Source organism: Dyella humi, from assembly GCF_044904605.1.
Classification (GTDB): domain Bacteria; phylum Pseudomonadota; class Gammaproteobacteria; order Xanthomonadales; family Rhodanobacteraceae; genus Dyella_B; species Dyella_B humi.
Genome location: NZ_JADIKI010000023.1, coordinates 2289038 through 2383561, shown reverse-complemented (window position 1 = coordinate 2383561; position 94524 = coordinate 2289038). Strand labels below are relative to the sequence as shown.

At 60.8% G+C, this 94524-nt stretch carries 69 protein-coding genes and 1 riboswitch (1 of these 70 running past the window's edge); of the genes, 43 read left to right on the top strand and 26 right to left on the bottom strand.

The genetic code is table 11. The features are described 5' to 3' along the window. Positions 1-204: 204 nt before the first annotated feature. On the bottom strand, positions 205-1497 hold the full coding sequence (locus ISP18_RS21550; protein ID WP_380007356.1) for a cobyrinate a,c-diamide synthase: 1293 nt from the start codon (positions 1495-1497) through the stop codon (positions 205-207). Then, the gene (gene cobO, locus ISP18_RS21545) at positions 1494-2096 is read right to left on the bottom strand and encodes a cob(I)yrinic acid a,c-diamide adenosyltransferase (protein WP_380010895.1); all 603 of its coding nucleotides are present in this window, start codon (positions 2094-2096) and stop codon (positions 1494-1496) included. The genes ISP18_RS21550 and cobO overlap by 4 nt, the downstream gene beginning before the upstream one ends. A gap of 130 nt (positions 2097-2226) precedes the next feature. Beyond that, positions 2227-2445: riboswitch (cobalamin riboswitch) on the bottom strand. A gap of 556 nt (positions 2446-3001) precedes the next feature. On the opposite strand from cobO, the gene ISP18_RS21540 reads away from it, so the two are divergent. Both ISP18_RS21540 and ISP18_RS21535 read left to right on the top strand, forming a co-directional pair. Beyond that, the gene (locus ISP18_RS21540; RefSeq protein ID WP_380007353.1) at positions 3002-5494 is read left to right on the top strand and encodes a TonB-dependent receptor plug domain-containing protein; all 2493 of its coding nucleotides are present in this window, start codon (positions 3002-3004) and stop codon (positions 5492-5494) included. A 380-nt stretch (positions 5495-5874) separates the two neighbouring features. Continuing rightward, positions 5875-7167: a DUF5690 family protein gene (locus ISP18_RS21535; protein ID WP_380007350.1), complete on the top strand. Its 1293-nt coding sequence runs from the start codon at positions 5875-5877 to the stop codon at positions 7165-7167. 2 nt (positions 7168-7169) lie between these two features. On the opposite strand, the gene phnN is transcribed toward ISP18_RS21535, so the two are convergent. Genes phnN through phnF form a run of 3 tightly spaced genes read right to left on the bottom strand, consistent with a single transcriptional unit; the run spans position 7170 to position 9174 of the window. Next, positions 7170-7796 (bottom strand): phosphonate metabolism protein/1,5-bisphosphokinase (PRPP-forming) PhnN, encoded by a 627-nt coding sequence (gene phnN, locus ISP18_RS21530; protein WP_380007347.1) that lies wholly within the window; start codon positions 7794-7796, stop codon positions 7170-7172. Then, a complete protein-coding gene (locus tag ISP18_RS21525; protein WP_380007344.1) occupies positions 7793-8443 on the bottom strand; it encodes a DUF1045 domain-containing protein in 651 nt (216 codons plus the stop codon). Before ISP18_RS21525 ends, phnN begins: the two co-directional genes overlap by 4 nt. Next, complete coding sequence (phnF, locus tag ISP18_RS21520; protein WP_380007341.1) at positions 8443-9174, bottom strand: phosphonate metabolism transcriptional regulator PhnF; 732 nt, start codon at positions 9172-9174, stop codon at positions 8443-8445. Before phnF ends, ISP18_RS21525 begins: the two co-directional genes overlap by 1 nt. 132 nt (positions 9175-9306) lie before the next feature. On the opposite strand from phnF, the gene phnG reads away from it, so the two are divergent. The 9 genes from phnG (at position 9307) to ISP18_RS21475 (ending at position 20137) form a co-directional block, all read left to right on the top strand. Then, entirely contained in the window at positions 9307-9753 is a 447-nt protein-coding gene (phnG, locus tag ISP18_RS21515) for a phosphonate C-P lyase system protein PhnG (RefSeq protein ID WP_380007338.1), read from the top strand. Beyond that, a complete protein-coding gene (gene phnH / locus ISP18_RS21510; RefSeq protein ID WP_380007335.1) occupies positions 9750-10328 on the top strand; it encodes a phosphonate C-P lyase system protein PhnH in 579 nt (192 codons plus the stop codon). The genes phnG and phnH overlap by 4 nt, the downstream gene beginning before the upstream one ends. Then, entirely contained in the window at positions 10329-11432 is a 1104-nt protein-coding gene (locus ISP18_RS21505; RefSeq protein ID WP_380007332.1) for a carbon-phosphorus lyase complex subunit PhnI, read from the top strand. After that, positions 11429-12268 carry an alpha-D-ribose 1-methylphosphonate 5-phosphate C-P-lyase PhnJ gene (locus ISP18_RS21500; protein WP_380007329.1) on the top strand — a complete coding sequence of 280 codons (840 nt, stop codon included), beginning with the start codon at positions 11429-11431 and terminating at the stop codon, positions 12266-12268. The genes ISP18_RS21505 and ISP18_RS21500 overlap by 4 nt, the downstream gene beginning before the upstream one ends. Beyond that, a complete protein-coding gene (gene phnK / locus ISP18_RS21495; RefSeq protein WP_380007326.1) occupies positions 12265-13035 on the top strand; it encodes a phosphonate C-P lyase system protein PhnK in 771 nt (256 codons plus the stop codon). The genes ISP18_RS21500 and phnK overlap by 4 nt, the downstream gene beginning before the upstream one ends. Continuing rightward, complete coding sequence (gene phnL, locus ISP18_RS21490) at positions 13032-13733, top strand: phosphonate C-P lyase system protein PhnL (protein ID WP_380007323.1); 702 nt, start codon at positions 13032-13034, stop codon at positions 13731-13733. The genes phnK and phnL overlap by 4 nt, the downstream gene beginning before the upstream one ends. A 27-nt stretch (positions 13734-13760) precedes the next feature. After that, positions 13761-14903, top strand: coding sequence for an alpha-D-ribose 1-methylphosphonate 5-triphosphate diphosphatase (locus tag ISP18_RS21485; RefSeq protein WP_380007320.1), 1143 nt, complete (start codon positions 13761-13763; stop codon positions 14901-14903). Positions 14904-15381: 478 nt separating this feature from the next. Next, entirely contained in the window at positions 15382-18021 is a 2640-nt protein-coding gene (locus ISP18_RS21480) for a TonB-dependent receptor (protein WP_380007317.1), read from the top strand. 85 nt (positions 18022-18106) lie between these two features. Next, entirely contained in the window at positions 18107-20137 is a 2031-nt protein-coding gene (locus tag ISP18_RS21475) for a tetratricopeptide repeat-containing sulfotransferase family protein (RefSeq protein WP_380007314.1), read from the top strand. A gap of 153 nt (positions 20138-20290) precedes the next feature. Here the strand turns inward: ISP18_RS21475 and clpB are convergent, their stop codons facing one another. The 3 genes from clpB to rluD all read right to left on the bottom strand — a co-directional run bounded on the left by clpB (position 20291) and on the right by rluD (position 24825). After that, the gene (gene clpB / locus ISP18_RS21470) at positions 20291-22876 is read right to left on the bottom strand and encodes an ATP-dependent chaperone ClpB (RefSeq protein WP_380007311.1); all 2586 of its coding nucleotides are present in this window, start codon (positions 22874-22876) and stop codon (positions 20291-20293) included. A 207-nt stretch (positions 22877-23083) separates the two neighbouring features. Continuing rightward, positions 23084-23830 (bottom strand): peptidoglycan editing factor PgeF, encoded by a 747-nt coding sequence (pgeF, locus tag ISP18_RS21465; protein ID WP_380007308.1) that lies wholly within the window; start codon positions 23828-23830, stop codon positions 23084-23086. Between the two features lie 14 nt (positions 23831-23844). After that, the gene (rluD, locus tag ISP18_RS21460) at positions 23845-24825 is read right to left on the bottom strand and encodes a 23S rRNA pseudouridine(1911/1915/1917) synthase RluD (RefSeq protein WP_380007305.1); all 981 of its coding nucleotides are present in this window, start codon (positions 24823-24825) and stop codon (positions 23845-23847) included. A 71-nt stretch (positions 24826-24896) separates the two neighbouring features. Between rluD and ISP18_RS21455 the strand changes: the two genes are divergently transcribed. Next, a complete protein-coding gene (locus ISP18_RS21455; protein WP_380007302.1) occupies positions 24897-25757 on the top strand; it encodes an outer membrane protein assembly factor BamD in 861 nt (286 codons plus the stop codon). Positions 25758-25876: 119 nt separating this feature from the next. Here the strand turns inward: ISP18_RS21455 and ISP18_RS21450 are convergent, their stop codons facing one another. The 3 genes from ISP18_RS21450 to sucC all read right to left on the bottom strand — a co-directional run bounded on the left by ISP18_RS21450 (position 25877) and on the right by sucC (position 29799). Then, positions 25877-27514 carry an NAD+ synthase gene (locus tag ISP18_RS21450; RefSeq protein ID WP_380007299.1) on the bottom strand — a complete coding sequence of 546 codons (1638 nt, stop codon included), beginning with the start codon at positions 27512-27514 and terminating at the stop codon, positions 25877-25879. 235 nt (positions 27515-27749) lie between these two features. Then, positions 27750-28625 carry a succinate--CoA ligase subunit alpha gene (gene sucD / locus ISP18_RS21445; protein ID WP_380007296.1) on the bottom strand — a complete coding sequence of 292 codons (876 nt, stop codon included), beginning with the start codon at positions 28623-28625 and terminating at the stop codon, positions 27750-27752. A 13-nt stretch (positions 28626-28638) separates the two neighbouring features. Beyond that, positions 28639-29799 carry an ADP-forming succinate--CoA ligase subunit beta gene (gene sucC / locus ISP18_RS21440; RefSeq protein WP_380007293.1) on the bottom strand — a complete coding sequence of 387 codons (1161 nt, stop codon included), beginning with the start codon at positions 29797-29799 and terminating at the stop codon, positions 28639-28641. Positions 29800-30166: 367 nt separating this feature from the next. Between sucC and ISP18_RS21435 the strand changes: the two genes are divergently transcribed. The 3 genes from ISP18_RS21435 (at position 30167) to ISP18_RS21425 (ending at position 32551) form a co-directional block, all read left to right on the top strand. Continuing rightward, positions 30167-31786 carry a sensor histidine kinase gene (locus tag ISP18_RS21435; RefSeq protein ID WP_380007290.1) on the top strand — a complete coding sequence of 540 codons (1620 nt, stop codon included), beginning with the start codon at positions 30167-30169 and terminating at the stop codon, positions 31784-31786. A 121-nt stretch (positions 31787-31907) separates the two neighbouring features. Next, the gene (locus ISP18_RS21430) at positions 31908-32159 is read left to right on the top strand and encodes an AbrB/MazE/SpoVT family DNA-binding domain-containing protein (RefSeq protein ID WP_380007288.1); all 252 of its coding nucleotides are present in this window, start codon (positions 31908-31910) and stop codon (positions 32157-32159) included. Beyond that, complete coding sequence (locus tag ISP18_RS21425) at positions 32156-32551, top strand: type II toxin-antitoxin system VapC family toxin (protein ID WP_380007285.1); 396 nt, start codon at positions 32156-32158, stop codon at positions 32549-32551. The genes ISP18_RS21430 and ISP18_RS21425 overlap by 4 nt, the downstream gene beginning before the upstream one ends. Before the next feature lie 31 nt (positions 32552-32582). Here ISP18_RS21425 and ISP18_RS21420 read toward each other — a convergent pair whose 3' ends face one another. Then, the gene (locus ISP18_RS21420) at positions 32583-33545 is read right to left on the bottom strand and encodes a LacI family DNA-binding transcriptional regulator (RefSeq protein ID WP_380010892.1); all 963 of its coding nucleotides are present in this window, start codon (positions 33543-33545) and stop codon (positions 32583-32585) included. 299 nt (positions 33546-33844) lie between these two features. On the opposite strand from ISP18_RS21420, the gene pgmB reads away from it, so the two are divergent. The 8 genes from pgmB to ISP18_RS21380 all read left to right on the top strand — a co-directional run bounded on the left by pgmB (position 33845) and on the right by ISP18_RS21380 (position 50050). Continuing rightward, complete coding sequence (pgmB, locus tag ISP18_RS21415; RefSeq protein WP_380007282.1) at positions 33845-36862, top strand: beta-phosphoglucomutase; 3018 nt, start codon at positions 33845-33847, stop codon at positions 36860-36862. Positions 36863-36924: 62 nt separating this feature from the next. Further along, positions 36925-39471: a TonB-dependent receptor gene (locus ISP18_RS21410; RefSeq protein ID WP_380007279.1), complete on the top strand. Its 2547-nt coding sequence runs from the start codon at positions 36925-36927 to the stop codon at positions 39469-39471. A gap of 246 nt (positions 39472-39717) precedes the next feature. Beyond that, the gene (locus ISP18_RS21405) at positions 39718-40980 is read left to right on the top strand and encodes an MFS transporter (protein ID WP_380007276.1); all 1263 of its coding nucleotides are present in this window, start codon (positions 39718-39720) and stop codon (positions 40978-40980) included. Between the two features lie 44 nt (positions 40981-41024). Continuing rightward, a complete protein-coding gene (locus ISP18_RS21400; RefSeq protein WP_380007273.1) occupies positions 41025-43271 on the top strand; it encodes a glycosyl hydrolase family 95 catalytic domain-containing protein in 2247 nt (748 codons plus the stop codon). 11 nt (positions 43272-43282) lie between these two features. Beyond that, a complete protein-coding gene (locus ISP18_RS21395) occupies positions 43283-45580 on the top strand; it encodes a glycoside hydrolase family 65 protein (RefSeq protein ID WP_380007270.1) in 2298 nt (765 codons plus the stop codon). A gap of 56 nt (positions 45581-45636) precedes the next feature. Beyond that, positions 45637-47328 (top strand): trehalase family glycosidase, encoded by a 1692-nt coding sequence (locus ISP18_RS21390; RefSeq protein ID WP_380007267.1) that lies wholly within the window; start codon positions 45637-45639, stop codon positions 47326-47328. 125 nt (positions 47329-47453) lie between these two features. After that, positions 47454-48527, top strand: coding sequence for an alpha/beta hydrolase (locus ISP18_RS21385; protein ID WP_380007264.1), 1074 nt, complete (start codon positions 47454-47456; stop codon positions 48525-48527). 80 nt (positions 48528-48607) lie between these two features. Continuing rightward, on the top strand, positions 48608-50050 hold the full coding sequence (locus ISP18_RS21380) for a sigma-54-dependent transcriptional regulator (protein ID WP_380007261.1): 1443 nt from the start codon (positions 48608-48610) through the stop codon (positions 50048-50050). A 178-nt stretch (positions 50051-50228) separates the two neighbouring features. On the opposite strand, the gene ISP18_RS21375 is transcribed toward ISP18_RS21380, so the two are convergent. The 4 genes from ISP18_RS21375 to ISP18_RS21360 form a co-directional block, all read right to left on the bottom strand. Next, positions 50229-51818 (bottom strand): response regulator, encoded by a 1590-nt coding sequence (locus ISP18_RS21375; RefSeq protein WP_380007258.1) that lies wholly within the window; start codon positions 51816-51818, stop codon positions 50229-50231. Between the two features lie 76 nt (positions 51819-51894). After that, positions 51895-52341, bottom strand: coding sequence for a response regulator (locus ISP18_RS21370; protein WP_380007255.1), 447 nt, complete (start codon positions 52339-52341; stop codon positions 51895-51897). After that, on the bottom strand, positions 52338-54101 hold the full coding sequence (locus ISP18_RS21365) for a sensor histidine kinase (RefSeq protein WP_380007252.1): 1764 nt from the start codon (positions 54099-54101) through the stop codon (positions 52338-52340). The genes ISP18_RS21370 and ISP18_RS21365 overlap by 4 nt, the downstream gene beginning before the upstream one ends. A gap of 326 nt (positions 54102-54427) precedes the next feature. Next, positions 54428-56758 (bottom strand): GH92 family glycosyl hydrolase, encoded by a 2331-nt coding sequence (locus ISP18_RS21360; protein ID WP_380007249.1) that lies wholly within the window; start codon positions 56756-56758, stop codon positions 54428-54430. 235 nt (positions 56759-56993) lie between these two features. Between ISP18_RS21360 and ISP18_RS21355 the strand changes: the two genes are divergently transcribed. From ISP18_RS21355 to ISP18_RS21325, 7 genes are all read left to right on the top strand, one after another. Beyond that, complete coding sequence (locus ISP18_RS21355) at positions 56994-58043, top strand: LacI family DNA-binding transcriptional regulator (RefSeq protein WP_380007246.1); 1050 nt, start codon at positions 56994-56996, stop codon at positions 58041-58043. 15 nt (positions 58044-58058) lie between these two features. After that, a complete protein-coding gene (gene fucP / locus ISP18_RS21350) occupies positions 58059-59381 on the top strand; it encodes an L-fucose:H+ symporter permease (RefSeq protein WP_380007243.1) in 1323 nt (440 codons plus the stop codon). Positions 59382-59555: 174 nt separating this feature from the next. After that, on the top strand, positions 59556-60533 hold the full coding sequence (locus ISP18_RS21345) for a carbohydrate kinase family protein (protein ID WP_380007240.1): 978 nt from the start codon (positions 59556-59558) through the stop codon (positions 60531-60533). Beyond that, positions 60530-61747 (top strand): AGE family epimerase/isomerase, encoded by a 1218-nt coding sequence (locus ISP18_RS21340; RefSeq protein WP_380007237.1) that lies wholly within the window; start codon positions 60530-60532, stop codon positions 61745-61747. Before ISP18_RS21345 ends, ISP18_RS21340 begins: the two co-directional genes overlap by 4 nt. Positions 61748-62130: 383 nt before the next feature. Next, positions 62131-65016 (top strand): TonB-dependent receptor, encoded by a 2886-nt coding sequence (locus tag ISP18_RS21335; protein WP_380007234.1) that lies wholly within the window; start codon positions 62131-62133, stop codon positions 65014-65016. A 36-nt stretch (positions 65017-65052) separates the two neighbouring features. Beyond that, a complete protein-coding gene (locus ISP18_RS21330) occupies positions 65053-66903 on the top strand; it encodes a glycoside hydrolase family 35 protein (RefSeq protein ID WP_380007231.1) in 1851 nt (616 codons plus the stop codon). 85 nt (positions 66904-66988) lie between these two features. Continuing rightward, complete coding sequence (locus tag ISP18_RS21325; RefSeq protein WP_380007228.1) at positions 66989-68134, top strand: glycoside hydrolase family 27 protein; 1146 nt, start codon at positions 66989-66991, stop codon at positions 68132-68134. Positions 68135-68323: 189 nt separating this feature from the next. On the opposite strand, the gene ISP18_RS21320 is transcribed toward ISP18_RS21325, so the two are convergent. Next, the gene (locus ISP18_RS21320) at positions 68324-69349 is read right to left on the bottom strand and encodes an Lnb N-terminal periplasmic domain-containing protein (RefSeq protein WP_380007225.1); all 1026 of its coding nucleotides are present in this window, start codon (positions 69347-69349) and stop codon (positions 68324-68326) included. Positions 69350-69432: 83 nt separating this feature from the next. On the opposite strand from ISP18_RS21320, the gene ISP18_RS21315 reads away from it, so the two are divergent. Next, positions 69433-71376, top strand: coding sequence for an esterase/lipase family protein (locus tag ISP18_RS21315; RefSeq protein ID WP_380007222.1), 1944 nt, complete (start codon positions 69433-69435; stop codon positions 71374-71376). Positions 71377-72149: 773 nt separating this feature from the next. Next, positions 72150-73376: a TolB family protein gene (locus tag ISP18_RS21310; protein ID WP_380007219.1), complete on the top strand. Its 1227-nt coding sequence runs from the start codon at positions 72150-72152 to the stop codon at positions 73374-73376. 329 nt (positions 73377-73705) lie between these two features. Here ISP18_RS21310 and ISP18_RS21305 read toward each other — a convergent pair whose 3' ends face one another. After that, the gene (locus tag ISP18_RS21305) at positions 73706-74458 is read right to left on the bottom strand and encodes an SDR family oxidoreductase (RefSeq protein WP_380007216.1); all 753 of its coding nucleotides are present in this window, start codon (positions 74456-74458) and stop codon (positions 73706-73708) included. A gap of 137 nt (positions 74459-74595) precedes the next feature. On the opposite strand from ISP18_RS21305, the gene ISP18_RS21300 reads away from it, so the two are divergent. Continuing rightward, the gene (locus tag ISP18_RS21300; RefSeq protein ID WP_380007213.1) at positions 74596-75492 is read left to right on the top strand and encodes a LysR family transcriptional regulator; all 897 of its coding nucleotides are present in this window, start codon (positions 74596-74598) and stop codon (positions 75490-75492) included. Positions 75493-75521: 29 nt separating this feature from the next. On the opposite strand, the gene ISP18_RS21295 is transcribed toward ISP18_RS21300, so the two are convergent. Then, positions 75522-76601 (bottom strand): LacI family DNA-binding transcriptional regulator, encoded by a 1080-nt coding sequence (locus ISP18_RS21295; RefSeq protein ID WP_380007210.1) that lies wholly within the window; start codon positions 76599-76601, stop codon positions 75522-75524. 359 nt (positions 76602-76960) lie between these two features. Here ISP18_RS21295 and ISP18_RS21290 point away from each other — a divergent pair, with 359 nt between their 5' ends. From ISP18_RS21290 to ISP18_RS21255, 8 genes are read left to right on the top strand one after another with little or no spacing between them, the layout of a single operon-like run. Next, positions 76961-78157: a Gfo/Idh/MocA family protein gene (locus ISP18_RS21290; protein WP_380007207.1), complete on the top strand. Its 1197-nt coding sequence runs from the start codon at positions 76961-76963 to the stop codon at positions 78155-78157. After that, positions 78154-79368 carry an MFS transporter gene (locus tag ISP18_RS21285; protein WP_380007204.1) on the top strand — a complete coding sequence of 405 codons (1215 nt, stop codon included), beginning with the start codon at positions 78154-78156 and terminating at the stop codon, positions 79366-79368. Before ISP18_RS21290 ends, ISP18_RS21285 begins: the two co-directional genes overlap by 4 nt. A 28-nt stretch (positions 79369-79396) precedes the next feature. Next, positions 79397-80281, top strand: a complete 885-nt coding sequence (locus ISP18_RS21280) for a sugar phosphate isomerase/epimerase family protein (RefSeq protein ID WP_380007201.1) — start codon at positions 79397-79399, stop codon at positions 80279-80281. Between the two features lie 33 nt (positions 80282-80314). Next, positions 80315-82006: a GMC oxidoreductase gene (locus tag ISP18_RS21275; RefSeq protein WP_380007198.1), complete on the top strand. Its 1692-nt coding sequence runs from the start codon at positions 80315-80317 to the stop codon at positions 82004-82006. Then, positions 81901-82608, top strand: a complete 708-nt coding sequence (locus ISP18_RS21270) for a gluconate 2-dehydrogenase subunit 3 family protein (protein WP_404559602.1) — start codon at positions 81901-81903, stop codon at positions 82606-82608. The genes ISP18_RS21275 and ISP18_RS21270 overlap by 106 nt, the downstream gene beginning before the upstream one ends. Before the next feature lie 35 nt (positions 82609-82643). Next, positions 82644-83699: a sugar phosphate isomerase/epimerase family protein gene (locus tag ISP18_RS21265; RefSeq protein ID WP_380007193.1), complete on the top strand. Its 1056-nt coding sequence runs from the start codon at positions 82644-82646 to the stop codon at positions 83697-83699. Positions 83700-83701: 2 nt separating this feature from the next. Then, entirely contained in the window at positions 83702-84604 is a 903-nt protein-coding gene (locus ISP18_RS21260; RefSeq protein ID WP_380007190.1) for a hydroxypyruvate isomerase family protein, read from the top strand. A gap of 19 nt (positions 84605-84623) precedes the next feature. After that, positions 84624-85424 (top strand): 3-keto-disaccharide hydrolase, encoded by an 801-nt coding sequence (locus ISP18_RS21255; RefSeq protein ID WP_380007187.1) that lies wholly within the window; start codon positions 84624-84626, stop codon positions 85422-85424. A gap of 880 nt (positions 85425-86304) precedes the next feature. On the opposite strand, the gene ISP18_RS21250 is transcribed toward ISP18_RS21255, so the two are convergent. The 4 genes from ISP18_RS21250 to ISP18_RS21235 all read right to left on the bottom strand — a co-directional run bounded on the left by ISP18_RS21250 (position 86305) and on the right by ISP18_RS21235 (position 89946). Beyond that, positions 86305-86751: a hypothetical protein gene (locus ISP18_RS21250; protein WP_380007184.1), complete on the bottom strand. Its 447-nt coding sequence runs from the start codon at positions 86749-86751 to the stop codon at positions 86305-86307. A 132-nt stretch (positions 86752-86883) separates the two neighbouring features. Further along, positions 86884-87630 carry a tetratricopeptide repeat protein gene (locus ISP18_RS21245; RefSeq protein ID WP_380007181.1) on the bottom strand — a complete coding sequence of 249 codons (747 nt, stop codon included), beginning with the start codon at positions 87628-87630 and terminating at the stop codon, positions 86884-86886. A gap of 257 nt (positions 87631-87887) precedes the next feature. Then, complete coding sequence (locus ISP18_RS21240) at positions 87888-89273, bottom strand: sensor histidine kinase (RefSeq protein ID WP_380007178.1); 1386 nt, start codon at positions 89271-89273, stop codon at positions 87888-87890. After that, a complete protein-coding gene (locus ISP18_RS21235; RefSeq protein WP_380007175.1) occupies positions 89257-89946 on the bottom strand; it encodes a response regulator in 690 nt (229 codons plus the stop codon). The genes ISP18_RS21240 and ISP18_RS21235 overlap by 17 nt, the downstream gene beginning before the upstream one ends. Positions 89947-90085: 139 nt before the next feature. Between ISP18_RS21235 and ISP18_RS21230 the strand changes: the two genes are divergently transcribed. Further along, positions 90086-90862, top strand: a complete 777-nt coding sequence (locus ISP18_RS21230) for a MipA/OmpV family protein (protein ID WP_404559599.1) — start codon at positions 90086-90088, stop codon at positions 90860-90862. 3 nt (positions 90863-90865) lie between these two features. Further along, on the top strand, positions 90866-91105 hold the full coding sequence (locus ISP18_RS21225; RefSeq protein ID WP_380007169.1) for a hypothetical protein: 240 nt from the start codon (positions 90866-90868) through the stop codon (positions 91103-91105). Between the two features lie 553 nt (positions 91106-91658). Here ISP18_RS21225 and ssb read toward each other — a convergent pair. From ssb to glpK, 3 genes are all read right to left on the bottom strand, one after another. Next, positions 91659-92180: a single-stranded DNA-binding protein gene (gene ssb, locus ISP18_RS21220; protein WP_380007166.1), complete on the bottom strand. Its 522-nt coding sequence runs from the start codon at positions 92178-92180 to the stop codon at positions 91659-91661. A gap of 181 nt (positions 92181-92361) precedes the next feature. Next, complete coding sequence (locus ISP18_RS21215) at positions 92362-93657, bottom strand: carbohydrate porin (RefSeq protein WP_380007163.1); 1296 nt, start codon at positions 93655-93657, stop codon at positions 92362-92364. A gap of 251 nt (positions 93658-93908) precedes the next feature. Beyond that, a protein-coding gene (glpK, locus tag ISP18_RS21210; protein ID WP_380007160.1) for a glycerol kinase GlpK crosses the window boundary here: on the bottom strand, positions 93909-94524 show its 3' end. Its footprint extends 881 nt past the window's final position; the window shows 616 of its 1497 coding nt (coding positions 882-1497); its start codon lies beyond the right edge, outside the window; the stop codon is at positions 93909-93911.

The following is a 94524-nucleotide window of genomic DNA, read 5'->3' as shown; positions in this document are numbered from 1 at the left end:
GGTCGGGGGGCGGCGGGCGGGGGCGGGGGGTTGGCGTGGTCCCCCCCCCCCGGGCGCCCCCCGGGGTGGGGGGGGGGGTGGTGGGGGGGGGCCCCCACACTTGCGAGGAAGTTGGAGGTCTGAGGCAAGTGTTCACCCCACCCCAACCCTCCCCTACAAGCAGGGGAGGGAGTCTGTAGTTCTTCGCAAGTCTTGTTCCCGCGCTCATGGCAGAAACAACCGCAAAGCGGCCGTCGCATTCGACGGAAAATAGAAATGCACGAAGCTGGCCGTCAGCCTCCGTTCGCGATAGACCGCTTCCTTGCATGGCCCGTGGTTGGGATTGAACGCATGCGCGAGCGGCTCAGCGTCGATCGATGCTTGCGCGTAATGGAAAGTGTGTCCGCGCAATTCGCCCTCGGGCAAGCTCGCGCCTTGCAGCCCTAACGCGGCAAGTCGCGGCTGCATTGCGGCATGGCCACGTAACAGGCCGGCCATCGGCGCCGTGTGCCCTTGCTGATCCGCAAGCGACTCCAGCGCAAACAGCAGCCCACCGCATTCCGCGAGCATGGGCTTGCCGGCGTCGCGATGCGTACGCAGCGCCGCATGCAAATCATGTCGTTTCGACAAAGCATCCAGATGCAGTTCCGGATATCCGCCCGGCAGCCACACCGCATCGCATTCGGGCAGCGCATCGCCTGCCACGGGCGAGAAGAAACACAATTCCGCACCGGCCTGGCGCAGCAGATCCAGATTGGCGGGATAGAGAAAACAGAACGCGTCATCGCGCGCTACGGCAATGTGTTTGCCTTGCAACAGCGGTGGAATGGACTCAGCGAGCGGCGACTGGAATACGACGGGCGGCGGCAACTCGGTCGCGGCGTGCTGTGACCATGCATCCGCTAACGCATCGAGGCGCGCATCGAGATCGGACAATTCATCTGCGGCGATCAGGCCCAGATGCCGTTCCGGCAAAGCCAGACGATCATCGCGAGGCAACGCGCCCAGCCAGTGCAGCGAGGCAGGCAAACTCTCCTGCAGCAACTGCGCGTGATAGGCGCTGCCAATGCGATTAGCTGCTACGCCGTACATCGACAGCCCTTCGCGATAGCTCGCCAAACCGCAAGCCAGTGCGCCAAAGGTTTGCGCCATCGCCGAGCCGTCGATCACAGCCAGCACCGGCAGGCCCAATTGCTGTGCAAGATCGGCGCTGGAAGGTGCGCCGTCGAACAGACCCATCACACCTTCCACCAGGATCAGGTCGGCGTCACCCGCTGCATCGAACAGGCGTCGGCGCACATCTGTCTCGCCGCACATCCATAGGTCAAGCTGATAGACCGGTGTGCCCGCGGCGCGCGCGAGCACCATAGGATCGAGAAAATCCGGCCCCGTCTTGAACACGCACACGCGTCGCCCCTGCCGTGCATGCCAACGCGCGAGCGCAGCAGTGACCGACGTCTTGCCCTGCCCGGATGCGGGCGCGGAAACTAGCAAGGCGGGGCAATGGCGAATGCTCACAACTCGATACCCTTCTGCGCCTTGATACCCGCGTCGAACGCATGCTTCACCACGCGCATTTCGGTCACCGTATCGGCGACGGCGACGAGTCCATCCGGCGCGCCACGGCCGGTGATCACCACGTGTTGGCGCGGCGGGCGCGCGGCCACGGCGTCGAGCACCTGCTCGAGCTGCACGTACTGTTTGACCAGCGCGATATTGAGCTCATCCAGCAGCACGAAATCGTAAGCGGGATCGGCCAGCATGCCCGCGGCAATCTTCCACGCCGCCTGCGCTGCTTCGATGTCGCGCGCCTTGTCTTGGGTTTCCCAGGTAAAGCCCTCGCCCATCACGTGGTAATCGAGTTGATCGTCGGCGAAGCGGCGAAAGAAGGCTTCTTCGCCGGTAGAGAACGTGCCCTTGATGAACTGCACCACGCCGCAATGGAAGCCGTGACCGAGCGAACGCGCCAGCATGCCGAAGCCGGAGGAACTCTTGCCCTTGCCGTTGCCGGTGTTCACCACCAGCACGCCACGATCGATGGTGGCCCGGGCGATCTTGCGGTCGACCAATTCTTTCTTACGCTGCATACGTTCACGGTGACGCTCTTCCGGCGTCATGGCGTCGCGTGATGGGTGGTCGCTCATACATCCTCCGCATGCCCGGCGTACTCGCCAGGCGTTACAAGCGGCAGAGGGAATGAAACGGCACCGGTACTCACGCAGCGGCCCGTGACGCGGCCCTCCGCCTGTCCGGTTTCAAGCCTGGGCCGGTCTCCGGGCTCGCGAGCGAAGGCCTGTGCCTTCCGGTCCACGCCTTCCCATGCGCGCAGCACAGTGGCGGTGTGTGGATCGCGTTGCTCGCCTACCGTTGCGGGGGCAGCTCCGGCATGGCCGCATCGCGACGCACCGGATTCCCGTTTCAACCACCGGCCAATGCCGGCAGTCACCTCAAGCCCGGGCATCTTAGAGGGTGGCTTGCAGTGCGCCTAGCCTAGGGATGCTCTGATCTATTCCACGTACCCGGCATGACGTCCAGAAGGCTCGCAGGGTGTGTTGCGCGGCGCAGGGCAGACTGGCCCCGCGCGGCGCAGCCTGCGGGCCTTCTGGACGTCACCCCGTCCTTTAATTTCAAAATGTTGGGGCCGCATTGCATGCGCGCAGCGCTTCGCCTCAGCGTCTCGACAGATAGCCGGTCTGCCTTCGCCGCTGCGACAAACCGCTGCGTGCATGCAATGCGGTGACGGGTGCGTGGAATAGATCAGAGCATCCCTAGTGTCTACATAAGTGTCTACATATGGCCTGCATGGCCCTTGACGGTACTCGACCGAAGCGCAATGGTTGGATCGCATGAACTTGCATCGTCACTAGCGGCAGGGAAAGTCGATTAACCGCATGTTCGGCATGGATATTTCCATTTGGACTTTTAGGCGTCCAAGCATTCGTTGCGACCAACCGCCGTTGTCACTAATCTGCAATTGCTGCACAGCAACAGCGATAACAACACGCTAGGGGCACACTCCAACATGAAGCAAGACAACAACTCGCCCTACCAGGGCAAGCTCGCTACTCGTTCCGGCCGGGCTCGCTTTCTCACCGCTTCCATCCTGCTCGCACTCGCTTCTACCGTTGCCGCGCAAGACACCTCGCAAACGCCGTCGCAACCCAACAACGCGAAGAATCTGCAGGCCGTGATCGTGACCGGCACACGCGCGCAGAACCGCACCGATAGCACGTCGCTGTCCCCGATCGACGTGGTCCCCGCTTCGGCGCTGCAAAGCACCGGCACCAATGAACTCTCCACCGCGCTGGCGCGCCTGATTCCATCGCTGAATTTTCCGCGTCCTGCCGCCACCGACACCACCGACTCGCAACGTCCCGTGCAGTTGCGCGGCCTGGCACCGGATGAAGTGCTGGTGCTGGTCGACGGCAAGCGCTGGCACACCAGCGCGATGGTGAACGTGGATGGCACCATCGGCCGCGGCTCGGCGCCGGTGGATCTCAACACCATTCCGCTTTCCGCCATCGATCACATCGAAGTGCTGCGCGACGGTGCTTCCGCGCAATACGGCTCCGACGCGCTCGCGGGTGTGATCAACATCATCCTGAAGCATGGCGCGCAAGGCGGCTCGGTCGAGCTGGACGGCGGACGCTTCCAGCGCGGTGGCGGCAAGCAATGGCAGGGCTCGGCCAACTTCGGCATTCCGCTAAACGGCGACAAGGGCTGGCTGCGCATCAGCCTGGACGATGGCCACCAGGATCCGACCAACCACGGCGGCACCGACATCCGCTATCCGCAGCTGGGATCCAAGCAGGTGTTCGGCGACCCGACGGTGAGCCAGCACAACCTGTTCTTGAATGCGCAGTACGACATTACGAAAGATGTGCAGTTCTACGCGTTCGGCAGCTATCACGAGCGCAATGCGATTTCCGATGAGTTGTATCGCAATCCGTTCGGTTATCCATCGTCGGTGAAGTCGGCACTCACTGCGCTATATCCCGATGGCTATCAGCCACTGCTGCAGGCGCGCAGCACCGACCAGTCGCTGGTCGCTGGCGTGCGCGGCACCACCAGCGACGGCTGGCGCTGGGACGTGAGTGCCAACTACGGCGGCAACCGTGTATCGCTAGATACCATACACACCGCCAACTACGCCTTCCTGCACGACTTCGGCTACACGCCCACCCAATTCTTCGATGGCATCGTTTCGTCCGCGCAGCAGTTGGCGGACGTCGACGTGGCGAAGGATTTCAACCTGAGCTGGCTACCCAATGCGGTGACGCTCGCCTTCGGTGCGGAATACAAACGCGACACGTACCAGATCAGCGCAGGCGATCCGAGCTCTTATTACGTGGGCACGTCCGGTGTGAGCGGCGGTGCGCAGGGTTTCAGCGGCTACAGCCCAGTGAACGTGGGATCCTGGAGCCGCAGCGACTGGGCGCAGTACGTGAGCGTGGAAACCAACCTCACCGACAAACTCGGTACGTCGCTCGCCGTGCGGCATGAGGATTACAACGACTTCGGCAACACCGTTTCCGGCGCACTGGCCGCCCGCTACGACTTCACGTCGCGCTTCGCGCTGCGCGGCAGCGTATCGAGTGGCTTCCGCGCGCCCTCGCTGGCGCAGGAGGACTACTCGCAGATCGGCTCGCTGTACCTCACACCAAGCAGCGCGGGACCGGGCGTCGCACCAGGCATCTACCAGACCGGCTTGCTGCCGGTGAGCAATCAGGTGGCGCAATTGCTGGGTGCGCAAGCCTTGCGACCGGAGCGCTCGCACAACTACACCATAGGCGCGGTGTTCAACCCGATTGATCCGCTCACGATCACCTTCGACCTGTACCAGATCAACATCTACAACCGCGTCGTGCTTTCCAACACGTTGAGCGGCCTGAACCGACCGGCGGTGGTGGCTTATCTGGCCGCGAACGGCGTCACCAACGTGGCCTTCAGCTCGGCACAGTACTTCACCAATGCGGTGGATACGCGTACCCAGGGCGGCGACCTGGTGACGAGCTATCGCTCCGACTTCGGCAATGCCGGCGTGCTGGATAGCACCCTGAGCTACAACTACAACCGCACGCAAGTTACACATGTGGCGCCCAACCCGACGCAACTGGATGCGCTGGGCCTGCAGCTGCAGCGTGTGACCTACCGCGACATCAAGGGTCTGCTGGCCAACTCTACGCCGCGTAGCAAGCTGATCCTCAACGAGAACTACACGCTGAGCCATTGGGTGTTCAACGGCAACCTCACCCGCTACGGAAGCTTTACCGCGTACAGCAACAGCTCCTACTTGTTGAACCAGACTTACAACCCGCAATGGGTGCTGGACCTGGCCGGCAGCTACAACCTGGACAACTGGACGTTTACGCTGGGCGTAGACAACGCCACCAACAGCTATCCGAACAAGACAATCGCCGCGAACAACGTCAACGGCACCATCCCGTATTCAAATTTTTCACCCGCGGGCTTCAATGGGCGTTACTATTACACCAAAGTGATCTATCACTGGTGATTTGAGCCCACTGCCAAACTCGTGCGACACATGCACAAAAATCCCGGCCATGAGCCGGGATTTTTTTGTCCGCGTGATGGCGCGCGTGCATGTCACGTGAAGTGAAACAACTGGTCGATGCGCTTGCGCGGACATATGGAAAACGGACTGCTGAGCACGACCGAACCGCCGCACTGACAACATCCTTTGCCGGGATCGCTCCTCTCCCGATGCTGGTATCTACATGACTGTGTGGAACGCTCCCTCTTCCTTCCGGAGAGAGGGGGGCTGATTGCTGCCCTAGACCTTACCCATCCCGAGCCTAGCGATCGCCATGCCGCTGTAACGCGACACGTCCACCCTGCCGGTATCGCCAAATCGGCCATTTGCCGGATGCTTTCGTGCCCCTCTCGTCGCGTCTTTACCGTCATCCCGCGCTGATCAACTTGCTAGCCGGCTCAGCCGCGTTTCTGGCTTATGCGTCGATGTATGCCTTTCGCAAGCCATTCACAGCCGCATCCTTTCAGGGCATTCATCTAGCTGGTGTCGATTACAAAGTGTGGCTGGTGATTGCCCAGGTGGTGGGTTACATGCTGAGCAAGGTGCGGGGGATCACCTGGATCGCCGAAATCCAGCGCCAGCATCGCGCACGCACGCTCGCCGGGCTGATCGGCTTCTCCTGGATCGCGCTATTGGGTTTCGCGCTGATCCCGGCGCCATGGAATATTCCGTTCCTGTTTCTCAACGGCCTGCCGCTAGGGATGGTGTGGGGCGTGATCTTCGGCTATCTGGAAGGCCGCCGCGGCACTGAGCTGATGGGCGCCCTTATGTGCGCCAGCTTCATCGTGGGCTCGGGCGTGGTGAAATCGGTGGGTATGTGGCTGATGCTGCGCTGGCATGTGAGCGAGTTCTGGATGCCATTCACCACCGGCATGTTGTTTATTGCACCACTGTGCCTGGCGACCTGGATTCTGGAACACCTGCCCGCGCCCGATGCCGCCGACGTTGCTGCGCGCAGCGTGCGCCTGCCGATGGATGCGGCTACGCGGCGCGCCTTCCTGGCTCGTTTCCTGCCCGGCATCGCGATGATCGTGATGGCCTATGTGGCGCTGACGGTCACGCGCGATTTTCGCGACAACTTCGCGGCGGAAATCTGGAGCGATCTCGGCCGCGGTAGCGACGCCTCAGTGTTTGCCGAGACCGAAGTGCCGATCGCCATAGCCGTGCTGATCATCACCGCATGCACCATGATCGTGCGCAATAACCTGCGAGCATTGATGCTCAATCACGTATTGATCTTCGGCGGCTTCTGCATCGCCGTGTGCGCCACCTGGATGCACAATCACGCCATGATCGATCCGTTGGGCTGGATCGGTTTGAGTGGTTTCGGCCTGTATCTGGCCTACGTGCCGTACAACGCCACTTTCTTCGAACGCATGTTGGCGACGTTCCGGGTCGGCGGCAATGTGGGCTTCATCATGTATATCGCCGACAGCAGCGGCTATATGGGTAGCGTGGCGGTGATCCTGGTGAAGGAATTCGGTGGCATGCATCTGTCGTGGGCATCGTTCTACGCGCAGACGGTGATGACGCTGTCCAGTATCGGCATGCTGATCACGCTGGTGTCGGCGCTGTATTTCTACGAGAAGGCGCGGCGGGCGCGCGTGTCGATACCAGTGGCGGCTGCGGCGTAATGTCATTCCTGGAATAACGGCGAGCCATAATCCATGGCCTGGGCAGTGCCTTCCGTCTCCCGCCCTTCCCTGCCGCGCATGGACTCGCGCGCCTCGCAAATCGCCCGCAAAAGCAGCGCGCCTGCTTCCGCAACACTGTCATCATTGCGGATAAGCAGACTGCCGGGCGGCACCGGATAGGCTTGCGCACGCTGCAGACGCGCGGCGATATCCGCTTCCGTTTCCCGTCCGCGCGCGGCAAGCCGTTGTGCAATGCGCTCAGCGCTGGCGGTGATCAGCACCGGCTGCAGATTGTCAAAGCGCTGGCGCGCGAGTTCGAAGGCGGCGCGTGAACCGTTTGCCAGCACGTCCATGCCATGCGCCAGCCAGTGCAGGACTTCGCTGCCGATACCGTAGTGAAGCCCGTGTGCTTGCCAGCTCAGCACGAACAGGCCACGTTGTTCGCGCAGTCGGAACTCATCCTCACTCAGCGCTACATGGTTTTCACCGCCGGCATGCGCAGGCCGGGTGATGTAGCGGTGCGCGCACAGCACACCGTGCGCTGCGCCCTGCTGCCGTATCCAGGCCAGCACGCTGTCCTTGCCGGCGCCGGAAGGACCCATCACGTAATACAGACGCCCCTCGTTCATGCCGCGGCCCTCAGCGGCAGAATCGCAAGCTGCTCGAACGCCGCGCCCGGCGCCGGCTCACGGCAAAGGGTGAGTGCGTTGATGTATGCACGGGGCACGGGGTCCAGCTTCGGCAGCAGGTATGTGCGCAAGGCTTGTTCTTCGGCTGCCGTTGCCGGCGCGGAAAGCGTGAGGTGGAAACGATAGCGTTCCAGCACGTAGGGATATCCGTACTGGCGGAACAGTGCGCGTTCCATGTCATCCAGAGCACCGGCCCGGCGCTGCCAGGCGGCCTCGTTGATGGGGGCGCGCAACGCGTTGAGGTCGCGCACGCATTGCGCAGCCAATGCATCCACCTGATGTGTGTCGCCGCACGGCCGCAGGGCGAGAAATCCAGCCAGCCTGTCCAGTTGCAGCGGCAGCTCGAAAGCCGGCATGCGCGCGGCGATATCGGTGACGTGCTCGTGCAGATCGCCATAACTTGCATGCGTCGCCAACGCGAATGGCGCCTGAAGCGTGGCATGCCAACCGTAGCGCCGCACATCGGCGAGCAACACATTTAGACGATCGGTGCCGATACCCGGCACGGACGTGGTAGCAAGCCAATCGCGCCCGAGCTCATGCAACGCGCTGTCCGGCGTGGGGCAGAAGTAAACCGCATAGCGCATCAGGAATCGGCCATCAGAACGAGTTGCACCCAATCGCCGGAGAAGCGCGTGATGCCGTATTGCACCGGCATGCCGCGTGTATCGGTATTGATGGATTGCACGTAGAGCAACGGCCGGTTGGCGGGCTGCCGCATCAGCCGCGCGGTATGCGCGTCGGGCAGGCGCGCCGAAACGCGAGTGTGTTTGCGCTCGTAGTCGGTAACACCGAATTCTTCCAGCGTGCGCGTGACCGAGCGCAGGCGGCGATACACCGCGGGCAGGCCGGCAAAACGCGCCGCCGGAAAATACGCGGTGCTATGGTCCACGATATGCCCGTCGGCGCGGCTGAGCGTCTCGATGCGGTAGGCATAGGCGTGGCGATCCATGCACAGCGCCTGGGCCACCTGCGGCGGGGGAATCTCGCGCGCGTCTTCCAGCACCTCGATGTCCGCCTCCACGTTGAGGTTGCGCATGTTCTGGGTGAAGCGCGTACGCCGGCTGATGGGGTAATCCAGCGCGTGCTCCTGCACGAAGGTACCGCGCCCCTGCTCAGTGCGCACAAGATTGCGCTCTTCCAAGGCAGCGACAGCACGGCGCACGGTATGGCGGTTGACGTTGAAACGCGCCGCCAGCTCCTGCGCGGAGGGCAATTGCTCGCCCTGGCGCAGCACCCCTTTAAGGATGTCATCGGCCAGGATGCCGCTGATCTGGCTCCATAGCGCCACGCCCCGGCCTCGTTCGATTTCGCTCATACCACGTCCTCAACCTGTCTATTTGCCGTCATGGCAACGGCACGCTGGCCTGTTGGAATGTTGCTCGACGGGCGCCTTGGCGCCCGGGCCTGTCTAGATAACTAGACATTTGTGACAAGCCTGGGAATACCTATGGACACCTCCCCCCACTTGGCGCGCGCGCAATGGATGTCGCTGCTGGCGCAATCCGATCCGGATGAGCTGGCACAAGCGATGCAAGCGCTTGCGCTGCCCGATGACGCGACCTGGCTGCGGCCCGCGCAGACCGGCCTGTACATGCTGCGCGGGCGCATGGGCGGCAGCGGGCCGCAATTCAATTTCGGCGAGATCACTGTCACTCGTTGCAGCGTGCAACTGGGTGAGCGCATCGGCCATGCCTGGGTGCGTGGCACGCGTACGCGCCACGCCGAACTGGCGGCGCTGGCCGATGCACTATTGCAGGATCCGGCCTGGCAGCCTCGCCTACGCACGGACGTGCTGGAGCCTTTAGGGCGCTCGCTGCAGGCGCGGCGCGAGGCTGCAAGCCGCAAGGCCGCCGCCAGCAAGGTGGAGTTCTTTACCGTAGTGCGAGGTGAATGATGCTTGCCGCATTTGCTGATCCGGTGTTCGACAGCCAACGCAGTTTCCGAGAGCTGTTGCAGGCCATGGCCCGCCCGGCGGTGCCGCGGATATTGCCGACGCTGCCGCCCGCGCCTTCGCCAGTAGCGTCCGCTGCGATGGCGATATTGCTCACACTTTGCGATGCAACCACCTCGTTGTGGATACAGCAGTCGACGGAGGAGGTGCACGATCATCTGCGTTTCCACACGGGGCTGCGCTTGGTGGATACGCCGCGCGAGGCCGATTTCGCGCTGATCACCACGCCAGCATCCATGCCGCCGCTGAATGCCTTCGCGCACGGCGAACTGCGTTATCCGGATCGCTCCGCGACGCTGATCGTTCAGGTGGACGGTTTCCGGCACGACGCCGGTACGCGCTTTGTCGGCCCGGGCATTCGCGACGAGGAAAGGCTACATATCGACGGTTTGCCTGCTGATTTTTGGTCACAACGTGCAGCATTGGCCACGCAGTTTCCGCTGGGCGTTGATGTGTTTTTCGTGACTGCGCAGCACGTGCTGGCACTGCCGCGCACCGCCCGTTTGCTGGAGTCCTGAATGTACGTTGCCGTAAAAGGTGGCGAGCAAGCCATCGCCCGTTCGCTGGAATTGCTGGCCGAGGCACGCCGCGGCGATCCGGCCGTGCCGGAATTGGAACTGACGCAGATCAGGGAACAACTGCGCCTGGGCGTAGCGCGCGTGATGCAGGAAGGTTCGCTCTACGACGAAGAACTGGCCGCGCTGGCCATCCGCCAGGCGGCCGGCGATATGCTGGAAGCAATCTTTCTGTTGCGCGCCTATCGCACGACCCTGCCGCGCTTCGGTTACACGCTGCCGCTTGAGACCACCGCCATGCGTGTGCATCGTCGCGTCTCAGGCACCTTCAAAGATATCCCGGGCGGACAGGTACTGGGACCCACCAGCGACTACACGCAACGCCTGCTGGACTTTGACGCGACTCCGCCGGCGGCGGTGACATCGGCCGATGCGCCTCTGCCTGCCGACATGCCACGCGTGCTCGATCTTCTGGAAGCCGAGGCGCTGATCGAGCCGGCCAAGGCAGGCAACGATCCGGAGCCGCTCGACCTCACACGCGAACCGCTCACTTTTCCCGCCGATCGCGCCACGCGCATGCAGAACCTCGCGCGTGGCGACGAAGGCTTCCTGCTCGGTCTGGCCTATTCGACCCAGCGCGGTTACGCGGAAAGCCACCCGTTTGCCGGTGAAATCCGCATGGGCGAAGTAGATGTGTGCATTTGCCCTGAGGAACTTGGTTTCGCCATCGAGATCGGCAGCATCGTGCTCACCGAGTGCCAGATGATTAATCAATTCCACGGCGGTAACGGCGTACCGCCGCAATTCACGCGCGGCTATGGACTGAGCATGGGCGAAGGCGAGCGCAAGGCCATGGCGATGGCGCTGGTGGATCGCGCCTTGCGCTGCGAAGAACTGGGCGAAACTGCGCATGCGCCGGCGCAGAATCAGGAGTTCGTGCTGTCGCATTCGGACAACGTGGAAGCGTCCGGCTTCGTGCAGCATCTGAAGCTGCCGCATTACGTGGATTTCCAGGCGGAACTGTCGTTGCTGCGCACGCTCGCCAAACAGCACGCTGCCGATCACGTCGAACAGCCTTTGCATGTAGCGGGAGGCGCGCACGCATGACATCCCGCTACAACTTCGCCTTTCTCGACGAAGACACCAAGCGCATGCTGCGCCGCGCGCTGCTGAAAGCGGTAGCGATTCCCGGTTGCCAAATTCCGTTCGGCAGCCGCGAAATGCCCTTGCCCTACGGCTGGGGTACCGGCGGCATTCAGGTGACTGCCGCATTACTGGGGCCGGACGACATATTGAAGGTAATCGACCAGGGTGCGGACGACACCACCAATGCCGTAAATATCCGCCGCTTCTTCGCGCGTGTGGCCGGTGTCGCTACCACCGAACGCACGACGGAAGCCACGCTGATCCAGACGCGCCACCGCATTCCTGAAACACCTCTGCGCGAGGATCAGATCCTGGTGTTTCAAGTGCCCGAACCCGAACCGCTGCGCACGCTGGAAGCGCGCGAAGCCGAGACGCGCACCCTGCATGCGCTGGCCGATTACGGACTGATGCACGTGAAGCTGTACGAAGACATCGCCCGCTATGGGCACATCGCCACCAGCTACGACTATCCGGTGCTGGTCGATGGCCGCTACCTGGCCTCGCCTTCGCCCATTCCGAAATTCGACAACCCCAAGCTGAACCATTCGCCGGCGCTGATGCTGTTCGGCGCCGGCCGCGAAAAACGCATCTACGCCATTCCGCCATACACACAAGTGGATAGCCTCGCCTTCGCCGATCACCCCTTCGAAGTGCAGCAGTGGGATGAACGCTGCGCGCTGTGTGGCTCCGTCCAAAGTTATCTGGACGAAGTGGTGGTCGACGATCGCGGTACACGCATGTTCGTGTGCTCGGATACGGATTTCTGTAACCAGCATCGCACGGAGGCACAGGCATGAATGCATTGCTGAAAGTGCGTGGCCTGGGCCACCGTTATGGCCGACGCGTGGGTTGCGAGGAAGTGAGCTTTGATCTGTATCCGGGCGAGCTACTGTGCATCGTGGGCGAATCGGGTTCAGGCAAATCCACCTTGCTCAACACGCTGGCCGCGCAGCTCGCTCCAACCGCCGGCTCGTTGCGCTACCGTCAGCGCAACGACGCATGGCTGGATGTCGGCGAGTTGAATGAAGCGGATCGGCGCCGGCTGGCGCGCGAGGAGTGGGGCTTCGTAACGCAAAATCCGCGTGACGGCCTGCGCCTGAGCGTCAGCGCCGGCGCGAACGTGGCCGAACGCCTGATGGCGCGGGGCGAGCGCCACTATGGACGCTTGCGCGGCATCGCCTGCGGCTGGTTGGAGCGTGTGGAAATTGATCCTGCGCGCGTCGACGACATGCCGGCCGATTTTTCCGGCGGCATGCAGCAGCGGTTGCAGATTGCGCGCGCCTTGGTGACCCATCCCAGGCTGGTGTTCATGGACGAGCCCACGGCAGGGCTGGATGTGTCGGTGCAGGCGCGTATTTTGGATCTGCTACGCCGCCTGGTGCACGAACTGGACCTGGCTGCGGTGATGGTGACGCATGACCTGGCCGTAGCCCGTCTGCTCGCCGCGCGCACCATGGTGATGCAGGGCGGGCGCGTGGTGGAGACAGGGCTCACTGATCAGATCCTGGACGATCCGCAACATCCTTATACGCAACTGCTCGTTTCCTCGGTGTTGACCACATGACTGCCGCCTTGATGCTTGAACTGCGCGACCTGGGCAAAACGTTCGAGCTGCACCAGCAGCACGGCGCGCACCTGGAGGTGCTGCGCGACGTGAACCTGTGCCTGCACGAGGGCGAATGCGTCGTGCTTGCCGGCCCTTCCGGTGCGGGCAAGAGCACGCTGCTACGGGTGATCTACGCCAATTACCGACTCAGCCTCGGCGCCGTCTACGTGCGCCATGCCGGACGCTGGCTAGACCTGGCACGCGCCACGCCACACGAAGTGATCGACGTGCGCCGGCACACGCTCGGTTACGTCAGCCAGTTTCTTCGCGTGATTCCACGCGTGCCCACGCTGGATATCGTGGCCGAACCCCTGCTGCATATTGGCGTGAATGCGCAGGAAGCGCGGGACCGCGCCGCCGCCATGCTGCGCCGGCTGAACATTCCCAAGCGCCTGTGGCCGCTGCCGCCAGGCACCTTTTCCGGCGGCGAACAGCAACGCGTGAACATTGCGCGCGGACTGATCGCACCAAGGCCGATTCTGTTGCTGGACGAACCCACCGCCTCACTCGACGCCGGCAATCGCGCGGTGGTGGCTGAATTGCTCGCCGAGGCGCGCGCGGCAGGTTCCGCCGTGCTCGGTATCTTTCACGACGAATCCATGCGCGACCAGGTCGCCACGCGCCTGTTTCCCATGCAGGCGCTGGAAGCCGCTTAAATTCCCTTTTCTATGCCCACGGCCCTTATGAACGACTTAGTCCTGACCAATGCACGCATCGTGCTCGACGATACGGTGATCCACGGCAGCCTGTTCGCCCGCAACGGCGTGATCCGCATGATCGACGAAGGCCCCACGCCCTCGCCGGGCGCGATCGACTGCGAAGGCGACTACATCATCCCGGGCCTGATCGAAGTGCATACCGACAACCTGGAAAAACACCTGATGCCACGCGCCGGTGTGTTGTGGCCATCGCTGCCCGCGGTACTCACGCACGATGCGCAGATAGCCGCCGCCGGCATCACCACCGTGTTCGATGCGCTCTCCGTAGGCGACCTGGAAGAGGAAAGCGTGCGCATCGAAACCTTGCGCAGCACTTACGATGCCATTCTCGAAGGTCAGGCCAGCGGTGCGCTGCGCGCCGATCACTGGATTCATCTGCGCTGCGAACTAGCGTATCCGCGCTTGCTCGAGGCACTGGAACCGCTCATGCATCACCGTAGCGTGCGCCTGGTCTCACTGATGGACCACACGCCCGGCCAGCGCCAATACCGCGATCTGCAGCAGTATCGCAAGTACTACAGCAAGAACCATATGAGCTGGACAGAAGAGGAATTTGCCGACGTAGTGAAGCGCCGCACGGAACAGCAGGCTAACTACAGTGCCAGACACGAGCGCGTCGTGCTCGCGATGGCACGGCAACACAACGTGGTGCTCGCCAGCCATGACGACACGGACACCGAACAGGTGCGCCATGCACAACGCATCGGCGTGACCATTTCGGAATTTCCCACTACGCAAGAAGCGGCCGATGCCGCATACGCGCACGGGCTGAGTACGGTGATGGGCGCGCCCAACATCGTGCGCGGCGGCTCACACTCCGGCAACGTGTCGGCACTGGAATTGGCGCGCAACGATCGCCTGGACATGCTCTCTTCCGACTACGTGCCCGCCAGCCTGCTGCACGGCGCTTTTCTGCTGCACACGCAAGCCGGCTGGTCGATGCCGCGCGCGATGGCGACGGTGAGCCGCAACCCGGCCAGAGCACTGGGCTTCGAGGATCGCGGACAGCTCAAGCCCGGTATGCGTGCGGATGTGGTGCGTATGCGCGCAGTGGGTGGCTTGCCGATTGTGCGCCATGTGTGGGTCGCAGGGCAGCGTTCGTTCTAATCGTTTCAATCGTCGGCAAGCCTATCCGCAGATATTGTCCTGATGGGCCACTCGTGCCATTCCTCGTGCATTGCGCTTGGAATGACCGCGGATGATTCTCTGCATCGATAAGCGGTTGGTGTCGCTAATCGGCTGTAGATGCTCGCGAGCCATCTCAATACCGAAACATGCGTGACGCACGGCAGGATATTGCGACATGTCAGTGTCGGCTTGTCGCATTCAGGCATGTGCATGAACACATGCAGCGAAATTCATTATTTAAAAGTATTTCCGACATCACGCTGTCATGCGGAACCCCAAGAGTACGCGCGCCGCTCGGGGGGCGGGCGACATGCTGTGCAACTTCAACTAGACATCTATGCAAGTTGACTAGACGAAGTCATAAGCATTTCATCGCAGTCCCCTAGCCTACTGGTCGAAACAGCATCAGGCAGTGGTGCTGGTGTTGTGCAACTACCACATCCCGGGGGATATAGTCTTGAAGATCAATCCAATCACTTGCGCGGTGCTGGCCGCGCTTGCGGTCACTCGCGTGTCTTACGCGGATGACACTGTGCAGCCCGCTCCAGCGACCCAGCCGACGCCGGTCACTCAGCCCGCGCAGCCGGCCAACTCGAATGCGGCTAACGCGGCTACGCTCGGCACGGTAACGGTGACGGCGCAGCACACGGCCCAAGACATGCAGGACGTGCCGATTACGCTGCAGGCATTCACCGGTACGACCTTGCAGCAGTTGAACGTCGTATCGTTCGACGACCTGATCAAATACCTGCCCAACGTGACCTTCGCCGCGAACGGTCCAGGCCAGGGCAACATCTACATGCGCGGCCTGAGCACCGGCTTCCTCGGCAATCAGTCGAGCGCATCGATCGCACCGTTCCCGAACGTCGCCGTCTATCTCGACGATCAGTCGATGCAGTTCCCGGCGCGTAACCTCGACATCTACATGGTCGACATGGAACGCCTCGAAGTGCTCGAAGGCCCGCAGGGCACGCTGTTCGGCGGTGGCGCCGAAGCGGGTGCCGTGCGCTACATCACCAACAAGCCGAATCTCAATAAGGTCAGCGGCAGTGCCGAAGCCGGCGTCGGCGTCACCGATGGTGGCGCGCCGAACAATTCGGCCAATGCCGTGCTGAACCTGCCGCTCATTCCCGGCACACTCGCTGTGCGCGGCGTGATCTACCACGATCATGAAGGCGGTTACATCAACAACGTGCCGAGCACGTTCACGCGCCAGTCCACCGACGGCGGCGGCGCCATGGCGCCTTACGTTGCTGCCGGCGGTACCTCGGTCATCAACAACGATAGCGTCGCGCAGAACAACTGGAACCCGGTCGACTACCAGGGTGCCCGCCTGTCCGCGCTGTGGAAGATCAACGACGATTGGAACTTCCTGATCGCCGAGAGCTACCAGAACCTGGACGCCAAGGGCCAGTCCTCGACCTACCCGATCGGCACAGACGGCCAGACGCTCGGCAACAACCAGATTACCGCCTTCGTGCCGGCCTGGAACAACGACCATTTCACCAATACCTCGTGGACGTTGAACGGCCAGATTGGTGACCTCTCGCTGGTGTACACGGGCGGCTATACCAATCGCCACATCAGCGAACAGCAGGACTACACCAACTACTCGCGCAGCGCGGGTGGCATGTACTACCAGTGCACCGGCACCTCGGCGGGCCTGTCCAGCGCGGGCAAGCCGATCTGCTATTCGCCGGTCGGCTATTGGAACGACCACGTAAACAGTACGCATCAGAGCCATGAGCTGCGCTTGAGCACGCCGGAAGATTATCGCTTCCGCGTCATCGGCGGCCTGTACTACGAAGATTTCAACATCGACGATCACATGGACTTCAACTACAAGACCATCCCGTCTTGTACACCGCAGAACCTGGCCAGTGCGCTCGCCGGCGGCTATCCGTGCGTAGCCAATGCGATGTCGTCACCGGGCGTCGAGATGGCCGACAACACGGCCTTCGGTGAAGTCGAGCAACGCGGTTACAAGCAGGAAGCGGCATTCGCTTCGCTGTCGTACGACATCATTCCGGATGTGCTGACCGTGACCGGCGGCACGCGTTATTACCACTACTCCGAGTGGCAGACGGGTACGGAGTTCTATACCACCACGGCGCAGGACAACGTTCCCAACGGCACCTACGTGGGCAACGACACGGTGATGGACTATCACAAGACCTATCACGGCTTTAAGAGCCGTGCGAACGTGGTGTGGCACATCACGCCGACAACGATGGTGTATTACACGTTCTCGCAGGGTTTCCGTCCGGGTGGCTTCAACCGCACGACCTCGGGCGTGGCGAAGCTCGACGGCCAAGCGCAGTACCAGAAGCCGATCAGCTACGCCCCCGATACGCTGACCAACAACGAAATCGGCTTCAAGACCACCTTCTTCGACGACCGCCTGCTGCTCAACGGCTCGCTGTATGACATGCGGTGGGACAACGTGCAGATGCAGTTCTTCAATCCGCTGGTGCTGGGCAACACCACCTTCGCGGTCAACGGTCCGAACTACAAGGTGGATGGTGGGGAACTGCAGTTCCAGGCGCGCATTACCGATGGCCTAACGCTTATCGGTTCCGGTTCGCTCAACCATGCCAAGCAGACCACCTCGCCGTGCCTGATCGACAACATCCCCGGCTCGGCCCGGTACAACGAATGCATTATCCAAACCGGCGCCGTCGGTGCGGAAACGTCCTTCGCCAATCCGTTCGGTGAAGTTGGCAGCGTGCCGGCCTTCTCGCCCCGTTCGCAGTACAACATGCGTCTGCGTTATGACTGGACGTTCGGCGACGGCTTCAAGGCATTCGCGCAGGTCGGCTTCAACCACACCGGTTCGATGTACAACCAGCCGGCCACCTATCCGAGCGGCGCGGGCGTGACGGACATCACCACGGTGGAACTGCGGTACCTGCAGGGTGGCTATAACACGGTCGACGCATCGGTGGGCGTGGCCAAGGACAACTGGGACGTGTCGCTGTATGGCACCAACCTGACCAACAATAACGCCAGCGTGTTTACCTCCTCGGCCCAGTTCATCGAGTCGCAAGTGCCGATTCGACCGCGCGTAATCGGCTTGAAGGTGGGTTTCAAGTTCTAAGCAGCTTGCTTCGCACGCGAGCAGATACACATAGAATGGGGCGGGCGGAGAGCCCGCCCCTTTTTTTACGGTTTATTTCGTTTCCATGAACGCTACGGCCATCGATCCGATCCTCTCGCCGCTGGAACTTGAAATCCAGCGCATCCGTCAATGGCAGGTGGACGGCCAGCACACGCAAGCCTTACAGACGGCCCAAGCGTTGCTGACCGAGGCAGCCGACCATTACGAAGTGCTCTATCTCATTGCCCGCAGCCAGCGCTACCTTGGGCAGATCGACGCCGCATTGCAGACGCTCGCACGCATGGAACAGTCGCATCCACGTTACAGCCGTCTGCACGAAGAGCGCGGCCACTGTTACGTGGTGCTGCGCGATGCGCCGCGCGCGATCGACGCGCTTTTGCATGCGGTGAACATCAACCCGGCACTGCCTTCGAGCTGGAACCTGCTCGAAGGCCTTTACCGCATGATCGGCGATGCCACCAACGCAGCGACCGCTGCCTCGCACGTCGCCACGCTCAAGCGCCTGGCACCCGATGTGGTGCGCGCAACCAGTCATTTTTCGGACGGCGAGCTCGATCCTGCCGAACAGATCATCCGCGCCTACCTACTCAAAGTCGGCAACGACGTGGAGGGAATGCGCTTGCTCGCCCGTATCGGCCTGGCGCGCGAGGTACTTGATGATGCGGAGATATTGCTCGAAGCCGTGCTGAAGGTCGCCCCGGATTATCGGGCGGCACGCTACGACTATGCATGCGTGCTGTTTGAGCGGCATTTATACAAGCGAGCCTGCGAGGAGATCGAAAAGCTGCTCACGATCGACCCCGATCATCTCGATTACCGCACGCTATACGCCAGCGCGAGCGTTGGCCTGGGCGAACACGATCGCGCCATCGCGCTGTACCGGAAGCTTCTGCAGGATGCACCCGGCGCAGCCGATCTGCATCTGTCGCTGGCGCATTCGCTCAAGACACAGGGTCGGCAAACCGATGCCATCGACGCCTACCGCGCGGCGACGGCGGCACGACCCAACTTTGGCGATGCCTACTGGAGCCTGGCCAATCTCAAGACCTACCGTTTCGACGACGACGAAATCGCGCGCATGCGCACCGAGGAGGCGTCCTCAGCTACGCCACTGATCGATCGGTATCATCTCAATTTCGCGCTGGGCAAGGCGTTCGAAGATCGTGGCGACTATGCTCAGTCTTGGCGCCATTACGAACAAGGCAATGCGCTCAAGCGCTCCGAAAGCCGCTATCGCGCGGACATCATCGAAACCAATACGCGTAGGCAGATCGAAGTCTGCACCCGTGAGTTCTTCGAAAAGCGCACGAATGTCGGCAATCCCAGTCCGGACCCTATTTTTATCGTCGGCCTTCCGCGCGCGGGCTCCACGCTGCTGGAACAGATTCTCGCATCCCATTCGCAGGTGGAAGGCACGCAAGAACTGGCCGACATTCCCCGCATCGTGCTCGATCTGCAAGGACGCGATCTCAATCTCGACGATCCCCGCTACCCAGGCGTGCTGGCAGACATGCAGCCGGAGGATTTCCGCAAACTGGGGGAAAAGTACCTGCGCGACACACGCATCTACCGAGGCAACAAGCCTTACTTTATCGACAAGATGCCGAACAACTTCCGGCACCTTGGCCTGATTCATCTGATGCTGCCGAATGCGAAGATCATCGACGCGCGCCGCGAACCCATGGCCTGCTGCTTCAGCAACCTCAAGCAACTGTTCGCTACTGGCCAGGAATTCACTTATAGCATCGAGGACATCGCGCGCTACTACCGCACCTATCTCGATCTTATGCAGCATTGGGGCGACGTACTTCCCGGTCGCGTGCTGCGCGTGTATCACGAAAGCGTGGTCGACGACCTGGAAAGCAACGTGCGGCGAATCCTCGATTTCTGCGATCTGCCGTTCGAGCCAAATTGCCTGGAATTTCACAAGACCGAACGCAGCGTGCGCACTGCAAGTTCCGAACAAGTGCGTCGCCCCATCTTCCGCGATGGCGTCGACCAGTGGGCGAAGTATGCGCCTTACCTCAGTCCACTCGAGAACATGCTTGGTGATGCGCTGGTGCGTTATCGCGACCGCGATGCGGGCATGCTCTGATCAAATCAATCCACTTGCTCTGATGCAAAAGCGAAGATAGATTGACCAGCTTCGCTGTTGAAAAGCGCCTCCGCTTTCGCGGGAATGACGGCAGTGAGGGGATGTGCAACATGATCGCCCCCTCGCCTCGCCGGTCTCCCTAGGGCTGAAACATCAGGCATGCTTGTGGAAAACCAGATGCCCGCCTTCCACACCCACAACAATCGTGTCGCCCGACGCGAAGCGCCCTTCCAGAATTTCCCTCGCCAGCGGATTCTCCAACTGCTGCTGGATCGCTCGCTTGAGCGGGCGCGCGCCGTAAACTGGATCGAAGCCGACGTTGCCCAGAAGATCCAGTGCCTTGTCGTCGATCTCCATCTTGAGCTGACGTTCGGCCAGCCGCTTTTCCAGATACGTCAGCTGGATCAGCGCGATCTTGCGGATCTGCTTTTTCTCAAGCGGACGGAACACCACCAGTTCGTCCAGGCGGTTGATGAATTCCGGCCGGAAATGCGCCTGCACCACGCCGAGCACCGCTGCCTTCATCTGCAGGTAGTCCGCTTCGGAGTCGCCCGCGCTTTCCTGGATGAGTTGCGAGCCCAGGTTGGAGGTCATCACGATCACGGTGTTGCGGAAATCTACCGTGCGGCCCTGGCCATCGGTGAGGCGCCCATCATCGAGCACCTGCAGCAGCACGTTGAAGACGTCCGGGTGCGCTTTCTCCACTTCGTCCAGCAAGATCACGCTGTACGGACGGCGACGCACCGCCTCGGTGAGATAACCGCCTTCTTCATAACCGACGTAGCCCGGAGGCGCGCCGATCAAGCGGGCCACGGAGTGCTTCTCCATGAACTCACTCATGTCGATGCGCACGATCGCTTCCTGTGTATCGAACAAGAATTCGGCCAGCGCCTTGCACAACTCGGTCTTGCCCACGCCGGTGGGGCCGAGGAACAGGAACGAGCCGTAAGGACGATTCGGATCGGACAAACCCGCACGCGCGCGGCGGATCGCGTCAGACACGGCGCGCACCGCTTCGTCCTGGCCGACCACGCGCTTATGCAACGAATCTTCCATGTGCAACAGCTTGTCGCGTTCGCCTTCCAGCATTTTGCTGACGGGAATGCCGGTCCAGCGCGACACCACTTCGGCTACCTCTTCTTCCGTGACGCGGTCCTGCACCAGCTTGAATTCCTGCTTTTCGGCAGCCTGTGCGGCGGCGAGCTGCTTTTCCAGTTCCGGTAGGCGGCCGTACTGGAGCTCGCTCATCTTGGCGTAGTCCTGCCGGCGCTGCGCGGCTTCCAGTTCCACGCGTGCTTGCTCGATCTGCTCCTTCACCTTGGTGGCGCCCTGCAAAGCGGCTTTCTCCGATTTCCACACTTCGTTGAGATCGGAGAACTCGCGCTCCAGTCTGGCGATGTCGTTATCGAGATCGGCCAGGCGCTTCTTGGATGCTTCGTCGGTTTCCTTCTTCAGCATTTCGCGCTGGATCTTCAACTGGATCAGGCGACGCTCGAGGCGGTCGAGCTCTTCAGGTTTGGAGTCGATCTCCATGCGGATGCGCGAAGCGGCTTCATCGATCAGGTCGATGGCCTTGTCCGGCAACTGGCGATCGGTGATGTAGCGGTTCGACAACGTAGCCGCCGCGACGATGGCTGGATCGGTGATCTCCACGCCGTGATGCATGGCGTAGCGTTCCTTCAGGCCGCGCAGAATCGCGATGGTGTCCTCCACGTTCGGCTCGCCCACGTACACCTTCTGGAAGCGGCGTTCCAAGGCGGCATCTTTCTCTAAGTATTTGCGGTATTCGTCCAGCGTGGTGGCGCCAATGCAATGCAGCTCGCCGCGTGCGAGCGCGGGCTTCAGCATGTTGCCCGCGTCCATCGCGCCTTCGGCCTTGCCTGCGCCGACCATGGTGTGCAATTCGTCGATGAACAGGATGATCTGACCTTCGTTCTTGGCCAGATCATGGAGCACGGCTTTCAGACGTTCTTCGAATTCGCCGCGGAATTTCGCGCCGGCAATCAACGAGCCCATGTCGAGCGACAGTACGCGCTTGTCGCGCAGGCCCTCGGGCACTTCGTTCTTGATGATGCGCTGTGCGAGACCTTCGACAATGGCTGTCTTACCCACACCCGGCTCACCGATCAGCACGGGATTGTTCTTGGTGCGACGCTGCAGCACCTGGATCACGCGGCGGATTTCCTCATCGCGCCCGATCACCGGATCGAGCTTGCCGCTCTCGGCGCGCGCGGTGAGATCGACGCAGTATTTTTCCAGCGCCTGGCGCTGCTCTTCGGCGTTCTCGCTTTGTACCTTTTCACCGCCACGCAACGCGTCGATGGCGGCTTCAAGATTAGCCTTGTTGGCCCCAGCCGCTTTCAGCGCGGCGCCGAGTTCACCCTTGTCTTCCAGCGCCGCCAGTACGAACAGTTCGCTGGCGATGAATTGGTCGCCGCGCTGCTGCGCAAGCTTGTCGGTAAGGTTGAGCAGTCGCGTCAGCTCATTGCTCACGTGGATATTGCCTTCCTGCCCGCTGACTTTCGGCAGCCGATCAACCAGTTCGTACACGCGCTGACGAAATGTCGGCACGTTGACGTGTGCCTGGGTGAGCAGCGGTGCAGTCGAGCCGCCCTGCTGGTCGAGCAGCGCCGCCATGATGTGCACCGGTTCGAGCATGTTGTGGTCGCGCCCCACCGCCAGCGATTGCGCATCGGCAAGCGCCTGCTGGAAACGCGAGGTAAGTTTGTCCATTCGCATCGGAGTATCCCCAAAAAGTTTTTGGCGGACTTGCCGCCACTGCCGGCAAAGATGCGGACACCGCGGGGCGATTCAAGCAGATTCTGGACGACCGCCCGGTGAGACGTTCAGCGGTAGGTTGGTGGTGAGGCGTAGTGAACCCCGACACATGATGTGCATGGTGGTTTTGGGGTTCGCTCCGGATCAAGTCCGGGCCTCACCGCCAACCTACGCATCCAGCCAGATCAGGCTGGCAAAGCGCCCGCTGCGCGCACCTTCGCGCCGATAGGAATAGAACCGCTCATCCGTGCGGGTATCAAAGTCGCCGCCGGAAATGCGCGTAACGCCTGCGGCCTGCAGACGCTGTCTGGCCAAGGCCGCCAGGTCACACAGCCAGTGACCCGGGCGCGTCGACACGAATGCGGACGCCGCGGTGGCATCGTGGCGAAGAAAGGCCTTGCGCACCTCTTCACCGACCTCATACGAAGGCGCGCCGATGCACGGCCCAAGCCAGGCCAGCAGGCTTGCCGCCGGCCGCTGCATCTGTTCGATCGTATCTTCCAGTACGCCAGCGGCAAGCCCGCGCCAGCCGGCATGCGCCGCACCAATGGTGCTGCCGTCGTCGGCACAGAACAGCACTGGCAGGCAATCCGCGGTAAGAATCGCCAGCACCGTGCCAGGCAAATGCGAAACCGCTGCATCCGCTTCTGGCTCCTCCGGACTGGGCAACGGGCCGAGTTCGGCCACTGTGGTGCCATGCACCTGCCGCAGCCAGCGTGGCTCCGCGGGGAGCGCCAGCGACTGGCGTAGTGCGCTTCGATTGCTGCGCACAGTCTGTTCGTCTTCGCCGCTGCGCAGGCCAAGATTGAACCGCCCAAATGGCGGCTGCGAAACACCAGGTCCATCGCATGTCGTGATGGCAGCATGCACGCCGCGTGGGGCGGGCCAGTGGGGGAAGATCCAGGCGTCCGTCATCGAAGGCACCGTGCTTACTCGTTCGGACCGTTGACCGCCAGATCGGCGCGAAGTGTCACGATCAGCGCATCCATGTCATCCGGACGCGGCGCTTCGAACGACAAGGCTTCGCCGGTAACGGGATGCTCGAACGACAATCGTTCCGCATGCAGCGCTTGCCTGCGAAATCCACGCAAGGCGACCACCAATTCCGGCGTGGCGCGCTTTGGGAGTTTCAAGCTGCCGCCGTAGAGCTGGTCGCCCACCAGCGGATGACCGATGTGTGCCATGTGCACGCGGATCTGGTGCGTGCGCCCGGTTTCCAGATTGCACTGGATCAAGCTGTGCGCACGGAAACGCTCGCGCAGGCGGTAGTGGGTGATGGCGTGCTTGCCGTCTTCCTCGTCGCGCACGGCCTGGCGCAAACGGTCGCTGTGATGGCGGCCGATGTGGGCATCGACGGTGCCGCCGGCGATCAGCGCGCCCAGCACCACGGCCTCGTACTGCCGCTCGACCTCGTGGCTGGACAGCATCTCAACCAACGCCGTATGCGCGGCGAGAGTCTTGGCGACCACCATCAGGCCGGAGGTGTCCTTGTCCAGCCGATGCACGATGCCCCCGCGCGGTAGCTCGGTCAGCTTCGGGGCGTGATGCAGGAGTGCATTGAGCAAGGTGCCCGCCGGATTGCCTGCGCCAGGGTGCACCACCAGGCCGACAGGCTTGTTCAGTACCAGCACGGACTCATCTTCGTGGACGATGTCCAGCGCGATGGCCTCCGGTTCGCTGAATACCTCGGCTTCCAGCTCGGCCTCCAGTTGCACCCGTTCCCCGCCCTTTAGCAGGTGACGCGGCGCGGCCGATGCGCCGTCCAGCGTTACTGCGCCGGCCTTGATCCAGGCGGTAAGGCGGGAGCGTGAATAGTCCGGGAACATCTCGGCCAACGCCTGGTCGAACCTCCGACCTGCCGCCGACAAGGGCACGATCGCCTCGTGGCGGATGATGGAACCCGTCTTCATCCCTGAATCCCCGGCCGTGAGCCGGTTTCGGCTATGATCCCTTTTCGCTCAAACATCTGAACTCCTTACTCATGCGCGTAACCAAGCTGCCGGCCGCCCCGACATCTGCCCTTAAAGTACTGATCGTGCTCGTCCTGGCACTGACGATGAGCGCCTGCTCATGGTTCCATCACGGCGGCGATCCGCTCGACACCTTGCCGCTGCCGCAGCTTTACGCCAAGGCCCACAACGATGTGATGCATGCCGACTATTCGGCGGCCGAGAAAGCGTACCAGCGCCTGATCGCCCGCTTCCCGTCCGGTCCGTTCAACGAGCAGGCCCAGCTTGAACTGGCTTATGCACAGTACAAGAACAACAAGCCGGATGACGCCTATTCCACAGTCAACCGCTTCATCAAGTCGAACCCGCTCAATCCACATGTGGATTATGCCTATTACTTGCGCGGCATGATCAACTTCGATCGTACCGCGGGCATCATCGAGCGCGCATTTTCCAGCGAAGCCGAAGGCAAGCAGTCCCGTCGCGATCAGGGCTACAACCTGAAGTCGTTCGATGATTTCGCCGAACTCAGCCGCCGTTTCCCCGATAGCGCCTACGCCGCCGACGCGCGTCAGCGCATGATCTACCTGCGCAACGTACTGGCCCAGTACGAAATCAACGTTGCCAAGTTCTACCTGCGCAACAAAGGCTACGTGGCCTCGGCCGACCGCGCGCAGTACGTGATCGAGCATTACCAGGAGTCGCCGCAGGCTGGCGATGCGCTGGCGATCCTGTGCCGCAGCTACCTGGCGCTGAACCAGAAGCAGCAGGCCGACCAGGTGCGCCAGGTGCTGACGCAGAACTATCCGGATCATCCATATCTGAAGGATCCGAAGTGGCCGCACTCGCCATCGATGTTGCGCAAGTTGATTCCGTTCTCGGGTCACTACTGAGCTAAGCGTCTGATCAAACATGAAAAAGCCGGTGCGCTTGATGCCCACCGGCTTTTTTGTTGGCTTAATCGTTTGGCCCGTTCCCGTGTTCGCGAGAATGATGGCTCCGAATGGTTACGCTATTTCCACCCCGACGTAATCGGATACCGCCGCTCGCGCCCGAAAGCACGGGTAGTGACGCGCGGCCCCGGCGCGGACTGGCGCCGCTTGAATTCGTTGACCAGCACCAGTCGCACCACGCGGTGGACGACGTTCGGATCGAAGCCGGCCGCGATGATTTCCGCTTGCGACTGCTCTTCCTCGATGAAGCGGGCGAGGATGGCATCCAGCTCGTCGTAAGGTGGCAGCGAATCCTGGTCGGTCTGGTTTTCGCGCAGTTCGGCGGAAGGCGGGCGTTCGATCACCGCAGGCGGAATCGCCCATGCTTCGGGACCTTGCCTGCGCTGCTCGGCCTGATTGCGCCAGCGCGAGAGCCGGTAGACCTCCGTCTTGTACACATCCTTGAGCGGTGCGTAAGCCCCGCACATGTCGCCGTATAACGTGGCGTAACCCACCGCCATCTCGCTCTTGTTGCCGGTCGCCAGCAACAGGCGGCTGTGCTTGTTGGATAGCGCCATCAGCATCACGCCGCGCGTGCGCGATTGCAGGTTTTCCTCGGTGACATCCGGCTGCTTGCCCTCGAACACGGGCGTGAGTGCCGCCATGAAGGTGTCGTAGACCGGCTCGATGCCGATCACGTGGTATTGCACGCCAAGCCGTTCGGCCTGTTCGCGAGCGCCATCGAGCGAGAGCTGCGAGGTGTAGCGCATCGGCATCATCACCGCCGTGACGCGATCCGGGCCGAGCGCATCCACAGCCAGCGTAAGCGTCAATGCCGAATCGATGCCGCCGGAGAGCCCAAGCAGCACGCCGCCGAAGCCGTTCTTGTCGATGTAGTCGCGAACACCACGGACCAGGGCGCCGTAGAGCGTTGCTTCACGCGAGCCATCAGACACCGTGGGCCAATCCAACGCGTGCAGCGTGCGGCTATCAGTATCGAAATCGGCCCACAGCAGCGCATCGACGAAAGCCGGAGCGCGTGCAGCGATGCTGCCGTCGCCATTCACCAGCAACGTGCCGCCGTCGTACACGACTTCGTCCTGCCCACCGATGAGATTGAGATACACAAACGCGCAGCCGGTTTCCTTCGCACGCGCCACCAAGACTTCTTCGCGAGCGGTCTGCTTGGCGTCGTCCCACGGCGAGGCGTTGATCACCACGATCAGCTCCGCACCTGCGGCAGCCGCCGCGGCAGCCGGCTCGGCCTGCCACACGTCCTCGCAGATCAGGTAACCGACACGCACACCATCGACCACCTCCACCGCGCTGGTGCGGCCGGGGCGGAAATAGCGTTTGTCGTCGAAGACGCCGTAATTGGGTAAGGCCTGCTTGTGCGTGATCTGCGCAATTTCGCCGCCGCGCAGAAATGCCGCGGCGTTGTACACCTCGCCCAAGCTGTGCGGAAAACCGACGATCGCGGCCAGCCCGTTGGTGCCGGCGGCAAGCTCCTGGATGGCATCCTGGCAGGCAGCGAGAAAGCTGGGGCGCAGCAGCAGATCTTCGGGCGGATAGCCACTAATTGTCAGCTCTGGAAACACCGCCAGCGAGGCACCACCTTCGCGGGCGCGCGTCATCAGCTCGCGGACTTTGGCGGCGTTGGCGGCGACGGCGCCGACGGGGAAATCGTATTGGGCCAGGGCCAGGCGAATAACGGCCATGTGTTGCTTATCCAGGTTGAACTGGCGCTACATGGTAGTGGATGAGCTGCGGAACAAGGGTGCGCGATGTAACTCCCCTTTCCTCCGGAGTGGGCTGGGGACGAGTGAATCTCGCTCGACGCGTAGGCTGGGATAACAGTCCCAGCCTACGTCGCTCCTCCACTCAGAAGCTAGAGAACAAAAAAAAAGGGCCGCGTCACCGCGGCCCTTTTTTCGATCACTGCAAGGCAGCCGATTACTTCTTCAGCAAACCAGCCAGCGTCTTACCCAGATCGGCAGGCGACTTCACCGTGGTGACACCGGCCTTCTCCAGCGCGGCAAACTTCGCCGCCGCCGTGCCCTTGCCACCGGAGATGATGGCACCAGCATGGCCCATGCGCTTGCCGGCCGGAGCCGAGGCGCCCGCGATGAAGGACACCACCGGCTTCTTGACGTATTCGCCGATGAACTCCGCCGCCTCTTCCTCGGCGCTGCCGCCGATTTCGCCGACCATGATGATGCCTTCGGTCTGCGGATCGTCCTGGAACAGCTTCAAGCAGTCGATGAAGTTCAGACCGTTGATCGGGTCGCCGCCGATGCCGATGCAGGTGGACTGGCCCAGGCCTTCGTTGGTGGTCTGGAACACGGCTTCATAAGTCAGCGTGCCGGAGCGCGACACGATACCGACCTTGCCCGGCTTGTGGATGTGACCCGGCATGATGCCGATCTTGCATTCGCCCGGGGTGATGATGCCGGGGCAGTTCGGGCCGATCAGCACGGTTTCCGGATGCTGCGACAGCACGTTCTTCACGCGCAGCATGTCGAGCACCGGAATGCCTTCGGTGATCGTCACGATCACGCGCACACCGGCGTCGATGGCTTCGAGAATGGAGTCCGCAGCGAACGGCGGCGGCACGAAGATCACCGACGCGTCGGCGCCGGTTTCGTCGACCGCTTCGGCCACGCTGTTGAAGACCGGCAGGCCGATGTGCTCGGTGCCACCCTTACCCGGGGTCACGCCGCCGACCACCTTGGTGCCGTAGTCGATCGCCTGTTCGGCGTGGAAGGTGCCCTGCTGGCCGGTAAAGCCCTGCACGATCACCTTGGTGTTCTTATTGACCAAAACGCTCATGGTTAATCGCTCCTCACTTCGCGGCGGTCACGGCTTTCTTCGCCGCGTCGTTGAGATCGTCAGCCGGCGTGATCGCCAGGCCGGAGTTGGCCAGCAGTTCGCGGCCCTTCTCCACATTGGTGCCCTGCAGGCGCACCACCACCGGAATCTTCAAGCCCACTTCCTTCACCGCGGCGATGATGCCTTCGGCGATCAAGTCGCAGCGCACGATGCCGCCGAAGATGTTCACCAGGATGGCGCGCACCTTGTCGGAGGAGAGAATCAGCTTGAACGCCTCGGTGACGCGCTCCTTGGTGGCACCGCCGCCGACGTCGAGGAAGTTGGCCGGCTCGCCGCCTGCCAGCTTGATCACGTCCATCGTGGCCATGGCCAGGCCCGCGCCGTTGACCATGCAGCCGATGTTGCCGTCCATGGTCACGTAGTTGAGGTTGTGCTGCACGGCTGCCGCTTCAGCGGCGTCTTCCTGTGTGAGGTCGCGCATCTTGGCCAGGTCCGCATGGCGGAACTCGGCGTTGTCGTCGGAGTTGACCTTGCCGTCGAGCGCGGCGAGGTTGCCGTCTTCGAGAATGGCGAGCGGGTTGAGCTCGACCAGCGACAGATCCTTCTCGTTGAACAGCTTGTACAGGCCCAGCATGATCTTCGTGAGCTGGCTGACCTGCTTGGGGTTCAGATCCATCGCGAAGCCGAGCTGGCGGCACTGGTACGGCTGCAGCCCTTCGATGAAATCCACCACGATGGTGTGGATGTCGTCCGGCGTTTCCTTGGCAACCTGTTCGATATCCACACCGCCGTGCTTGGAGGCGATGAAGGTGACGGCCTTGCTGTCGCGGTCGACCAGGATCGACAGGTACAGCTCCTTAGCGATATTCGTGGCATCGGTGACCAGCACCAGGTGCACCGGCAGCGCGCGGCCGGCGGACTGGTACGTTTCCATGTTCTTGCCCAGCATGCCCTTGGCGGCGGCGTGGACGTCGTCCAGGCTCTTGCAGAACTTGACGCCGCCGGCCTTACCGCGACCACCTGCGTGGATCTGGGCCTTGACCATCCATTGCGTGCCGCCCAGGTGCTTGGCGACATCGACGGCGGCGTCGGGGGAGTTGGCGATTTTGCCCGGCGGCACGGCGATACCGTACTGCGCGAACAGCTCTTTGGCCTGGTACTCGTGGAAATTCATTCGATACCTCGAGTGAATGGGGAAGGATCGAGCCTGCGCGATAGCCATGGCACAGACTTGGGAGAACGGACGGCGGTGATACGCACTACCGGCGTGCAGTGCGCCGCGGCCATGCTTCGACATGGCGAAAACCGCGCAATACGGCCCGGTATTTTCGCGGAAGCGGGGTGGGATGGAAAGGGGCAACTCACTCGCGTTTGCTTCCTTTCCTCTTTGGCGAGAGGATTGAGGTGAGGGGGCAATCTTGCGAAAGTGGTGCATCGAAGTTCGCTTCGATGTTGTTCTGTCGCAAGATTGTCCTCCCCCAGCCCTCTCCCGGGAGGAAAGAGGGGATAGCAGCCACTTCTCTTCGCGAGTGTCCAAACCCGTGTCCAGCCGCGCGATCGTCGATTCGCCCAATAGCACGACCACCCGCCACGAGCTGCTGTTCCTCAATTATTTCCGGCTGGCCCAGGCCCTGGTCTACGTCGGGCTCGCCTTCACCCCTTCCGGCATGGGCTGGCCCCACCTGGACAACGGCGACCTGGCGCGGCTGGTGGCTGCGGGCTACCTGCTGTTTGCCTTGGCGGTGATATCGATCACCCACCTGACCAAGACGCTGGGCTGGCTGGGCATCCTGGGCACCCTGCTCATGGATATCGTCGCGGCGGTGCTGGCGATCGCGGCGATGAACGACGCGCGCATCGGCATCGCGATGATGCTGGCGGTCAACCTCGCCGCCGGTGCCCTGTTGCTGCCGCTGCGGTTGGCCCTGTTCCTGGCCGCGCTCGCCACGCTGGGCGTGCTCGGTCGCACCATGTTCGCCCTGCCGCACGCCGCTTCGGTCGACGACCGCGATTTCCTCGAATCGGGCCTGTTCGGCATGGCCTATTTCGCGATCGTGGTGTTGTGCAACGTGCTCGGCCGTCAGCTGCGCGCCAGCGAGGCGCTGGCCGAACAGCGCAGCATCGACCTAGTTAACCTGGCTCAAGTCAACGAGCTGATCATCCGCCGCATGAAAACCGGCGTGATGCTGGTGGACGACGCCAACCGCATCCATCAGATCAACGAAGCGGCGTGGATGCTGCTAGGTAATCCCTCGTCCGATCAGCGCGACCTCGGCCGCGTGGCGCCGGAGCTGTCGCGCCGCCTTTATCACTGGATCACCTCGGGCAAGCTGGACGAAACCGCCACACAACTGGCCGACGGCATGCCGGAAGTAGTGCCGCGCTTCAGCCGCCTCGCACCGAACGACGATTCGCTGGTGCTGATCTTCCTGGACGATACCTCGCTGGTGTCGCGCCGCGCGGAAGAACTTACGCTCGGCTCGCTGGGCCGCCTTTCCGCCTCGATCGCGCACGAGATCCGCAACCCGCTCGCGGCGATCCGCTACTCCGCGCAGCTACTGGCCGAATCGCACGAGATGAGCACCACCGACCTGCGCATGGTGGAGATCATCAACAACCACTGCAGCCGCCTCAACGACATCATCGAAAACATCCTGCAGCTGTCGCGGCGCGAGCGCTCGCGTCCGGAAACCTTGAACCTGGGCGAGTGGGCGCACGATTTCGTCGACGAATACAAGCAAAGCAATGACCTGGGCAACGATTCGCTGCGCGTGATCGACAACAGTGCCACGCCCGTGATCGCCGTAGCCGATCCGCAGCAATTGCATCAGGTGTTGTGGAACCTGGTGCAGAACGCACTGCGCTACGGGCGTATGCCCGGCGAATCAGCGCGTGTGCTGGTGGTAGTGCGGCATGGCGAACACGGCGTACCGATCCTGGAAGTGATCGACCGCGGCCCCGGCATTGCGCCGAAAGTGGCGGCGCAGATTTTCGAGCCGTTCTACACCACGCACGAGTACGGCACCGGTTTGGGACTTTATCTCGCGCGACAGATGGCCGAGGCCAATCAGGCGGCACTGGAATATGTGCGCGTGGCGGGCGGTGGGAGCTGCTTCAGGCTGGTGTTGACGCCGCCGGTGCGGATCGAGCCTACAGTCTAGGAATCGAGCACGTTTCGCCTGATCTCCGCCTGCTGGAATTTCCACTTCTGCCTTGCGGCCATTTGAGTGTAATGCACATTTGCATTACAATTCACCCATGGTATTTGAGAGGCAAACCGCCATGAGCATCCTCACTGTCACCGCACGAGGCCAAGTGACCTTCCGAAAGGAAGTTCTGCAGCACTTGGGGATCAAACCCGGCGAAAAGATGGAGCTGGATTTGCTGCCCGATGGCCGGGCCGAATTGAAAGCCGTCCGGCCCACCGGAACCATTGACGCGTTTATCGGCCGGCTCGCTGGCAAGTCCAAGCGGCGGCTCACCATCGAGGAAATGAACGAAATTATCGAGAATGGCTGGGCAGGGAAGAAATGAAGGTTTCCGTCGATACGAACATACTCGTTCGCGCAGTCCTGCAGGACGATAAAAAGCAGAGTCCTAAAGCTAGCAAAGTGCTGAAAGACGCCTCTCTGATTGCGGTTTCTTTGCCGTGTTTGTGCGAACTGGTATGGATACTGCTCAAGGGCATGAAACTGCCTAGGGACGAAGTTGCCGACACCATCAGATCGCTACTTGATTCCCATAACGTGGTTGTGAATCGCCCTGCCGTCGAAGCCGGCCTCGCATTGCTTGATGCAGGAGGCGATTTCGCTGACGGCGTCATCGCCTATGAAGGCGACTGGCTAGGTGCTGACACATTCGTGTCGTTCGACAAGCAAGCAGTCAATCTGCTCACCAAGCAGGGACAGGCTGCACGTTTGCTCTGATACGTGTGACATGGCCATCGCGGCCATTGCATCAAGTAGACCGCACCACCAACGTCGTCGCCATCATCTGCGACGGCACCGGATGCCCCTGGATCAAGGTCAGCACTTTGCGTGCAAGCAGCACGCCGCCTTCCTGCCAGTTCTGCCGCACGGTGCTCAACGGTGGCAGAAAACTCGCACCTAGCGGCGTATCGTCGTAGCCGATCACGGAAACATCATTTGGTACCGACTGCCCGAGTTCAACCAACGCGCGAATCGCACCCATCGCCAGCAAGTCGCTGCACGCGAAGATGGCATCGAAGCGCACTTTGCGCGCCCACAGCGAACGCACGGCATCAACGCCCGATTCCAGGGTGAAATCGGCTCGGCGCAATAGCAGCGGCTTGATGCCGTGGCGGGCGAGTTCATCGACGAAGCCGAACAGACGTTGCGCCATCTCTGGGTGATCGGGGTTGCCGATGAACACCGGATGTCGCCGCCCGATAGAAAGAAAGCGCTCGGCCACGATGATGCCACCCTGGCGATTATCGCTGCCGACCACGATGTGATTGTCGCCGCTGTCTTCCGGAGCGCCCCAGACCACCATCGGCAAGCCCAGCTTGTCATATAGGCGCACCGCATCCTGGCGTGCGCCCTGTCCGAGCAGAATCAGTCCATCCGCTGCCTGTACCGCGGCATTGGACGCGCCTTGGCGGGTCGTCAGCAGCACGCTGAAGCCGGCCGAAGTGAGCTCCTGGGAAATACCGCCGAGCAGTGACAGCGGATAGGGATCCCACATAGTGCGCTCGGACGACGGCTTCATTTCCACGATCACCGCCACGGTATGGCTGCGGCGCAAACGCAGGTTCCGCGCACTGACGTTTAACTTGTAGCCATGCTTGCGCGCCAAGGCCTGCACCCGCTCGCGGGTCTCGGCATTGACCAGCGGGCTTTCGCTCAAGGCCCGCGAAACGGTGATCTTGGATACCCCCGCCAGTTCGGCCAGATCCGCCATGGTGAGGCTGGGGCGGTGCGCAAGAGGTTGTTTCTTCTTGGCTTGCGTCAAGCGGCGCCCCCTGGTGAATGCATGTGTGCCGTGATCGGTACGGCGTGGCAAGTGTGCCCGAGCGTTGCCTTTTCCTCCAATGCATTCCGATAACAACCACATTTTCGAGACGCCGGCAGGCGCATCATGGTGCGACGCAGCGATGATATCGATATCTTGATATCGATATCACTCAATCTTATCCTTTGCCGCCACAGGCCGCGTCGGCCGATGAGAAGACCAACCAGAACATGCCAAGGGGAGAATGCGTGCACAGCCACGATGCGCAGGCCATAGCCATGGAACCGGCATTCCAGGCATCTCCCAATCCCTGGCGATTGGTGCATGCGCAGCGTCCGGCGGAAAGCGAACAGGCCAAACTCGAAAGTCTGTTCGCACTCGCCAACGGCACGCTCGGCGTGCGCGGTGGATTCGAAGAAGATCGCAGTCCCAGCCAGGGCAGCTTCCTGACCGGTGTGTGGGAACGCACCCCGATCGAATATCACGAACGCTTCCCCGGTTTTGCCCGCAGCACCGATACGCGCATTCCCATACCCGACGGCACCCGCATCGCCCTGCGCCTGGGCGAAGCGCCGATCGACCTCGGCGAAGGCGAGTGGCTGACCTTTGAACAAGCGCTGGATCTGCGCGCCGGCTGCCTGGAACGAACGCTGCGCTGGCGCTCCCCTACCGGCGTCACCCTGCAGATCGACGCGGAGCGGATCGTTCCCCTACATACGCCGAATCTGCTGTGCATCCGCTATCGCGTCACGTCCATTGATTACAGCGGCCCGCTCACTCTGGAATCCGCGCTGATCGCCAGCATCGGCGCCGCCGAACAAGGCGACGACCCGCGCATCGGCACGCGCGTCAAGGGCGGCCTCGGTATCACCACCTCCGATGCCGATCGCACGCTGGCTTCGATCTGCCAACGCACGCAAAACAGCTCCATCCGTCTGGCCAGCGGCCAACGGCATCGCCTGACGCAATCGAACCTCGCTTTCGCCCGCGCGATCATCGAGGACAGCGAAGGCGTGCAGCAGCACTACGTGGCGAATTTGAATCCTGGCGACAGCGTGGTGCTGGAAAAATTCGTCGCCTATGCCTGGAGCCGTCCTGAAGGCGGCGATACCGAAGCCTCCCTGCTCGATGCCGTCGCCACCACGCTCGAACGCGCGCTTACCTTGGATTTCGACATGCATCGTGCCGAACAGGCACGTTCCTGCGCGACGTTCTGGCAAGCGGCGGATCTTGAGATCCATGGCGATTCAGCGGTCGAACAAGCGCTGCGCTTCAACCTGTTCCATCTGCTGCAATCTGTCGGTCGCGACGGTAGCGGCAGCGCTGCGGCGAAAGGCCTCACGGGCGAAGGTTACGAAGGGCATTATTTCTGGGACGCCGAAGCCTTCATCCTGCCCGTGCTGGCGCTCACCTCGCCCGAGCGTGCGCGCAGCATGCTCGAATACCGTGTGAATACGCTCGACCGCGCACGCAATCACGCGCGCGAGATGAACCACCCCGCCGGCGCGCTCTATGCGTGGCGCACGATTAGTGGCGACGAGTGTTCGGCGTACTTCCCCTCGGGTTCCGCGCAATACCACATCAATGCGGCAATCGCGTTTGCGATCCGTCTCTACCTCGAAGCGACCGGCGACGTGGATTTCCTGGTGCACGGCGGCGCCGAAGTGTTGTTCGAAACCGCGCGCCTGTGGCATCACGTGGGCCACTACAATCCCCGCCGCGGCAATGCGTTCTGCATCTGCCAGGTTACCGGACCCGACGAATACACCGCGCTGGTCGACAACAACTATTACACCAATCACATGGCGCAACAGCATTTGCGCTATGCCGCCTCGGTGGCCTCGCAACTGGGGCGCGAACGCCCGCACGATTACGCGCGCATCGCCACGATGCTCGAGCTGTCGGACCGAGAAATCGCAGCATGGCTGGCCGCGGCCGATGCCATGTACCTGCCGGTCGATCCGGAGCTGGGCATCTTTCCGCAGGACGATGACTTCCTCAACAAGCCACGACTACCGATCGCGCGTCCGAGTGAACACGGCCATCGCCCGCTGCTGCTGCAACTGCATCCGCTGACTATCTATCGTCACCAGGTGTGCAAACAGGCCGACGTGTTGCAGGCATTCGTGCTAGCCGGCAATGCCATCGACATGGAAACCAAACGGCGCAACTTCGATTACTACGAAGGCGTCACCGTGCACGATTCCACGCTGTCGGCTTCCACCTTCAGCATCGTCGCGGCGGATGTGGGTTATGCGCAGAAGGCATACGCCTACTTTCTCGACACGCTGCGCGTGGATATCGACAACCTGCATGGCAACACCTCGCACGGCGTGCACATGGCGGCCATGGCTGGCAGCTGGCTGGCGCTGGCCTGGGGCTTCGGCGGCATGCGCGTGATCGATGGTCGGCCGGCCTTCGCGCCCAGCCTGCCGGCGGCATGGGGCAGCTATCGCTTCGGCGTGCGCTGGCGCGATCACCATATCCGCGTGACGGTGAAGAAGGATCGCGTGGAATACGCGCTTACCGAAGGCGCGCAACTGGACATTCTCCATCATGGAAAAATGGTGTCGCTGTATGCCGGCCACACGGTGAATCTGCCGCTGCATGCGCACGCACGTCCTTCGATCAAGGGCGTGATCTTCGATCTCGATGGTGTGATCGCCGATACGGCGGTGGTGCATCACGCCGCCTGGAAACGGCTCGCAGGCGAAATCGGCATCGCCTTCGACGACTCGGTGGGCGAACGGCTCAAAGGCGTCGATCGCCGCGGTTCGCTGGACATTCTGCTGGAGCGGGCACCGCGCGCGTATTCCGAAGACGAGAAGGAAGCGCTCGCCTCGCGTAAGAACGACTACTACCGACAGCAGATCGAAAGCTTCGGCCCGCACAACCTGTTGCCCGGCTCGCGCAACGCCATCGAATCGGTACATCGCGCAGGCCTGAAAACCGCGCTGGCATCAGCCAGCCGCAATGCACCGCTTTTGCTGGAAAGGCTCGGAATCGCCGACTTGTTCGACTACGTAGTGGATGCCAACCGCGTCAGTCGCGCCAAGCCCGATCCCGAGATTTTCCTGGCCGCCGCGCGCGGCCTCGGCTTGGAGCCGAGCGAATGTATCGGCGTGGAGGACGCCGCGGCAGGAATCGCCAGCATTCACGCTGCGGGAATGAAGGCGGTAGGTGTAGGCCATGCACAGGCACTGGCCGAGGCGGATCTGCTGCTGTCGAACGTCGCCGCGTTCGATATCAGTTTGTTTACGACATAAGCGGCTAACAGACGCGGTTACGCCGCGCCAATCACAAACGAAACAGTTGGGGAGAACGTTCGATGAAGACCAAGCCACTCACACGCGTAGCGTTATCGGCGGCCATCGCGGCCACGCTTATGTCCGGCGCTACTTATGCCCAGGACAACGGCCAGACGCAGAGTTCGACGACGGCACCCACAACGGCCCCTGCCAAGGCCAGCCCCGGCGCACAGCAGAACGCCAACGCCAAAAATGCACAAACCTTGCAGCAAGTCGTGGTGACCGGTACTGCGAGCTTCGGCGGTATCAAGAAGATCGACGCCAGCTATTCGATCACTTCGATGACTGCGCAGCAGATCAAGGAAGCCAACCCCAAGAGCTCGGCCGATCTCTTGAAGGCTTCGCCCGGCGTGTATCCCGAATCCTCCGGCGGCCAGACCGGCGCCAACATCGAAGTGGCCGGCTTCCCGGGCGGCGGCGATGCACCGTATGCCACGTTCCAGCTCAACGGCACGCCGCTGTATCCCATGTCGACCTTGTCGTTCATGGAAAACTCCTCGATGTTCCGCCTTGATGACACCATCGATCGCGCGGAAATCGTGCAGGGCGGCCCGTCGGTGTTGTATGGCAACGGCCAGCCCGGCGTCACGGCGAACTTCATCCTGCGTGAAGGTACCGATGTGCCCTCCGGCGATATCGGCTTCACCTATGGCTCGGAAGGCATGGAGCGCCTGGACGGCTTTATCGGCTTCAAAGTCGCCAACAACTGGTACGGCAGCGTCGGCGGGTTCTGGCGCCGTTCGGACGGTGTGCGCGATCCACAGTTCCCGGCCGACAACGGCGGCCAACTCACCGCTACGCTGACGCGCGACTGGGACAACGGCTCGCTGATGTTCTACGCGCGTTCGCTGAAGGATCACAACCAGTTCGTCACCGACACGCCGATCCTCAATCCGAGCGCGGGCAACTTCTCCAACTACCCCGGCTTCAGTCCGCTCACTGGCACCTTCGGCAGCAAGGCTGATCAACGCGAATTCATCGAGACCACGCCCTGCGGCACCCCCGGCTGCACGCCGGGCGGCCAGGAAGTGAATCTGGCCAAGGGCCGCGGTGCGGACATCCATATGTTCGGCGCCAACTTCGACTGGGATTTCGGCAACGGCTGGTCGATCTCCGACAAGCTGGGCTTCACCGGCGGCGAGATGAACACCATCTCGTTCTTCAGCACGGGCAACAACCCGACCACGCTAGGGAACTACATCGCTTCTGCCGAAACAGCCGATGGACTGCCTGCCGGTCTTACCCCCACCGCCACTTACGCCAATGGTCAGGCGGCCAGCTTGAACCAGAACGTCACCACGCAAGGTCTCTGGTATGTGCACAAGGTCATCCAGGCCATCAGCAACGAATTCCATGTCAGCAAGGAATTGTTTGAAGGCAATACGCTGACCGTCGGCAACTACACGGCCGTCTACAACGATCACGACACTTGGTTCCTCGGCAACGACATGTTGCTGCAGGCGCAGACCAATCCGAACCCAATCGTGGTTTCGCTGAGCAACGGCGCCAATACCTATCAGCTCACCGACCCGCAGGGCTTCACCAGCGGGGTGAGCACGGCCGTCAAAGAACGCTGGAACGGCTTCAACACCGCCTTCTTCGCCACCGATAGCTGGAAGATCGGCAACTGGTTGATCGACGGCGGTCTGCGCGTGGAACGCCAGCAGGCCGATGGCGCTATTGCCAACACGGCTACGACGGATCTCGATAACAACAAGTACACCTTGTACAACAACAGTTCGCAGTACTTCGCCCCAGGGCAGCAGTACATCCACTACCTGAAAACCGAAAAGTCCTGGACGCTCGGCGCCAACTACGAGTTCAACCCGAACATGAGCGCCTATGTTCGTGCGAACCTGGGTATCCACTTTCCCGGCTTTGACGACCTGCGCGGATTACCCACCACGCCGATTCAAAAGATCAAGAACTACGAAATCGGCTTCAAGTATCAGGCCGACTGGATCTACGCCGACGTCAGCGCGTATCGCCGTTTGTTCTACAACGTGCCTTACACCATCACCACAGATACCGGCCAGCAGACCTTCGTGTACGGCTCGCAAACGAAGGGCGTCAATTTCACGACGACCGTCAAGCCGTTCGAGCATGCCGCAATCACGCTCTCCGGCGACTACATGGATGGCCACTACAACCGCTACATCGGTTGCGTGACCTACACCGCGCAGAACGGCAGCACGCAATGCACCAGCATCAACGGCATGCAGCTGCAGCGTCAGCCGAAACTCCAGTTCCGCCTGACGCCTTCGTACGACCTGCCAACCAGCTGGGGGGATGTCAAGGCATGGATCACCTACGAACACGTCGGCAATCGCTATGGCGACCTGATCCAGCAGCAGCCGCTGGGCAGCTACTACGACCTGAGCTTCGGCTTGCTGGCGAACGTAGGCCAGCACTGGGTGTATAGCGTGCAGGGCACCAACCTGACCAACCAGATCGGCATTACGGAAGGCAACGCGCGTCTATTCGGTTTTGCGAGTACGGGCGGCGTGATTCTGGCGCGTTCGATCGAAGGTCGTGAGGTGCAGGGTCAGATCAAGTACAACTTCTGATTGCCGTACTTTTGCTCCCTCTCCCGCTTTGGGAGAGGGAGTGTTGAAAGGCTTTAGCCGCCCTCCCCTCCTTTGGGCTCCCATGGCCGGGCGCAGCATCCGGCCATGGACTTTCCCCTCATAACACGTTGTAGAGTTCGTCCGTCAGTAGCCGCTGCGGCGGGTCTTTCGACCAGCCCGACCTCGGCGCCTACGGCCGGTGAGAGGGTTTTGTTTGCCATGCAATTCGTCACCAGGCAGGTCGCCATGAACCGATTCCGCATGATCGCCGCGCTCGCCCTGATCTACATGGTCTTCGCGATTCTGCTCAACAGCGTAGGCACGGTTATCCTGCAATCGATCTACACCTTCGGCGTCGACAAGCCGCAGGCGAGCCTGCTGGAGCTGTTCAAGGATTTGCCAGTTGCGATTACTTCGTTCCTGGTTGCTTCGTTTCTTCCCCTGCTTGGCTATCGGCGCGCGATGATGATCGCCTTGGGCATCGTCGCCTGTGCCTGCGTGCTGATGCCGTTGTATCCGAGTTTCCGCACTACGGAGCTCTTGTTTACCTGCGTCGGCGTATCGTTCGCGCTGACCAAGGTGGCGGTGTATTCCTCCATTGGCCTCTTGACCAACGACCGTAGCGAGCACGGCCGGCTTACCAACACCATCGAAGGGCTGTTCATGATCGGCGTGCTGTTCGCCGGCTGGCTGTTCAGCGCCTTTGTCGATCGCGCACAGCCAGCGAATCCGTCCTGGCTCAACGTGTACTGGGTGCTGGCGGTGCTCTGCGTGCTGGTGATTGTGCTGCTGGCCACCTCGCGCCTGGACGAATCGGCGGCGCGCACCGAAGAAACCAAGTCCATGCGCGGCTCGCTGCTGGAAATGCTGCATCTGTTCCTGCGACCGCTGGTCTACGTGTTCCTCGCCTCGGCTTTCTTGTACGTGCTGATCGAGCAGAGCTTCAGCACCTGGCTGCCGACGTTCAACAACGAGATTCTCAAGCTGCCCAATGCGATGAGCATCCAGCTTGCGACCATTCTCGCCGGTGCTACCGCGGTAGGTCGCCTGGTCGCCGGCCAACTGCTGCGCCGCATGCCCTGGTACGCATTGCTGAACATCTGCGTGCTCGGCATGGGCCTGCTGGTGATTGTTGCCCTGCCGCTGGCGCAAGGTGTGGTGGAACGCGCGGATATCGGCTGGATGAATGCGCCGGCAGCCGCGTATCTGATTCCTCTGATCGGCGTACTGATGGCACCGATCTACCCCGTGATCAATTCGGTCGCGCTGAGCTCGCTGCCCAAACCGGCCCATGCAGCGATGACCGGTCTGATCGTCATCTTCTCCGCGCTCGGCGGCACGCTCGGCTCACGCATCACCGCCATCGTGTTTTCACGCTTCGACGGCATCCACGCGTTCTATTTCTCGCTGCTGCCGATGCTGCTGATCCTGGTCACGTTGTTTTTCTTCAAGCGCGAAACCGATCGTGCCGGTACGGCGACGGTAACCATCACGCTGGCCGGCAAATAGCAGTATTTAGACCAGCGTACGCGACGCATCACACTGGAGTTTCCATGAGTTTCCGCCGTCTCGGCCTATCCGGTTTATTTCTTGCGACATGGGCCGCCGTTTCCGCCGCGCATGGGGCTACGGATCCGAGCTTTCAGCTCACCGCCTCGTCCGACAACTTCGGCAGCTACTTTCCGGGCTATCTCGCCAACGGCTATTTCTCGACGATGACCTCGCCGCGCGGCACCGAACCCGCCCGCGCGTACATGGTCGCCTTCATGGATTACGACAAGCGCGATGCCTCCCGCCCCGCCGCCATTCCCGGCTGGAGCGAGATCGACTACAACCCCGGCGGCGGCTGGATCAATTCAACACGCCTGGACAAGAAGATCTTCGCGGACTACGCGCAGACGCTCGATATGTACGACGGCACGCTCACCACGCGCTACCGCTTCGACTACGCGAACAAGTCGACCGACGTAAAGGTCACGACCTTCGTCAGCCAGGCCGACAATCACCTCGCCGCTACGCAATTTTCCATCACGCCGCATTTCGACGGCAGCGTGGAGCTCACCTTCCCGATCCGCTTGTGGTCCGAACACCAGCCGCGCTTCCCGATCGGCAGCATGACCGGCGACCAGATGATCGCCGCGGTGATCGCCAGCGGGCAGAACCTCGACAACAAGCCGGTACCGACACCTGACCGCGCACCCGTGTGGTATCCCGGTTATACCGAAGTACTGTCTAGCGACGGTGACACTAAAACGCTCACCCTATGGTTGAACGGCCGCGCGAAGGAAGGCTTGAGCATGGCCGAAGCGGCGGCGATCGAATTGCCGAAGGCGCTAGACATCCAAAACGTAAAGCTCGACAAGACTTCAAACCTGCTCTCGCTGCACATCACGATCAAGGTGAAGCAGGGCACCACGTACACCTTTACCAAATACCTCGCCGCTTCCAGACAGGATTGGGGCGGCGACGCGAAAGCCGATCTCTCCCTTGCCAAGCAGGCGCGCGAGACCGGCTTCGACAACTTGCTCGCGCGTCACCAGGCGGCATGGCATGAGTTGTGGAAATCGGACATCGTCGTAGACGGTGATCCGGCCGTGCAAAAGGCCGTGCATTCGGATCTCTATTACCTACTTTCCAACAGCACCGTGGGAACTGCGTGGCCGATGGGTGCTTGCGCGCTAACGCCGAACTATGCCGGCCATGCATTCTGGGACAGCGATTCGTGGGTGTTCCCCGCGCTGCTGTTGTTGCATCCGGAACGCGCCAAGCCGATCGTGATGTTCCGCCATCGCACCATGCAGCCCGCGCGCGCGCGCGCCACTCAGTACGGCGCGAAGGGCACGATGTATCCATGGGAATCCGACCCGCAGACGGGCGTGGACAACACGCCGCACTTCGCCTACGGCGTGTATCGCGAGATCCATGTCAATGCCGATATCGCCATCGCGCAATGGCAGTATTACCTCGCCAGCGGTGACGATGCATGGCTCAAGCAATATGGCTGGCCAGTGATCCGCGAAGTCGCCGAGTTCTGGGCCAGCCGCGTCACCTACAACAAGGCGGCGGATCGCTACGAAATCATGCACGTCACTTCGCCGGACGAAGCATACGACGACGTACCGAACGACTCCTTCACCAACGCCGCCGCGCGCAAAGCCCTGCAGATCGCCGTCGAGGCGGCGAAGAAAGTGGGTGAACCGGCCGACCCGCAGTGGTCGACGATCGCCGCCAAGATGTACATCCCCTTCCTCGACAAGGAACAGCGTCATCTGGATTTCGATGAATCTGTGCCGCACGACAAAATCACCTGGATGGGTTCGTCGCTGGCGTGGTTGATGTACCCCAATCTCGATTTGTCGATGTCGGACACCGTGCGCCGCAACGATTTCGACTTCCAATTGCACGAACTGAAAGTGCATGGCGACGATCCGAACGAAATGATGATGGTGATGCTGGCGGTCGGCGCCTCAGAACTCGGCGACGCCAAATCGGCCGGCGACTGGATCGAGCGCAATCTGGTCGGTTTCCTCAAGCCGCCGTTCAACGTGCGCACCGAAACGGTGGCAAACAACGCGGGCTACATCCTTGCCACCTCGGCAGGATTCCTGCAGAGCATGGTCTACGGGCTTACTGGTTTGCGCATCGACGACAAGGGACTCGATGCGGCCTACGCGCCGGTGCTGCCGCCGAATTGGAAGTCGTTGACGCTCAAGCGAGTGAGCTTTCAAGGCAAGCAATACGACATCCGCGTAGAACGCGATGCGCAAGGCAAAGCGACACTGGTGCGCAAGGCATTGTAGACGAGCGCGGAATGACGATTCTCATGCCCGCTCCCTTAGCGAGCCCCTTTCCCGAGGGGAGAAGGGCTTCGCTTCTGGGCAAGCTTGCAGCTATCGCCCTGCTCTGTACCGTTGCCCCCACCACCTTCGCCGCTACCGATCCGAGCTTCCAGCTCACCGCCACGTTCAACGACCTCGCTAGCTATTTTCCTGGCCAGCTCGGCAACGGCTACATCTCCACCATGACCGCTCCGCGCGGCACCGAGGGCAATCTTGCCTATCTGGTCGCGCTCATGGATTACGCCAAGGGCGACGTCTCGCGCCCCGCCGCCATCCCCGGTTGGACCGAAATCGACTATCGCAGCGGCCGGTCATGGCTCAACCAATCCGCGCTGAGCGCGTCGCGATTTCAGGATTACGGCCAGACGCTCGACATGTACGATGGCACGTTGATTACCCACTATCGCTACGTCGACGAATCCAGGGCCACTGATGTCAAGGTGATCACCCTGGTCAGCCAGGCATCACCGCATCTGGCGGCGACACAGCTTTCGATCACGCCGGATTTCGACGGCGATATCGAACTCTCCTTCGCGCTGAACCTGTGGGCTCCGCATCAGCCCCGTTTTCCACTCGCCAGGCTCAACGGCGATCAAGTGATGGAAGCGCTCGCCGCCAACAACATGACACTAGAGCCAACGCCACCCGCCACCGCGGATCGCGCGGCGCTGTGGTATCACGGCGACACGCACATGTTGGCCAGCGGTGATGACACCCGATCGTTGACGCTATGGCTGGACGGACGCGCTGAACAAGGTGCGAAGATGGCGGAAGCCGTGGCCATTGCATTGCCAGAGGGCATGCAAGCAAGCGGGATCAAGCTCTATCAGGACGACTATCGGCTCGCTTTGAACCTGCATATCGTCGTGCATAAGGGCCAGACGTACGCCCTTACCAAATATGTCGCCATTTCACGTGATACATGGGGCGGCGATGCGAAGCAAGATCTCGAGCTAGCCAAAGAAGCACGCGCGCAAGGCTTCGACGCATTGCTCCAGCATCAAGCCGATGCCTGGCATGCGCTATGGCAGTCGGACATCGTGATCGACGGCGATGCCAAAGCGCAGCAGATCGTGCATTCCGATCTGTATTACCTGCTGTCGAACTCGACGCCAAATACCGTCTGGCCGATCGGTGCCTGCGGCATGACGCCCGGATATACCGGACATGTGTTTTGGGACAGCGATTCCTGGGTGTTCCCGGCCTTGCTGCTCTTGCATCCTGAGCGGGCGAAATCCATGGCGATGTTCCGCGACGCATCCCTGACCCCTGCGGAACAGCGCGCGCGCGAACACGGCCTGCGCGGCGCGATGTATCCATGGGAAGCCGATCCGGACAACGGCAGTTCGCAAACGCCGCATTCGGCGCAAGTGCTCGATGAAAGCGAGATCCACGTCAACGCCGATATCGCGATTGCGCAATGGCAGTACTACCTGGCCACGCAGGATCGCAACTGGCTGAAGCAGCATGGCTGGCCGGTGATTCGCGCACTTGCCGACTTCTGGGCCAGCCGCGCCAGCTACGTGCCCGACAAGCATCGCTACGACATCCTGCATGTCACCTCGGTCGCCGAACCGTACAACGATATTCCCAACGATACGTTCACCAATGCATCGGCGCGTAAGGCGCTGGAAATCGCCACCGCCGCGGCAGACGTCATAGGTGTTGCGCCGGATCCGCACTGGACGGAGGTGGCGAAGGGTTTGTATCTGCCGTTCGATGCGAAGGAAGGCCACTACCTCAACTTCGATCCATCCGTGCCCTTCGACGCGCACGAGAAAGGCGGCCCGCTGCCGTTGTTGTCGTATCCGTCACTGGATATGCCGATGAGCGCACAAGTGCGCCGCCGCAATTACCAGTACGCCACCTTGGCACTCGAACACACGCATCACGCCATGAACAGCATGGGCTTTGAGCCGCTGTCCATCGCGGCAGCCACTGCCGGCGAACAGGCCGAGGCCAGCAAGTGGTTCGAAGGCAACATGACGCTCAACGTGATCAAGCCGCCGTTCAATGTGCGCACCGAAACGGCCAACAACAACACCGGCTACTTCATGACTGCCAGCGGCGGATTGCTGCAGAACATCCTTTACGGCTTTACCGGTTTGCGCATCGAGGAGCAGGGACTGGTGCAGGCGTATCCGCCGATGCTGCCTGCACAGTGGAAAGGGTTGACGCTCAAGCACATCACGTTTCGCGGCCGGCCGATGGATATCACCTTGCGGCGGGATGCCAGTGGAAACGTAACGATCACGCGCCATACTCTTTGATTCGAAACACGCGATCGGTTGCCAAGCGCATCGATTGCACTGGATGGGGAATTCGCATGAAAAGCACATACCGCCGTACGTTCGCCAAGCCCATATATCTCGCACTGCTTCTCTCATCGGTGCTCGTCGCCACCGCTTCCGCCACCCAGCCCGATCCAGCCAAGACGCATGCTTATATCGACAAAGCCTGGAGCACGCTCACGCGCTCGCAGGACGAATGTAAGTCGCTGACCGATCCTAAGATCAAGACACGTCCGGTGCTTTACGTACCGGCGCAATTCACCACGCCGCCGGATCTCTTGCAGGCGCAGAAACGCTGCAATATCGACGTGCACACCCTGCCGCGCGCAATTGATCAGCTCGGCGACGTGGATGCCACCAAGCTGCCGGTGCAAGGCCTGCTCTATCTGCCGCGCCCCTATGTGGTTCCCGGCGGTTTCTTCAACGAAATGTACGGCTGGGACAGCTACTTCATCCTGCTCGGCCTGGTGGCCGATCACCGCATCGAACTGGCGCACGACATGGTCGACAACGCGCTGTTTGAAGTGCAGTACTACGGCGGCGTTTTGAACGCGAATCGCACCTACTACCTCAGTCGCTCGCAACCGCCATTCCTTACGCGGATGATGATGTCGGTACTCAACGATCCGGCTGCCTTCCACAATGCGGACGAGAAGCGCGCATGGCTGGAAAAAGCGTATCCGCTTGCTGTGCGCAACCACGACATCTGGACGCGGCCGGAACATCTGGCCGGCAACACGGGCCTGGCGCGCTATTACGATTTCGGCAGCGGTCCGGTGCTGGAAGCGCAGACCAGCGAATACTATCGCGGCGTCATCAAGTGGCTGCTCGCGCATCATGCCGATGATCCCGGCTATCTGATCAAGGCGGCCGAACATCCTGACGACGCCGAAGCCGAACGCCTGAAAACGGAAAGCTGCGACGTGCAGGCGTCCAAGGTGTGTGCCGGCAACTGGTTCGGTGGTTATCGCCTGACTGCCGATTACTATCACGGCGATCGCGCGATGCGCGAATCCGGTTTCGACGTCAACTTCCACTTTGGTCCGTTCGCGGGCTCGACGCACCACTACGCCGATGTGGGCTTGAATAGCCTGCTCTACCGTTACGAGATGGACCTGCACGATCTCGCCCAGCAGCTCGGCAAGACCGCCGATGCGGAACACTGGGCGCAGGCCGCCGCGGCGCGCAAGGAAGCGATGGACAAGTATCTGTGGCGCCCCGAGTCCGGCATGTACCGGGATTACGACGTCATCGCCGGCAAGCCTTCCGATAGCCCGTACCTCACCACGTTCTATCCGCTGTGGGCCGGGGCGGCTTCGCCGCAGCAGGCGGCCTCGGTGCGCGGCCAGCTTTCCATCTTCGAACTGTCCGGTGGATTGACGATGGACAATCGCGCCAGTGGCGCGCAATGGGATTACCCGTTCGGCTGGGCGCCGACCAACTGGCTTGCCGTCGACGGCCTCGACAAATACGGCTTCCATGACGACGCACACCGTATCGCCGGCAAGTTCAACGCCACCATCGACCGCAGCCTCGCCGCCGACGGCACGATCCGCGAGAAATACAACATGGCCAGCGGGAATGCCGACGTGAAGGTGATCGCGGGATACAGCACGAATGTGATCGGCTTTGGCTGGACCAATGGTGTGTATTTGATGATGGATGAGATCTTGAGTGGTGCGAAGACGAAGGCGGCCGCAGCTGCTGAGCCGGCCAAAACACCGTAATACTTGTCCGTAACCACATAGCCGTCATTCCCGCGCAAGCGGAAATGACGGCCGTGAGGGTTGCCCAGGCTTCGTCGAGACAGCAAAGAAAAAGCGTTTCTTCAACATGTATTGAGGTAAAGCCCATGCAAGCACTGCGTTTCCCGCTCATTGCCTCAACCGTTCTATTGATCGCCAATCTGGTAAGCGCCTCTGCTTCCGCTCAAAACACCTCACCGAGCGTCAAACCCGACGGCACCATCACCTCACCCGCCGTCTCCATCCCCTATTCCAGCCTCGCCTCGCCCGAATCCCGCGCGTTCTTTTACAAACTGTCGTCCGGCCCCAAAGCGCCGCCAATCGACGGGCCGATCGAAGCAAGCCGCGCTTTCTACGACCGCATGAACAGCGATCGCGCCGCGCGCATGCAGAAGATGTACGCGGTGAAGATCCACAGCGAAACAATCGCTGGCGTGGGCACGGACGTAGTGCTGCCGGCGCAAGGCATCTCCGAGGAAAATCGCCACCGCGTGCTGATCAACCTGCATGGCGGCGCGTTCCTGTGGGGTGCGCACAGCGGCGGCTTGGTGGAAGCGATTCCGATCGCGAGCCTGGGTCGCATCAAAGTAATCACGGTCGATTACCGGCAGGCGCCGGAGCACACCTTTCCCGCTGCCAGCGACGATGTGGCGGCGGTGTATCGCGCACTGCTCACGCAATACAAGCCCGAGCAGATCGGCATGTACGGCTGTTCCGCTGGTGGCATCCTCACGGGTGAGGCAGTCGCCCGCCTGATCACCGACAAGGTGCCGGTGCCCGGCGCCATCGGCACCTTTTGCGGTTCATTGCTCGATGTCGACGGTGATTCGGCCTATGCAGGCCCACTGCTGAACGGCTGGGGCGTGCCGGAGCATCGGCTGGCGCTCGCCGATCTTGCCTATTTCCATGGCGCCAACCAGCACGACCCGTTGGTGCAACCCGGCCTTTCGCCGGCGCTGCTGGCCAAATTTCCACCGACTTTGCTGATCACCGGCACGCGCGACATGGCGATGAGTTCGGTGCTGGCGAGCCAGCAATTGCTCGATAAAGCGGGGGCGCAGACCGAATTGCATGTGTGGGAAGGCATGTGGCATTCCTTCTTTTCCGATCCTGAGCTACCCGAATCGCAGGATGCCTATCGCGTGATGGTAAGGTTCTTCCTCAAGCACCTCGCTCGTTGACGTACACAAACGTGCCGCGCTTTGCCACTTGCGAGTGCGGCGAGTATCCTGAACGGAAATTCAACTTCGCCTCCGAATCCATGAGCCAACAGACCGTCCTGGTCATCGACGACGAACGCGACATCCGCGAGCTGCTGACGATCACGCTCGGCCGCATGGACCTGAAGGTCGATGCAGTCGGCACGGTCGCCGAGGCGCGCCAGGCGCTTTCCGAACGCAGCTACGACTTGTGTTTCACCGACATGCGCCTGCCCGACGGCAGCGGCCAGGAGATCGTTGAACTGATCGCGGCCGAGTACGACGAAACCCCGGTGGCGATGATCACCGCCTATGGCAACGTCGATGCCGCCGTGACGGCCCTGAAGGCCGGTGCCTTCGATTTCGTGTCCAAGCCGGTCGACATCCAGATGCTGCGTCGGCTGGTGCGTACCGCGCTGAAGCTGGCGGAAGAAAAGCGCACGGGCGTTGGCGTCAGTCCCACCTCGAGCGGCTCCAGCGACCGCCTGATCGGTGACTCGACCGCCATGCAGCAGGTGCGCAACACCATCGGCAAGTTGGCCCGCAACCAGGCCCCGGTGTACATCGCCGGCGAATCGGGCGTAGGCAAGGAGTTGGTCGCGCGCCTGATCCACGAACAAGGGCCGCGCGCAACCGGGCCGTTCGTGCCGGTCAACTGCGGTGCAATTCCTTCGGAGCTGATGGAAAGCGAGTTCTTCGGCCATCGCAAAGGCAGCTTCACCGGTGCGGTCGCGGACAAAGAAGGTCTGTTCCAGGCCGCGCACGGCGGCACGCTGTTCCTCGACGAAGTGGCCGAGCTGCCCCTGCACATGCAGGTGAAGCTGCTACGTGCGATCCAGGAAAAAGCGGTGCGTCCGATTGGTGCGCGCGAGGAAGTCGCGGTGGACGTGCGCATTCTTTCGGCCACGCATAAGAACCTGGCCGCCTTGGTCGAGCAGGGCCAGTTCCGCCAGGACCTGTTCTATCGCATCAACGTGATTGAGCTGCGCGTGCCGCCTTTGCGCGAGCGCCGCGGCGACGTACCGCTGCTGGCCGACTACGTGTTGCGCCAGTTGGCGGTAAAGAGTGGCGGCGGCACGCCTGTGCGCCTGCTGCCCGAAGCGCGCCAGGCGCTGGAAGATTACGACTTCCCCGGCAATGTGCGCGAACTGGAAAACATTCTCGAGCGCGCCGTGGCGATGTGCGATGGCGACCGCGTCGATGCCGGCGACTTGATGCTGCCGCAGCGCCCGCCACGCCATGGCGCGGAAGCCGGCACGCACGCGCACGCCGGCCATCACGCACCGCCTGCCTACGCACCACAAGGCCATCCGCCCGCTGCAGTGCCGTCCGCGCAAACACCTTCCAGCGAACTGCCGCTGGACGACTACATCAGCAATCTCGAACGCACCGCGATCATGAAGGCGCTGGAAGAATCGCGCTACAACAAGACGGCAGCAGCTCGGAAGCTGGGTATCACGTTCCGGGCGTTACGGTACAAGTTGAAGAAGCTTGGGATTGATTGACGGAGAACAGCGAGCGAGTGGATAGCGCCATCATCCTGAGCGAACCCCTCTCCCCTCGGGTGAAGGTTCGAGCGAAGCGCGATACCCACTACTTGCGCAAGTCTTTGCCATCGCGCGCTGATCGTACCCTCACCCAATCCCTCTCCCGGAGGGAGAGGGATCAGTTCCGATGGCGTCATCAATGCCGCTGCTTCTCTTTCTTCTCACCCTCACGCAACGCATCATGCACCGCAAGCAACAGCGAGCGCGTGTTCACCGGCTTGTTCAAGCGCCGTACCCGGTTGCCGTCGTGCATCCGGAATTTCGCCGAATCCGGCGGATCGTCCGCGCGGCATAGCACCAGCACACCGCTGCGATAGCCATATTGGCTGAGCGCCGCCAGCGTGCGTTCGCTGGTAAAGAGGCTCATGTCCGCGTCCATCACGACCAGGTCGGGCAGGCCGCAGGCTTCGATCCACTGCAGCGCGGCAGTGCCGCTCTGGCTGCCGTGCACTTCGTAGCCCCAGGCGTCGAGCGTGTCGGTCAGCAGCGTGAGCTGGCCGGCTTCTTCCACCACCAGCAGCACGTGCTCGGCATTGCCGTGCAGGTTGGCGTCGCTATCGACCGGGTGGGCAGCTTCGATGACTGGACGCGCTAGCGGGATGTACAGATCGAAACAGGTGCCTTCGCCGACGATGCTATCCATGCGCATCACGCCGCCGTGGCTGTAGACGATGCGGCGGCACGACAGCAGCCCCAGGCCGGTGCCGCCATCCTTGGTGGTGAAGAAGGGTTCGAACAGCCGCCTGCGTACTTCTTCGGCCATGCCGATGCCGGTGTCGGTTACCGTGAGGCACACGTAGTCGCCGGGCTGCGCGTCTTCATGCTCCAGAATGAAGCTTTGCTCCAGTTTCGCCTTACGGGTGGTCACGCGCAGCATGCCACCATTGGGCATCGCCTGAATCGCATTGAGGCAAAGGTTGAGCAGGCATTGCTGCAGTTCGGTGTGGTTGCCTTCGAAGGTGAGCTGCGGATCGGCCACGTCGATGTCCAACGTCACCGTGCGCGGCACGCTGCCCTGCAGGAGCAGCGACAGGGCATCGATCAGCGCCTGCACCTTCACCTGTTCGGCACGCCGTGCACCGCGCGCAAACGACAGCATGGACTGCACCATTTCCAGCCCGCGCCGCCCGCAGTCGCGCACCAGCGCGCCCAGCCGGGCCAGGCGCGGGTCGTCCTGGTAATCCTGCAGGCTGTCGCCGGCCAGCAACAAGGGCTGCAGCAGATTGCGCAGGTCATGGCTCAAGCCGCCGGCCAGCATGGCGAGGCTTTCGAAGCGCTGGATGCGGATCAGCTCCGCCTCCGCGCGGACGCGCGCCCGCTGCTCGTCTGCTTCGCGCATTGCGCGGCGCACTGCGCTCGCCAGTCGCGCGGGATTCTGCTTGAGGATGTAGTCGGTGGCGCCTTCACGCAGCGCGGCGATGGCCGCTTCCTCGCCCAGCGTGGCCGAGACGTAGATGAAGGGGATATCCCCGCTGAGGTCGCGCAGCAGTTCCAGCGCGCGCTGACCGGAAAAGCCGGGCATGCTCAGGTCCGACAGCACGATGTGCGGCTTGAACGCCTTGAGCGTTTCGACGAACGCCGGCTCGTCATCGACGAGGCGTACGTCGTAGTCGATACCGTCGGCCTGCAGTTCGGTGAGCACCAGCTCCGCGTCGAGCGGGCTGTCCTCTACCTGCAGAACCCGTATCCGGGGTAACGCGCGTTGTTGGCTGGACTTGTCCGGCATCCGATCATCATATGTCAATACGCTGTGACGGGAAGAGCCTTGCTTCGCAACAAAAAAAGCCGCAAGAGCAGCTTCTTCACACCTGTTCCGGCGACTGGTTCAGCACGGCCCAGAACTGGCCGAGCGTATGCACCGCCTGGAAAAACTGTCCCACATCCACCGGCTTGATCACGTAAGCGTTTACGCCCAGATCCCAGCTGCGTGCCAGATCGGTTTCCTCGCGCGAAGAGGAAAGGATCACCACCGGCAGATGCCGGAAGCGCTCGTCCGCGCGCATCTGCTTGAGCACGTCCAGCCCGTTCATGCGCGGCATCTTGATGTCGAGCAACACAACCACGGGATCGCCACCCGGACGGCCTTCGAAGCTGCCGCGCGCGTACAGCCAATCCAGGCAATCCACGCCGTCCTCCACATGGACGATTGGATTGACCAGATGCGCCTGGCGCAGCGCATCCACCGTCATTTCGGCATCGACGGGGCTGTCTTCGACCAGCAGGATGGGGCGCAAAGGGGCGTGCTTCATGGCGATGACGATGGTGGTTCGATGGCCGACAGTGTGAAGTGAAAACGAGCGCCATGTCCCGGCTCGCCTTCGGCCCAGACCCTGCCCCCATGACGCATCACGATGCGCCGCACATTGGCCAGACCGATGCCATTGCCGGGAAATTCGCTGGCCTTGTGCAGCCGCTGAAATACACCAAAAAGTTTGTCGACGTAGCGCATATCGAAGCCCGCGCCGTCGTCGGCGATGGTGAATTCGTAGTCGCCGCCGTCGGCGTTCTTCACGGAAACGTCGATGTGCGCGATCTCGCGCTGGCCGGTGTATTTCACGGCATTACCGATCAGGTTCTGCCATACGGTGCGCAGCATGTTCTCGTCACCGACCACCATCGGCAGCGGATCGATGTGCCACACGATGCGCCGGCCAGGCGCTTCCGACTCTGCCAACGTGCAGATTTCGTCCACCAGCGCGCGCATGTCCACCGCCTGCAGGCGCAGCGCGCCACGGCCGAGGCGGGAGAACACCAGCAGATCCTCGATCAGCTGCGCCATGCGGAACGACGCGTCGCGGATCACGCTGAGGTAATGCCGCGTGGTGCTGTCGACCTCCTCGCCCAGGTGATCTTCCAGCTTCTGCGCGAACGCGGTGATGTGCCGTAGCGGCGCGCGCAGGTCGTGCGAGACGGAATAGCTAAAGGCCTCCAGCTCGCGGTTCACGTCGGAGATCTGCGCCACCTTGCTTTCGAGCTGGTGGTTGAGCTCCTTCACCTGCTGCTCGACCAGCGCACGCGCGGTGACATCGCTGACGGTCAGCAGCAGCACCGGGCTCTCGCTGTCCTGCTGTTGCAGGCGGCGCGCGTTGATCACCACATGGCGCTCGACGCCATCGATGGTGCGCTGGGTGAGTTCGAAATCCCACAGTTCACGATCGCGCAACAGCACGTCGCGCAGGCGTTGCAGCAGCACTTCATCCGCCCAGGCGCCCTGACCGACATCTTCCAGGTATTCGGCACGGCTTTCCTCGGATACGCCGTATAGCTCGCTGAAGGCCGCATTCACCAGCAAGGTGCGCAGATTGTGGTCGAGCAGCGCGATGGGCTCGCGTACTGCCTGCAGGATCATCTGCGAACGCTGTACGGCCTGCCGCTCGCGCACTTCAGCCTGCAGGCGGCGGCCGATCTGCCGCTCGGAGACGATCACCACGATCATCAACATCAACAGCTGTGCTGCGGCGGTCAGCGTCAGCACCAGGCGGCTGTTGTTGGATTGTTGTCTGGCTGCCTCGCGGCGCAGTTGCAGCGCCTGTTCCGCATTGGAGACGATCTTGTCGGCGATGTCGTCGACATGGAACAGTGCGCTGGCGTCACGCAGGGCCTGCTCCGCACCGGCGCGGTCGTTGTGCCGGTAGCGCTCGACGGCCTGGTGCAGCAATGCCAGCCGGCCGTTCTCCACCGCGCCCAGCTGTTCCGCCAGGTGTTCCTGCGTGGCGTTGTCGGCGGTGATGTGGCGCAGCTCGTCCAGCAGGCCGGGAATGGTGTTTTCCGCGCTCACCGCCACCGTTTCGGCGTGGCTGTAAGGATCATCCGCCAGCAGGTGTTGGATGGCCGATTCGGCGTCGTGGGTCTGGTCGGCGATGCGGTAGACCAGAGCCTGGACTTCCGCCGAACGTGTGACCAGCTCGCCAGCCTCGAAGGATTGCTGCGAGCTGCCGCGCGTGATCATGTACGGCAGGGCCACGATCACGAGCACCGCAAGCAGCAGGCCGCCGGTGCGCCAGGGCATCGCCGCAACTTGTCGCACTCCCCCTGGAATCATCGGCCCTTAATCCGTGCACGTCCCGGCATGATGCATGCATTCTGCGCATGTTTTGCGGTTACTGACCAGTGCGAACGCATTTCACTTACATATAGACGGTTTCTACGGGCATTGACTCCCTTTTTTGGCCTTCAAGGCCCTCTTTCTGCCGTAAGAAGAGGTGAACCTCGCGAAGTGCTCCATCGAGGAATCAGACGGAAAAACGCGCGCGAACCCCACCTGGGTTCAACGCCGAATCCTGGCTCGCCGGAAGCTGCCCCTCCCTGCGCGCAGCAAAGAGAGGAGCGCCTCATTTACCGATAGGAACTCATCGCCGCAGGCCGCGCCGAAACAGCCTGCCCCCAGCTCTTGTTCGGCTGCGCCTGCATCGTGAAATGCAGTTCGCCACCGGCAAGGATGTCCGCGTGCTTCAAATACACCCGATCCAGCGGCTTGCCGTTGAGGGTGACTTCGCCGACGTAGGGATGCGCATCGTCGAACGGCGCCGCGCTGATGGTGAACGTGCGGCCGTTGCCCAGATGGATCGCAGCGCGCGGCACGAACGGCCGGCCGATGGCGTATTCATCGCTGGCCGGGGTCACCGGGTAGAAACCCAGCGCCGTGAAGATGTACCAGGCGGACATCTGGCCCAGGTCGTCGTTGCCGATCAGACCCGCGGGACCGGGGCCGTACTCGTTGTCCATGATCTGCTTAAGCCTCGCTTGCGTCTTCCACGCCTCGCCGGCGTAGTCGTACAAGTAGGCGATGTGATGGCTAGGCTCGTTGCCGTGCGCGTACCAGCCGATCAGGCCCGTAATGTCTTCCACATTTTTGAAGATGGATGGATCGACCTTGGCGTCGAAAAGTTCGTCCAGCTTGTGCGTGAAAGCCTGATCGCCGCCCATCGCGGTGATCAGCCCGGCCACGTCCTGCGGCACGTACCAGGAATACTGCCAGGCGTTGGCTTCGGTGTAGTCGTCGCCGTAGCCGGCGCTGGTGGGATCGAACGGCTCGCGGAACGGTCCGGTGCTCAGACGTGCACGCATGAAGCCGGTTTTCGGATCCCACACATTGCGCCAGTAGCCGGCGCGTTTCTCGAAGGTGTCGTAGACGTCGTGCTTGCCCATCGCCTTGGCCATCTGTGCAATGGCCCAGTCATCGTAAGCGTATTCCTGCGTCTTGGAGCCGCCCTCCACTTCCTTGTCGATGGGCACGTAGCCGAGCTTCATGTAATCGGCCAGGTCGCCATAGTCACCGTACGTGGCTGTGGACGCCATCGCCTTCAGCGCCTTGTCTGCGTCATAGCCGCGGATGCCCTTGACGTACGCATCGGCGATGATCGCCACCGCGTGGTAACCAGTCATGCACCACGTTTCCAGACCCTGGTACGCCCATACCGGTAGCATGCCGAATGGGCTGGCTTGCTGCGCGGCGATCAGCGAACGCACGAAATCGACGGTGCGATCCGGATGCAGCAGGATCAGCAACGGCTGCTGCGCACGGTAGACGTCCCACATCGACCAGCTCGAATAGAAATCGAAGCCGTCGGCGTGATGCACCTGATGATCGGGGCCGCGGTATTGGCCGTTCACGTCCATGCTCAGGCTCGGCGATATCAGCGCGTGGTACAGCGCGGTGTAGAACTGCGTGCGCAAGGTTTGGGGGCCGTCCACATCGATCGGCGCCAGCGCCTTGTTCCATGCTTCGAGCGCATTGTGGCGCTGCGCATCGAAATTCCAGCCCTGGCCGTCCTGGTCGAGGTTGGCGATGGCGTTGGCCTCGCTCACCGAGGAAGTCGCCACTTTCGCCAGCAGCGGTGTTTTCAGCTCGCCGAAATCGAACACGCCCACGATGGCGCGGCCGTTCTGCGCGTTCGCATCTTGTGGCTGATAACCCGGTCCCTTGAAGCCCTTGTAGATCACGTCGGTTTCGCGGTTGTAGAGCTCGCGCGAGGTCATCGGCTGGTTGAAGCGCATGGCGAAACACAGTTCGCGCCCCGGCGCCCAACCGCGCGTGGTGCGACAGCCGGTGACGGTGCCGTCCGCGCGCACCTGCAGGTTGGACCACACCACTTTGCCCGGGTAGTCGTAGATGCTGGGTCGCAGATCGAGCAGCACGTGCGCCGGCTTGCCGGTCGGGAAGGTATAGCGATGCCAGCCTACGCGGCGATTGGCGGTAAGTTCGGCGCGCACATCGTAGTCGGCCAAGGTCACCGCGTAATAGCCGGCCTGTTCCACTTCGGTCGCGTGATCGAAACGCGAGCGGTAGCCACTGCCCGTCACTTTCTCATCGCCCGGATCGAGCTTCACTTCGCCCGCAATCGGCATCACCAGTACGTCGCCCAGATCCGAATGGCCAGAGCCGGAGAAGTGCGTATGCGAGAAGCCCATGATGGTGGGATCGTTGTACTGATAGCCCGCCGCCCATTTGTACGCGTGCTTGAAATCTGGCATGGCCGTGTCGGGCGACAGCTGGATCATGCCGAACGGAACCGTGGCGCCGGGAAACACGTGGCCGTCGCCACCGGTGCCGATACGTGGATCGACCTCTGGCGCGTGTGGCTCGCCGGCCCAGACCACGGACGCGGTACCGAACGAGGCGATGACGAGCAGGGAAAGGCAGGAGCGACGCAGGCGATGGTTCATTGGATAGGGGCCTGTTAATGTCTTCGGTTAATGCGGACTGGGGAGTCCGCAAAGCTCCATACTCGGCTCGGGTCCTTCCCCGGAGGGGGGCCGATGGTGGGGCGGGCGGGTTGGATCGTTCCAAGGCGCCGGACGCTAACACCGGGAAGGAGGGCTTGGCATGCTGCAGTGCAGGATCACCAATTTGCGGGTTCAGGTACATTTGGATCGTTCCAAAGGCGAGGTTCTGAGATAAATGGGGAACACACCGCCGGTCGGCCGTAAGGTCACTCTGAGCGATATTGCCGCGGGTTGCGACGTCTCCCGCGCTACGGTTTCGCTCGTCTTGCGGGGCAGCCCGCTGGTCAACAAACACACTCGCGCGCGCGTGGAAGAAGAGCTGCGCCGCCAGGGTTACGTCTATAACCGCGCCGCGGCGAACCTGCGTCGGCGCACGTCGTCGAGCATCGCGCTGGTGCTCAACGATCTGGCCAATCCGTTCTTCGCGGAATTCGCTGCGGGCGTCGATGAAATACTCGGCGATACCGGCTTCGTGACGTTGCTGGGCAGCACCGGCGAGTCCACCGAACGCGAGCTGGCGGTGCTCGGCTCGCTGATGGAGCACGGGCCGGCCGGCATCATTCTTTCGCCCGCCGAAGGCAGCGACGCACAGCAGATTCTTTCCGCCGTGGGTTCGCTGACGCCGCTGCTGCTGTTCAACCGCGAGGTGAGCGGCGACGTGGCCGCCTGTGATCACTGGGATCGCCTGTTCCTGGACAACCAGCGCGGCGCGCGCCTGGCCACGGAACACTTGATCGAACAGGGTCACAAGCACATCGCGTTCTACGGCGGACATCAGGGCTCCAGTTCCTGCCGCCAGCGTCGCGCCGGCTATATCGAAGCGATGAAGGCCGCGGGCTTGGCCGTAGAGCCGAGCTGGATCGTGGAATGCGTACCCAACCGCCTGGATGCGGTGGCGCAGAGCGAGCACTTGTTCAAGGGCAAAACCGCACCGACCGCCGCCGTCTGCTACAACGATGCGGTGGCGCTGGGCCTGATGCTGGGACTGCATCAACGCGGCCTGCAACCCGGCAGCGATTTCGCCCTCACCGGCTTCGACGACATCGCCGAAGCCGCGGTCAGCGCACCGCCGCTGACCACGCTGGCGGTGACGCCACGCGACCGTGGCCGCCAGGCCGCGGAACTGATCCTGCAGCGCGTGCAGGATCCCTCCTCCCCTCCTCGTCAAACCATTGCACCCGTGCAATTGCTGGTACGCGCAAGCAGTTGTCCGCCGCACGCCTGATTATCGGATTTCATCATGGCTTTTACCGCAGCTACCCCGCCGTCCTCTGGACTGTCGACGGCCTCCAACGACACCCGCTACACGTACTTCCCGCTCGCGCTCACCGTCATCACGACGGTGTTCTTCATGTGGGGCTTTCTCACTTGCCTCAACGACATTCTGATTCCGCACCTGAAGGCGGTGTTCGAATTGAACTATGCACAGGCGATGCTGGTGCAGTTCACCTTCTTCGGCGCGTACTTCCTGATGTCGCTGCCCGCCGGTCGCGTGGTGGCGCATCTGGGCTACAAGAAAAGCATCGTCACGGGCCTGGTGATCGCAGGCATCGGCGCGCTGGGTTTCTGGCCGGCGGCAGGTTTGCGCCTGTATCCGGCGTTTCTCGGCGCGCTGTTCGTGCTGGCCACCGGCATCACGGTGCTGCAGGTTGCGGCCAATGCGTACGTGGCGCTGCTAGGTCCTGAAAGGACCAGTTCCAGCCGCCTCACGCTAGCGCAGGCACTCAATTCGTTCGGCACCACCATCGCGCCGGTATTCGGCAGCCTGCTGATTCTTTCCACCAAGGTGAAAAGCGCGGCCGAGATCGCGAGCCTCTCCGCCAGCGAGCAGGTGATCTATCGCACGCAGGAAGCGCAATCCGTACAGATGCCTTACGTTGGCTTGGCCGTGGTGCTGGTGCTGTTGGCGATCTTCGTGTGGCTGTTCCGCCTGCCCTCGCTGGAGGAAAGCACCGAGAAGGCCGATCCCACCCATCACACGCTGCTGGATGCGTTGCGCTATCCACACGTGTTGTTCGGTGTGCTGGGCATCTTCTTCTACGTCGGCGCAGAAGTGTCGATCGGCAGCTTCATGGTGAACTACCTGTCCGAGCCGCAGATCGGTCACATGAGCGAACAAGAAGCCGCACATTACGTGTCGCTCTACTGGGGCGGCGCGATGGTTGGGCGCTTCATCGGCTCCGCGCTGTTGGCCAAGCTTTCTCCGCGCAAACTGCTTGCCGTGTTCGCCGCGGTAAACGTGTTGCTGCTGATCGCCACCATGAGCACCAGCGGCACCACGGCGATGTACAGCATCGTAGCGATCGGCTTGTTCAACTCGATCATGTTCCCCACCATCTTTTCGCTCGGCATCGAGCGCATGGGACCGCTCACGGGCAGGGCGTCGAGTCTGTTGATCATGGCAATCGTCGGCGGCGCGCTGGTGCCCTGGCTGCAGGGCGTGCTGGCCGACAACATCGGCATCCAGCATGCATTCGTGCTGCCGGCGCTGTGCTACGGCTACATCGTGTTCTACGGCTTGCGCGGCTCGAACATCCGCAGCGCGCCTGTCGCACCGCAATGATGTGCTCCCTCCCCTGCACGCAGGGAGGGTTGGGCTGGGGTCGCACACTTGCCTTGAAGTTTCCCGCAAGCATTCCCCCGCCCAACCTCATCCCTGCAAGCAGGGGGAGGTAGAAAGTCGGACAGCGCGCATCCTTCTCATTACATCCATACGTATTTCTATTCGGGGTCTTTGATGAAACGTTCCATCCTCTGCTTCGGCGAGGCTTTGATCGATATGCATGGCGAAGGCCGCGATGGCCACGGCTTTGCGCGCCAGTTCGTTCCCTTCGCCGGCGGCGCACCTGCCAACGTGGCGGTCGCGGTGGCCAAGCTCGGCAGCCATGTGCGCTTTGCCGGCATGCTGGGGCTGGATCGCTTCGGCGATTTCCTGCTGCATAGCCTGCAGCAAGCTGGCGTAGATACCGCCGATGTAGTGCGTACGGGTGAGGCCAACACTGCGCTGGCGTTCGTCACGCTGGACGAACGCGGCGAACGCAGCTTCGCCTTCTACCGTCCGCCGTCGGCCGATCTGCTGTTCCGCATCGAACATTTCCGCTCGCAGACGTTCGAGAACACCGCCGTGTTCCACGTTTGCTCCAACAGCATGACCGATACGGATCTGGCCGACGTCACGCTCACCGGCATGCGCCGCGCACGGCAGTCCGGTGCGCTGGTGAGCTTCGATCTCAACCTGCGCCCCGCCCTGTGGCCGCGCGGTAGCGAGCCTCGTCCGCATGTATGGCCGGCATTGCTACTGGCCGACGTGGTGAAGCTCAGCGCTGAGGAATTCGACTGGCTGGCGAACGAAGGCGAGGAAGCGCTGCTTGAGCGCCTGTGGGACGGCAATGCGCGACTGCTGATCGTCACCGATGGCCCGAAGCCTTTGCGCTGGTTCCATCCGGACGTGCAAGGCGAGTTGCCTTGCTACGACGTACCGATGGTCGATAGCACCGGCGCAGGCGATGCCTTTGTCGGCGGCCTGCTGTACCAGTTTGCCGAGCAGAACATCACCGCCGCTGCTCTCGATGCCTGGGTGGCCACGCTACCGCGCCTGCACGCCGCACTGCGCTTTGCCAGCGCCTGCGGCGCCGTGGCGGTGACCCGGCATGGCTCGTTCGCCGCGATGCCGCATGCCGACGAGGTCGAACAATTCATGGAGACGTACGCATGACTACGCCGGCGCAACCGGATTTCCATTCCGAAACCTTTTTGCGCGAACACATCGCGCAGACCATGACGTTCTACCACCCGCACGCGATCGATCCGGCGGGCGGCTTCTTTCATTACTACCTCGACGACGGCACGGTGTACGACGCCAGTCATCGTCACCTGGTGAGCAGCACGCGCTTCGTCTTCAACTACGCGATGGCGGCGATCGAGTTCGGCAAGCCCGAATATCTCGACGCCACGCGCCACGGCCTGCGTTATCTGCGCGACGTGCATCGCGACGCCAGCACCGGCGGCTATGCATGGACGCTTCGCGACGGCAAACCGGAAGATCGCACCAATCACTGTTATGGCTTGGCCTTCGTGCTGCTCGCTTACTCCACGGCGCTGAAGGCTGGCATCACAGAAGTCACCGCCTGGATGGATGAAACCTGGCAGCTGTTGGAGCGGCATTTCTGGGATGCGCAAGCAAGCCTTTATCGCGACGAAGCGGATCCGCAGTGGCAGTTCAGTACCTACCGCGGCCAGAACGCCAACATGCACATGTGCGAGGCGATGCTCGCCGCGTACCAGGCCAGCAAGGAAACGCGTTACCTCGACCGCGCACTCACGCTCGCGCGCACCATGACGCAGCGCCAAGCCAAACTCGCCGACGGCCTGGTGTGGGAGCACTATCACGTCGACTGGAGCATCGACTGGGATTACCACCGCGACGATCCCAAGCACCTGTTCCGTCCCTGGGGTTTTCAGCCCGGCCATCAGACCGAGTGGGCGAAGCTGCTGATGATCATGGAACCGTTGCTGCAGGAACGCGGCGAGCACGAAGCGTGGATCCTACCGACCGCTCAACACTTGTTCGACACCGCGCTAGAGCGCGCGTGGGATCCCGTGCACGGCGGCATCTGCTACGGCTTCGCGCCGGAAGGCAGCGTCTGCGACGGCGACAAATACTTCTGGGTGCAAGCCGAATCGCTGGCCGCCGCCGCGCTGCTGCACGCACGCACAGGCGATGCGAAGTACGACGAGTGGTACATGAAGCTATGGGCCTACTCGTGGGATCACTTCATCGACCACCAATACGGCGCGTGGTATCGCATCCTCACTCAGGACAACCAGAAGTACAGCAACGAGAAAAGTCCTGCGGGTAAGGTGGACTATCACACCATGGGTGCGTGCTACGAAGTGATGGCGTTGATTCGCCAAGGTGGCAAGCCTTGAGATGTGCCACATGGCCGTCATTCGCGAAAGCGTAAATGACAGCCATGTAAGGTAACTCACTGAATGAAAAGCCCGCGCAATGCGGGCTTTTTGCTTGTCATGAAATGCTGCGGCGCAGCTTGTCCGGCGCGTTAATCTCTTATTATCCTAAAATACGACAAATGAAGTTGGCCCGAATCAGCTTGGTTCCGGATTGCCTGTTCAAAGCTGCTTTCGCGCCGTAACTGGCGAACATCGAGGGGGCACGGCCGAAAAGGCCGAGGATGTTTTTCCAGTGGGATTGAGTGCGACGTCGACATGAGCAATGCCGGCGGGAGTAGCTCTGCGTCACGCGACATCGCATTCGTGATTGGCAACGTAGTTCCACACGGGAGGGGTTTTCGATGCAACACAACTCAATGGCGCACTCAGTGCGCCTAGCGCTGGCTGCGATGGGGTTCGCCGGTCTGGTCGGCTATAACGTACAAGCACACGCGCAAACCAGCGCACCGGCACCATCCACGGCTACGGCCGCACCGGCCGGCCAAGGCAGCAGCGACGACAGCAGCGGCACGAAGAAGACCGACGACAAGAAAAAAGCCACCAATCTCACCGCGATCACGGTCACCGGCCAGCTCGCCGCGATCCAGCGCGCCGAGTCGATCAAACAGAACTCCGTCAACGTCGTCGACTCGATTTCCGCGGAAGAGAATGGGAAATTCCCCGATCCGAATGTCGCCGACGCCTTGCAGCGCGTGCCCGGCGTATCGGTCAATAGAAGCGGCGGCGAATCCAGCCAGATCGCCATCCGCGGCTTTGGGCCAGATTTCGTGGCCGTGACGGTGAACGGCCGCCAGATGGCCACGGCCTCTCAGAGCTCGAGTTTAACCTCTACGCGCGCGTTCGATTTCAACGTGCTTCCTGCGGACATCATCAGCCTCGCTCAGGTCAACAAGACCTCATCGGCCGATATTTCCGAAGTCGATATCGGCGGTGTCGTGGACATTCAAACCGCGCGCCCGCTGGACTTCAACGGTTTTCACGCGACCGGTTCCGCCGCCGGGGTCAACAGCAACCTTACCGGCAGTTGGGCTGGCAAAACCACGCCCAAAGTATCCGGCTTGGCCGGCTGGACCAATTCGGATCACACCTTCGGCGTTCTGGCCTCCGTGCAGTACTACAAGCGCGATGACACGCAGATCAACACGCAGGCCAATTCCTGGTATGCCAACCAGAATATTTCCCAGCTTTCTGGGTTAAGCAATCCCAATTACACGCATGTCGCCATCCCTGAAACGCTGGCCAACAACGTGGTCAATGAGGAGCGCACCCGCAAGAGTTTCAGCGGCGCCATTGATTGGCGCCCGATCGACCAATTGACCGTCAAGTTCGACACCTTGTACGCGGGCTATCAGATCAAACCGCTCGAACACGAATTCGGTGAATACGGCAACGCCAGTGACATCCAGTCGCTCACCACGGATGCCAACAACACCGTGTTGAACTACGTGCGAAAGCCTGCCGGCGTGATGTCGAACGACTATGTCGTCGCCTACAACCCAAGCGATGAAAAGATGATGCAGAACGGGTTGAATCTGGCTTTCAACATTGACCCGTCGAGCACCATCAGCCTGGATGTATCCAACTCAAAAGCCTGGAACAAGCAAAGCGCTGACGGCTACTTCGCGGTGATTGGCACGCGAAATGTCGGCGTCAATCCGACCTGGACCAACAACGGCAACAACAACCCGCCGAGCTACACCAACATTCTTTCCACCACCAACCTGAACGATCTGTACGCGCACTGCTGTAATGCGGGCGGCCAGTCGAACAACATCACCGAAGGCGTCACCCAGTATCAGCTGAATTTCTCCAAGAGTTTTGACACCGGCATCTTGTCCAACCTTGAATTCGGCGTGCAGGAAAATCGGGATTACAACAAGTCGGTGTCGGTATCCACGCCGAACGGCATCCTGTGCAATGCGTACTGCGGCTATGCCGTGCAGGTACCGGCCAGCGCCGTCGGCGCGTACATTTACACGCCTCCGGCGCCAATCAGCGGTGTTTCACAGCCGGGACTGCCGACGCAATGGATTCAGTACAACGTACCTGCATATTTTCAGTGGCTGACGACGCCCGCGGCTTACAATCAATTGACGCCCGACAAGCGCGCAGCCCTGCTCGCCGCGCTCGCCCAGTACCACAGTTTCGGGCCACAGGTAAATCCTGGCAGCTTCAACGAAGTGCGTGAAGTCGAGAAGGCAGCCTTCGCCAAAGCGGTGTTCGAAGGCACGATGTGGGAAAAGCCCTGGGCCCTGGATGTCGGCGTGCGCTACTTGCACATGAGCTCGGAGTCCCAGGCGATTTTCCAGCAACCCACCAGCTACTACGTGGACCCCAATGACACCAGTGCGAGCCAGGTGACGTTCGGACCGCTGCAACCGCAGTCCGCCACGGGTGGCTATCACAAGTGGCTACCGGCGGTGAACTTCAAGCTTAATCTGCTCGACAATTTGATCTATCGCTTCTCCGTTTCCAAAACCCTGACGCCGCCCCAGCTGAGCAATCTCTATTACAACCAAAGCTTCGGTACTCGTCCGGAATCGTTGACGATCAGCCAGGGCAATCCTGATCTTCAGCCTTATACGTCGACCAACTTCGACACCGGCATGGAGTGGTACATCGACGATGCCAGCTATCTGGCCCTCGAGACCTTTTACAAGCGTGTCAGCAACTTCAGCACGATCGTCAGCACGCCGGTGGAGTTCCTGGGCCAGACCTGGTCGTTGAGCGAGCCGATCAATCTGAATTCGGCGAGGATCTACGGCGAAGAACTGACCTTCAACTATCAGTTCAAGAACGTGCTGCCGGCACCGTTCGATGGCCTGGGCATGGCATTCAATTACACTCACGTCCAAAGCAGCGCCAACTTGAGTCCAGGCACCATCAGCACGTCCGGCAAGTTCGCGGTCCCAGGTATTGGCGATTCGGCCAACCTCAGCGGCTACTACGAGAAGGGACGCTGGCAGGTACGCTTGGCATATAACTGGCGCGGAAAATATCTGGAGAGCCTTGCCTTCGGATCAGGTGCGCAGCCTGCCACCCGGACGGACTACGGCGAACTGGATCTGAGCGCCAGCTACAAGCTCAGCAAACACGTCTCGCTGTTCGTATCCGGCACCAATCTGACGCAGTCGCATCTTTACGATTACTCCGTGTATCCCAATCGCTTCCTATACGCGGAGGCGGATGGCACGGTGTATACCGTGGGCGTGCGCGGCACTTTCTAAGGCAGGCGCATAGGCAGCGCAACGCAAGGGGTTTCAATGAATGTATTGAAAAGTATGTCGATGGGTATCGGGCTTAGTCTGCTTCTATCCGGCCACGCGTTTGCCGCACCGGTTGATACCGGGCGCGGCCTGGCCATCGAACAAGGTCAGCTCGTGCTCAACGGCAAACCGTTCCGCATCATCGCCGGGGACATGCACTACACGCGCGTTCCACGTGAGTACTGGCGCGCGCGCCTGAAAATGGCCAAAGCGATGGGCTTGAACACGATCACCACCTATGTGTTCTGGAACGCCCACGAAACCGTGCCTGGCCACTACGATTTCAGTGGCCAGAACGACATCGCCGAGTTCATCCGCGAAGCGCAGCAGGAAGGCCTGTACGTGATCCTTCGGCCCGGCCCCTATGTGTGTTCGGAATGGGATCTCGGCGGCTTGCCGGCTTGGCTGCTGAAGGACCGCAATGCGCACATCCGCAGCACAGACCCGACGTTCATGCAGCCAGCGCAACGCTGGCTGCATCGGCTCGGGCAGGAACTGGCGCCACTGCAGTACAACCGCGGCGGCAACATCATCGCCGTCCAGGTGGAAAACGAATACGGTAGCTTCGGCAAGGACAACGATCCCTATCTGCAACAGATCCGCAAGGACATCGTCGACAGCGGTTTCGACGCATCGCTGCTGTACACCTCCGATAGTGCACCACAGCCGGGCTCCATGCCCGATCTATTCAAGGTGATCAATTTCGGCGTTGGCCATGCACCTGAAAGGCTGCCGCGCTTGCATCAGTGGCAACCCGGCGGCCCCTACATGGTCGGCGAATACTGGGTGGGCTGGTTCGACCACTGGGGCGGACCCCACTACGTGATCGGCACCGAAAAAGTGGCGAATGAATTGGCAGGAATGCTGAAACAAGGCTATTCGGTCAGCTTGTATATGTTCCACGGCGGCACGTCCTTCGGTTGGATGAGCGGCGCCAACTGGGACGACAACAGCTACCAGCCAGACGTGACCAGCTACGACTACGACAGCCCGCTGGACGAAAGCGGACGCCCCACGCCGAAGTACAACGCGTTGCGCGAGGTGATCGCGCAAGCGACCGGTGTCACACCGCCACCTGTGCCAGCCACGCCCAGCACCCAGGCGATTGCAAACATCAAGCTGGATGAATCGGCGTCGCTGTGGGATGCATTGCCTGCACCCGTCGCGTCGCATGACCTTAAGACCATGGAAGAATTGGACGAGTCATACGGCGACATTCTCTATCGCAAGCGCATCGATGCAGCCAAGGCGGGCACGTTGCATATCGACGGCTTGCACGACTACGCCATCGTCTACGTAAACGGCAAGCGCGTTGGCACACTCGATCGACGCCTGAAGCAAGATTCGGTGGCGGTAAAACTCGCCAAGGGCGATACGCTGGATCTGCTGGTGCAGAACGACGGACGCATCAATTTCGGCGAGAAGATGGTGAACGAGCGTAAAGGCATCATCGGCTCGGTGAGCATGCAAGGCCAGCCTCTACTCGATTGGCAGATCTATGCACTGCCGTTCGCCATCAACGGCGACTTGAAGTACGCGCACGCTCCATGCAAGCACGCACCGTGCATCTATCGCGCAACATTCGATGCGCCCGCCTCCGGCAGCGCTGACGCCGACACGTTTCTGGATACAGCCGGCCTTGGTAAAGGTGTTGTCTGGCTCAACGGCCATCCGCTGGGTCGCACCTGGAAGATCGGGCCGCAGCGCACGTTGTACGTACCGGGCGCATGGCTGAAACCCAGCGGCAATCAGTTGGTCGTGCTGGACCTATTGACCGAAGGTCAACCGACGCTGCGCACGGTGAAACAGCCGATGCTGGGTACAACCAAAGAAGTAGTCACTCCATGATCGTTCTTCCCCAGTCCCCCATGGTGCAAAAAAAATGACGACAATCGCTTCCCCTGCAAACCTGCGGCGCACCGCAGCCTCAATTGTGTTTGTTGTTTTCGCAGCAAGTGCTTCGGCGGCGCCAACGCCAACTCCACCGCAGATGGGTTTCAACAACTGGAATTCCACGCATTGCCGCGATGAATTCAACGAAGCCATGATTCGTGGCATCGCCGACAAGTTCATCAGCTTGGGCTTGCGCGATGCCGGCTATCGCTACGTCAACATCGACGATTGCTGGGCGAACTGGCAGCGCGACAAGGATGGCAATCTGCAGCCCAATCCCAAGCGCTTCCCCGGCGGCATCAAAGCGCTGGCCGCCTACATTCATCAACATGGTCTGAAATTCGGCCTGTATTCGAGCGCTGGCACGTCCACGTGCGAGCCATTGCAAGAAAACCGTGGCTTTCCCGGTGGCTTGAATCATGAAAAACAGGATGCCGCTACCTTCGCCTCGTGGGACGTGGATTACCTGAAATACGACAACTGCAACAACCAGAAGGTCGATGCCAAGCAACGCTACACCGCCATGGCCGAAGCGCTGCGCAGCACCGGCCGACCGATCTTCTACAGCATGTGCGAATGGGGCGAAAACAAGCCTTGGTTGTGGGGGGGCAAGCCGCCGGTCGATGCCGGCTCGTGGCGCACCACCGGCGACATCAGCGACACCTACGCGTCGATGCTGAAAAACTTCAAAGAGAACGTCGTGCTGGACCAGTACGCAACTCCTGGCCACTGGAATGATCCCGACATGCTCGAAGTGGGCAATGGCGGTATGACCGACGTCGAATACCGCAGCCATTTCAGCCTGTGGTCGATCATGGCGGCGCCGCTGCTGATTGGCACCGACCTGCGCACGATCAAACCAGATGCGCTGCAGATCCTGCTCAACAAGGAAGTCATCGCGGTCGACCAGGACCCGCTTGGCGTGCAAGGTAAGCAGGTACGCGATGCCGATGGCATTCACGTGATCGTCAAACCGCTCAAGGATGGCAGCCGCGCCGTGGTCGTTTTCAACGAAACCGACACGCCACATGACGTGACCGTCTCCGCCGCCGAAATCGGCCTGAAGACGGGCGGCAGCTACAACGTGCGCGATCTATGGGCGCATAACGAAGTCAAAGGCGATGGCACGCTCAAGCTGCAACTGCCGGTGCATGCGACGGCGATGTATCGCATCAGCCGCATTTAAAACGTAGCTCCGTTCTTGCCGAAATCGGCCCCCTCCCCTGCTTGCAGGGGAGGGTTGGGGTGGGGTGAGTACTTGCGATGAACTTTCCCGCAAGAGTTCACCCCCTCCCAACCTCCCCCTGCAAGCAGGGGGAGGAGTCTGATCCACGCTTCTGCACATGGCTGAGGCAAGATGCACGCTTCCTCCCCTCTAAGGCACACGATCGCGATGTGCCACTTCGGCCGCCCCTGCTGAAGACGCCGTACGAATCGCCCGCGAAAAATCATCATTCGGACCGGCGGCACGCGCACGCGCCGTAATATCGCCCTGGCTTATCAACACTTCCAGCGGATAGTGCCGATCCAACGCACCTACTTCGTAGAGGTAGCTAGGCAAACGCGCCGTAACCAGCAAGCGATAGTCATAAGGCAATCCCGGATCGATCTGCTTGGCCATGTCATAGACGATGGTCACGCAATTGGACGTCACGGTGTTGTAGAACGCAGGCTTCGCCGCCAGCTCGTTCGCCCCCCGCACGTAAGACAGGAACAGTGCACGCATCGCCGGCTTGTCCATTTGCAAATGATAGAGATGATCGGTTTCGCCTCGCACATTGGTCCGTACGCGAATAATGTCCCGTTCGTCGGCCGCGACGATGATGCGCTCGAAGTGCTTGAAAAACCCGCCGATGGACGAAAAGGACTGGTTACGCTGACGACGCACCTCCACCGAGAACACCGCGTGCGAACCGTCATCGAAACCGAACGACACCAAGGCATGCACGATACCCGGCATGCCCCACGAGGAAAGGATTAGGTCGGCGCTAGTCAAGTGATCGAGGTCATAGCGACGCGTTTCCCAGCGAATGTCGTAATCCTCTTCGGAACGCCAGTTGAAGTTGCGCACGTTGTGCAGAGTCACCACCTGGCCGTCGACGTTGCCGGTCAGCGAGCGCGAAACGTCGTCGGCCCAGTCGCGGTGGTTCGACGGCGCGATCGTGGTCCACCATGCCAGCAGGGTCGCGAAGGCCAACGCATAGAGACCAAAAGGCAAACCGCTGTGCCGCGACCATCCGACTGCGATCAGCACCAACGCGAATACCATCCAAGCAGTACTGATCACTCCGCGAAGCACGGCCCCACCGGGACCTTGGTACCACAGCGCTAGCGAGCCCCAACAGGCCGTTAGCAGAACGACCAAGACAAGCAGTACACAAAACGTCCATCGCACGAACATCCAGTGTCTCCCAACTGCCGCGGATGCATGGATAATAGAACGGCAACGACCGGTCATACCGCTTCCCTGCCCCGAGGAAACCGATGAAAGGCCGCCCGCCACGCTGGATTCCGCGCGCCGTCGTCCTGGTGGCCCTGCTGCTCGCCAGCGGCTGCGCCATGGTGGGCGTGCGGCATATCGCACATAAGGACTACACCGCTCAACGACGCAGCGACGTGCTGAACACACGCGCACTGAGCGACAGCACGGTCCAATCGCTCAACGTGGTGGCACTCAGCCGCGACCAGTGTGCCGAAAACTTCACGCGCTGCACCAACACATTGCTCTACTCCGACGGCCTCGACGACGAACGGCGCCTGTCCGCACTCGCGGAATTGTGGCTAGCGTTCGCCATGCAGTCGGATCGTTCTCGCCAGGGCGAAGCCATCGGCGATATCGCGCTCGATGCCTATCTGCAATCGGCACGCTACGCCTATGCCTACCTGTTCTACACCGCGCGGGCACCTGGCGAGCGCGCCTTCGAAACGCGTCAGTCGCAAGTGCTGGATTTCTACAACTATGCCGCGCAGCGCGCGGTGATGAGTTTTTTCAAGCTGCTACCCACGCTGGGTACAGACTGGGAACGCGCACCGGTGGCAGGCTGGAATCTTCTCAAGCCGAATTCGGATGTCTATCTCGGCTCCAGCGAGCGCATTCCGCGTGAATTGATTCCCGCCGAAGGATTGCGCTTCAGCGGCCTGCGGGACGTCTACCGTCGCGACGGCTTCGGTTCGGAATTCGTCGCCATCGGCGCCCACGCCGCCGATGACGGCCCATGGCGCGAGCCCAATTACGTGCCGTTGACCGCTGCGCTCCAATTTCCTGGCGATACGCTGCAAAGCGTGCTCGACACTCGCGACGTTCGCGTCTATGCCAAGAATCCTTATCTGGACAGCACCATTGCGTTGAACGGCCATACCATTCCGCTCGCCGCCAACTTCACCGCACCTTACGGCATATGGCTGGCGCAATCCGGTTTCGCGCAGGAATCGCTGCGCTCGCTGTTCGGTCGCGGCGGATTGACCCGGCCACGGGTGTTGCTGATGCAACCGTACAACCCGAATCGACTCACCGTGATCATGCTGCATGGTCTGGCGAGCAGTCCCGAAGCGTGGATCAATGTCGTCAACGAAGTGATGGGCGACGAACAGCTGCGACGCACCTATCAAGTGTGGGAGGTGTATTACCCGACCAACGTTCCGGTAGCAGTCAACCTGATGCAGATCCGCAAGGCGCTTGATGAAACCCTGCATCACTTCGATCCTTCAGGCCATGCGGTGGCGTCCAACCACATCGTTCTGGTCGGTCATAGCATGGGCGGCGTGCTTGCGCGTTTGCTGGTTTCTTCCAGCGACGACAAGTTGTGGGGCGTCATTCAAGAACGCCCGAACCTTTCCGATGAGCAACGACAAAAACTGCGCCAGCGGCTTGCACCTTATTTTCAGTTCGAGCCCATGCCCCAGGTGACCCGTGCAGTGTTTCTCGCTGCGCCACATCGCGGCACGCCGGTTGCGCAATGGACACTCGCACGCTGGGTTGGCAGCCTGATCCGGCTGCCACTGACGCTGCTGGAAGAAGGCAAGAACATCGTCAGCGCAACGCAAGGCAAGAACGCCGAATCCGGCACGCCCGCACGCATCCCCAACAGCATCGACAACCTCAGCAACGAAGACCCTTTCATCAAGGCATCCAGCACACTGCCGATCGCCCCGACCGTGCGTTATCACACCATCGTCGGTCTCTACAAAACGAAGGGGCCGCTGACCGAATCCGATGATGGCGTAGTGCCTTACGTCAGCGCGCATCTGGACGGTGCGGATTCCGAGCTTTCGGTGCCCTCCTGGCACGACGTGCAGGAAACGCCGCAAGCGATCATCGAACTACGTCGTATTCTGCGCCTGCACGCCAGTTTGTTGCATTGCTTGTGGCAGGAAGGTGTGAGCGAAGCCAATCTGGAGCGTCCGGAGTGTACGGCGGACGCTCACTAGTCTCATCAGTTAGTGATAAAGGGTCCGCGGTTGGTGAGCTTTTCAGGCACATGAATGGAGGAAGCCAGCAGGGTTTTCATGACCTGGACAGCAAGCATGAATATTTGGTGTTTATCGCGTATTTAGTGTTAGCACATCCATAAAATCGTATTTTGTTAGTTTACATATATAGCGCAAAGCTTTTATTCAAAACAAAAATGGCCAATAAGTGGAAAGGCCGAAGACCACTCAGAATGGCGGCAACCGCATGTTTTCGAGCGACCGGATCTATTTATTCGTAGCATCCAAGAAAAATGCGGGCAATCCCCTCTATAAGTCGCCATCTATTTCATCTACGCAAATTCATGCAAGTCATCGAAAGTCGTTCAGCCAAATGAACTCATCCATTAAAAACCAGATGGTGTAAACGCTCTCTCACGTTCCATAGACTTGCGCGAGCGTAATTTCGTGTGGGGATGACTGGGATACATCAAGGTGCGTCACAACACACCGCAGAACACTGCGGTGTGGCAGGGGCATTTTGTTCAGCAAATGACTGGCATCGACTACGATGCGTGGAGGGTCACATGCGATCATTCTCTTGCGCCGCCATTGCGCTCGCAATGACGTGCTCATGTGCAGCCGTTTATGCGAACGGCACCATTCTCTTAACCCGTCCCATCAATACGGTTTCCAACGGCACATTGATGCCGACGGGCTCTGGGTTGTTTTCAGTTAACGATCACGGAGGACATTTACGGCAACTCACGCCCTTGGTATCGGGATCCTATTACATGCCAAGTTGGTTGGCCTTCCAGAATTACAGCACGGGGGTTGGTTATTGGCTGACGAAGAACTTCAAGCCGGGTGGCCAGAGCATCCTGTATTTCCAGAATCCGTCGTCGGATCCTGCAGATGGCCCATACAGCGGCAAGTATTACGTGAAGAACCTGCGCACCGGCGCTATCCAGCCCCTTTTTGCCGGCAGCAACGACAATGCCGCTCCCGGCTACGGCTATCTCGCCAGGGATCCCGTCGACGGCAATACCATCGCTTTTACCAATTCGACCAGCGAATATTCCGTCGCGCCCGCTTGTGTCAACGTGATGCATGCGGACGGCAGCAATCAACGTGTGTTGTGGTGCGCGCCAGCGACCATCGCGCTGCCAGACTATCCAACATGGCCCTTGCTCGCTGTGGAGTCGATCCGGTGGTCGGGAAACGGCCAGAAGCTGATGGTGTATGCCTCCTACGAGCCACCTCCTTTGGGCGCAGTGGTAAAGAAGCCCGCGTCCCACCCTCTGCGCTCCCTTTTCATGCGGCCTAAGCCGTTGACGCTCACCAAACCGGCGTCAATGAGTGCAACGGCAACCGGCCCGGTTGAGGGAAATAATTTCGGTTGGTCAGCTTTGTTCGTAGTCGATGTGCTGACGGGCACGGCCGTGGAAGTCGCAGCCAACCTGATCGACCCGCCGTCTGGCGATATCTCCTATGACGGCACAAAGGTGATCTACCAGCAATATGACTACGCCCAGTGCGGCGATGAAGACCAGGAAGCGCTCGGCGCCAGCTTGTGCTTCAAGGATTTGACCACGGGCACGGTGACCGACCTGTTCCAACCCACGATCTGGAACAACTTTGGCGACTATCAAAGTTGGTGGAACGCCTATTACTACCCCGATTGGTATGCCGAGATACTGCTGTCACCGGACGGCTCGCAAGCAGTGTTCACCATGCAGTCGACCACCAGCAACGAAGCGGACCTCTACACGATAAGAACGGACGCCACGAACTTCCGGCAACTCACCAGCAATCCCAATCCGTCCACCCTCTACACAGGTTGGACGCCTGTCGCGTGGTCGCCGGACGGTACGCGGATCCTCGCCAATCGCGGCACCGTTCCCGTCGCCGGCAGCACAGATCAAACCTGGCCCAGCGAAGTTCACATCATTACCGTGGACAGCGACAAGGACCGGCTTGTCACCATCAATGGCTTTGCTATCGATTGGGTCAAGCAGTAGCGCTAATTATTCAAGCAAGCAGAGAAGCGCTGACAAAACCCCGTGCTTTTCGAAACACGGGGTTTTCTCTATCGGGCGCGATTTGGTAGCAAATGCCCCAAGACAACTTGGGGCAGATACCTCGACGATTTCCAGGTGGGTCAAGGATTTGAGCGGCAGATGGTCTGCCGGCGCTTGACCCGCTTAGACCAAGAGGGACTGTTATGACCGATGACGGGACCCCATTCTTGAGCGAGCTCGCCTGGATGCTGATGACTCCGATGGAGCAAGCACTATGGGGAACTACGGTAGCCCTTAATACGGAAGGGATGGCCGAGGTTATCTGTGGATCAACCGTTGAGCGTGCGACCACCATCAACGATGATTTCGGACCCAACTGTCCAGCGGGATTCGTCGGATGCCAAGTACAGCACCGCCTTGGCCACTTCCTCTGGCATACCGAAGCGGCCGAAGGGGATGGTCGCGGTGATATCCTTATTAACTTGTTCGCGGTAGGCGTCTGGAATGCCAAGCTTGTCGTACAGCGGAGTTTCGACAGGGCCTGGACTCACTGCGTTGATGCGGATGCCGCGCCCCAGCAGTTCGCTCGATAGCGTTTTGGACATGTTGAGAAAGGCAGCCTTGGTTGCGGCATAGACCGATGAGTTGATCGCACCCACATGGGCATTGATAGACGTGTTGAGCACCACTGAGGCCGGATTGGCAAAGACCGGCAGCAATGCCTGGATCAGGAAGTACGGCCCCTTGACGTTGATGTCGAAGGAATGATCGAACATCGCTTCCGTCCATGTTTCGATGGGTTGCCAGACGGACACGCCCGCATTAAGGAAAGCGATGTCGAGTTGGCCGTAGTGCGCCTGGATGGCCTGCGCTAGCTCCTTCTGTGCTGCCACGCTTGCGGAGTCGGCGCGTAACACGGGCACGTCCGGGCCAAGCTCAGCCTGAGCCTTCCGGATGGAGTCTGGATTGACACCAGTAACGATGACGCGCGCGCCTTCGGCGAGGAACTGCCTGGCGGTTTCAAGGCCGATGCCGGTGGTGCCACCGGTGATAAGGGTACGTTTGCCTTGCAGGCGGGACATGAGGGTTCTCCTGTAGATGAATGCGTGACCAGCTGACGCTGGCTGGTCTTCGCACTATGGACTCATGCTCCTCAGACGATAAGAAGGTTATTTCGTATATATTTCATGCTTTCAATGCATGAATGGACGGAGGCGCCATGGATCGATTCCTGCTTATGAGGTGCTTCGTACGGGCCGTGGAAACGGGCAGTTTCACGGCCGCAGGACGGGATCTTGGCTTGAGTCAGCCCAATGTGAGCCGTTATATGGCGGCGCTAGAAGAGCACCTGCAGACCCGGCTGCTTCATCGATCAACGCGCAAGCTGACCCTGACTCCGGAGGGTGAACGTTACTACGCGGAGGTACGACTGATTCTGGATGCGGTGGAGGAATCTGAATCTTCCTTCCGCAACAGTGTGGAACCATCCGGTTTGCTGCGCGTGTCATGCCCCACAGCACTGGCCCATGTTTTCATTATGCCGCTGGTGCCTGCCTTTCTGAAACGCTACCCGAAACTGGGCGTAGACCTGCAGATCAGTGATCGCTACGTGAATCTGGTCGACGAAGGAGCGGAGTTGGCTATCCGTATTGGTCATCTGGAAGACAGCGCACTGCGCGCACGCCGTATCGGTTTGTTCGAACGTGTCTGTGTCGCAAGCAAACACTATTTGGACCAACATCGTGCGCCTAAGACACCTGATGACCTGCGCAATCATGATTGCGTGATCTACTCGCTGCTGTCGTCAGGTAGCACCTGGCACTTCCGGGATGCTGAAGTACCCGTAGCAGGCAGGCTTCGCGTGAATTCACCGGATGCCGTTCGCCAAGCAGTCAATGCAGGACTTGGTGTCGGCTACGGACCACGGTGGTTGTTCGAAGAAGGGCTGAAGCGCGGCCAGCTTCGTCTGCTTCTGAGCAAGCACATGACACCGCCTGTGCCGATTCAGATCTTGTACGTTGCAAACCGCCTGCTTCCTCAGCGTGCTCTCGTATTCATGGACTTCATTGCGGGGGCCTTTGCCCGAATTCGGGTTCTCAATGCCAGTCAGCAGTAAAACGTGTCGCAAAAGCAGGACGGGGATAGCTATGTATGCCTGGGCGATCTCGGCGCAGTGGATCCCCGCACCACCAGGTCCGCTGAGAGCACACGCTTGCGTGGTGGCACTGTCGGATCATTGAGCAGCTCGATAAGCATGGTCGTGGCTTCCCGCCCCAGCGCATTCTTCGGTTGGGCGATGGTGGTCAGTGCTGGCGATGTATATCGTGCGAACCGGATGTCATCGAAGCCGACCACCGAGACGTCCTCTGGCACACGCAACCCGCGCGCACTCAAAGCGCGCATGGCGCCGATGGCCATTTCATCGTTGGAACAAAACACGGCACTGAACGGTTGCTCTCGCGAAAGCAGCAAGTCGATTGCGCGTTCCCCAGCTTCGATGGAAAAGTCGCCCACCGCAGCCAGCGCGGGATTGAGTGCAATGCCTGCCCGCTGCAAGGCAAGCTGGTACCCCAGTTCCCGATCCACGCATATCGGGCTCGACGGTGGCCCGGCAATAAACGCGACGTCGCGATGACCGAGCATCGTCAGATAGTCGACGGCGGCAGCTGCGGCCGCGACATTGTCGACGTAGACACTGCAGATCTGGCTGTCCTTGACGTATTCACACGCATTGACCACCGGTAACCGACCCTGGATCGGAATCGCCGGCACGCGAGGAGACATGGTGATGATGCCGTCGGCCTGCCGCGCTGCCACCATATCGGCGTAAGCCTGCTCGCGCACCAAGCTGCTTTGCGTTTCTCCCAGCAGCACCGAATAGCCACTTTCATGTGCAACCTGTTCGATGCCACGGATCACTTCGGAGAAAAATGGATTGGCGATATCGGGCAGCAGCGCAACAATCAGTCGTGTGCGCGCTGTGCGCAGGTTGCGAGCCTGTGCGTTGGGCGTGTAACCCAGACGCTTGACGACCTCGTGGATGTGCTGGCGCGTCGTCTCGCTGACGATTTCGGGCCGCTGCAAAGCGCGCGATACGGTCGCCACGGACACGTTCGCCGCGGCGGCGATCTCCTTCACCGTCTTGCCACGGGATGGGTGTGTTCCGGCAGCCGGCTGATCGCCTTTGCCGCGCTGCCGCTTGCGCTTGGACCCATCCGTACTCACTCGCTCAACCCCTCTCATCGCCTTTGCATTCAGGACGATACCACCCGTCTTTCGGGCTGCGTCCAGATGACCAGTCTAGTACATTTTTGTGCAGCGCAATGTAATGGATTACATGAAATCGTTGCATTGCCCAGTGCGTATCTGCTACATGTTTCGCCGGTTTTATCGCTTCTTCTTGGGGAAAGTCACACAGCTTTCGTTTCGAACATGAAACTTGCACTCATGTAAATGTAATCGAATACATTTTCATGGGTACACTGTACCGGAGGGGACATGGCAGGACCTGGATCAACTGGCAATCCGTTGGCATCACGTGCAACGCCTGCGCTTCCTCACGTCGTTGCCGGGAAGAACGCACGATGAAGAAACTCGGCATGGGCCTTGTCGGCCCCGGTTTCATTGCCGCGCATCACATCGATGCCGTGCGTCGCCTGGGTGATGTCGAGATCATCGGCATTGCCGGCTCCAGCCTCGACTCCGCAAAAAAAAGGGCGCGCGAACTGGGCGTTGCGCGCGCCTATGCGAATTACCAGGAACTGCTGGCCAACCCGGCGGTGCACGTCGTGCACAACACCACACCCAATCATCTGCACAAGGAAATCTCCCTCGCGGCGCTGCGTGCCGGCAAGCATGTGATCTCGGACAAGCCGCTTGCAAGCAGCGTGCAGGAAAGCCGCGAACTGTTCGAAGCCGCGCGCGACGCCGGTGTGGCGAACGTCGTAACCTTCAACTATCGCGGGCATGCACTCGTGCAGCAGGCGCGCGCCATGGTCGCCAAAGGCAAACTCGGTGCCCCCGTGTTCATTCATGGCTGCTATCTGCAGGACTGGCTGACCGACGAGCGAACCTATACCTGGCGTCTCGATCCCAAGCTTGGTGGCGCAAGCTCTGCCCTCGGCGACATCGGCTCGCACTGGTGCGATCTGGCCGAGCACGTGACTGGCGCGCGGATCACGGCCGTGCTGGCCGATCTGCATACAGCCGTCCCCGTAAGACAGGCGCCGGTCGCATCAGCCAAAGCCTTCGCCAACCAAACCAAATCCGCGCAGCGCCGCAAAGTCACGATCACCAGCGAAGACATCGCCAGCGTACTACTGCGCTTCGACAACGGCGCACGCGGCAGCCTTATCGTTGGCCAAGTGCTGCCCGGCCACAAGAACGATTTGCGCCTGGAAGTAAATGGTCGCGTCGCCTCGCTGGCGTGGCAGCAGGAAAAGCCCAACGAACTGTGGATTGGCCATCACGCGCAAGCCAATACGTTGCTCACGAGAGACCCAGCACTGCTGGACACATCCGCACGCAGCTATGCGCACTTGCCTGCCGGCCATCCGGAAGCATGGGCCGATGCCTTCCGCAATCTAATCGCTGATGCCTATGCGTGGATTCGCAAAGGAGGCAAGCCAGAAACCAAGCCTGACGCTTTGCCGAGCTTCGCCGATGGCTACCGCAACAGCCTTGTGATCGACGCCATGCTCCGCAGCCACGCGGCCGGTGGCGTTTGGCAAGACGTCGAACAACATCGCGAGCCACCACAAAAAAGGGGAAAACGCGGATGAAATGGCGCCTTCGCTTGATGATGCTGTTCGAGTACGCCATCTGGGGCGCGTGGTACGTCACGGTCGGCACGTGGCTCGGCAAGACGCTGCATTTCAGCGGCGAGCAAATCGGCGCAGTCGCCGGCACCACGGCGATCGGCGCAATGATCTCACCCTTATTCGTCGGCCTGCTCGCCGATCGCCTGTTCGATACCCGCCGTGTGCTGGCGGTGTTGCATATCATTGGCGCCGTGCTGCTGGTCGTCGCTGCGCAGCAAAGCTCATTCCTTGTGCTGTACGCCATGTTGCTTGCTTACAGCCTCTGCTACATGCCGACCCTGGCGCTGACCACGTCGCTTGCGATGCGACATATCGACGATCCGGGCGACGAGTTCGGTGCCATTCGCGTATTCGGCACGATCGGCTGGATCGTAGTGGGCCTGATCGTTGGCGCATGGGGCGTGGAAGCCACGGCATCGCCATTGCATCTAGCCGCCGCGCTATCGCTGGTGATGGCGTGCTATTGCCTCACACTTCCGGCAACACCTCCGCTTGCACGCCACCAGCGGTTCGAACTGCGTCACGCGTTTCCCTTCGAGTCGCTTGAGCTGCTGCGCGACCGCTCGATGGCAATATTCGCGCTAGCTTCGTTCCTGATCTGCATCCCGCTGCAGTTCTACTACGCCTTCACCAACCTCTTCCTCAACGACATCGGCGTCGTCAACGCTGCAGGCAAGATGACCGGCGGACAGATGTCGGAACTCTTCTGCATGCTGCTCATCCCCTGGTTCTTCCGGCACCTCGGCGTGAAATACATGCTCGCTATCGGCATGCTGGCCTGGGTGCTGCGCTATGCAATGTTCGCCTTTGGTGCACCCGGAGAACTGATGTGGATGTTGTGGGTTGGCATCGTGTTGCACGGCATCTGCTTCGACTTCTTCTTCGTGGTCGGTCAGATCTACATCGATCGCGAAGCACCGCCCGCCCTGCGCGCAGCGACGCAGGGCCTGATCACGTTCCTGACCTACGGCTTGGGCATGTTCGTCGGCTCCTGGGTATCCGGAGTAGTGGTCGATGCCCACACCACAGCTAATACCCAGAGCGCCGCACATGACTGGCGCCCGATCTGGCTGTTTGCCGGCACCTGCGCTGCAGTGGTGCTCGTGCTGTTTGTGCTGCTGTTCAAGGATCGCAAGAGCACTGTCGGTAACGCGGCCACGGTCGCCAACTGACGCTCCCCTAACGCCCAAGAGAAACCCCATGATGATGACTCGCAGGCAGTTCCTATCTCGATCCGTGCTTTGCGGCACTGCCGCGTGGCTGGCCGGCAGCATGCCCGGAAAGCTCCTGGCAGGCACAACGCAAGGCAAGCCGCTGGGCATCCAGCTTTACATGGTGCTCAAGGCGTATCAGGACGATCCGATGGGCACGCTCAAGACGCTCAAGGTGATTGGTTACAGCGAGATCGAAGCGATTGTGACCAGCACCGCTAAGACGTTGCACGATCAGTTGAACGAAGCCGGCCTGGGCTGCCCTAGCTTGCACTTCGACAGCCTAGGCATCGAGCCCGGCATCGAAGCTGCGCATGTGCTCGGCACGCAGTACATCGTCAGCAGCATGCTGCCTTCCTTCATGCAGAAGATGGATAGCAAGGACAAAGCGCCACCAACGTATTCCCGCGACGAAGCCAAGCGCACCGCCGCGTTCGCCAACCAAATCGGCGAGAAGGCTAAAAACGCGGGACTGCAGTATGCATACCACAATCACCATCGGGAATTTACCGACGTCGGCAAGGGCCAGACCTTCTATGACGTGTTGCTCAAGGAAACCGATCCGAAGCTGGTGAAGTTCGAACTCGATTGCGGCTGGGTCCACGTCGGCGGCAAAAATCCCATCGACATTTTCAAGGCAAACCCTGGCCGCATCCCGCTGATGCACGCCAAGGATTTCCTTCCCACCCATGCATCCAACGAACACCCAGGCACCGAACTCGGACGCGGCACGCTCGACTACCAGCCGATTCTCGCCGCGGCCAATCAAGCCGGATTGAAGCACTGTTTCGTCGAGCAAGAAGGTCCGTACACACGCATGAGCCAGCTCGACGCCGCACGCATCGATTTCGGCTATCTGCGTCCACTGCGCTGAATGGCGCGACCCTCGATCGAGAAAGGGAAGCACATGGATAAGAACACGTACGACGCCATCGTCGTCGGCACCGGCGTCAGCGGTGGCTGGGCCGCCAAGGAACTAACCGAGAAAGGTCTCAAGACCCTGGTGCTGGAGCGTGGCCCCATGGTCAAGCACGGCGACTACCCCACCGCCTTGAAGGCACCGTGGGAACTGCCGTATGCCGATCAGCCAACACGAGAAGACATCGCGCGCCATCCGATCCATACGCGCCCCTCGTTCTATGGCATCAAGCAATCCACCAAGCACTGGTTCGTCGATGATCTCGACAATCCGTATGAGGAAACCAGGCCGTTCGACTGGTTCCGCGGCTATCACGTCGGCGGCCGTTCGTTGATGTGGGGACGGCAGAGTTATCGCTTCAGTCAGATGGATTTCGAAGCGAATGCAAAAGAAGGCGTCGGTGTCGACTGGCCCATCCGTTACGAAGACCTGGCGCCGTGGTACGACTATGTCGAAGAGTTCATCGGCGTCAGCGGCTCAATCGAACATTTACCGCAACTGCCGGACGGGCAATTCCTGCCGCCGATGGAACTCACCTGCGTCGAAAAGGATTTCCGCGACAAGCTGTCCGACAAATTCGACCGCAAGCTCATCATCGGCCGCACCGCCAACCTTTCTGCGCCACTCAAGCACGACAAAAGCCCGCAACGCGCACCTTGCCAGTACCGCAACTTGTGCATGCGCGGCTGCCCTTTCGGCGCCTACTTCAGCAGCAATTCCTCCACCCTGCCCGCTGCAGAAAAGACCGGCAACATGACCATGGTGACCAACGCCATCGTCTACGAGCTGATCTACGACAACGCCAAGGGCAAGGCGACCGGCGTGCGCGTGCAGGATGCCGAGACCGGTCACCAGACCGACTACTTCGCGCGCGTGATCTTCGTATGCGCCTCCACCTTCGGCACCACGCAGATCCTGTTGAACTCCACCTCCAACCGCTTTCCCAACGGCTTCGGCAACGACAGCGGCGAAGTGGGCCACAACATCATGGATCACTTGTTCGGCAGCGGCGCGCGAGCGGTGGCCGACGGTTATGAAGATCGCTACTACAGCGGCCGCCGCCCTAACGGTTTCTACATCCCGCGCTACCGCAACGTCGGCAAGGACAAGCGCAACTATCTGCGTGGTTTTGGCTACCAGGGCGGAGCGCATCGTGACGACTGGACGCGGCTGGCCGACACGCGGGCAATCGGCGAAGAGCTCAAACGCACCGCCGAAACGCCCGGGCCGTGGACGGTATCGATGATGGGTTTCGGCGAAATGCTGCCCTCGCACCGCAACCACGTGACCCTGGATCGCAACCGCAAGGACAAGTACGGCCTGCCGTTGCTCAACTTCGATGCCGCGCACGAGGAAAACGAAATTCAGATGGGCAAAGAGATCATCGACGACGCGCTCGAGATGCTCACCGCCGCCGGTTATCGCGATGTGCATTCGTTCAAGGTCGAAGCAAACGTCGGCGCCGGCATCCATGAAATGGGCACGGCTCGCATGGGTCGCGATCCAAAGACATCCGTGCTCAACGCCTGGAACCAGATGCATGCGTGCAACAACGTGTTCATCACGGATGGTTCGTGCATGACATCGTCCGCCTGCCAGAATCCGTCCTTGACCTATATGGCGCTAACAGCACGCGCAGCCAGTCATGCCGTGGAAGAACTCAAGCGCGGCAATATCTGAGGAGAAAGGCCATGAATCGTCGTGAATGGTTGAAATGCACGTCCGTGCTGGCCGTGGGCGCCGTGGCCGCACCGTCGCTGCTGGCCGTGCTCAACGCGCACGCGGCTGCGCAAAATGGAAATGCGGCCCCATCATTCTTTAGCCAGGCACAAAGCGATCTGGTGTCTGCTGTTGTCGACATCATCATTCCACGCTCCGATACGCCGGGTGCGCTCGACGCGGGCGTGCCGCGCTTCATCGATCAGATGTTCAAGGACGTCTACACCAAGGATGAGCAACAACACTACTTGAGCGCACTTGCAGCCTTCGAGAAAAAGATCGGCAAGCCGTTTCTCCAGCTCAACGCCGCGCAACGCAAAGCGCTGATCACAGAACTCCATGAAGAAGCATTGGCCAAGAGCAAGGATTTCGAACCGGCATCGGCACCCGCGTTCGTGCTGACAACCAAGAAACTGGCCATGCTCGGCTTCTTCATGTCCCAGCCCGGATGCACGCAAGTGCTCCAGTACGTGCTCGTGCCCGGCGCTTACCATGCCGACATCCCGCTAACGCAGGCGGGCAATGGCAAGGCCTGGGCCGTCGAAACGGAATTGACGATCTGACCCATGAGCCCGGCATACATATCAGGTAATCACGCATGAAGACACTCAAGGGTCCGGGCATTTTTCTCGCTCAATACGCCGGAAATTCGCCGCCGTTCAATACGCTTCCTGACATTGCCCGCTGGGCAGCATCACTTGGCTTTGTCGGCGTACAGATTCCCTCGAACGATCGGCGCCTGTTCGATCTTGAGCAAGCGGCAGCCAGCAAGACGTATTGCGACGACATCGCCGGCATGCTGGCGGAACATGGGCTTGCCGTCACCGAACTGTCCACGCATCTGCAAGGTCAGCTGGTGGCTTCGCATCCGGCCTACGATCAGCTGTTCGATGGTTTCGCACCACCCGCGCTGCGCGGCAACGTGCAGGCACGCCAAGCGTGGGCCGTGGAGCAGCTCAAGCTGGCGGCCAAGGCAAGCCGGCATTTCGGATTGTCCGCGCACGCAACGTTCTCCGGCGCGCTGGCGTGGCACTTGTTCTACCCCTGGCCGCAACGTCCAGCTGGCCTGATCGAAGAGGCCTTCGCCGAACTGGGCAAGCGCTGGCGTCCGATCCTGGATGCTTTTGACGAAGTTGGTGTGGACGTCTGCTACGAGCTGCATCCGGGTGAGGATCTGCACGATGGCGTAACTTTCGAGCGATTCCTCGATGCCGTCGACCATCATCCGCGTGCAAACATCCTGTACGACCCCAGCCATATGATCCTGCAGCAGCTGGACTATCTGCAATTTATCGACATCTATCACGAGCGCATTCGCGCCTTCCACGTGAAAGATGCCGAATTCCGGCCGAACGGACGCGCCGGTGTTTACGGCGGTTACCAGAACTGGATTGATCGTCCCGGACGTTTCCGCTCGCTGGGCGATGGGCAGATCGATTTCCACGCCGTCTTCAGTAAGTTGGCGCAATACGACTATCCCGGCTGGGCGGTACTCGAATGGGAGTGCTGCCTGAAAGATTCCCAGCAGGGCGCCAAGGAAGGCGCAGCCTTTATCCGCGAGCACATCATCAAGGTCACCGATCGCGCGTTCGACGATTTCGCTGCGACGGGCGCCGATCGCACCTTCAATCGCCAGCTCCTAGGACTCGAATAATCATGTCTGCCGAATCCCGAGGCATCACGCGCCGCGCCGCGCTCGGCCAGATCGCTGCTGCTGCCGCATTTAGCGCCGCGGCTGTGTTGCCGTCGGTCGACGCTGCTCCTCGCATGACGGCACCCGAGAAAGCGCCACCGGGTCGCCTTAAACAATCCCTGTGCCGCTGGACCACCAAAGCGCCGCTACCCGAGCTGTGCAAGTACCTTAAGACAACCGGCTTTGCCGGCATCGACCTGCTGTATACGGACGAATGGTCAGTGGCCAACGACAGTGGCCTTACTGTTTCCATGGGTTATCCATCACGGCGCGAAAACTTCATCGCGATGGGCTTCAACGACCCGGCCAATCACGCCACACTGCTAAAGGAGCTGGAGACAACCATACCGCTCGCCAAGCAAGCCGGCGTACCCAATGTGATTACGATGTTCGGCAACCGCAAGCCGGACATCGACGAGCGCGCCGCCATCGACAACTGTGTCGCAGGGCTGTCCAAGATTGCACCCTATGCCGCCGAGAATGGCATCACGCTCTGCGTGGAGCTTCTCAATAGCAAAGTCGACCATCACGGCTACCAGGGTGATCACACCGCGTTCGGCGTCGCTGTGATGAAGGGAATCAATTCGCCCAACGTCAAACTGCTCTACGACATCTATCACATGCAAATCATGGAAGGCGACGTAATCCACACGATTCGCGACAACATTCAATGGATCGGCCATTTCCATACCGGCGGCGTGCCGGGCCGCCACGAAATCAACGGCACGCAGGAACTCAACTACCACGCCATCGCCAAGGCGATTGCGGATTTGAACTTTCAGGGGTTCATCGCGCACGAGTTCATGCCGACGCAACCTGATCCATTCGCCTCGTTCACCGAGGCGTTCAACCTATGCACCGTTTGATCTTCCAGCAGGAGTAACCATGAAACGCCGACTCGCATATGTATCTGCCTTGTTCGCGCTCGCGAGCATCGGCTCATGGCAAGCTTGGGCACAGGCCGCTTCGAACACGGCCGAACCGACCGATCCCAAAGCGACCGAACAATGGGAACCGGTGCCGAAGATCGTGATACCCGGCAAACACGGCAGTGCGCCGCCCTCCGATGCCATCGTGCTGTTCGATGGGCACGACATCAGTGAATGGGAAACATCCAAAGATCACTCGCCCGCGCGTTGGAAAGTTCATAACGGCGTGGTCACCGTCGACAAAGCCAACGGCAACATCCAGACCAAGCAGAAGTTCAAGAACTACCAGCTTCATCTGGAGTGGCTCGTTCCCACCAACATCACCGGCGAAGGCCAGAAGCGCGGCAACAGCGGCGTATTTCTGGCATCAACCGGACCTGGCGACGAAGGCTATGAAATCCAGGTCCTGGATTCGTACAAGAACAAAACCTACGTCAACGGACAAGCTGCCAGCATCTACAAACAGACGCCTCCGCTGGTCAACGCCATGCGTCCACCGGGTGAATGGCAGACCTACGATATCGTTTGGACAGCACCCGTATTTGCTGCCGATGGAACGCTCAAATCACCAGCCTTCGTCACGGTGTTCCACAACGGCGTACTTATGCAGAACCACACCCAGCTTGCTGGCGAGACGTTCTACATTGGTAAGCCGAAGTACAAACCCTACGATACGGCACCCATCAAGCTACAGGCGCATGGCGACCCCTCGCCCTCCATAAGCTTTCGCAATATCTGGGTGCGGCCCTTGGATTGAGCGGTCGCTGTGCCCGCAACGGAGCGGCTTGCACCAGCTGCATATGACGAGCGCGCGGTGACCAATCGGTGCCAAGGAGCACATTGATCGCGGCGAAAGCATCTATGGGTGCCACGGACTGCGAACGGTTTCGAACTTGCGTGGTCACAAACAGGTTCGGGTAGATGAGGGGTATCCCAGAATCGGAATCGACGAGCCGGCGATACCTTTCGCCATATGCCATGACGAAACCTTTAGTTCTGTTCTGCAAGCCCAACTTGTAACGAGAGTAAAGCTTTCGTGGCGCATGCCAACTTTGAGCGTCGGGAGACTTCTTGCCCTGGGGTCATACGTCTGCCGATGCTGATCATTGTTAAGTCTAATGTTCGCTTAGGGTCGAAAGTGGACACCATTCTAATCGTCCTGATAGCGCTCTAGGCCGCAGTGTGGGCATCGCTGCCCACCAGTCAAACGCCATGAGGAAGTTATGTGGAAGTGCCCGCCACAGTTCGGGCAACGAAATAGAACGAACCAACACCATGTACCGAACATAAGAACGGCCAAAGGAGCCACGAAAAGTGTAATAAGCCCATCGGATCGAGTTAGAGTTTCTATGCTCAGCGCAATCGACGCGGCCAACGGAATGAATCCGATGGACATCAAGCCTGCGGTCCACTGCCTGCGGCGATAATCCGCCCAGCCCTCTGTCAGACGTCGAGTTCTATCGGCCAGTTGGTTCTCGGCACTCATAAGCCCCCTATCTACCTGCGTTGACCGGCTGAAGTCGCAGTCGAAAGCGGACCTTACCAAACCCCGCTAGCCCGTCACACCGGCTTTCGACCCTCAAGCCAGCAAGTAACCATACGAGGCACGACTGTAGAGTGATTAGACAGAAGCTCCGCTAAGTGTCGTATTCACCACTGTCCCAAGGCTCGAAGAACGCCATGTAGTTCCCGGGCTGCATCTCCACAGCCCAAATATCATCGTCATCTTCCGGCTCTCGGACGATCAAACCGAATTTGATACCAAGGTGCTCGATCTCGAATGGCGCTACCTCCACCCGCTTGAAGGAAATGTCTCCCAGGCTTGCGAGCCTCTCATCAAGCAGGCTACGACGGGTACTCTCGTCCAAACTTGAGCGCGGGCCGAAGCTATCGACCTTTGCTTCAAGCAGGTGTCCTGCTTTGTCGAACACATAAAGTGCGACAAATTCACACCCGAGATTAGTGCCAACAGCTGGATCAAACGGAGTGGTCAGAATGAACTGGCGGCCATCGCCTGTAACGCCGACATGCTCGGCGTGGTAATCGTCATGTTCGATTGCTATCAGTGTCGGGCGACCTTCCACGAACTTTCCTCCGTTGTCTGATTACCTGATGATCAGGTCCTCGAGATGTCCGCTCTGGGTTGAAAGCGGACCTCTGGCTTGCACGCGATCTATCGCCCCTAGCCCCGCTTTCGGACCAGCGCTGCATAGCAATCACTTCCCCGCCTTGGCCTGCAACCCCCTGACATAACCAAGCTCGTCGATCGACCTCTTATCTCCCGGGCTGATGCTGAGGCAGGCGTTGTATTTCTGTGCCGCCTCGTCGAGCTTATGAAGCTCGACCAGCACGTAGCCTTGGCCACGTAGGGCATGGCAGCGGAGCGTGATCTTTTGCTCGGGCGGCGCAAATTCGGCGGCGCCATCCGCACTCTGAAACGTATCCAGCGCGCTTGACCAGTTCTTTTCGTTTTCGTAGACATTCCCAAGCTCGGAGAGAAATTGGGAATTGAAAGGCGAGAGCACCAGCGCTTGCTTAAGGCTTGCCTCGGCATGAACCAGGTCGCCCATGGAGCCATACGCGTAGCCTCGAAGGTAATATGCCATCGCCCAATTGGGCTTGCTCAACACCACCGAATTTTGATGGTTACTGGAAGCGATGCCCGAATAGAGCAGCGCCTCCGTCAGTGTTTCGGCGCAATAGACCTGCTTCTTGCTATGGGCGTAGGCCGTTTCGTAGGTGTGGATGACCTGCGCGAGCGGGCCGTTGATGGCATCGGCATTCATGCCCGCCTTGATCTGGGTCATGGCCTGCTGCAGAAGCTGCTCCTGAGCGGCATCGTCAACCGGTGATCTGGCCGATGTTTCAGGCGGTGGCACAGCAGGCGCCGCCTGCGCATAACAAGCCGCGCCCCATCCCAACGCAAGCAAGACAAATCCCATCCGCAAGAACGGAGCCACCATACTCCCCCGTTTCCATGGCCTAATTTTCTCAAAAAGCCTAGTCCGATTTCGGTATGCGGCGCAAGTAACGCGATGTAAGGTTTGCCAATATCAGGCCACGCATTAACTACCGTTAAGAATCCCTGAGGTCATCGCCAAAATCGGAGTGTCTGCTCCGAGTCGGAAGCAGACATTAGCTTCAGCATGCACAAACTTTGGCACTTCGCATATCAAGCTTGGAAACATCGAAAGAAGGGCCTAAAAAACTTTGAGCATTTCTATATTCGAAGGCCAACCGCTCCACCAACGCCACTAACGGCTGCGCTCGCGGGTATGGCCAGAAGCCGCACACGAAACCATGCACCACCGCCGTCCGCCTCGACGATGTCGATCCGGCCACCATGCAAAGCGACGATTTCCTGCACCAAGTGCAGTCCCAGTCCAGCGCCTGTGCTGCTTGGACGCAATCGATAAAAAGGTTCGAAGATACGATGCCGCTCGTCTACGGGAATGCCCGGCCCTTGGTCGCTGACGCCGAAGGTGCCGTCCGGGTGAACATCGACTGTGATCAGGCCGCGACCGCCGCCATGCGCGATGGCATTCTGGATCAGATTGGTCAACACGCGCGACAGCGATAGTGGGTCTCCCATCACCATGACTGGCGAATCAGGTGCATCCAATGCCAGCTCATAACCGGCATCTACTGCCAAAGGAGCGACGTCCGCCGTGACTTCGCTCGATAAAGTCACCAGGTCGAGCGGCTCGAGCTTGCTCTCATGCTTGCCGAGGCGCTGTAGATCCAGCAGTTGCTCGGCCAGATTGGATAGACGCGCAACATCCGCCAGCAGGCGAGCGCGCGTGGCACCAGCCTCGAGTGTTTCGATCCGCGCTTCGAGAATCGCGATGGGCGCACGCAGTTCGTGTGCGGCGCCAGCCAGAAAGCGATCGCGGGCGGCATACCCTTCATTCAGACGTTCGAGCGCGGCGTTGAACGCTTGTACTAACGGCTGCAACTCGCGCGGAACCGCGTGATCAGCAAGACGCGCCCCTGGTTCGCCAATGTCGATCGCTTGGGCCTGGCCAGCCACCTCAGCTACACCTCGCATGGCACGACGAATCAGCCACGGCACGACAATCAGCGTCACCAGTGCAAACGGCAAGGTCATGCGCCAGCCCAAGTAACCGGCAAGCACGGCGAACAACGGGCCCGCATTCGTTGTGGGTATACCTCCACAGATGACATGGACGCGACCCAGCGGGGTGCTGTCAGTATAGATACGCATGGTGAGCGCATAAGGTGGGCTGCTGGCGTGGACTTCTGAGTTCTGCAACTGTGGCAGTGCATCTGCCAGGGAGCGATAGACCTCGGGTACCTCGCCGTGGGTCAGGCGATGGCCTTTTTCGTCCTCCATGACAAACCACAGGCCGGGCGAGGTTTGGAGAAGCGATTGCAGCTTGGCATCGTTCCGAAACGCCAGCTTGCCGGCATCGTCGATACGCACGTCGCTCACCATCATATGGAGAACGTTTTCGTCGATATAAGACACATTTAAGCTGTTTATCGTATAGGTCAGCACAATGATCAGCCCTAGCATGATCACGGCTTGCAAGCCGATCAGCCGCCATGCCAACTGTCGCGTGAGCGATTTATTCTTCACGTTCATGGGCTCGCTCCTTGAGCAGATAGCCAATGCCTCGAATCACGTGAATGTCTGCACGCGCCCCCGACTCGCTCAAAGCGCGACGAAGTTTGGATACATGAGCATCCAGCGCGTTGGACTGGATCTCATCATTGAAGTCGTAGACTGACTCTTGCAGAACTTCGCGGCGCACCGTACGCCCATGTCGCAGAAACAAGGCTTCGAGCACCAGCAATTGCCGTCGCGGAAGCTGCAATAGCACATCGTCAACGAAGGCTTCGTGCGTGGAGAAATCGAATCGCAGATTGCCCACTGTTGCCGTGGGCAGCGCCAGTTGCGACGGACGCCGCGAAACAGCACGGATACGCGCCAGCAGTTCTTCGACAGCAAATGGCTTGACGAGATAGTCGTCCGCGCCAAGATCGAGGCCGTCAATGCGATCGGCCAATGAACCTCGCGCCGTCAGCATGATGACGGGTAAGTCAGCTTGCCACTTCCGCGCGAGCCGGATCAGGGTAGCGCCATCGCCGTCGGGTAGCTGACGATCTAGCAGAAGCAGGTCATGTACGTTCTGGCGTAAGGCCTCGCTGGCTTGCAGCAAGTTTGGCGCAATATCCGCCAAGATACCGTGACGCTGCAACGCCGTGCGTAGGGCCTGGGCCATTTCCGGTTCGTCTTCAACCAGCAGGATTCGCATGGTTGGTATCTCCTTGCATCACGCATGGCTGCGTGCTGCATGACTTTAGCATTTACCTCCATAGCGTCGGCGCAATGTTGGGGCAATGTATCGTGCCCAGCATCGGCGGCTGTCTGAATTCCCCGGTCTTTGTCAGCCCATGTCGTCTGCATCATTACGTCTTACCTGTCTTTCGGCAGCTTTGGTTTGTACCGCTTTCTGCAGCTCTGCACGAGCCCAGTCCGCGCCTCCGCAAAGCCCCACCTGGACCCTTGGCATCGGCGCCTTCTGGAGCCCTAGCCCCTATCGCAGCTACAGCAACAAGGCGTGGCCGCTGCCGATGGTCAACTACGAAGGCAAGTCGTTCTACGTTCACGGAGCGACCCTCGGCTATCGCTTGTTCAAGACGGGCTCGGACGAGTTCTCCGTCATTGCTTCGCCGCTGGGGAATCGCTTTCTTCATGACGATAGCAACGATCCGCGTCTGCGCCGTCTTTCCGATCGCAGCATCTCCGGCATGGCCGGCGTGGCGTGGCGGCATCTTGCGGATTGGGGCGTAGTGCAAGCCAACGCGCAGAAGGAATTCACCGGCCACGGTGGCGGCAGCGCCTTCGATCTCAGCTACAGCTACCCGATTGTTCAGGGCAGCCTGACCTTGCTGCCGACCGGCGGCGTGACTTACAGCACCAGCGCATTGAACGACTACTACTATGGCATCAGCGCCAGTGAAGCATTGCGTAGTGGGCTGCCCGTCTACCACGCGGGCGGTGGCTCATCGCCTTACATGGGCATTGTCGCCACTTACAAACTGTCGCATTCGTGGCTGACCACAGGCGGCCTTCGCTACACCCTTCTGCCAAATGCGGTCAAAGACAGCCCGATGGTCAATGCCGATCACACGATCAGCTACTTCATTGCGCTAAGTTATATCTTCTGAGCCATGGGCCAAGGAATCGTCCGTCGCATCTTCACCCTGGCCGAACGCCTGGAGCCGGATCGCAAGGCAATCTGGGAATGGTTGTTTCACGCACAGATCGAAACGCTCGGTGGCTGCACAGCGATGGAACTGATCTTTGCCGACCGGGGCGAACAGGTCGTGGTCTTGCTAGAGCGGGCGCTGCGGGATGAAGAAGGAACCGCTGTTGTTACCGACACCCGGCGCTTGCCTCGTGCGCATTGAGCTGTCGTCATGAGCAGGAGGCGTGTTGCAAACGACCCAGCGACCTCGATTCACTACACAGAAACGCAGACGGCGATGATGTGGGATCGCTGGCAACGTGGCGAGTCACTGCACTAGATTTAGTGAATCCCTGTCCTGTTCGAAGACGCTGCAGTGCATCGATATTGTGTTTCTTTGCCCATCGACACAGCACGACGAGCTCCCGAGCATTTCGCTTGAGTGTATTTTCCAAAAGGTAGTGTCGGTGGATGAGCCACTCGTTCTGCCCGGGGGCGGTAGACCAAACTCATCCAAGATGATGGGGATGATCTGATCTGAGGGATGTCTGACGGTTTCGACTTTCATTACCTGCTTAACTTCACACAAAAGTCGGATCGGAACTCCGAACTTGCTGGGCTCTATTTGACCGAACTTTTTGGCCGGAAAGCGCGAAAAAAAACCGCCTCGTTTCTTTACAGAAGCGAGGCGGTTTCATGGAAGCTAAGTAAGTGATTTTTTAAGAAAGAAACGACTGGGCCGCCCTTCTAAACTCACAAACTAAAAATTGCCCAGGTCAAAACGGAATATCGTCATCGTCGAACTGGTTGCCACCACCCATATCCGGCGGCGGTGCTGATTGGCGCTGCGGAGCACTGCCGTAGTCGCCACCACCCTGCTGCTGACGCTGACCACCGCCGCCTTGCGAGCGTTCGCGGTAACCACCACCGCCACCACCCGCGCCGCCACCTTCGCCACCACCCATGCCACCCAGCATCTGCAATTCGCTGGCGACGATGTCGGTGGAGTAGCGCTCGACGCCGTCCTTGCCGGTGTACTTGTCGGTGCGTAGTGAACCTTCGACGTACACTTGGCGACCTTTCTTGAGGTATTCGCCGGCGATCTCAGCCAGGCGGCCGAACAATTTCACGCGGTGCCACTCGGTGCGTTCCTGCTTCTGGCCGCTCTGCTTGTCGGTCCACTGCTCGGACGTCGCCACGCTGAGGCTGGCGATCGCCGTGCCGCCGGCGGTGTAACGCACTTCAGGGTCCGCACCGAGGTTGCCGACCAGGATGACTTTATTGATACCGCGTGCCATGAATGACCTCGAAAAAACTGAATCGGGAGAAAGGCTTCCGGATGCGCGCCAAGGTTTCCATGCGCCGCCCCGAGAGCTTAAAGCCGGTGCTTGACGCGATTCCAGCGTCTGCGGGAGCGATCAAGCATAGGCTAACGACCCGTCATGATACACGCCCGGCCCCTGAAGCCATGTCCGCGACTTAGAACTTGGCCACCACGCGCAGCCCCAGCACGGTAGCGTCGGGGTTGGCGCTGGTGCCGCCGGGATGGCGGATGTACTGGACGTTCGGCATCAGGGCCACGCCGTGCCAGAGCTGGAACTGGTAGTCGAGTTCCGCGATGTATTCGTAGCCCTGCACAGGCACGGGACCTGCCCCGGCGGCGTTGATCAGCCGCTCCGCGCTGGCGACGCGGCCGCTGACGCGATCACGCCCGATGGCGAAGCCCAGCCGATCGTCCGGCCGCGAAGCGAACGGCCCGTTGTACAGCAGCCCGATGGAGATCATCTGGTCCACCAAATCGGTGCGCGGATCGGCCTGCACCACATTGCCAAACACGCTTAAACCGCCGCCGGTGGCATTGCGCGTGACTTGCTGCTGGCCCATGAAGTAGCTGCCGGACACGCTGCTCTGCAACGCGGATGTATCGCTATCGAGCAACTGCTGCATGCCATCGACGCTCAGAAACACATCGTTGTAGCGCGCCGTATTGCGCCAGCCGCCGAAACGCCAGATGCCGGGCAAGCCGTTTTGCGCGCCGCCCAGGCTCGTGCGCCAGTCCACTTCGGCAAGCATGAGCGTGCCGATGTTAGGCCCCGAGGGTGACAGCTTCAGGCCTTGCGACTTGGCGGCATTGTTCGGATTCACCTCGAAGCCGCCGAACTTGATCGACCAGGCCGGCGATGGATTGATCGCGATGACGCCACCGGTCTGCGCCAGCGGCCACGCGTCCACGCCTTTGGAAATCCAGCCCGGCAGCGCACCGCAGAAGTTCAGGTTCTGAAAATTGCAGGCGAACGGAAAGAAGTCGACGCCGATATCCATGCGCCCGAACTTGAGATCGACCAGGCCATTCCATAGCACCTGCTCCAGATAGAAACGTGTAAGGCGTGTGACGTTGCCGCCGCCGTAGATCTCCTGCGATTCCAGCAAGGTTCCCAATCTCGCCTTCGTATCGATCTGGCTGCCGTTGCGGTCGTTGATGTCGACGTGCAGCGAGCTACCGGTCCAGCCCCACAGTTTCTCGAAATCGAAGGCGGCGTGCAGATGGATCTGGTCTGCATAGGCATCCGTTTGCCGAATGCCGCCGCTGGTGTTGTGCGCGAATTCGCCGAGATAGTCCACACCGATGTCGACGCCCTGATCATATAAGCGCTGGCGCGCGCCACCCCAATCGCCAGTGAGCGTAGTGCTGGCGTAATCCTGATCACTCGCAATGGTGTTTGCGCTGGCGACGATACCGGCCATTGCAATCAGGGCAATGATTTTCTGGCGCATGCTGGTTCTCCTGGGCGGCGGTACGAACGCTGACGACAGGCATGAGGAGGCCGTGCAGGCACATGCGTGCCCGCTGTTGTCGGATCAGCGGTGGATCAATTCTTTGCCAGCGTAGGCATCTAGATGCCCTATTGATGCCTTACCGTGCTTGGCACGTCATTCCCGCAAAAGCGGGAATGACGTCGAGGTAAAACAGAGCATTCCAGCTAAATGTGCAGATACCTGTGCTAGCAAGGAAGAAAACAAATACGTCAAATTTTGAAAGCCATCGTCGCCTCCACGGCTTGCTTCCAGCCGGCGTAAAGCTCCTCGCGCTGCGCTTCCGGCATCGCCGGTTCGAAGCGACGGTCGACCGCCCAGTGACGGGCGATGTCTTCGCGACTGGACCAGAAGCCTGTCGCAAGGCCGGCCAGATAAGCAGCGCCCAGTGCCGTGGTTTCGGCCACCTTCGGGCGCAGCACTGGCACGTTGAGAATGTCGCTCTGGAACTGTCCCAGGAAGTCGTTTGCGATGGCACCGCCATCGGCGCGCAGTTCTTTCAGTTTCAAACCGGCGTCGCTCTCCATCGCGGCGAGGACGTCGCGCGTCTGATACGCCATCGATTCCACCGCAGCGCGAATGAAATGTTCCTTACTGGTGCCGCGCGAAAGACCGAACACTGCGCCGCGCACGTCGCTGCGCCAGTACGGTGCACCCAGACCGACAAAGGCCGGCACCATGTAGACGCCTTCGTTGGTCTTGGCGCGCTCGGCGTATTCTTCTGAATCGCTTGCCCTGCCCAGCATGCGTAAACCGTCACGCAGCCACTGGATGACGGAACCGGCAACGAAGATTGCGCCTTCCAGCGCGTACTCCACTTTGCCGTCT

Coding starts and splice junctions, on each gene's coding strand:
- cobO (WP_380010895.1), bottom strand. CDS start 2,096: ATGACGCCGGAAGAGCGTCACCGTGAACGTATGCAGCGTAAGAAAGAA.
- ISP18_RS21540 (WP_380007353.1), top strand. CDS start 3,002: ATGAAGCAAGACAACAACTCGCCCTACCAGGGCAAGCTCGCTACTCGT.
- phnN (WP_380007347.1), bottom strand. CDS start 7,796: ATGAACGAGGGGCGTCTGTATTACGTGATGGGTCCTTCCGGCGCCGGC.
- ISP18_RS21525 (WP_380007344.1), bottom strand. CDS start 8,443: ATGCGCTATGCGGTTTACTTCTGCCCCACGCCGGACAGCGCGTTGCAT.
- phnF (WP_380007341.1), bottom strand. CDS start 9,174: ATGAGCGAAATCGAACGAGGCCGGGGCGTGGCGCTATGGAGCCAGATC.
- phnG (WP_380007338.1), top strand. CDS start 9,307: ATGGACACCTCCCCCCACTTGGCGCGCGCGCAATGGATGTCGCTGCTG.
- phnH (WP_380007335.1), top strand. CDS start 9,750: ATGATGCTTGCCGCATTTGCTGATCCGGTGTTCGACAGCCAACGCAGT.
- ISP18_RS21505 (WP_380007332.1), top strand. CDS start 10,329: ATGTACGTTGCCGTAAAAGGTGGCGAGCAAGCCATCGCCCGTTCGCTG.
- ISP18_RS21500 (WP_380007329.1), top strand. CDS start 11,429: ATGACATCCCGCTACAACTTCGCCTTTCTCGACGAAGACACCAAGCGC.
- phnK (WP_380007326.1), top strand. CDS start 12,265: ATGAATGCATTGCTGAAAGTGCGTGGCCTGGGCCACCGTTATGGCCGA.
- phnL (WP_380007323.1), top strand. CDS start 13,032: ATGACTGCCGCCTTGATGCTTGAACTGCGCGACCTGGGCAAAACGTTC.
- ISP18_RS21485 (WP_380007320.1), top strand. CDS start 13,761: ATGAACGACTTAGTCCTGACCAATGCACGCATCGTGCTCGACGATACG.
- ISP18_RS21475 (WP_380007314.1), top strand. CDS start 18,107: ATGAACGCTACGGCCATCGATCCGATCCTCTCGCCGCTGGAACTTGAA.
- clpB (WP_380007311.1), bottom strand. CDS start 22,876: ATGCGAATGGACAAACTTACCTCGCGTTTCCAGCAGGCGCTTGCCGAT.
- pgeF (WP_380007308.1), bottom strand. CDS start 23,830: ATGACGGACGCCTGGATCTTCCCCCACTGGCCCGCCCCACGCGGCGTG.
- rluD (WP_380007305.1), bottom strand. CDS start 24,825: ATGAAGACGGGTTCCATCATCCGCCACGAGGCGATCGTGCCCTTGTCG.
- ISP18_RS21455 (WP_380007302.1), top strand. CDS start 24,897: ATGCGCGTAACCAAGCTGCCGGCCGCCCCGACATCTGCCCTTAAAGTA.
- ISP18_RS21450 (WP_380007299.1), bottom strand. CDS start 27,514: ATGGCCGTTATTCGCCTGGCCCTGGCCCAATACGATTTCCCCGTCGGC.
- sucD (WP_380007296.1), bottom strand. CDS start 28,625: ATGAGCGTTTTGGTCAATAAGAACACCAAGGTGATCGTGCAGGGCTTT.
- sucC (WP_380007293.1), bottom strand. CDS start 29,799: ATGAATTTCCACGAGTACCAGGCCAAAGAGCTGTTCGCGCAGTACGGT.
- ISP18_RS21430 (WP_380007288.1), top strand. CDS start 31,908: ATGAGCATCCTCACTGTCACCGCACGAGGCCAAGTGACCTTCCGAAAG.
- ISP18_RS21425 (WP_380007285.1), top strand. CDS start 32,156: ATGAAGGTTTCCGTCGATACGAACATACTCGTTCGCGCAGTCCTGCAG.
- ISP18_RS21420 (WP_380010892.1), bottom strand. CDS start 33,545: ATGGCGGATCTGGCCGAACTGGCGGGGGTATCCAAGATCACCGTTTCG.
- ISP18_RS21410 (WP_380007279.1), top strand. CDS start 36,925: ATGAAGACCAAGCCACTCACACGCGTAGCGTTATCGGCGGCCATCGCG.
- ISP18_RS21405 (WP_380007276.1), top strand. CDS start 39,718: ATGAACCGATTCCGCATGATCGCCGCGCTCGCCCTGATCTACATGGTC.
- ISP18_RS21400 (WP_380007273.1), top strand. CDS start 41,025: ATGAGTTTCCGCCGTCTCGGCCTATCCGGTTTATTTCTTGCGACATGG.
- ISP18_RS21395 (WP_380007270.1), top strand. CDS start 43,283: ATGACGATTCTCATGCCCGCTCCCTTAGCGAGCCCCTTTCCCGAGGGG.
- ISP18_RS21390 (WP_380007267.1), top strand. CDS start 45,637: ATGAAAAGCACATACCGCCGTACGTTCGCCAAGCCCATATATCTCGCA.
- ISP18_RS21385 (WP_380007264.1), top strand. CDS start 47,454: ATGCAAGCACTGCGTTTCCCGCTCATTGCCTCAACCGTTCTATTGATC.
- ISP18_RS21380 (WP_380007261.1), top strand. CDS start 48,608: ATGAGCCAACAGACCGTCCTGGTCATCGACGACGAACGCGACATCCGC.
- ISP18_RS21375 (WP_380007258.1), bottom strand. CDS start 51,818: ATGCCGGACAAGTCCAGCCAACAACGCGCGTTACCCCGGATACGGGTT.
- ISP18_RS21370 (WP_380007255.1), bottom strand. CDS start 52,341: ATGAAGCACGCCCCTTTGCGCCCCATCCTGCTGGTCGAAGACAGCCCC.
- ISP18_RS21365 (WP_380007252.1), bottom strand. CDS start 54,101: ATGCCCTGGCGCACCGGCGGCCTGCTGCTTGCGGTGCTCGTGATCGTG.
- ISP18_RS21360 (WP_380007249.1), bottom strand. CDS start 56,758: ATGAACCATCGCCTGCGTCGCTCCTGCCTTTCCCTGCTCGTCATCGCC.
- ISP18_RS21355 (WP_380007246.1), top strand. CDS start 56,994: ATGGGGAACACACCGCCGGTCGGCCGTAAGGTCACTCTGAGCGATATT.
- fucP (WP_380007243.1), top strand. CDS start 58,059: ATGGCTTTTACCGCAGCTACCCCGCCGTCCTCTGGACTGTCGACGGCC.
- ISP18_RS21345 (WP_380007240.1), top strand. CDS start 59,556: ATGAAACGTTCCATCCTCTGCTTCGGCGAGGCTTTGATCGATATGCAT.
- ISP18_RS21340 (WP_380007237.1), top strand. CDS start 60,530: ATGACTACGCCGGCGCAACCGGATTTCCATTCCGAAACCTTTTTGCGC.
- ISP18_RS21335 (WP_380007234.1), top strand. CDS start 62,131: ATGCAACACAACTCAATGGCGCACTCAGTGCGCCTAGCGCTGGCTGCG.
- ISP18_RS21330 (WP_380007231.1), top strand. CDS start 65,053: ATGAATGTATTGAAAAGTATGTCGATGGGTATCGGGCTTAGTCTGCTT.
- ISP18_RS21320 (WP_380007225.1), bottom strand. CDS start 69,349: ATGTTCGTGCGATGGACGTTTTGTGTACTGCTTGTCTTGGTCGTTCTG.
- ISP18_RS21315 (WP_380007222.1), top strand. CDS start 69,433: ATGAAAGGCCGCCCGCCACGCTGGATTCCGCGCGCCGTCGTCCTGGTG.
- ISP18_RS21310 (WP_380007219.1), top strand. CDS start 72,150: ATGCCAAGTTGGTTGGCCTTCCAGAATTACAGCACGGGGGTTGGTTAT.
- ISP18_RS21305 (WP_380007216.1), bottom strand. CDS start 74,458: ATGTCCCGCCTGCAAGGCAAACGTACCCTTATCACCGGTGGCACCACC.
- ISP18_RS21300 (WP_380007213.1), top strand. CDS start 74,596: ATGGATCGATTCCTGCTTATGAGGTGCTTCGTACGGGCCGTGGAAACG.
- ISP18_RS21290 (WP_380007207.1), top strand. CDS start 76,961: ATGAAGAAACTCGGCATGGGCCTTGTCGGCCCCGGTTTCATTGCCGCG.
- ISP18_RS21285 (WP_380007204.1), top strand. CDS start 78,154: ATGAAATGGCGCCTTCGCTTGATGATGCTGTTCGAGTACGCCATCTGG.
- ISP18_RS21280 (WP_380007201.1), top strand. CDS start 79,397: ATGATGATGACTCGCAGGCAGTTCCTATCTCGATCCGTGCTTTGCGGC.
- ISP18_RS21275 (WP_380007198.1), top strand. CDS start 80,315: ATGGATAAGAACACGTACGACGCCATCGTCGTCGGCACCGGCGTCAGC.
- ISP18_RS21265 (WP_380007193.1), top strand. CDS start 82,644: ATGAAGACACTCAAGGGTCCGGGCATTTTTCTCGCTCAATACGCCGGA.
- ISP18_RS21260 (WP_380007190.1), top strand. CDS start 83,702: ATGTCTGCCGAATCCCGAGGCATCACGCGCCGCGCCGCGCTCGGCCAG.
- ISP18_RS21255 (WP_380007187.1), top strand. CDS start 84,624: ATGAAACGCCGACTCGCATATGTATCTGCCTTGTTCGCGCTCGCGAGC.
- ISP18_RS21245 (WP_380007181.1), bottom strand. CDS start 87,630: ATGGTGGCTCCGTTCTTGCGGATGGGATTTGTCTTGCTTGCGTTGGGA.
- ISP18_RS21240 (WP_380007178.1), bottom strand. CDS start 89,273: ATGAACGTGAAGAATAAATCGCTCACGCGACAGTTGGCATGGCGGCTG.
- ISP18_RS21235 (WP_380007175.1), bottom strand. CDS start 89,946: ATGCGAATCCTGCTGGTTGAAGACGAACCGGAAATGGCCCAGGCCCTA.
- ISP18_RS21230 (WP_404559599.1), top strand. CDS start 90,086: ATGTCGTCTGCATCATTACGTCTTACCTGTCTTTCGGCAGCTTTGGTT.
- ISP18_RS21225 (WP_380007169.1), top strand. CDS start 90,866: ATGGGCCAAGGAATCGTCCGTCGCATCTTCACCCTGGCCGAACGCCTG.
- ssb (WP_380007166.1), bottom strand. CDS start 92,180: ATGGCACGCGGTATCAATAAAGTCATCCTGGTCGGCAACCTCGGTGCG.
- ISP18_RS21215 (WP_380007163.1), bottom strand. CDS start 93,657: ATGCGCCAGAAAATCATTGCCCTGATTGCAATGGCCGGTATCGTCGCC.